Raw genomic sequence first — 114591 nt, forward strand, 5'->3', positions numbered from 1 at the left:
CGCAGGCCGTGTTCCTCGCTGCCGCCAAGGTCGGCGGCATCGTCGCCAACAACACGCTGCGGGCGGAATTCCTCTACGACAATCTGGCGATCTCGAGCAACGTGATCGAGGCGGCCCATGCCAATGGATGCGAGAAGCTGATGTTCTTCGGCTCGTCCTGCATCTATCCGCGCCTGGCGCCGCAGCCGCTGCGCGAGGATTCGATGTTGACCGGCCAGCTGGAGCCGACCAACGAGCCCTATGCCATCGCCAAGATCGCCGGCATCAAGATGGCCGAGGCCTATCGCAGCCAGTACGGCGCCGATTTCATCAGCGTGATGCCGACCAATCTCTACGGTCCCGGCGACAATTATCACCCCGAATACAGCCACGTCGTCGCCGCGCTGATCCGCCGCTTCCACGAGGCCAAGGTTTCGGGCGCAGGCAACGTCGCGGTGTGGGGCACCGGCACGCCGCGCCGCGAATTCCTCTATGTCGACGATCTCGCCGACGCCTGCATCCATCTGATGAAGACCTATTCCTCGTCCGAACTAGTCAATATCGGCACCGGCGAGGACATCACCATTGCCGAGTTCGCGCGCGTCGTCGCGGCCGCCGTCGGCTATCGCGGCGAGATCAAGTTCGACACGTCGCGCCCGGACGGCACGCCGCGCAAGCTGCTCGACGTCGGCCGGCTGGCCAGGCTCGGCTGGCGCGCCACCACCTCGCTCGAGGATGGCATCGCCCTCGCGTACCAGGCCTATCTGCGCGAGACGAAGTGACGCGGTGAACCTCCCGCCCTCCGACTGAGAATATCTGTCGGCTTGGCGACGCCGTGCGGCTAGGATGCGCGTGGCCAAGCGTGCCGCAAGAGCCGCCAGTGCGTCGGAGGAGACATCATGAGGGTTCTACGCCGCCAGTTCCTGCAACTTGCAGCCGCTACGGCTGCGCTTCCGCTCACATTTGGAAAAGCGATTGCCGAGGCCTATCCGGCGCGGCCGGTTCGCCTCGTGATCGGCTATACGCCCGGCGGTTCGGCGGACCTGACGGCGCGCCTGATGGGGCAGTGGCTGTCGGAAAAGCTCGGGCAATCCTTCATTGTCGAGAACCGGCCGGGCGGCGGGACCAACATCGCCACCGAGCAGGCGCTGCGCGCGGCACCCGACGGCTACACGCTGCTGCTGGTCGCGCCGGCCAATGCGATCAACGCGACGCTCTACCAGAAGCTCCCCTTCGACTTCATGCGCGAGATGGAGCCGATCGCGGGCATCATTCGCTTTCCCAACGTCGTGGTGGTGCACCCCTCGCTGCCGATCAAGTCGATTCCCGAATTGATCGCCTATGCAAAGGCCAATCCCGGCAAGCTCAACATGGCGTCGTCGGGCAACGGTTCGACGATCCACATGTCGGGCGAACTGTTCAAGATGCTGACCGGCATCAACATGCAGCACGTGCCTTACCGGGGCGGTGCGCCGGCGCTCACCGATATGCTGTCCGGGGTGATGCAGGTGATGTTCGATAATCTTCCGACCTGCGCCGAGCACGTCAAATCCGGCAAGCTGCGCGGACTTGCGGTCACCAGCACGACCCGTTCGGACGTGCTTCCGGACCTGCCGCCGGTCGCCGACTTCCTGCCGGGCTACGAGGCGAGCGCCTGGTACGGCCTTGCGGCGCCGAAGAACACGCCGCCTGAAATCGTCGACAGGCTCAACAAGGCCGTCAATGAAATCCTCGCCGATCCCAAGGCCAAGGCGCGGTTTACCGAGATAGGCGCGATCATGCTGCCGGGCTCGGCTGCCGACTTCGGCAAACTGGTGGCCGATGAGACCGAGAAGTGGGGCAAGGTGGTCAAGTTCGCCGGCGCCAAGGTGGACTAGCTTTGAGCCGTCGCGCGTGGCGGGTTTTTTGAAAGCGCGGCTGCCATCGCCGAGATCAGCGGCCGCATGAAGAAGGCGTCTTCGGCAGGATAGATGTCGGTGCGCAGGCCGTGGGACTTGAGTTCGTCCGATACCGCCGGTCCGACGGACGCGATCGGCGTACGCTCGAAGCCCTGGCGTAACGTCTCCTCGCAACCGCGCGCCCGTGCCACCTCGATGAGGCGGCGGACCTGGCCGAGGTTGGTCAGCGCGATCGCGTCGATGCGGCCCCGCGCCATCTCCTCGATCGCGGTGACGATGTTGGCGTCGGCAGCCTGCGCATCATAGACATAGGGCAGCACCGTATCGACCTCGGCGCCCTGTGCCTTGATCGCGCCGATCAGGGTGGCGTGATCCTTGTCCGGATAAAGCTGCAGGCCGAGCCGATGGCCGGTCAGGTCGAGCTTCGACAGCATCTCGGCGACGCCTTCCGACGTCGGCTTCTCGGTGGTTATCTGCGGTTCCAGGCCGATCTCGCGCAGCGCCCGGCCGGGCTTTGGGCCGCGGGCGAGTTTGCGCGCCTTGGCGAGGCTATCGACAAACTCCCGCTCGACACCGATCCGGCGCACGACCTTCATCAGCCGGCGCAGGCCTTCGCCGGTCATCAGCACGAGATCGTCGAGCGGCCGTTCGATGGCGCGGCGAATCCAGCCCTCGATCGGCGCCGCATCGGGCGCATCGTGGATGGTGAACATCGGGCATTGCAGCACGTCGGCCCCCTGCTCGGCGAGCAGGCGGGAAAACTGCGCCTCCTCGCGCGTCTCGAGGATCAGGATGCGGTAGCCGTTCAGCCGTTCAGCCATGATGGTCCCTAATAAACATTGTCGTCATTTGTTCGATTTGACCCCCGCGCCGGGATTGGCGCAAGGCCGCCTGCGGTGTAGACGAGGGCCGAAAATGACCGTTCCACCGATCTGCTCAAGCTTTGGTCAATTGGCATGCCCGACCATCAATTCGTTTTGACCCTGTCCTGTCCGGACCGTCCGGGGATCGTCTCGGCGGTCTCGACGTTTCTCGCCCATAACGGCCAGAACATCCTGGACGCCCAGCAGTTCGATGACGTCGAAACCGGCAAGTTCTTCATGCGCGTGGTGTTCACCGCTGCCGACCTTGCGGTCGAGCTCGCGGCGCTGCAGACCGGCTTTGCCGCGATCGCCGAACGGTTCGGCATGGAATGGCAGATGCGCGATCGCGCCAGCCGCCGCCGGGTGATGCTGTTGGTGTCGAAGTCCGATCACTGCCTGGTCGACATCCTCTACCGCTGGCGCACCGGCGAGCTCGAGATGATCCCGACCGCTGTTGTCTCCAACCATCCGCGCGAGACCTATGGCTCGCTCGATTTCGGCGATATCCCGTTCCATCATCTGCCGGTGACGAAAGAGACCAAGCGGCAGCAGGAAGACGCGGTGTGGAAGCTGGCCCAGGACACCAGGACCGATCTCGTCGTGCTGGCCCGCTACATGCAGATCCTGTCGGACGAGATGTCGGCGCGGCTGTCGGGCCGCTGCATCAACATCCATCATTCCTTCCTGCCGGGCTTCAAGGGCGCGAGGCCCTACCATCAGGCGCATGAGCGCGGCGTCAAGCTGATCGGTGCCACGGCGCATTACGTCACCAGCGATCTCGACGAGGGGCCGATCATCGACCAGGACGTCGAGCGCATCAGCCACCGCGATACGCCTGAGGATCTCGTGCGCAAGGGGCGCGACATCGAGCGCCGGGTGCTGGCGCGCGCGATCCGCTACCATCTCGCCGATCGCGTCATCCTCAACGGACGCAAGACCGTGGTGTTCGTCGACTGATCCGCGGCTTCGCTCGGTCCGCATAAGGCGATGCGGGTTCAGCGGCCGGCCGACCGTGCGCTCAGTGGGCCGCGTCCTGCGGTGCCGTTGCCGGCTTGGCTTCGTCGCCGCGCTGGGCCGCGGGCGTCAGCCGCTTGCGTTCCCGATCCTGCATGAACTTGTCGTATTCCGGGGTGCCCGGCCGCGGCGGCGCATCCGCGGGCAGGCCGCCGGCCCAGGCTGGAATGGTGTCGGCCATGCCGGCGGATAGCTTCTGGTTCATGGAGCTGCATCCCCCGAGCGCGCCGGCCGCGAGCGCGAGGGCAGTCAGGACAGCGATGGGGCGCGTCACGATTGGCATGGGAGGAAGGATACAGCCCTGTTCTTTATGGATGATGATCTCGGGCGCGACCGTTCGGCTGCAATTGTGCTTGTTTGTTGACATTGTTGCTGCGTTTGTACGATCGTACAAATGAATCGAGCCGATGGCGGCCTTGAATGCGCGAGACCGCTTCTCGCGGGAGGCATTGAGTCTTGTGGAGCGATGTTGGTATCATGATACTTGCTTCTGCAGCCAGACCCGATCGCGTCGCGCGCGGCACACGTCCATCGTCCGATTGACAGAGGGCACGGGGAGACGCCTTGTCGCGTTGCGGCTTGGCCGTGCATGCGTGAGTTAAAACAAGGCAAGAGCCGGGGACCAAGGCTCGATGCAGAAGAACGGAAGGGGGAGGGACGTCGATGTTCAATCGTCGCAAAATGTTGCTGTGGGGCGCCGCTTCGGCCGTGCTTCCCGGGTTGTGTGCCAGTGTGCCGGCGTGGGCGGACGACGCCGTCAAGATCGGGCTGATCCTGCCGATGACCGGCGGTCAGGCGTCGACCGGCAAGCAGATCGATAACGCCATCAAGCTCTACCTGCAGCAGAAGGGCGACACCGTCGCCGGCAAGAAGATCGAGATCATCCTGAAGGACGACGCCGCGGTGCCGGACAACACCAAGCGGCTTGCGCAGGAGCTGATCGTCAACGACAAGGTCAATTTCATCGCCGGCTTCGGCGTGACGCCCGCGGCGCTCGCCGCGGCGCCGCTGGCGACGCAGGCCAAGATTCCGGAAGTCGTGATGGCCGCAGGCACTTCGATCATCACCGAGCGCTCGCCCTATATCGTGCGCACCAGCTTCACGCTGGCGCAGTCCTCCACCATCATCGGCGACTGGGCGGTGAAGAACGGCATCAAGAAGGTTGCGACGTTGACCTCGGACTATGCGCCCGGCAACGATGCGCTGACCTTCTTCAAGCAGCACTTCACCGCCGGCGGCGGCGAGATCGTCGAAGAGGTCAAGGTCCCGCTCGCCAATCCGGACTTCGCGCCGTTCCTGCAGCGCATGAAGGATTCCAAGCCCGACGCGATGTTCGTATTCGTGCCGGCCGGGCAGGGCGGCAACTTCATGAAGCAATATGCCGAGCGCGGGCTCGACAAGAGTGGCATCAGGGTGATCGGACCCGGCGACGTCATGGACGACGATCTGCTCAACAATATGGGCGATGCCGCGCTCGGCGCGGTGACGGCGCATCTCTATTCGGCCGCGCATCCGTCTGCAATGAACAAGGAGTTCGTCGTCGCCTACAAGAAGGCGTTCGGCAACCGCCCGGGCTTCATGGCGGTCAGCGGCTATGACGGCATCCATCTGATCTATGAGGCGCTGAAGAAGACCAATGGTGCGACCGACGGCGACAAACTGATCGAGGCGATGAAGGGCATGAAGTGGGAGAGCCCGCGCGGCCCGATCTCGATCGATCCGGAAACCCGTGACATCGTGCAGAACATCTATATCCGCAAGGTCGAGAAGGTCGACGGCGAGCTCTACAATGTCGAGTTCGCGACCTTCGAGGCCGTCAAGGATTCCGGCAAGACCAAGAAATAGCATCGTCATCGGCGGCGTGCGCCCCGGCCCTCACCACGTCATGCCCGGCCAAAAGCGCGAAGCGCGTCTTCGCGCAGGTGTGCCGGGCATCCACGTCTTTCTTCCCGGCGAGCAGAAGACGTGGATGGCCGGGACAGGCCCGGCCATGACGATGACCTTGACGTTCGAGCTGTTGTTCTTGTTGCGTCCTCACGGCTAAGCTGACTCCATGGCCTCTATGCTCACCAACCTGTTCGACGGCGTCGCCTACGGCATGCTGCTGTTCGTGCTCGCCTGCGGGCTTGCGGTGACGCTCGGGCTGATGAATTTCGTCAATCTCGCGCATGGCGCCTTCGCGATGGCCGGCGGCTATATCTGCGCCGTGCTGGTGAATAATTCCGGCTGGCCGTTCTTCGCAGGCCTGCCGCTCGCCTTTGTCGGCAGCGCCGTGATCGGCATCGCGCTGGAGCGCACGCTGTACCGCCATCTCTATAGCCGCAGCCATCTCGACCAGGTGCTGTTCTCGATCGGTCTGGTGTTCATGTCGGTCGCGGCGGTCGACTACATCATGGGATCTTCGCGGGTCTTCATCAAGCTGCCGGCGGCGCTGGAAGGCCAGATCGACCTGTTCGGCGTCGGCATCGGCCGCTACCGGCTGATGATCGTGGTGATCTGCGGCCTGCTCACGCTGGCGCTGCAACTGATCCTCGCCAAGACCCGGTTCGGCAGCCGGCTGCGCGCCGCGGTCGACGATCCGCGCGCCGCGATCGGGCTCGGCATCAACGTGCCGCAGGTGTTCGCCTTCACCTTTGCGTTCGGCTGCGGCCTCGCCGGCCTCGGCGGCGCGCTGAGCGCGGAGATCCTCGGGCTCGATCCGTATTTCCCGCTCAAATTCATGATCTACTTCCTGATCGTCGTCACCGTCGGCGGCTCCTCCTCGATCACCGGACCGTTCCTGGCGTCGCTTTTGCTCGGCATCGCCGATGTCGCCGGCAAGTATTACGTGCCCAAGCTCGGTCCGTTCGTGATCTACACGGTCATGATCGTGATCCTGCTCTGGCGTCCGAACGGCCTGTTCGGCCGTACCGCGCCACGGTGAGGCTGATATGACGGCGCTATCCGACGTTTCCACTCACGCGATGGCCAGCGCCCGCTGGCGGGTCAGCGAGGTCGCGTTCTGGGCGCTGGCGCTCGCCTGCGCCTTCCTGTTCCCGTCGCGCTATTTGATCATGACCGACATCGTGCGGCTCGGTTTGTTCGCGCTGTCGCTCGACCTGATCCTCGGCTACGCCGGCATCGTTTCGCTCGGCCACGCGGCCTTTTTCGGCGTCGGCGCCTATTCGGCCGGCTTGCTGGCGCTGCACGGCATCGTCAACGAGCCCGTCATCGCGCTGGTCGCCGCCGGTCTGGTCGCGGCGCTGCTCGGTTTCCTGACCAGCTTTCTCGTCATCCGCGGCGTCGACCTGACACGGCTGATGGTGACGCTCGGCATCGCCCTGCTGCTTGAAGCGCTCGCCGAACGCTTCTCGAACATCACCGGCGGCACCGACGGGCTGCAGGGGATCGAGATGCAGCCGATCCTCGGTCTGTTCACCTTCGACATGTTCGGCAAGACCGGGTTCTTCTACTCGCTGATCGTGCTGTTCATCCTATTCCTGCTCGCCCGACGCATTGTGCATTCGCCGTTCGGCCTGTCGCTGCGCGCGATCAAGAACAATCCGCTGCGCGCGGCCGCCATCGGCGTGCCGGTCAACCGTCGCCTGATCGCGGTCTATACGCTCGCGGGCTTCTATGCAGGGATCGCAGGCGCGCTGTTCACCCAGACCACGGCGCTCGCCTCGCTCGACGTGTTTTCCTTCGAGCGCTCCGCCGATCTGATGCTCGTGCTCGTGATCGGCGGCACCGGCTATCTCTACGGCGGCCTCATCGGGGCCGTCGTGTTCAAGATGCTGCAGGAGCTGTTTCAGAGCATCACCCCGCAATACTGGCTGTTCTGGATCGGCCTCGTGCTGGTCGTGATCGTGCTGGTCGGCCGCGCGCGCATCCATCGCTGGGTGCTGTTCGTGCCCAACCTGATCATCCGCCAGTTCGCCTGCCGCAAGGCCGCCGTTGCCGTGCCGGAGAGCGACGCGTCATGACGATCGCGCTGGAAACCCGCCGCCTCGAAAAATCCTTCGGCGCCCTTCGCGTCACCCGCGATCTCTCGCTGAAGGTGATGCAAGGGGCCCGCCATGCGCTGATCGGGCCGAACGGCGCGGGCAAGACCACCGTGATCAATCAGCTGACCGGCGTGCTGACGCCGAACAGCGGGCGAATCCTGCTCGAAGGTAGCGACATCACCGGCCTGTCCGTCCACAAGCGGGTGCTGCGCGGGCTGTCGCGCACGTTCCAGATCAACCAGCTCTATCCCGACCTGACCCCGCTCGAAACCATCGGGCTCGCAGTCTCCGAACGGATGGGCCACGGCGGCGACTGGTGGCGGCGGATGGGGACGCGGAGCGACGTCAACACCGAGATCGCCGAGATCCTGTCGCGCTTCCATCTGCTCGACGTGATGACGGAGCTCACCTCGACCTTGCCCTATGGCAAGCAGCGCCTGCTCGAGATCGCGGTCGCGATCGCCGCCAAGCCGCGGGTGCTGCTGCTCGACGAGCCCGCCGCGGGCGTGCCCGAGAGCGAGCGCCACGACATCCTGGCGGCGGTCGCAGCATTGCCGCGCGACGTCACGGTGCTGCTGATCGAGCACGACATGGACCTCGTATTCTCCTTCGCCGACCGCATCTCGGTGCTGGTCAATGGCGGCCTGCTCGCCGAGGGCGCGCCCGACGAGGTCGCGCGCGATCCGCAGGTGAGGGCGGTCTATCTCGGCGAGGCCGCCGATGCCTGACCTTCTTTCCATCCAGGGCCTGCGTGCCGGATATGGGGAGGCGGTGGTGCTGCCCGATATATCGCTGGCGCTTGCGGAGGGCCAGGTGCTAGCGCTGCTCGGCCGCAACGGCACCGGCAAGACCACGCTGATCAATTCGATCGTCGGCATCGTCAGGCGCCTCGGCGGCAGCGTCGCGCTCGCAGGCCGCGACATCACGGCGATGCGGCCCGACCAGCGCGCCCGCGCCGGGATCGGCTGGGTGCCGCAGGAGCGCAACATTTTCCGCTCGCTGACGGTGGAAGAGAACATGACCGCGGTGGCGCAGTCCGGGCCGTGGACGGTCGAGCGGGTCTATGAGATGTTTCCGCGGCTGCAGGAGCGGCGGCGCAATTTCGGCAACCAGCTGTCCGGTGGCGAGCAGCAGATGCTGGCGATCGGCCGCGCGCTGACGCTAAATCCGAAAGTGCTGCTGCTCGACGAGCCGACCGAAGGCCTCGCGCCGATCATCGTTGAGGAATTGTTAAAGGCGATCGGAACCATCACGCGCTCAGGCGGCATCTGCTCAATCATCGTCGAGCAGAACGCGCAAAAGATTCTGGGGCTGGCCGACCGCGTTGTGATATTGGAACGCGGCACGATCGTGCACGACGCCGCAAGCAGCGCGCTGAAAGCCGATCCCTCCGTCCTCGAGCGCCACCTCGGCGTCTCTGGGGCCAAGGCACATTAGACGGCACATTAGAAACGTCCGGGAGTTGACCATGCAGCGAACCAAGCCTCCGTTCCGCGCCGACGAGGTCGGCAGTCTGTTGCGGCCGCCGAAGATCAAGGAGGCTCGCGCCAGATTGGAAAAGGGCGAGATTTCCGCCGACGAACTGCGCAAGGTGGAGGACATGGAGATCGAGAAGGTCGTGCACAAGCAGGCCTCGGTCGGCCTGAAGCTTGCGACCGACGGCGAGTTCCGCCGCTCCTGGTGGCATTTCGATTTCCTCAGCCATCTGACCGGCTGCGAGCTGTTCCATCCCGACATGGGCATCCAGTTCGCCGGCGTGCAGACCCGGCACGATGCCATCAGGGTGATTGGCAAGCTGGATTTCTCCGATCATCACCCGATGCTCGATCACTTCAGGTTCCTGAAGAAATACGCCGACCAGGCGCATGTCACGCCGAAGATGACGATCCCCTCGCCGGCGGTGCTGCATTTCCGCGGCGGCCGCAAGCTGATTTCGAAGGAGGTCTATCCGGACCTCGAGGAATTCTATCAGGATCTCGGCAAGACCTACCGCAAGGCGGTCAAGGCGTTCTACGACGCCGGTTGCCGCTATTTGCAATTCGACGACACGGTGTGGGCCTATCTGTGCTCGCAGGAGGAATTGCAGAAGTCGCGCGACCGCGGCGACAATCCGGATGGCCTGCAGGAGATCTACGCCCGGGTCATCAACTATGCGATCGCCGACCGTCCGTCCGACATGGTGATCACGACCCATGTCTGCCGCGGCAATTTCCGTTCGACCTGGATCTCCTCCGGCGGCTACGAGCCGGTCGCCGAGACCCTGCTCGCCGGCACCAATTACGACGGCTATTTCCTCGAATATGATTCCGACCGCGCCGGCGGCTTCGAGCCGCTGCGCTTCCTGCCCAAGGGCAACAAGGTCGTGGTGGTCGGCGTCATCACCTCGAAGTTCGGCGAGCTCGAGAAGAAGGACGACATCAAGCGGCGGCTGGAGGAGGCATCCAAATTTGCCCCGATCGAGCAGCTCGCGGTGTCGCCGCAATGCGGCTTTGCCTCGACCGAGGAAGGCAACATTCTCTCCGAGGAAGAGCAGTGGGCCAAGCTGCGGCTCGCGGTCGAGGTCGCGAACGAGGTGTGGGGGAAGTGACGCGCTGATGTCATTCCGGGGCGATGCGAGGCATCGAACCCGGAATCTCGAGATCCCCCGGGGCGCAATTGCGCCCCTGAGGTTCGCGCTGCGCGCGCCCCGGAATGACGGTGCTCAAGCGCACCGTCATTGCTCCGCCAGATAGACCTCGCCGAGCAGCGACGAGTTCGACCACGGCACCTGCTTGCCCTTGGTCGCGGCGACGACCTCGGCGCGGACCCGTGTCAGCATCTGCTGCACCTCGAGGCCGGGCGTGCCGACATGGCGCGACAGCGCCGCCGAGAACGGGCTGTTGGCGCCTTCGCCGTCGAGCGCGACCTGGCCCGGCGCGGTCGCAAACGCGATCAGCGTGCCGGCGCCGAGCGTCGAGCCCGATCCGAGCGAGGCGGGCGCGGCAAGGCCGGAGCCCGCTTCGATGCCGCGGCTTGGACCTGTGGAGGCTAGCTGCGGCGCCATCGGATTGTTGCGGCAGGCATCGAGGATCAGGATGTTGGTGCGGATCTGGTCGTCGAGCCCGGCCATGATGGTGTCCATGTCGACCATCGCGTCGGTGGCGCGGCTGCCCGCCTTGAACTCGATATCGACCGGCACGAGATAGTTGCGGCCGTCGACCTGCACGCCGTGACCGGCATAGTAGACCACGGCGATCTGCGACCGCGCCGCCTCGCGCAGGAAATCGTGGATTGTCTTCTGCATCGTGTCGCGATCGAGATCGAGGCCTTCGGAGACCGTGAAGCCGATGTCGCGCAGGCTCCTGGCGATGGCGCGCGCATCGTTGGGCGGATTGGGCAGCGCCTTGACATGCGCATAGGCGCCGTTGCCGATCACCAGCGCGACGCGCCGGCCGGTTGCTGCGGCCTGCACGCGTGCTGCGGGCGCAGCCGGTGCTGCGGCGGGAGCCGGCGGTGCAGGGGCAGGGCTGCTCTCGGCGGCCGGCGCCGCCGCGGTCTTGCGCGGTGCCGCGTCGGCCTCCTTGAGCAGCGCGAGCCGCACTTTCGCGGTGGCCTGGTTGGCCTTGCTGCCGGCATCGGACGCCACGCCTTCGAGCACCGAGGCGTAATCTTCCTTGGCATGCGCAGCATCGCCCTTCGCTTCGTAGCTGAGGCCGCGCTGGGTATAGGCCGAGATCAGCACGCTGCCGGGCGGCGTCATGATGTTGACGGGCGCCTTGGCCTTGGCGAGCCGGATTGCCTCCGACGTGTCCGCAATCGCGCGCTCGATCTCGCCCTTGGCGCGCCAGATCACGGCGCGGCTGATCAGCGCCTGCGGCAGCGACGGGTCGATCCTGACCGCCTCGTTGATGTCGGCGAGCGCGCCGTCGAGATCGCCGAGCGCCCGCTTCGAGGCGCCGCGGTTCTGATAGGAGAAGGCTGACTTCGGACCGGCCTTGATCGCGGCGTCATAGTCGGCGATCGCCTTGGCGTAGTCGCCCTTGCTGCGATAGGCGTTGCCGCGGTTGTGGAAGATGATGCCGCTCGGCGGCCCCATGGGCAGCGCATCGTTGAAGTCGGCGATCGCGATGTCGTACTCGCCTTTGTCGAAATAGGCCGAGCCCGGAGGTTGTAGACAGCGGTGCTCGGCTTGAGGCGCAGGGCCTCGGTGGCGTCGGATATCACCTGGGCGTAGTTGCCCTTCTTGTTCCAGCCGACCGCGCGCCAGAAATAGATGGTCGCGAGCTTCTCGCCGGAAAACACCTTCAGCGCGATGATCTTGGTGCAGGCGTCGATCATCTGGTCGGCCGGCGTGGTGTCGGTCGTGCAGAGTGGGCCGAGCTGGGAGCGCGCCTGGGCGAAACAGGGCGCCGACCAGAGCAAAGCGGCCAGGAGGGCGGGGATCAGGAGCAGGCGGCGCATTGGTCATCCGGGGGTAAAGCCGTCATGGCGATCGCCGACGGCAGGGCGGGTCCATGACTGTTTGGTGATCGCGCAGCAGAGGGGGTTCAACTGGTGGGAAAATGGTGATAAGATGCTACTAGTCATCAATTCTGCCCACTCCCGTCCCACTCGCTGCTGCCCACCCCAGGCGCCATGAAGAACGACGAAATCCTCAGCCAGATCACGGATTTTTGCCGCCGCTCCGACATGGCGGAGACGACGTTCGGCCGCCGTGCCGTCAACGACGGCAAGCTGGTGCACCGGCTGCGCGAGGGCAAGCGCATCACCATCGACACGCTCGACCGCATCAACGGCTTTATCGCGACCTCGACCCCGGGCGGCGTGGCGCCGCCGCGCGGCCTCGTGGTGCCGCCGGAAAAGCGCGATCCGCGGGGCAATTTCCGGTTCTTCGAGAACCGCCAGCGCTATTTGCTGTTCGTCCACACCTGCAGCGAGAAGCGGGTGATCGCCGACCGGGTTGCGCTGGAACTGGCGGCCATCCACCCGCGGCCGCCGGCGCTGCGGGTGTTCGACGCCGGGATGGGCGACGGCACGGTGCTGGCGCGGGTCCTGCGCGCCATGCATGGCCGCTTCCCACATATGCCGTTCTATGTCGCCGGCAAGGAGTTGAGCCTGGAGGACGTCCGCCTGACCCTCGATAAGGTCCCCGACCGCCTGTTCGAGCATCCGGCCAGCGTCTTCGTGTTCACCAACATGTATTATGCCGAGGCGCCGTGGCTGACGCCGAAGAACTCCGCGGCGGCCGCCAGCATGATTTGGCACGAGGTGCCGCTGCGCGGGGCGTCATCGGGTGAGTTCGAGGCCCAGATCGCCGAACTCGGTCCGTTCCTGGAGCAGAACTGGCGGGCCAATCTCAGCCCCGGCAATGCGATGCCGATCTATGAGCGGCCGGTGGCGCTGGTCCTGTACCGCGACGATCACCGGTTCCTGCTCGATTCCATCATTCCGCGGGCCGGCCGCACCGAAGCCAATTTCGATCTTGTGATCGCCTCGCAACCCTACCGCGCCAAATCCTCGGTGAACTTCCGCGCCAAGCGGATCATCGCGCCGCTGGCCCGCGCGCTGCGCGGCGGCGGACGGCTGATAGGAATCCACTCCCACGGCGGCGATCCCGGGCTTGAAATGATTCAAGCCGTCTGGCCCGGAGAAAATCCTTTCGCCGTCAGCCGTCATGAGATACTGCGCGCGGTGAAATACGAGTTGGGCTCCGCCGGGCGCGAGCTGAACTTCAACGCCTACGCCGATAACCGTTCGATCTTCCGATATGATATGGAAGCGCTGCCCAATGAGGTAACCGGCTCGATCGGAACCTCGACGGCCTTTGCTGCGTGGAATGCGGCGGTGTATGTCGCGCAGATCGAAGATGAGCGGTTGACCGAAACGACCGAAAACGGACGAGCTCTCGAGGCCACGCGCGAAGTTCTCCGCAAACACAACGGGCTGTGGTTCTACGACGAATCCTACGTCATCTCGCGGCGACGAGACTGACATGCCGGGGACATATTCACCAACCAACGTCGGACTTCGACTTAACAAGGGGTTTGCTTGATGCGCGCGTCTTATCTGTTCACCAGCGAGTCGGTCTCGGAAGGCCATCCGGACAAGGTCTGTGATCGGATCTCGGATGAGATCGTCGATCTGTTCTATCGCGAGGGACCGAAAGCGGGCATCGACCCGTGGCAGATCCGCGCGGCGTGCGAGACGCTCGCGACCACCAACAAGGTGGTGATCGCCGGCGAAACGCGCGGCCCGAGCTCGGTCACCAACGACCAGATCGAGAGCGTGGTTCGCTCTGCAATCAAGGACATCGGCTACGAGCAGGACGGCTTCCACTGGAAGAACTGCGACATCGAGATCCTGCTGCATCCGCAGTCGGCCGACATCGCGCAGGGCGTCGACGCGCTGCAGCCGGGCGAAGTCAAGGAAGAGGGGGCCGGCGACCAGGGCATCATGTTCGGTTACGCCACCAACGAGACGCCGGACCTGATGCCGGCGCCGATCTTCTACGCCCACAAGATCCTGCGGCTGATCTCCGAAGCGCGCCACTCCGGCCGCGAGAAGGTGCTGGGTCCGGACTCCAAGAGCCAGGTCACGGTGCAGTACGAGAACGGCAAGCCGGTCGGCGTCCGTGAGATCGTGGTCTCGCACCAGCATCTGATCGAGGACCTCTCGTCCAAGCAGATTCGCGACATCGTCGAGCCCTATGTCCGCGAGGCGCTGCCGAAGGAGTGGATCAGCGACAAGACGATCTGGCACATCAATCCGACCGGCAAGTTCTTCATCGGCGGTCCCGACGGCGACTCCGGCCTGACCGGCCGCAAGATCATCGTCGACACCTATGGCGGCGCGGCTCCGCACGGCGGCGGCGCGTTCTCCGGCAAGGATCCGACCAAGGTCGACCGCTCGGCGGCCTATGCCGCGCGCTATGTCGCCAAGAACATCGTCGCGGCCGGTCTTGCCGACCGCTGCACGCTGCAGCTCGCCTATGCGATCGGCGTGGCGCGTCCGCTGTCGATCTACATCGACACCCACGGCACCGGTAAGGTGTCGGAGGATCAGCTCGAGAAGGCGGCGGCCAAGGCGATGGATCTGACGCCGCGCGGCATCCGCAGCCATCTCGACCTCAACCGCCCGATCTACGCGCGCACCTCGGCCTACGGTCATTTCGGCCGCACGCCCGACAATGAGGGCGGCTTCTCCTGGGAGAAGACCGATCTCGTCGAGCAGCTGAAGCGCGCGCTCTGATACTTGCGTCATTCCGGGGCGCTCGCGAGAGCGAGCGAACCCGGAATCCCTAATCATCACCTCGAGATTCCGGGTTCGCCTCTTCGAGGCGCCCCGGAATGACCCGTTCAACAACAGGACGCTCAAATGAACGCCCCCACGAAGCCCGGCTTCACCGACTACATTGTCAAGGATATTGCGCTCGCCGATTTCGGCCGCAAGGAGATCTCGCTGGCCGAGACCGAGATGCCCGGCCTGATGGCCACCCGCGAGGAGTTCGGCCCCAAGCAGCCGCTGAAGGGCGCGCGCATCGCGGGCTCGCTGCACATGACGATCCAGACCGCGGTATTGATCGAGACGCTAGCCGCGCTCGGCGCCGACATCCGCTGGGTCTCCTGCAACATCTACTCGACCCAGGATCACGCCGCGGCCGCGATCGCCGCCGCCGGCATTCCGGTGTTCGCCGTCAAGGGCGAGACGCTGACCGAGTATTGGGACTACACCGCAAAGCTGTTCGACTGGCACGGCGGCGGCACGCCGAACATGATCCTCGATGACGGCGGCGACGCCACCATGCTGGTGCATGCCGGCTACCGCGCCGAACAGGGCGACACCGCTTTCCTCGACAAGCCGGGCTCCGAGGAAGAGGAGATCTTCTACGCGCTGGTCAAGCGCCTCCTGAAGGAGAAGCCGAAGGGCTGGTTCGCCGAGATCGCCAAGAACATCAAGGGCGTCTCGGAAGAGACCACCACGGGCGTGCATCGCCTCTACGAGATGGCCAACAAGGGCACGCTGCTGTTCCCGGCGATCAACGTCAACGACAGCGTCACCAAGTCGAAGTTCGACAACCTCTATGGCTGCCGCGAGTCGCTGGTCGACGGCATCCGCCGCGGCACCGACGTGATGCTGTCGGGCAAGGTCGCGATGGTCGCCGGCTTCGGCGACGTCGGCAAGGGCTCGGCCGCCTCGCTGCGCCAGGCCGGCTGCCGCGTCATGGTCTCCGAGGTCGATCCGATCTGCGCGCTGCAGGCGGCGATGGAAGGCTATGAGGTCGTGACCATGGAAGACGCGGCGCCGCGCGCCGACATCTTCGTCACCGCCACCGGCAACAAGGACATCATCACCATCGAGCACATGCGCGCGATGAAGGATCGCGCCATCGTCTGCAACATCGGTCACTTCGACAACGAGATTCAGATTGCGAGCCTTCGCAATCTGAAGTGGACCAACATCAAGCCGCAGGTCGACGAGATCGAATTTCCCGACAAGCACCGCATCATCATGCTGTCGGAAGGTCGGCTGGTGAACCTCGGCAATGCGATGGGCCACCCGTCCTTCGTGATGTCGGCCTCCTTCACCAACCAGACGCTGGCGCAGATCGAGCTGTTCGCCAACAACAAGGACGGCAAGTACGCCAAGAAGGTCTACGTGCTGCCCAAGACCCTCGACGAGAAAGTCGCCCGCCTGCACCTCGCCAAGATCGGCGTCAAGCTGACCGAGCTGCGCAAGGATCAGGCCGACTATATCGGCGTGAAGCAGGAAGGTCCGTACAAATCGGATCACTACCGCTACTGATCCGCGCCCGCAGCAATCGATCACGTGAAGAGCCCCGGCCTCGCCCGGGGCTTTTTGCTAGGCAGGCTCGTGCATCAAGCTGGGATGCCGCACGCAATTTGACTGGTCGCCCCCGTGCACCGGTCGAGGACCGGTCACACCAAAATGGGCCGTGCAATAAGGTCCTTTTCGGATTCGGGAAATCAGAGATAGCCTGCCAAGGCTCGGGTTGCTAGGGTCGGCTCTCTCGGGTTACAGAGCTACTTGCCCTGCGGCTCTTACCCCGCAATCGGCTAATCAGTAGGGGACGCAAATGCGCTGCCCCTCCAAAGTGAGGGATCATCATGGGTTTGGCGCTCAACGTTGCAGTCCTATTGCGCGGGTGGCTTTTGGCACACCATGCCAACGGGCCGGTCGCAACGCTTGGTGTGATGGACTGCGGCTTCTCAGAGAAAGCCTTTACTAAAGCCATAGAGAAGGTTTCGCTATGGGCATCCGCCGATCACCCTATGAGCGCGGCTCGTTATTTTCAAATGTGCGGAGGGCTAAATGATCTGTCAAGCATCGACATCAGCAAATACGAGGGCGCCGATTTCGAGTTTGATCTAAACAATGAAAGTCTTCCAAATGAATTGATCGGCCGCTTTGGCGTGGTGCTTAACGGCGGGACGCTGGAGCACGTCTTTCACGTTCCGAACGCGCTCACCAACATCTCGCGCATGCTGCGTCCCGGCGGCCTTGCCGTCCATATCTTGCCGATGAGCAATTGCGTTGATCATGGCTTCTATCAATTCAGCCCTACGCTCATGCTTGACTATTATGCGGCGGCGAAATTCGACCTGCTCAACTCGATTTCGCTTCACTTCTCTCCGCAGTCGCCGCGCTGGCTCGTTAAACCAGCCCTGCTCGGCTCGTACGGCGAAGGCCTTATCGGCACCTTCGACCAAAGAATCGCCTTCCACATGCTCGTCGCCCGCAAGCGTCCCGATTCCCTCGATTGGGCAATCCCAATCCAAAGCCTGTACGGCCGGAAATTTGCAGGTCAACGCCGTCTATGCGACGCGATCGAGTGGTTCAGTCCCTTCGAGATTGAGAACGGTCGCCGGATCGAGTCCCGTAAACCGACCGAGTTTCGTATCGAGTCGTTTGCGAGCAACGGCGGCTTAATGTGGGGTGCGACACTGCCGGATTATCTTCCGCGGGGTGACGACAGTACGAGCCCCATAAGTTCTAGCCTCGCATTGTTCGAGGATGATAAGCTCCTTGGACCACCCCACTCAGCTCATGACACGATCCAGAAAATTGGGCGAGGCGCATATTCGCATTGGGGTGGAGCGCTCTTTTTGTCGTCTAGCGACGGATCCGATCCAAATACGAATGGACGTCAATACCTCTGCAAGCTGTGAGCGAGTCGGCTATATTGGTCACGCGGACGAGTTTACTGGAAGAACCGTCTCGAGCTGGCTGCGCACGTATCGATATTGCTTCCCGATCCGTTCGCAGTCCTAATCTGAATAGCTTGAACAGAGCATGAGTGAACGGCACCACAGCTCGCTCATGTACCTGGTGATGGTCGCTGATTTCATCAATCGTGTCATTTCGTCACCGGTCGGTGTCGTGTTTCGCTGTTGGATGCAGCCGCGCAGTATCCCGGGAGGTCGAGGAGGCTGGAGTGCCGCGCGCCGATTCGGAGAGTGTTGCCGACAAGTCTTAAATCTGGATCGATGTTAGCTTGCTGCGCCGATCGGACGTACTTTCTTTCGCAAAGGCGCTGCGCGCTTTGAAGACACCAGCCACTACGTGCGCTCGGGCGTCAACCGCATCTCACCGTAACATCCGTGACGATGCGCAGCCCCCCTCGATCCGGTGAGACGGACACATCATACACTGAGTTGTGCTCCGGATAAGCACCGGGGGACTTGCCATGTGGGGCAACTCAGCGGCACTTGCGCGCGAGGAGGGAGCCGGACGAGCGTGCTTACCTCACGGTCTTTCGGTCGCCGGCGCTGTGCCGTGCCCCAGTTGCCGTGATATCTCGCCCGCACAATCGCGCAGCGCAGTTGCGATTGCGCTGTCCCAGCCGGCGTCGAAGGTGCCTTCCGGCCCCATCGCGGTGATGACCAGCGCGACGTGGCCGGCGTGATCGAACACCGGCGCGGCGAAGGCGTTGACGCCGGGCAGGGGATCGCCGGTCGCCCGCGCCAGCCCGCGGCTGCGGACCTCGGCGAGGATCTCGGCCGTCTTCGCGTCCGCCGGCGGACGCTTCGGATTGTAGCCGACGCCGAGGCGATCGAGGCCGCTCTCGAGCGCGGTCCTGATCGCGTTCGGCGGCATGAAGGCGGCGAAGGCGCGGCCGGTCGCGGTCTCGAGCAGCGCCACCACCGATCCGACGCGCATCGCGATATGCACCGGATGGCTCGGCTCCTCGAGCCGCACCACGGTCGCGCCGTGGGTGCCCCAGACCGACAGCGACACCGCGTGATTGATGCTGTCGGCGAGCGCTGCGATCCGCGGCGTTGCGATCCGTACCGCCGACTGCCGGCGCAGGCTGATCAGGCCGAGTTCGAGCGCCAGCGCCCCGATTTCGTAACGGCCGGTGGTCTCGTCCTGCTCGATCAGGCCGATGCGGGAAAAGCTGACGAGATAGGGATGCGCCTTCGCTGGCGGCATGCCGGCTTCGCGGGCGAGATCGCGCAGCATCATCGGTTCGCCGCTGCGGGCCAGCGCGCGGAGCAATTCTCCGCCGACCTCGATCGACTGTATGCCGCGGCTCTCTCTCGTCATGTGGCCCTGCCAGCTCCCACAATGTGCTTATACGGCGAGAAACCCTCCGTCGACCGGCATGGTCACGCCGTTCACATAAGATGCCAGCTCCGATGCGAGGAACACCACCGGGCCGACCAGCTCCTCCGGCCGCCCGACGCGGCCGAGCGGTGTGCGGCCCAGAAATCCGGCGAGCCGGCCCGGGTCGTTGCGGGTCGCTTCGGTCATCGCCGTTTCGACCACGCCGGGCGCGATCGCATTGACACGAATGCCGTCGGCGGCAAGCTCGCGGGCGAGCGCCTGGGTGAGGAGCTTGACGCCGCCCTTGGACGGCGCATAGCCCAGCGTATCGGCAACGCCGAGGAAGGACGCGATCGAGCCGAGATTGATGATCGCGCCGCGCGTCTCGCGCAATGCCGGCAAGAAGGCGTGGGTGACGTTGAACGTGCCGGTCAGGTTGACGTCGAGCACCCGCCGCCAATTCTCGCGTGCACGGGGCGAATCGATGCCCTCACGGATGATGATGCCGGCATTGTTGACCAGGATCGCGATCGGCCCGACCTCGCGCGCCGCACGCTGCGCCAGCGCGGAGCACGCCTCCGCATCGGTGACATCGAGCTCGAACGGCCATGCCGCGCGGCTGTGCTGGCGAATGTCGGCCGCGGTTTGCTCGGCGCCGGCGCGATCGATGTCGGTCACAACAACGTCCGCGCCATGCGCCGCGAGGCCAAGCGCGATGGCGCGACCGTTGCCGTGCGCAGCGCCGGTCACCAGCGCGCGCTTGCCTGCGAGCAGGGTCGCCATTGCGCTCATGGCGCGCTTCCTTCCGCCGCCACGCCGGCGATGCGCTTACCCGCGATGTAGCCGAAGGTCAGCGCGGGCCCGAGCGTGATGCCGGCGCCGGGATAGTTGCCGCCCATGATGCTCGCCATGTCGTTGCCGGCGGCATAGAGGCCGGCGATCGGCTGGCCGTCGGCGTCGAGCGCACGGGCATTGGCATCGGTCCTTATGCCGGCATAGGTGCCGAGATCGCCGATCACCATCTTGATGGCGTAGAACGGCCCGTGCCGGATCGGCGCGATGCAGGGATTGGGCCCGTGCAGCGCATCGCCCTGGTAGCGGTTATAAGCGCGCGAGCCCTTGCCGAAGGCGGGATCGCGGCCCTCGGCCGCGGTGGTGTTGAACTCCGCGACGGTCGCCTCGAGCGCCTTGGCGTCGATGCCGGCCTGCGCGGCGAGCTCCGCCAGCGTCGCGCCGCGCTTGAGATAGCCGGTCTTCAGATGATGGCCGAGCGGCATCGGGCGCGGCGGCACGCAGCCGAGGCCGTATTTGCGCAACGTCTCGTGATCGCAGATGAGATGCGCCGCGATCTCCTCGCCGGGCTTCGCCGCCTTGATCATCGCCTGCACGAAGTCGTGGTAGGAATTGCCTTCATTGGCAAAGCGCCTGCCGTCGGCCATCACCGCGATCACGCCCGGCTTGGCGCGATCGATGAAATGCGGCATCACGCCCTTCGAGCCGTCCTTGCGCGTCGTGACCGAGACCGGCACCCAGGCCGCGGCGTTCGGCAGCGAGTCGTCGACGCGGCCGCCGGCGGATTCCGCAAGGCGCAAGCCGTCGCCGGTGTTGCCGGTCGGGCCTGGCGAATAATGTTCTTTTCCAGTGGGGGCGTGCGGAAACATCTTCTGCCGTCGCGCGACGTCATGCGGGAACCCGCCGCAGGCGAGCACCACGCCACGCTTGGCGTTGACGCGGATCGTGCGCCCTTCACGCACGACGACCGCGCCGCGCACCGCGCCGTTCTCGACGATCAATTCGCGCACCGGCGAGTTGAGCCAAAGCGGGACCTTGAGGTCGAAGGCGGATTTCGCCAGCCGTCCGGCGAGCGCGTTGCCGTTGGTCAGCGTCATGCCGCGGCCGTTGCGCATCACGTCGACGGCGTGCTTCGACAGCCGTTTGGCGACATAGGCCGCCGAGGTCAGCGATCTCGTCGCGCGCATGAAATGCACGATCTCCTTGCCGGAGCCGAGCATCATGCCGAACACGGTGAGCTCGGGCAGGGGACTGCCGAGATTCTTGAGGGCGTCGCCGAGCTCGTGGGCGTCGAACGGCCGCGTCACCATCGAGCGGCCGCCCTGCGCGCCGCCCGGCGCTTCAGCATGATAGTCTGGGAAGGTCAGCGGCATGTCGAAGCGCACCGCGGTGCTGGTGGTGAAGAAGTCGACCGCCTTCGGCCCTTCGGTCAGGAACGCATCGACGCGCGCGGCGTCAAAGCTGTTGCCGGCCTCGTGGCGCAGATAGGTTTTGGCCTGATCGGGGCTCTCCTCGATGCCCCAGGCCTTGGCCAGCGAGGTGCCGGGGATCCACAGCCAGCCGCCGGAGCGCGCGGTGGTGCCGCCGAACCGCGGCTCCTTCTCGACCACCAGGACCTTGAGGCCGTGATGGCCGGCGGTGACCGCCGCCGACAGCCCGGCGCAGCCGGAACCGACGACCAGCGCGTCGCAATCATAAGCTTCTTCGTTGGCCACGCGATCGATCCTATTTCTTGAGCAGCGGGCACTTCGACTCGGAGACCGGACGATAGGCGTCCTCGCCCTTCACCGTCTTGACGATGTCGAGATAATCCCACGGCTCCTTGGATTCCGAAGGCTTCTTCACCTTCGCCAGATACATGTCGCGGATCACGCGGCCGTCCTCGCGCAGCTTGCCGCCATGCACGAAGGTGTCCTCGATCGGCAGCTCGCGCATCTTGGCCATCACCGCTTTCGGATCGTCGGTGCCGGCGGCCTGGATCGCCTTGAGATAATGCAGCACCGAGCCGTAGACCCCGGTCTGGATCATGGTCGGCATCACATTGGCGCGGGCGTAGAACTTCTTCGACCAGGCGCGCGTCTTCTCGTCCATGTTCCAGTACGACGCCGTCGTCATGTAGGTGCCCTGCGCGGCGTTGAGGCCGACCGCATGCACGTCGGTATCGAACATCAGAAGGCCGACCAGCTTCTGGCCGCCCTGCACGAGGCCGAACTCGCCGGACTGCTTGATCGAATTGTCGGTGTCCTGGCCGGCATTGGCGAACGCCACCACGTCGGCCTTCGAGCTCTGCGCCTGCAGCGCAAAGGAGGAGAAGTCGGCGGTGTTGGTCGGATGCTTGACGCTGCCGAGCACCTTGCCGCCTATCTCGTTGATGAAGCGCGTCGCGTCCCGCTCGAGCTGCTGGCCGAAGGCGTAATCCGCGGTGACGAAGAACCAGGACTTGCCGCCTTCCTTGATCACGGCCGAGGCCGTCACCTTGGAGAGCGCGTAGGTGTCGTAGGCGAAATGCACCGTGTTGGGGCTGCACAGTTCGTCGGTCAGCGAGCTCGCGCCGGGACCGGAGAGAAGCGCGATCTTGTTGCGCTCGCGCACCATGTTGTGCACGGCGATCGCGATGCCGGAATTCGGGATGTCGACGACCGCGTCGACCTTGCCGTTGTCGAACCAGCCGCGCACGATCTGCACGCCGACATCGGTCTTCATCTGGTGGTCGGCGGAGATGATCTCGATCGGCTTGCCGAGCACGGTCGGGCCGAATTCCTCCACCGCCATCCTGGCCGCCTCCACCGAGCCCGGGCCCGAATTGTCACGGCCCCAGCTCGACAGGTCGGTCAGCACCCCGATGCGCACGACGTCATCGGAAACCTGGGCGTGAGCGGCCGTGGCCATCGCCGCGACGAAGGCTGCCGCCAAAAACTGTCTCATCATTCCTCCCTTTGGATGTCCGCGTTCTTCGGCGGGTCATCTCTGGATTAGGAATTGTCTAATCAGTTTGTCAATGGCGAATTAAGTGTGTGAATAGTGTCACAATGTTGGCACCCGCACGGCACGGCGCTTCACATTTGGTGAGCGAACGCTTACATGGCTCGTCCGGGACGGCACCGCGGCAAGGCTTCCGGCTCATTTGCCAGAACGCGCCGCAGTGCCAAGTCACTATGAAACAGGGGAATTTTCGCGGACGGCGACGCGTTTCGCCGCCCGGACTGGGCCACCCGTGAAGGGCAAGGCTCCTGCGGGGCGGGGCATGAAGGGCGTCGGCGGACAGCGATCATAGACGGATCATGTTGAGACAGCTCTTCGCGCCGCAGCTCGTCATTCTTTACGTGCTGGTGGCCTCTACGCTTTACGTTCATTTCCGCGGCAAGCAGCGGTTGCGCTTCGCCCGCCAGCTCGGCGATCACTCGACCTACCTCGCGCCCTACAATGTGCTGATGTATGCCGGCTCCGCGGTGCCCAACACGCCGGTGATTCCGGTCGAGCAGTTTCCCGAGCTCAAGAAGCTCTCCGACAATTGGGAGACGATCCGCGACGAGGCCACGCGCCTGTTCGACGAGGGCTTCATCCGCGCCGCGGCCAAGAACAACGACTGGGGCTTCTATTCTTTCTTCAAGAGCGGCTGGAAGCGCTTCTATCTGAAATGGTACGACGACTTCCTGCCCTCGGCGCGGGCGCTGTGCCCGAAGACGGTGGAGCTGCTCAACTCGATCCCGAACGTGCATGGCGCGATGTTCGCGATGCTGCCGCCGGGCGGCAAGCTTGGGGCGCATCGCGATCCCTTCGCCGGCTCGCTGCGCTATCACCTTGGCCTCGTGACGCCGAACTCGAACCAGTGCCGCATCCTCGTCGACGGCGTCGAATGCGTCTGGCGCGACGGCGAGGCCTTCATGTTCGACGAGACCTTCATCCACAGCGCCGAGAACAAGACCGACGTCAACCGCATCATCCTGTTCTGCGACGTCGAGCGCCCGATGAAGTTCGGCTTCATGACGGCAATGAACCGCTGGGTCAGTCACAACATAGTCAAGGCGTCGGCCACCCAGAACGTCGACGGCGAGCATGTCGGCGCGCTGAACAAGGTGTTCGGCAAGCTCTACGAGATCCATCTCGCCAGCCGCAAGGTCAAGGAGTGGAATCGGAACGTGTATTACACGCTCAAATATTCCGCGACCGTGCTGATCCTCGGCCTGATTGTAATGTCGGCGTTGCACTGATTGCAGCGTTGAAAGCAAAAGCCCCGGAGCATGCTCCGGGGCTTTTTGTCTGGGACGAGAGCTGTGAAGCGCAACAGCATCAGTCGCGCTCGAAAACCTTGGCGCCGGGGTAGATTCGCCTGGCGTAGGCGACGACCCACTCCCGGTCCTGGGTCTCCAAGAACGGAGTTCGGATCTTGCACGACCCGACGATAAGGTGCCACAGGCCGTTCAGCTTCTGAATGTTGACGATCATCTGAGTGTTCCTCGAAACCCGCGTTCCAGTCGACACCCGCTACCCGTGACAGTCTTGCGATCGACGGCTCGGCGCAGTGATCCTGATCACGTTGGAGCAGCCGCGAGTGTAAAAATCTCTCGCCATCGCTCAACTGTACGGGCGTAAGCGCGGGCCATCACAAGGAATCAGGCGGGCTATACCAAGGTATGTCGGTCCGCAGGCGCAGCCGCAGCGTCGGGGCCGTTCAACTTTGCGCGTCGCGGCGCCTTCGCGCTCCGATCCGTTACACGGGCGTGATAACGTTCCATCCGGCGTTTCGCATTGAGGGGACCTTGTCATGTCGGAGTCATCAGGAGCTTTTGCGACCACTGCGCTGAGCGGCTACGAGCTGCTGGCCGATCCGCAGCTGAACAAGGGCACGGCGTTCTCCGAGGCCGAGCGCGAGGCGTTCGACCTGCACGGCCTGCTGCCGCCCAATATCCTGACGCTGGACGAGCAGGTCTCGCGCCGCCTCGAGGCGCTGCGCGGCTTTGAGACCGACATCGAGCGCTATGCCTTCCTGCGCGAGCTGCAGGACACCAACGAGACGCTGTTCTACGCACTCCTGGTCGGCAACCTGGAAGAGCTGTTGCCGATCGTCTACACGCCGACCGTCGGCGAGGGCTGCCAAAAATTCAGTCGGTTGTTCCGCAAGCCGCGCGGGCTGTTCCTCAGCATCCCACATCAGCACCGGATCGACCGCATTTTCGCCCATCCGCGCTTCGATCATGTCGAGGCAATCGTCGTCACCGACGGCGAGCGCATCCTCGGCCTCGGCGACCAGGGCGCCGGCGGCATGGGCATCCCGATCGGCAAGCTCGCGCTCTATACCGGCTGCGGCGGCTGCATCCCGCGACGACCTTGCCGATCATGCTCGACGTCGGCACCGACAATCCCGATTGCCTGGCCGATCCGCTCTATATCGGCTGGCGCAACGAGCGCGTCCGCGGCCAGGCCTATGACGACTTCATCGAGGCGTTCGTCGCGGCGGTGGTGAAGCGCTGGCCGCGCGTCCTGCTGCAGTGGGAGGATTTCGCCAAGAACAACGCGACGCGCATGCTCGAGCGCTATCGCGACCGGCTCCTGACCTTCAACGACGACATTCAGGGCACCGCGGCGGTGGCGACCGGCGCCTTGCTCTCCGCGATCAACGTCACCGGCGTGCCGCTCACCGAGCAGCGCGTCGCTGTGCTCGGCGCGGGCTCGGCCGGCTGCGGCATCGCCAGCCTGATCCGCGCCGCGATGATCGATGCCGGCCTGCCGGAGAGCGAGGCGGCGAAGCGCTTCTTCATGGTCGACCGCGACGGGCTGCTGCTCGAGGGTATGAGCGGGCTCGCCCCGTTCCAGCTGCCGTTCGTGCAGGACAGGCAGGCGATCGCGGGCTGGCAGCTCAGCCACCCCGACAAGATCGCGCTGCTCGACGTCGTGCGCAACGCCCGGCCGACCGTGCTGATCGGCGTCTCCGGCCAGGCCGGCGCGTTCTCCGAGCCGATCGTCCGCGCCATGGCCGAGTGCAACAAGCGGCCGGTGATCTTCCCGCTGTCCAATCCGACCTCGCGCGAGGAAGCGACGCCGGTCGATATCGAGGCGTGGACCGAGGGGCGGGCGCTGATCGGCGTCGGCAGCCCGTTCCCGCCGATCATGCGCGACGGCGCGCGCTTCAAGGTCGACCAGACCAACAACTCCTACATCTTCCCGGGTGTCGGCGTCGGCGCGCTCGCGGTCGGTGCCAGCCGGGTCAGCGACGGCATGTTCATGGCCGCCGCCAAGGCGCTCGCCAGCGTCTCGCCGGCGCGCGACAACCCGAAGCACAATCTGCTGCCGCCGGTCAGCGCGCTGCGCGACGTCTCGCAGTCCGTGGCGCTTGCGGTCGCGCTGCAGGCGCACAAGGAGGGATTGGCGAGGGACGTTCCGATCGACCAGGTCGAGGCGCGGATTCACGCCAAGGTCTGGACGCCACGCTACGTGCCGTACCGCCGCAGCGATCGGGCTTAGAGCTCGGCGCGGCGCGATCCTTCGCGCCACGCGCGGGCCGCATCATCTTGCGACCATCATGATCGGGTCAGGGCGGGCTCGACCTCGCTCGCGCCTTCTTGACGGCGTCGCCCGGCGGCTGCCGGGTGCATCCGGCAGCCATGTGCAAAGCATGATCCGGTACTCGGTGCGGGAGACGGACGGCGCCTTCGGCGTACCGGACGGTTGCGATTGTCGCTCGCCGTGGCCGACTAAAGTTCAAGCCTCGACGGTCCCTTCCGGTGGAACTTTCCGGGGCGTGTTATCGTTCGTACTCAAACGAACCACAGTCAATATCCGTCCGGGGGCCTGCGAGGGAGACACCCCCATGGCAACATTTGGCCCAACGCTTCGTCCAACTCCCGGCCTCGACGCCAACCAGCTCACGCCATCCGAGCATCAGCTCCAGATGCGCCGTGCGGTGATCGCCTCCACGATCGGGACCGCGATCGAGTGGTATGACTTCTTTCTCTACAGCACCGTCACCGGCCTGGTGTTCGCGAAACTGTTCTTTCCGAATTCCGATCCCTGGGTCGGCACGCTGGAGGCCTTCGCCATCTACGCGGTCGGCTTCGTCGCGCGGCCGATCGGGGCTGCGATCTTCGGGCACTATGGCGACCGCATCGGCCGCAAGTCGACGCTGATCGCGACGCTGCTGTTGATGGGCCTGGCGACCGCGGCGGTCGCATTGGTGCCGACCTATTCCAGCATCGGCATCTGGGGCGCGGTGATCCTGACCGTGCTGCGCTTCATCCAGGGCGTCGGCGTCGGCGGCGAATGGGGCGGCTCGGTGCTGATGTCGATGGAATGGGCGCGCAACGATCGCTCCCGCGGCCTGATCGCGTCATGGCCGCAATTCGGCGTGCCATGCGGGCTGTTCCTCGCCAATCTCGCCGTGCTGGCCTTCAGCCAGATGTCGGGCGACCAGTTCCTGGCGTGGGGCTGGCGCGTTCCGTTCGCGCTCAGCATCGTCCTGGTCGGCGTCGGCCTCTACATCCGGCTCGGCATTCTGGAAACGCCTGTCTTCACCAGGCTGCTGGCCGAGCGTCAGCTCGACCGCACGCCGATGCTGACCGTGATCAAGGACCATCCCAAGGAGATCCTGCTGTCCGCCTTCGCGCGGATGTCCGAGCAGGCGCCGTTCTACATCTTCACCGCCTTCGTGTTTTCCTACGGCACCGGCACGCTGCACGTCTCGCGCGATTTCCTGCTCACCGCGGTGCTCGCGGCCTCGGTGCTGTCGTTCGTCTCGATCCCGGTGTTCGGGCACCTGTCGGACCAGATCGGCCGCAAGAACATGTACATGATCGGCGCGTTGGTGACCGGCATCTTCGGCTTCATCTACTTCGCGATGCTCAATACCGGATCGGCGTCGATCATCTTCCTCGCGATCATTCTCTCGCTCATTCCGCACGACATGCAGTACGGGCCGCAGGCCGCGCTGATCGCCGAAAGCTTTACCGGGCGCTTGCGCTACAGCGGCGCCTCGCTCGGCTATCAGCTCGCGTCCGTCATCGCCGGCGGTCCGGCGCCGCTGATCGCGGCGTGGCTGTACGGCACCTATCATTCGTGGATCGCGATCGCGGTCTACATCGCGCTCTGCGCCGTCATCACGCTGGTCGCGACCGCGCTAATGACCGACTTCACCGGCAAGGACATCAATGCGGCCGGCGCGCATGAACGTCGGGCTTGAGTCAGCAATGGAGCGGCAGATGATGAAATGGCGAAAAGAATCGGCTCTCGATCTCTATAACCTCGTTGCAGCGATCTTCCTGCTTGCTGCGCCGTGGCTGTTCGTGCAGGCCAATCCGACCGCGGCGATCGATCTCAGGATCAGCGGCGCGGCGGTCGCGATCATGTCGCTGGCGGCGATCGTCGCGTTTTCGATCTGGGAAGAATGGATCAACCTGGTCGTCGGGTGCTGGCTGATCGTCTCGCCCTGGCTGCTCGGCTTCGCGCATACCCGCGCGATGCATTTTGCCATCGCCGCCGGCGCGGTGGTGGCCTTCATGGCGCTGCTCGAACTGTGGCTCGAGTACGAGAAGACGCATCTCGGTCCGGCGGCGTCGCAGGCCGCCGAAAGGCAGTAGGATCCCGCTCCAACTGATGTGATCGGGCGCTCGCGGCGCGGTGATCGCGCGTGATGAAATAATTTCCGGGCGCGCGCGGTCCTGAACACAGGAGCCGAGCTAGGTCGGCTTCATCCACTGTACGGAGAAATCCCATGACCAAACTGACCCTCGCAGCGCTTGCGCTGGTTGCGGCAGCCGCCTGTTCGGCGCAGGCGTCCGCCGCCGGCAACAACGCTGCGGTGCGGCGCGCCAATGCTTCGATGACGACAACGACGGTCAGCAGCAAGACCACCGATTGTGTGCGCGCGCCGAAGGTCGGATCGTTCGCGACCGCCCCGTTCACCGAGCCGCCCTGCATGCCCGGCACGATGCGCTGACCGCGCACAGCAAAAAGCCCCGGACCTGAGGTCCGGGGCTTTGGGCCTTGCCTCGTCTGCTGAGGCGGTTATTCCGGCTTGCCGATCGTCACCGCGAGCTTGCCGACGCCGTCGACACCGCATTCGAGCTTGTCGCCCACCTGCAGCTGCGAGACGCCGGCGGGCGTGCCGGTCATGATGATGTCGCCGGCGGCGAGCTTCACCTGCTGCGAGAGCTGCCAGATGATTTCAGGCACGTTCCAGATCAGCTCGGTGAGGTCGCCCTTCTGCGCTTCCTTGCCGTTGACGGTCAGCCAGATCTTGCCCGCGGTCGGGTGGCCGATCTTTGCGGCCGGCTGGATCGCCGAGCAGGGCGCGGAATAGTCGAACGACTTGCCGATCTCCCAGGGCCGTTCCTTCTTGCGCGAGGCGATCTGCAGGTCGCGGCGGGTCAGGTCGATGCCGACGGCATAGCCGTAGACATGCTCGAGCGCCTTGTCGGCGGGAATGTTCAGCCCGCCGCTCTTCATCGCCACCACCAGCTCGACCTCGTGATGCAGGTCCTTGGTCAGCGGCGGATAGGGGATGATCGCGCCATCGGGCACCAGCATGTCGGCATGCTTGGCGAAGAAGAACGGCGGCGCGCGCTCGTCATTGCCCATCTCCCTGATATGCTCGAGATAGTTGCGGCCAACGCACCAGATGCGGCGGACCGGATAGGTGCCGGATTCGCCGACGACGGGAAGCGAGGGCTGCGGGGGAAGCGGAATGACGGTGGATGCGGCGTTCATGAACGGGTCCCGGAGGGTTGAAGGAGGGAGCGCGCGCGGTATTTACGCGCTTACGCCGCTCAGGGCTAGTGGCCGCGGCTGCATCCGGCGCAGAGGTGAGGCCAGCTTTCCGCCGAGCGCGGCCGCCTTTGGTCGACGAAGGCGGTGCTGCCCATGAGACGAAGTCCGGGGTGTCGCGCGGACCGGCGGCGTGGTCGGCATCGGTTTCTGGCAAGGCGCGGTCTGCTCGCTCGATCCGAACAACGTGGCGCGGGCGATCGCCCATTTCCGCGATCTGGTCGGGATCGACCATGTGGGTCTCGGCTCGGATTTCGACGGCTCGACCACCACGGGCTTCGATGCCGGCGAGATCGTCGCCGTGACCCAGGCGCTGATGTCGCGCGGGTTCTCGGAGGACGACATCCGCAAGGTCATGGGCGGCAACGTGCTGCGCGTGCTCCGCGCAGGCATTGCCCCGAGGGGATGAGAAGAAGATCTAGACGGTGGCGCTGATCGGCGCCAGCGCCAGCGGCGACGGGTCGTGGTGGTGCTGCAGGCGGAAGAACGAGGCGTAGCGGCCGCCGCGGCGCAGCAACTCCTCGTGCCGTCCGCGCTCGACGATCTCGCCGCCCTCGACCACCAGGATCGCATCGGCATGCATGATGGTGTGCAGGCGGTGCGCGATCACGATCGTGGTGCGGCCCTGGCAGAGATGCTCGATCGCTTCCTGCACCTGCTTCTCGGACTCCGAGTCGAGCGCGGCGGTGGCCTCGTCGAGCAGGATGATAGGCGCGTTCTTGATCAAGGCGCGGGCGACCGCGATGCGCTGGCGCTGCCCGCCGGACAGCTGGGTGCCGTGCTCGCCGACCGGCGTGTCATAGCTGAGCGGGAAGCTCATGATGAAGTCGTGCGCGCAGGCGGCCTTGGCGGCGTCGACGATCTCTTGCTCGCTGGCGCCCTGCTTGCCGAAGGCGATGTTGGCACGGATGGTATCGCGGAACAGATAGACGTCCTGTCCGACATAGGCGGTCTGCTGCCGCAGCGACTTGCGCGACACCTGGGAGATCGATTGTCCGTCGATCAGGATGTCGCCCTCGCGCGTCTCGTAGAAGCGCAGCAGCAAGGCCAGCACGGTCGATTTGCCGCCGCCGGAGGGGCCGACCAGCGCGGTCACCTTGCCGGACTCGGCCACGAAGCTCATGCGGTTCAGCACCGGCTCGCCCGGCCGATAGGCGAAGCTGACGTCGCGCAGCTCGATCCGCGCGTCGGAGAGTTTCAGCGCAGGCTTGTCGTCATCGGTCTGTTCGCTCGCCGGGCTGTCGACCACCTCGAGCAGCATCCGCGCGCCGACCAACTGGCTGTTGAGGTCGATGTTGAGCCGCGCCAGCCGCTTGGCCGGCTCGGTCGCCATCAGGAACGCGGTCAGGAACGTGAAGAACTGGCCCGGAGTGGAACCGAGCGCCACCACACTGTAGCCGCCATACATCAGGCAGCCGGCGACCGCGAAGCCGCCGAGCATCTCCATCAGCGGATTGGAACGGTTGGCGACGCGCGCCATCTTGTTGGCATTGCTCTCGACGGTTGCGATGTGCTCGTCGATCCGCTGCTGCATGGTGCCTTCCAGCGTGAACGCCTTCACGGTGCGGATGCCCTGCAGCGATTCCTGCATCGTCTCCATGATGTCGGCGGTGCCGGTGAACTGGTTGTAGGCGAGCCCCTTGATCCGCTTCACCAGCTTGCGCAGCATCAGCATCGCCGGCGGCACCGCCACGAGCCCGATGAACGACATCAGCGGGTCCTGCCAGACCATGACGGCGACCATACTGATCAGCATCAGGAAGTCGCGGCCGATCGCATTGACCAGCATGTTGAGCACGTCGGTGATTGACTTGGCGCCGGCCGTGAGCCGCGCCAGGAATTCCGACGAGTGCCGTTGCGAGAAGAAGCCGATGCTCTCGCTCATCAGCTTGGCGAATAGTTGCCGCTGGTTGCTGGCGAGGATGGCGTTGGAGATCTTGTTCAGGATCACCATGTGGCCGTAGGTCGCCACGCCCTTGATGAACAGCAGCACCACCGTGATCCCGGCGAACATGGCGATGCCGGGGATGTTCTTGTCGACATAGGCCTGGTTGATCACCTGGCCGAGCACGTAGGTGGCGCCGGCGGTCGAGCCGGCCGCAACGGCCATCAGGGCGAACGCCGTCAGATAGCGCCGCCAATAGTTAATCCCTTGTTCCATGACCAGGCGGCGAATCAGGATCGCCGCGCCATAGGGATCGTCGGTAATTTTCTTTGGAAACTGGGCCATCCGCGTTCCATTGACGGCGGGCAGCGCCGGCCGTCAGGGTTGCGGGACCTCCTTGCCCGCTTGGCGGGGCTTTTTCAAGCACAATAACTGCTTGATAACGGTTTGTTTTTTAGGCCGATTCCGCCTGTCGGGCGGAGCTGGCGCGCTCCCGGAACAGCTTCTCCTCCCAGGCCAGCGCATGGCTCGCGATGGTCTCGAGATCATCATAACGCGGGGTCCAGTCGAGCAGCGAGCGGATCCTGGTCGTGTCGGCCACCATGGTCATGATGTCGCCGGGCCGGCGCGCGGCGTAGGCCACCGCGAAATTGCGCATCGAGACCCGGCGTACCGCCTCGATCGTCTCGAGCACGGAATAGCCGCGGCCATAACCGCAATTCATCGTCACCGATTGCCCGCCGGCGCGCAGATAGGACAGCGCCGAGCGATGCGCCTCGACGAGGTCGCTGACATGGATGAAATCCCTGATGCAGCTGCCGTCCTGGGTCGGATAGTCGGTGCCGAACACGTCGATCTTGGCGCGCTGGCCGGTCGCGGCCTCGACCGCGATCTTGAGCAAATGGGTGGCGCCGATGGTGGCAAGGCCGACGCGGCCTTTCGGGTCGGCGCCGGCGACGTTGAAGTAGCGCAGCACGACGTAGCTCATGCCATGAGCGGACGCGACGTCGTGCAGCATGATCTCGGTCATGAGCTTCGACGAGCCGTAGGGCGACAGCGGACGGGTCGGTGCGATCTCCGGCACCGGCACCTGGTCTGGGTTGCCGTAGACGGCCGCGGTCGAGGAGAAGATGAAGCGGCTGACGCCGCCCTTCACCGCGGCGTTGAGCAGGCTGCGCGTCGTCATGGTGTTGTTGCGGTAGTAGCCGAGCGGATCGCGCATCGAGTCCGGCACCACGACGGAGCCGGCGAAATGGATGATGCTGTCGATGCCGTGCTGGGCGATCACGCCCTCGACGAGGTTCTCGTCGCCGGCATCGCCGATGAACAGCGGCACGCCTTCGGGCAGGAACGCGGAGAAGCCGGTGGAAAGGTTGTCGATCACGACGACGCTCTCGCCGGCATCGACCAGCGCATGAACCATGTGACTTCCGATATAGCCGGCGCCGCCGGTCACGAGCACGGTCATGGGTAGAGCTCTCCCGATATTCTTTAACCGACGATGCTAGCGGGAGTGCGGTGAAGAGGGGGTTTCGCCGCGGCCGAACTGGCCACTATGCTTAATGTTGCGTATAGGAACTGGCACGAAACGGAGACTTGCGTGCCGATCGAGAACACACCTGCCGGCGAGCTCGAGCTCATCGTGCCCAATCTGCACCGACGCTTTTCGGGTGTCACCGCGACTAACCGCATGGTCGCGCCGAAACTCGCAAAGATGTTTCGCGCAGGCTGGCTCGGCTCGCATCGGCCCGACGGCATCGACGCGATCGGATTTGCAGATCTCCTGCACCTGTGGCGGCGCGCATCGCCGCTGATCTGGCATGCGCGGCGCAACGACGAGATGATCGTCGGGCTCGTGCTGCGCGCGCTCGGCTGGCCGCTGAAACTGATCTTCACCTCGGCGGCGCAGCGCCATCACACCTGGCTGACGCGCTGGCTGATCCGCAACATGGATGCGATCATCGCCACCAGTCCGCTGTCGGCCTCCTATCTGAAGCGCGATGCGACAGTGGTGATGCACGGCGTCGACACCGATCGCTATGCGCCGCCCGCCGATCGCGCGGCAGCCTTCGCCGAGAGCGGACTGCCGGGACGCTATGCGATCGGCTGCTTCGGGCGGGTGCGCGCGCAGAAGGGCAGCGACGTCTTCGTCGAGGCGATGTGCAGGCTGCTGCCGCGCTATCCCGATTTCACCGCCGTCATCGTCGGCGCCGTGGTGCCGGAGCAACTCGCCTTTGCCAACGAGCTGAAGCGGAAGATCGAGGCCGCCGGCCTGCAATCGCGCATCATCATCACGGGCGAACTGCCGATCGAGGATGTCGTGCGCTGGTACCAGCGGCTGACGATCTACGCCTTTACCTCGCGCAATGAAGGTTTCGGCCTGACCCTGATCGAGGCGATGTCGGCGGGTGCGGCGCTGGTGGCGGCGCGTGCGGGCGCGGCCGAGTTCGTGGTCGAGGACGGCGTCACCGGCGTGCTGACGCCGCCCGGCGACACCGACGCGCTGGTGGCCGCGCTCGAGCCCTTGATGCGTGATCCGGCAGCGGCCGCGGCGATGGGGGGGCGCGCGCGGCAACGAGTTGTGGATAAGTTCAGCCTCGATGCGGAAGCGGGCGCGATCGCCAGGGTCTACAGCGCGCTGACCTGAGCCAGCACGCGCTGCGCAATCTCCACGACCTCTTCGGCTGCGATGTCGCGCATGCAGCGATGGTCGTTCATGGTGCAGACCGTGCGCTGGCACGGCTGGCACGACAACTTGCTCTTGGTTTGCAGCACCGTCGCGGCAAGGCCGTTGAGGGGCGCCCAGAGATAAGGATCGGTCGGACCGAAGATGCCCATGGTCGGCGTGCCGATTGCGGCGGCGATGTGCATCAGCCCGGAGTCGTTGGTCACGGCGACGCTGGCCGCGGCCATCGCAAGGATGCCGTTGCGCAGATCGGTGCCGGTGAGGTCGCGGACCCGCGCGCCGCCGACAGCCGAAATCTCCTGCGCCAGCGCCTTCTCGCCGGGGCCGCCCACCACCCAGACATCGAAGCCATGTTCGGCGAACAGCCGCGCGGCCTCCGGATAATAGGTCCAGCGTTTCGAGGCGCCGACCGAGCCGGGGCCGAGTGCGATGGCGGGACCGCGGCCGAGGCCGTTGGCCTGCCGCCAGCGTTCGATGTCGTGCGCGGGAACCCGGAGCTGCGGCACCGGCCATTCCGGCGGGCGGGCGGCGCCGTCAGGCAGCGCCAGGATCGCGTTCTTGTCGATGAAGCGCGGCTGCCGCTTTTCGCCCCATCGCATCGCGTTGATCAGGCCGAACCGCCCCTCGCCAAAGAAGCCGACCCGTTCCGGGATGCCCGCCAGCGCCGGCGCGAGGGCGGCCTTCCAGGTCCGCGGCAGCACCAGCGCGGTGGCGTAGTTCCGGCTGCGAAGCTCGGCCGCGAGGGCCTGCTGCTGGGCCAGCGCCAGCCGGCTGCGCGGCAGGTCGAACACGATCCCGGCACGAACATCGGGCATATAATCGACCAAAGGGGCGCAAAGCCGGGATGTCAGAAGGTCGATCGGCCGGTTCGGCCAGCGCTTGCGGAGCACCCGGACCACGGTGTGGCCGCGCACGAAATCGCCGATCCAAACATAGGGCACGACGAGGATAGGTCTGGTATCCTCGGTATCCTGTGTTTCGATATCAGATATTGAATCAAGATTCATTTCTAAATAGGCCAGGACCGGTCGGGCGTGGCCAAGTCGGTAACCGGTTCGCGATGAGAGGTAAAGCCGTCGTTGCCTGCGACGCGGGAGTGGGGCAAAGCTGACGGCTGCAAAGGAATCTGGCGGGATTTCATCATGTTTCTGGTAACCGGGGGCGCCGGTTTTATCGGATCGAACGTCGTGGCCGCGTTGAACGACGCCGGGCGCAGCGACGTGGCGGTCTGTGACGTGCTTGGGCAGGACGGCAAGTGGCGGAACCTCGCCAAGCGGCAGCTTGCCGATGTCGTTCCGCCAGCCGAGTTGGGCGACTGGCTGAAGGGGCGACGGCTCACCGCCGTGATCCATCTCGGCGCCATCTCCGAGACCACGGCAACCGACGGCGATCTGGTGATCGAGACCAATTTCCGCCTCTCGATGCGGCTGCTCGACTGGTGCACGGCAAATGCCACGCCGTTCATCTACGCCTCCTCCGCCGCCACCTATGGCGACGGCGAACGGGGGTTTGACGACGACGCGTCAGTCGAGGCGCTGAAGCGGCTGCGGCCGATGAACCTGTACGGCTGGAGCAAGAACCTGTTCGATCTTGCGGTCGCCGAGCGCGCGGCGAAGGGCGAGCGCCTGCCGCCGCAATGGGCCGGGTTGAAATTCTTCAACGTGTTCGGCCCCAACGAATACCACAAGGGCCCGATGATGAGCGTGCTCGCGCGCCGCTTCGACGACATCAAGGCGGGCCACGTCGTGCAGCTATTCAAGTCGCATCGCGAGGGCATCGCCGACGGCGATCAGCGCCGCGACTTCATCTATGTCGACGACGTCGTGCGGGTGATGATGTGGCTGATCGCGACGCCGCGGGTATCCGGGCTGTTCAATGTCGGTACCGGCAAGGCGCGCAGCTTCAAGGACCTGATCGTGTCGGCCTACGGCGCGCTCGGGCTGGAGCCGAACATCCAGTATGTCGACATGCCCGAGCAGATCCGCGGCAGCTACCAGTACTTCACCCAGAGCGTCGTCGATCGTCTCGGGCGCGCCGGGTACAATGGCGGTTTTACCCGCCTGGAAGACGCAGTCGGGGCCTATGTGACGGGCTTTCTCGATCGCGCGGATCGCTATCGCTAGTGCGGATGACGGTGACTGATGTTCGATTTTGAAGCGATCTCGCGTGCAATGTCCGGCCAGACCGTGCTCTGCGTCGGCGATCTCATGCTCGACGAGTTCGTCTATGGCGAGGTGTCGCGAATCTCGCCGGAGGCGCCGGCGCCGGTGATCGCGGTCAGGCGCAGCGAGACCAATATCGGCGGCGCCGGCAACGTCGCGCGCAACATCGCCGCGCTTGGCGGGCGCTGCATCTTCGTCGGCCTGATCGGCGAGGACGCCGCCGGCGCGGTGCTGGCCGAGGCGCTGGCGAAGGAGGCCGCTGTCGAGACCGTGCTGGTGAGCGACGCCGCGCGTCCGACCACGCGCAAGGTGCGCTTCGTCTCCGAGCAATTCTCCACCCACATGCTGCGCTCCGACTGGGAACTCGCCGCGCCGGCCGCGCCGGCCATCGAGCAGCAGCTGATCGACGCGATCCTGCCGCGACTTGCGCGGGCCGACATCGTGCTGCTGTCGGACTACGCCAAGGGCGTGCTCACCGCGCGCGTGATCCGCAATGTGATCGACGCCGCGCGCCAGGCGCAAAAGCGCGTCATCGTCGACCCCAAGAGCGCCAATCTTGCGATCTATCGCGGCGCGACCGTGCTGACGCCGAACCGCAAGGAATTCGCCGAGGCGACCCGCAGCCGCGCCGACAGCCAGGACAGCATCGCGCAGGCCGCGCCCGATGCGATGTATCTCGCGGATTGCGAGGCGATGCTGGTGACGCAGGGCGAGCGCGGCATGACGCTGGTGACGCGGGGCGGCGAATCGATCCATGTGCCGGCGCTGCCGGTCAAGGTGCGCGACGTCTCCGGCGCCGGCGATACCGTTGCCGCGGCGCTGGCGCTGGCGCTGGCGGGTGGGGCCGACTGGGAAGGCGCGCTGCGGATCGCGAGCGCGGCGGCGGCGGTTGCGGTCGGCAAGACCGGCACCGCGATCGTCAAGTCCGCCGAATTGCGCCGAAGGATCCTGCCGCACGCTTCGCTGGCGGCCGAGGAGAAGATCGTCCCGGCCGGCGGCGACATCGATGCACACCTTGCGGAGTGGCGCCGGCAGGATCTGCGCATCGGCTTCACCAATGGCTGCTTCGACATCCTGCATCCCGGCCACGTCAAGGTGCTGACCGCCGCGCGCGGCGCCTGTGACCGCCTGGTCGTCGGGTTGAACAGCGACGCCTCGGTGAAGCGGCTGAAGGGCGAGGGACGTCCGGTGCAGAACGAGCGCGCCCGCGCCGAGGTGCTGGCGGCGCTGGAAGCCGTCGACCTCGTCGCGATCTTCGAGGAGGACACGCCGATCAATCTGATCACGCAGGTGCGGCCGAGCGTGCTGGTCAAGGGCGGCGACTATACCCGCGAGCAGGTGGTCGGCCACGAGATCGTCGAAGCGGCCGGCGGCGAGGTGGTGCTGGTCGAGATCCTGGCCGGCCACAGCACGACGTCGCTGGTTGCGCGGGCCCGTGAGGGCAAGGCGTGAGCGCAAGCATGGCATCCCCGGCAGGCGCCGCGGCGTGTCCGGCCTGGCGCGATCCGGCGCGCTGGCAGACCGCGACCGATGTGGTCGCGGTCCTGATTGCGCTGTCGCTGCCGTGGTCGACCTCGCTGGTCGGCATCTTCGGCGTGGTGCTGCTGATCGCGATTGCGCCGACGGTCGATCTGAAGGCGTTCTGGGCGCTGCTGAAGCGGCCGATCTGCCTGGCGCCGGTCGCGTTGTTTTGCCTCGCGCTTGTCGGCACGCTCTGGTCGGACGCGGCCTGGGGCGCGCGATTCTACGCGGTCGGGCCGACCGCGAAGCTCCTCGTGCTCCCGGTCCTGCTCTATCATTTCCAGCGCTCGGACCGCGGGACCTGGGTGTTTGTCGCTTTCCTCGTCTCCTGCACGCTGCTGATGCTGATGTCCTGGCTGGTGCTTGCCTATCCGCACCTCGCACTGAGGGCGCCCGCGCCTGGCGAGCAGGGAGTCTTCGTCAAGAACTACATCGACCAGAGCCAGGAATTCACGTTGTGCGCGGTCGCGCTGGCCTATCCGGTCGTGATGCTGCTGCGGGCCAAGCGCATCCTGCCGGCCATGTTGCTGATCGCGATTGCGCTCAGCCTGTTCGCCAACATGGCGATGGTGGTGGTGTCGCGGACTGCATTGGTGACGGTTCCGATCATGTTCGCGGTGTTTGCGCTGCTCCATCTGCGCTGGCGCAGCATCGTCCTGATCCTTTGTGCGGCCGCCGCGTTATCCGTGGTGGCGTGGTACGGCTCTTCGCAATTGCGCTCGACGGCCGAGTCATTCGAGCGCGACTACAAGCTCTACATGGAGCGCAACGAGCCGACCTCGCTCGGCTTGCGGCTCGAATTCTGGCGCAAGTCGCTCGGCTTCTTCGCCGAGGCTCCGGTGATCGGCCATGGCACCGGCGCGACGCGGGGCCTGTTCGAGCGCGTCGCGAAGGGCGGTGTGACCCAGGCCTCCGGCGAAGTGATCGGAAACCCCCACAATCAAACGTTGAACGTCGCCGTGCAGTGGGGCATTGTGGGTGTGGCGATACTGTACGCGATGTGGCTCCTGCACCTTTTGCTGTTCCGCGGCGACGGTCTCGTCAACTGGATCGGGCTTCTCGTCGTGGTACAGAATATTTCTAGTTCGTTGTTTAATTCACACATCTTCGACTTTCATGAGGGCTGGATGTATGTGCTGGGCGTCGGAGTTGCGGGCGGCATGGCGTTGAAGGGGCAATTGGGGGCCGGTATGGAACCCGAACCGCCTGCTCGTCCATGATCGCTGGCAAGGGCGCTGCAGATACGCTATCAGCCTGCCAATGTCTCATCGCGAACTCCCAGTTGCCGGCAACCCGTCCGTTAGATGACGCGTCTTTCACAACTCACCCTGCGCAATTTCCTGATTTTGGTGCATGACGCTCTCGCGACGACGTTTGCGTTGCTGGCGAGCTTCTATCTGCGTTTCGAGGGCAGCCTCCTCACCGATCGATTGCCGCATCTGCTGCTGATTCTGCCCTGGTTCGTGCTGTTCAGCGTTTTCGTCAGCTATTTCTCCAATCTGACCACGGCGAAATGGCGCTTCACCTCGCTGCCGGACGCGGTGAATATCCTGCGGGTTGCAGCCGTGCTGACCCTGGCACTGGTCGTGCTGGACTACGTCTACTTCTTCACCGGCACGAATTCGCAAAGCCCGGTGTTCCTCGGCCGGGTCACGATCATCCTGTTCTTCTTCCTCGAGGTGTTCGCGCTGAGCGCGTTGCGCCTCGGCTACCGCTATTTCCGTTATTCGCGCACGCGCCTGCATGCCCGATCCGACAACGCCGCGCCGGCGCTGCTGGTCGGACGTACGGCCGATGCCGAAGTCGTGCTGCGCGGCATCGAGAATGGCGCGATCAAGCGGCTCTGGCCGGTCGGCGTGCTCTCGCCGTCGGACGCGGACCGCGGCCAGATGATCCGCAACATTCCCGTGGTCGGCGGCGTCGACGACATCGAGGCCGTGATTCGGGATTTCGAGACCCGCCAGCGGCCGATCAAGCGCGTGGTCATGACACCGTCGGCCTTCGAACCCGAAGCGCATCCGGAAAGCGTGCTGATGCGCGCCCGGCGGCTCGGCGTGATGGTCAGTCGCCTGCCGTCGCTGGAAGGCGGCGACGCGCCGCGACTGACCAACGTCGCCGTCGAGGACCTGCTGCTGCGCCCGAGCCAGAAGATCGACTACGCGCGGCTCGAGACGCTGGTGCGGGGCAAGTCCGTCATCGTGACCGGCGGCGGCGGCTCGATCGGCGCCGAAATCTGCGAACGGGTCGCGACCTTCGGCGCGGCGCGCCTCCTGGTCGTGGAGAACTCGGAGCCGGCGCTCTATGCGGTCACCGAGGCGCTGTCCGCGCGTGACTCCGGCCCCGAGATCGAAGGCCGGATCGCCGATATCCGGGATCGCGAGCGCATCACGCGGCTGATGAGCGAGTTCAAGCCCGACATCGTGTTCCATGCCGCGGCGCTCAAGCATGTACCGATCCTGGAGCGCGACTGGAGCGAAGGGGTCAAGACCAACATCTTCGGGTCGGTGAACGTGGCCGACGCCGCGCATGCCGCGGGCGCGAGCGCGATGGTGATGATCTCGACCGACAAGGCGATCGAGCCGGTGTCGATGCTGGGCCTGACCAAGCGGTTCGCCGAGATGTATTGTCAGGCGCTGGACCATGACCTGATGACCGAGGCAAAGGGCAAGCCGCACATGCGGCTGATCTCGGTGCGGTTCGGCAACGTGCTGGCGTCCAATGGATCGGTGGTGCCGAAATTCAAGGCGCAGATCGAGGCCGGCGGACCGATCACGGTGACCCATCCGGACATGGTTCGCTACTTCATGACGATCCGCGAGGCCTGCGATCTCGTGATCACCGCAGCGACGCACGCCGTGACGCCGGCGCGGCCCGACGTCTCGGTTTATGTGCTGAACATGGGGCAACCGGTGAAGATCGTCGATCTCGCCGAGCGGATGATCCGTTTGTCGGGCCTGCAACCCGGCGTCGACGTCGAGATCGTGTTCAGCGGCATCCGTCCCGGCGAGCGGCTGAACGAGATCCTGTTCGCAAGCCAGGAGCCGACGCTCGAAATCGGCGTCGCCGGCGTCATGGCCGCCAAGCCGAACCAGCCTCCGATGTCGAGGCTGCGCAAGTGGCTCGCGGCGCTGGAGGATGCGATCGAGAGAGATGACCGTGTGACCATCCGCGCCGTCCTTCAGGACGCCGTGCCCGAGTTCGGATCGAATGCCGCCTGACCGCGCCGTTCTGCGGACGCCGAGACAGGACCGTTTCGAAAGCCATTGATGCGTAGTTCTCGAAAAGTCGTGGTCGTCAGCCAGCACTATCCACCGGACCACAGCACGACCGCCGCGATCATGTCTGCGATCGCCGAACGGATCGCGCAGGAGTCGGAGGTGATGGTGGTCTCCGGGATGCCGGGCTCGGCGCGGGCGCCGGCGCCCGGGCGTCCCGCCGTCGTCGAGATCAGGAACTGGCTGCCTGGAAAGGCGGCGCTGATCAAGCGCGCGCTGGCCGAGGCGCTGTTCACCGGCCGGATCTTTTTTGCGCTGTTGTCGCGCCTGAAGCGGGGCGACGTGGCGCTGACGGTGACCGCTCCCTTCGCGCTGCCTTATGCGGTTGCCGCCGCGGCAAGGTTGAAGGGGGCCAAGTCGGCGCTGATCCTGCACGACCTATTTCCAGATGTGCTCGTGATGGCCGGGCTGCTGCGGCCGTCCTCGCTGGTCGCGCGGGCGATGCGCGCGATCAACGCGCTGATGTTCCGGTCCCTGAACGCTGTCATCGTGATCGGCCGCGACGCCGAGAAGCTACTGCTGCGCTATGGCGGAATGACACAGGACAAGATCAGGTTCATCCCGAACTGGGCCACGCTCGCGCCCGGCAACCGTCCCGTGAGCCCCGACAATCCGTTTCGCAAGGCCATCGCCGCCCGCTTCGTCGTCGGGCTGTCCGGCAATCTCGGCTTCACCCACGATCCGGATATCGTGTTTGAGGCCGCGCGACTGCTGCGTGACGAAGGCGAGATCCATTTCCTGCTCTCGGGATGGGGCATCGGCTTCGCGCGGCTCAAGGAGCTGCAGGCCACCGCGCGGCTTGCCAACGTCACGCTGGTCGACCGCGTCGCGGACAGCGAACTCGATGCGCTGCTCTCCAGCGCGGACGTCTGGCTCATTCCCTATCGCAAGGACGTCGCCGGCGTGTCGGTGCCGAGCCGGTTCTATAATCTGCTCGCGGCCGGCCGCCCCGTCATTCTCGTCTCCGAGCCCGAGGCCGAGGCCGCGCTCACCGTCAGCGAAAACCGGCTGGGCTGGGTCGTCACGCCGGGAAGGCCCGATCAACTCGCCGATGCCATTCGCCAGGCGTCGCGATCGCAGGACGCCGCGATGGCCGAGCGCGCAGTCGCGACCGCGCGGAACTTCAGTTCCGAGCGGGCGCTCGCGAGCTACGCTGCGCTGGTCCGGGAGCTGCTATCCAATCGCGATGTGGAGCGGACGGTATGAATAATGGTCACCGGACGGTTCTGGTGACGGGCGCCAGCGGCTTTGTCGGCCGCCATGTGGTGCCCGCGCTGGCGCGCAGCGGCTGGGTGGTGCGACGCGCGGTGCGAACTCCACCGCGCGATGCAAACGACGTGATGATCGGCTCGCTCAGTCCCGCCACCGATTGGCGCGCCGCGCTCGACGGGGTGGAGGCGGTTGTGCATCTTGCGGCCCGCGTTCATCAGCAGTCCGACGAACGCGCGATAGAGCTCTATCGCAACGTCAATATCGAGGGCACGCTGCATTTGGCGCGGTCCGCGGTCGCTGCGGGCATTCGTGATTTCATTTTCGTCAGCACGATCCTGGTGCATGGGCGCAGCAATTACGGGCGTCTTCCGTTTCGCGAGGACGATGTCCTGACGCCGCGCGGCCTCTACGGAAACTCGAAGGCGGCCGCCGAGGTCGGCTTGAAGGAAATTGTGCCGGGCAGCGGCATGAGGGTGACCGTTATCAGGCCGCCGCTAATCTACGGGGCCGGTGCGAAGGGAAATTTCGCCCTGCTCAAGCGCGCGGTGCTCAATGGCTTGCCGCTACCGCTCGCTTATGTGAAGAATCGCCGCGCGTTCCTGTCGGCGGAAAACCTCGCGTCGTTCATCTTGCACCGGTTGTCGCACCCGGGAGATGATTTCGACGTGTTCCTGGTGGCTGACCGCGAGCAGGTCTCGACGCGGGAATTCGTCGAGCGTCTGGCCCGGGCGGCGGACACCTCGCCGCGTCTGTTCTGGCTGCCGCCGCTGCTGTTGAAGATGGCGCTCGGGATCAGCGGCCGCAAGGAAGCCTATGACAGCCTGTTCGCCTCGCTCGAGCTTGATCTTTCCAAGATCGCGGGCACCGGATGGCAGCAGCCGATCAGCCTCGACGAGGGGCTGCGGCGCGCGCTGCGTCAAACGGACAGCTGAGGCGATCAGAGCGGTCGCGAGAATCGCCACAGCTGCCAGGCGACGGCGAGCGCGCCGGTCAGCAGCAGCGCGATGTCTGCGGTGAGCGAATTGAGGGCAACCGATGCGAATGCGAGCAGCGCCAGCACCGCGTTCAGCGCAAACACCTCGCCGACGACGCGCCACACCGTGAATCGATTGTCGGTCGCGCGCTGGTAGAAGTGCGAGCGATGCGCGGCCCAGAAAGGCTCGCGCCGCGCCATGCGGCGAAACAGCGTGACCGTCGCATCCGTCAAATAGTACAGCGGCAGCAACAGCGCGGCGGCGAACTGCCGGTGCAGGGCGAGCTCGAGCAGGCACCAGCCGAGCAGCAGGCCGATCGGCAGGCTGCCGACATCGCCGAGGAATATCCTTGCGACCGGCCGGTTGAACGGCGCGAAGCCGAGCAGCGCGCCGCACAGCGCTGCCGCGACCAGCGCGGGAGCTGCGGGGAGATAGCCGAAGCTGCCGAGCAGGGCGATCGCCACGGTGATCGGCACGGCCTCGGCCGCGGTCATCAGGTCGAGCCCGTCCATGAAGTTGACGAGGTTCACGAACCAGAGGCCGGCGATCAGCAGCAGGCCGCGTTCGAGCCAAACCGGGCCGGCCGGAACCAGCCTGAGACCATCAGGCGCGGAAAACACCACGGCCGCAACGGCGGCGGCCTGCAGCAGCAGCCGCGGGACGACGGGCAGCGAGCGGATGTCGTCGGCAAAACCCACCACCGCGATGAACAGGCAGGCCGCGAAGACGATGAAGGGAATAGTCAGGTTCTGCGATCCGGCCAGGACGATGACGATTCCGCCCGCCAGCAGCGTCGCCGCCGTGACCGCGATGCCGGCACCCTGCGGCGTTGGAATACGGTGCGACGAACGCGCATTCGGCTTCGCCAGCGCCACACGCAGCAGCAGCGGCCGCGTCGCCTGGATCAGGACAGCCGAGATCGACGCAGCCAGAACCGCCGCGATCAATGACAGGAGGATTTCGAAAGCGCTCATTCTGGTCCGGCTATTGCGATCCCGGGACTCGCGATTGCGATCCCGGGACTTCGATCGGTTCTGTGCCCTTGGCGGCCTTTTCCGGACTCAGGATCCAGACCAGGCCGCCAAACACGCCAACCACGAACGATACCGCGCCGAATAACAGCGAGATGTTGACGCCTTCATTGGCGATCAATCCGGCGTAGCCGAAGGCCAGCGCCATCGTGGCCTCGCGTACGCCCCAGCCCGCGATCGAGATCGGCATCATCGTGATCAGCATCACCGGCGGCAACAACTGGAATATCTGGCCGAAGGTGACGGGCGCGGTGATCGATTTCACCACGCACCAGGCGATCACGACGGTCACCACGTGAATGGCGATCGAGAGAATTGCAACCCTCAATCCGCGCTTGCGGCTGAACAACACCCGGTTCGCGATGACCGCGCAGGCGTGGATGTGATGCGTCGCCCACCATTGCTTCAGCCAGACCCAAGGCAACACGCCGATCAGCAGGAAGCCAAATCCGGCCGCGAGTGCGGCGAGGTCGAGAAGCAGCAACGCCATCCAGCCGTGGGAATCAGAAATCAGCCGATAGCTCCAGGGCAGGGTGGCGGCGATGACGACGGCGAGGGCGATCAGCCCGATCGCGCGGTCGACGAAAATCGAATAGGTGGCTGCGCGCCAGCCCGCACCGGCGCGCGCGACGAGCCAAAGCCGGACCGCGTCGCCGCCGATCGAGGACGGCAGTGTCTGGTTGAAGAAGGTGCCGATCACGTTGAAGCGCATGGCCTGGCCTGTCTCCAGCGGGGCTCCGCACTCCACGCTGATCTCCCGCCAGCGCAACACCCCGAGGAAGATCTGCAGGAACGTGACCGCGATCGCGAGGCCGAGCCAGCCCAGGCTCTCGACCTGGATACGGGCGGCAAGGTCGTACAGATTGACCTTACGCAGCGAGAAATAGAGCAGCGCGGCCGAGATCAGGATCTTGACGGTCGAAAGCAGGATTCGGCGCATTTCCGTTCGCGCTGCCAGGTTTCAGAATGTGTCAAAACAGCGCAAAACGCCTTCGCGCGCCCAAATTCGCCGCCTTGGTATGGTTTCCGCGCCGATCTGGCAATACCCGTACTGGTCCCTATTGCGGCAGGCGCGAAGGGGTGGCTAAAGAGGCCGGAACGGGGGACGGCCGGCCACTCACCGGGGATTTACGTTACCGGTAAAATCCGACCAGGCGCATGGGGGCGCGTGCTACTGCTTGGATAGTGCTTCCGAAGCAACAGGGCCACCGGCCGCCACGGCCCGGGCCGATTTGGTATGTCGTCCGCGGGCGGATACGACGGGACTTGCACGACAGGATTTGAGGCATCGATGGATCGACGAATTATTCCCCTGATCATGTGCGGCGGCGCGGGCACGCGGCTGTGGCCGGCGTCACGCGAGGTGCATCCGAAACAGTTCCTGTCGCTGTTCGGGGCCCGCTCGACCTTCCAGGAGACACTTCTGCGGGTCTCCGACGCCGGCCTGTTCGAGCGTCCGATCGTGATCACCAACGAGGCCTATCGCTTCATGGTGCTGGAGCAGCTGGCCGAGATCGGCCGCGAGGCCGACGTGCTGCTGGAGCCGATGCGCCGCGACTCGGGGCCGGCGATTGCGGCCGGTGCGGCGTTCGCGCAGAGCCGCGACAGCGAAGCGATCGTGCTGGCGCTGGCCGCCGACCATCTGGTGCGGGACACGGCGGCCTTCGTCGCCGCGTGCCGCGGCGGATTGGTCGCTGCGGACGCCGGCCGCATCGTGACGTTCGGCGTCAAGCCGGAGCGGCCTGCCACCGAATACGGCTACATCAATCCGGGCGAGGTGGTCGCCGGCGAGGTGCGCGCGGTGGCGAAATTCGTCGAGAAGCCGGATGCCGCGACCGCAGCGGGCTATATCGATGCAGGCTATCTCTGGAACAGCGGCAACTTCATGTTCCGCGCCGGCGTGCTGCTCGACGAGTACCGCAATGTCGATGTGGACAGCGTGGCCTCGGTGGAGCAGTCGGTTGCGTCGGCGGCGCGCGATCTCGGCTTCGTCAAGCTCGATGCGCAGGCCTTCGGCGCGGCGAAGGCGATCTCGATCGATTACGCGGTCATGGAGAAGACATCGCGTGCCGCGGTGGTGCCGGTGGCGTGCGGGTGGTCCGACATCGGCTCGTGGCGCCAGGTCTGGGAGCTGTCGGACAAGGACAGCCTCGGCAACTCTGCGCGCGGCAAGGCGGTGTTCGAAGACTCCCGCAATTGCAACGTCTCGACCGACCGGGCGCTGGTTGCGCTCGAAGGCGTCGACGATCTCGTCGTGGTCGCGACCCAGGACGCCGTGCTGGTGTCACGCCAGAAGGACGCCAATGGGCTGAAGCGGCTGGTAGCGAAATTGAAAGTCGCGGCGCCGGAGGTGACCGAGAATCACATCAAGGTGCATCGCCCCTGGGGCTCCTATCAGTCGGTCGACAATGGCGATCGCCACCAGGTCAAGCGCATCGTCGTCAAGCCGGGCGGACGGCTGTCCCTGCAGAAGCACCATCACCGCTCCGAGCACTGGATCGTGGTGCGCGGCACCGCACAGGTCACCGTCAACGAGCTGATCAAGACGGTGCACGAGAACGAATCGATCTACATCCCGATCGGCGCGGTGCACCGGCTGGAGAACCCGGGCAAGATCCAGCTCGAGCTGATCGAGGTGCAGACCGGCAGCTATCTCGGCGAGGACGACATCATCCGCATCGAGGATGACTATCGGCGCACCTGAGGCGAACGGGCCCCGCGCTCAAGATCGAGTCGCGGGCGATGTAACTCTTTGAATCAAAACGTGTCCGGATTTCGCCGTTGGCATTCGCCACATTTGTGACGCCGTGCTATAGCGGCTGCCAACGAAGCGGGTCGTGATTTGCGCCAAAGGCGCGGATCGGGCAGAGGGGCCTTGGTGCTGATTCCCTCGGAGCCGGGATGGCTCCCTGAGAAGCCGGGACAACCGCCAGAACGTTACTTGGGGTCTACGATATGAATGCAAAAATGTCCGCAGCCGGCGCGAAGGCCGATATCGGCCGCGCATTGCGCGTCGGCGTGATCGGCGCCGGCGTGATGGGCAGCAACCATGCCCGCGTGCTGGCCGGACTGCCGGGGGTGCTGTTGATCGGCATCGTCGATCCGCTGCCGGAACATCGCACGCGCGCCATCGACCTGGTCGGCTGCCGCGCCTTTGAAAGCCTCGATCAGCTGTTCGCCGAGGGCATCGATGCGGTGACGATCGCAGCTCCCACCCATCTGCATCACGAGATCGCGCTCGCCTGCGTCGCGCGCAACATTCACATCCTGGTCGAGAAGCCGGTCGCATCCACGGTCGAAGAGGGCCGCGAGATCGTGGCGGCCGCCGAGCAGGCCGGCGTCACGCTGATGGTCGGACATGTCGAGCGTTTCAATCCGGCGGTCGCCGCGATCAAGAAGGCGATCTCGGGCGAGGACATCCTGTCGATCGGCATCACCCGGGTCGGCCCGTTTCCGCCGCGAATGTCCAATGTCGGCGTCGTGATCGATCTTGCCGTGCACGACATCGACCTGATCCGCTGGTTCACCGAGTCCGACATCGTCGAGGTGCAGCCGCAGCTCTCGAGCGCGGTCGCCGAGCGCGAGGACATCGCGCTGCTGCAGTTTCGTACCGCGTCCGGCGTGCTCGCCCACATCAACACCAACTGGCTGACGCCGTTCAAGGCGCGCAACGTGACGGTCGCAACCCGCGGCAAGTATGTGATGGGCGATCTGCTCACGCGTCAGGTCACCGAATGTTTCGGCTTCAAGCCGGACGGCAGCTATTCGATGCGTCATCTGCCGGTCGGTCACGACGAGCCGCTGCGCGCCGAACTGATCGCCTTCCTCGATGCCGTACGCGGCGGCAAGCTGCCGGCGGTGTCCGGCGACGAGGGCGTGGCGAGCCTCGAGATCGCGATCCGCTGCCTGGAATCGCCCGCGCGGCCCGCCGCCTCGACGATGCGCAAGGGGCCGCGCCGGATCGCCGGCTAATTTGCAACTTGAAAACACGCGCGAAAGCTTCATGAACCAACACATGCGTCCAGAGCCCGTTCCCTTCATAGACATTGCCGCGCAGCGCCAGCGGCTCGGCAAATCGGTCGATGATGCAGTCGCCCGCGTGCTCAACCATTGCCAATTCGTCAATGGCCCGGAAGTGACCGCGCTGGAGAAGGCGCTGGCCGACTATAGCGGCGCAAAGCATGTGGTGAGCTGTTCCAGCGGCACTGACGCGCTCTTGATGGTCCTGATGGCGAAGAATGTCGGGCCGGGCGACGCCGTGCTGTGCCCGTCTTTCACGTTCTGCGCGACCGGCGAAGCGGTGGCGCTCACTGGCGCGACACCCCTCTTCGTCGATGTGGACGAGACGACATTCAATATCGATATCAATTCGCTCAAGCGCGGGATCGCCGCCGCGATGTCGCGTGGCCTAAAGCCGGTTGGTGTCATTCCAGTGGATTTGTTCGGCCAGAGCGCCGATCATGACGCGGTGGCTGCGGTTGCCGAAGCCGAGGGCCTGTTCGTGCTCGACGACGCCGCCCAGGGCTTTGGCGCGAGTTACAAGGGCCGCAAGCTCGGCACCTTCGGGCTTGCGACCGCGACCAGTTTCTTCCCGGCAAAGCCGCTCGGCTGTTTTGGCGATGGCGGCGCGATCTTTACCAATGATGACGAACTTGCGAACGCGCTACGCAGCATCCGTGTGCACGGGCAAGGCTCGGACAAATATGACAATGTCCGCCTCGGCCTCACCGGGCGGCTCGATACCATGCAGGCCGCGATCCTGCTCGAGAAGCTGAAGATTTTTGACGACGAGATCGTGGCACGCAACCAAGTGGCGGAGCGCTACGCGCGCGGACTCGGCAATATCGTGACCGTGCCTCGCCTTGCGCCAGGTTGCACCTCGGTGTGGGCGCAATACACAATCCGCCTGCCGAAAGGGGCCGACCGCGATGCCTTTGCCTCGACGCTGAAGACCCAAGGCATTCCGACGGCGATCTACTACACGAAGTCGATGCACCAGCAGACCGCTTACCGTGATTTCCCGGTCGCCGACGGCGGCCTAGCGATCAGCGAAAGCCTCTCCGACGACGTCATCAGCCTGCCGATGCACGCCTATCTCGACGAGGCGGCCCAAGACCGCGTCATCGCGGCTGTGCGCAGCGCGCTTTCGGCCTGATAGGAAACTTTTTCAGACCGCAATCATGCGCTAGAAGCAGCGCATGCTTGGGCGCATCTTCACCGTCGGCGGCTATACCCTGCTATCGCGGGTCACCGGGTTCGCGCGCGACATCATGCTCGCGGCGATCCTCGGTGCCGGGCCGGTTGCCGACGCCTTCTTCGTGGCGCTGCGGCTGCCCAATCATTTCCGCGCGATCTTCGCCGAAGGTGCCTTCAATGCCGCCTTCGTGCCGGCCTATGCCCATGTCCATGGCGAGCGCGGCGAAGCGTCGGCACGGCTGTTCGCCGACCGCATCTTCACGCTCCTGTTCGCCTCGCAGGTGATCCTGCTGGCGGTGGCGATGGCGTTCATGCCGCAGGCGATGAGCATCCTGGCGCCGGGCTTCACCGAGGACGCGGCGCAGCGCAAGCTCGCGATCGAGCTGACGCGGATCACCTTTCCCTATCTGCTGCTGATCACGCTGGTGACGCTCTATGGTGGCATGCTCAATGTGATGCATCGCTTCGCCAGCGCCGCCGCGGCGCCGATCTTCCTCAACCTCGCCATGATGATGACGCTGGCGCTCGCGGCTTTCTTTCCGAGCGCGGGCCACGCCGCGGCCTGGGGCGTGCTGATCTCGGGCTTCCTGCAATTCTTCCTGCTCGCCGGCGACCTGGCGCGTCACGGCGGCCTGCCGCGGTTCGCGCCCTTGCGGCTCGACGAGGACGTCCGCGGCTTCTTCCGCGCGCTCGGGCCGGCGACGCTAGGCTCGATGGGCACGCAGGTGGCGCTGTTCGCCGACACCATCATCGCGACCTTTCTGCCCGCAGGCGCGCTGTCGGCGCTGTATTATGCCGACCGCCTCAATCAATTGCCGATCGGCGTGATCGGGATCGCGATCGGCACCGTGCTGCTGCCGGAGATGTCGCGGCGCCTGAGCGCCGACGATCACGCCGGCGCCATGGCGGCGCAGCGCCGCGCCTTCGATTTCACGCTGCTGTTCTCGGTGCCGTTCGTGGCGGCGTTCCTGACGGTCGCCGATCCGATCATGCGCGCGATGTTCGCCCGCGGCGCCTTCTCCAAGGCCGATGCCGCTAGCGCCGGGGCCACGCTCGCGGCCTATGCGGTCGGGCTCATTCCGTTCGTGATGATCCGCAGCGCGGTCGCGACCTTCTACGCCCGCAAGGACACCGCAACGCCGGTGAAAGCGGCGCTGACCGGGGTCGCGGTCAACGTCGCGCTGAAGATCGCACTGGTCGGCTCGCTGGCGCAGGTCGGGCTCGCGCTCGCGACCGCGACCGGGGCCTGGGTCAATCTGCTGCTGGTGCTGATGTTTGCCGTGCGCCGCGGCTACCTCGCGCTCGATCGGGCGCTGATCCGCTCCTTCGGCACCTTCGCGCTATGCGGCGTGCTGCTCGCGGTCGCGCTGTGGCTGACCTCGCATTTCGCTTATGTGTGGTTCGCGCCGATGCAGATCTTTCGCGATGAGCTGATCCTGCTACTGCTGATTGCGGTCGGCGTCTTCGTCTACGCCCTGTCGATCCTCACGCTGTTCGGCCGCGGCTGGCTGTTCGCGCTGCGCCGCGTATAGTTTTACCTGTCAAATCAAATGCATAGGCGGCCGCTGTGTGATAGCGCCGCGCGCGGCGGAAAGCGGTTTGCGCTTCGCCGACAACCACGCCAATATGCGCAAAACACACCAAGGCAATTGGAGAGACGATGGCAGCTCCCATCAAATTCGGCGTCGGACAAAGTGTGCGGCGCAAGGAGGACGACGCTCTGATTCGCGGCAAGGGCCGCTACACCGACGACGTCGCACCGTCTCCCGCATTGCACGCGCTGATGCTGCGCTCGCCGCACGCGCACGCGACCTACACGATCGATGCCGGCAAGGCCCGCGGCATGCCCGGCGTGGCGCTGATCCTGACCGCCGCCGACGTCGCCGAACTCGGCGGGCTGCCGTGCCTGTTCAATCTCGAGACCGATCCGTTCACCGCACCGCCTTATCCGATCCTCGCCAAGGACGAGGTGCGCCATGTCGGCGACGCGGTGGCCTTTGTGGTCGCCGACACCGTCGATCATGCCCGTGACGCGATCGAGGCGATCGACGTCAAATGGACGCCGCTGCCGGCGGCGGTCGGCCTCGTCAATGCGGTGAAGAAGGATGCGCCGCAGGTCTGGCCGGACAAGCCCGGCAATGTGCTGTTCGACGTCTCGATCGGCGACAAGAAGGCCGCCGAGGACGCGTTCGCGAAGGCGCATGCGGTGGCCGAGATCACCATCGTCAATCCGCGCGTCATCACCAATTTCATGGAGACGCGCGCTGCGGTCGCCGAATACGACGCCAAGAAGGATCATCTGACGCTGACGATCGGCAGCCAGGGCAGCCACCGCCTGCGCGAGATCCTCTGCGACATGATCCTGAAGATGCCGAAGGAGAACATGCGGGTAATCTGCCCGGATGTCGGCGGCGGCTTTGGCACCAAGCTGTTTCCCTATCGCGAATATGCGCTGATCTCGGTCGCCGCGCGCAAGCTCAAGAAGAGCATCAAATGGACGGCCGAGCGCTCCGACCATTTCATGGGCGACGCGCAGGGCCGCGACAATCTCACCACCGCGAAGATGGCGCTCGCCGAGGACGGCAAATTCCTCGGCATGGATGTCGACCTGATGGGCGACATGGGCGCCTATCTCTCGACCTTCGCGCCTTACATCCCGCATGGCGGCGCCGGCATGCTGCCGGGCCTCTACGACATCCAGGCCTTCCACTGCCGGGTCCGCACCGTGTTCACCAACACGGTGCCGGTCGATGCCTATCGCGGCGCCGGCCGCCCGGAGGCCGCCTATGTCATCGAGCGCCTGGTCGATGCCGCCGCGCGCAAGCTCGGCATGACGCCGGACTCCATCAGGCGGAAGAATTTCATTCCGCCGAAGTCGCTGCCCTACACGACCGCGACCGGCAAGGTCTACGACTCCGGCGACTTCGTCGCGCACATGAAGCGCGCGATGGAGATTGCCAACTGGAAGGAATTTCCGAAGCGCGCCAAGGCCGCCAGAAAGGACGGCCTGGTGCGGGGCATCGGCATGGCGAGCTATGTCGAGGTCTGCGGCACCATGGGCGAGGAGACCGCCAATGTGGCGCTCGATGCCAATGGCGATATCTCGGTCCTGATCGGCACGCAGTCGAGCGGGCAGGGCCACCAGACCGCCTATGCGCAGATCGTCGCCGAGCAGTTCGGCGTGCCGCCCGAGCGCGTCCATGTGCTGCAGGGCGATACCGACAAGATCGCGACCGGCCTCGGCACCGGCGGCTCGGCATCGATTCCGTCCGGCGGCGTCAGCGTGCAGCGCGCGACGCATGATCTCGGCAACAAGCTGAAGGAGCTTGCGGCGCAGGCGCTGGAAGCCGGCGCCGGCGACCTCGAAATCGCCGACGGCCGTATCCGCATCGCCGGCACCGACCGCTCGATCAGCTTTGCCGATCTCGCCAAACGCCCCGGCGGCGATACGTCGAAGATGAATGCGAGCGCGACCTTCGCCAGCGCCGACGGCACCTATCCGAACGGCACGCATCTCGCCGAGGTCGAGATCGATCCCGCCACCGGCATCATCAAGATCGTCAGCTACGTCATCGTCGACGATTTCGGCGTCACGCTCAATCCGCTGATGCTGGCGGGCCAGGTTCATGGCGGCGCGATGCAGGGCATCGGTCAGGCGCTGATGGAGCAGGCGGTGTACAGCCCGACCGACGGTCAGCTCGTCACCGGCACGTTCATGGACTATGCGCTGCCGCGCGCCTCCGACGGGCCGTCCTTCGTGTTCGAGACCCATAACGTGCCCTGCACGACCAATCCGATGGGCGTGAAGGGCGCGGGCGAGGCCGGCGCGATCGGCTCGTGCCCGGCGGTCGTCAACGCGATCGTCGAGGGGCTGCATCGCGAGTACAAGATCGACCACATCGACATGCCGGCGACGCCGGAACGGGTCTGGATCGCGATCCGCGAGGCGCAGCGCCGCCATAATCTCTGATAAATTGTCGCAGGCGGAATGAAGATTCCGCCTGCGGTGTTTTGCAAACCAGCCCGGCCGCAGATCGCGGACCGGGACAGAGCGGAATTGAGAGGTTTTGCCGATGAAGCGGATTGTCGTCGTCGCAGCGATGCTTGCGTTGAGTGCAGGGGCGGTGGTGGCCGACCAAAATCAGGTCAAGAAGACCCAGGCCATGATGAAGGACAATGGCAAGAATGCGGGCGCGCTGGCGGCGATGCTCAAGGGCGAGAAGCCCTACGACCAGGCGACCGTCAATGCCGCGCTGGCCCAGTTCGAGGACACCGCCAAGCAGCTGCCAACGCTGTTCCCGGAGAGCATGAAAGGCGTCAAGCTGGACGGCGATTACGCCCCCTCGCCGAAAATCTGGGAAGACAAGGCCGGTTTCGCGCAACAGGCTGCGAGCTTCGCCAAGGCGGTCGCCGATGCCAAGGGCAAGATCAAGGATGTCGATACGCTGAAGGCCGAACTGGGCCTGATCGGCAAGCAGTGCGGCGGCTGTCACGAGACCTATCGCCTCAAGAAGGGCTGATCGCCACTCGGCTCATCATCGTTCGATCAATGAGAAGGGCGGACGCTTTGAGGCGTCCGCCCTTTTTTGTGTCGGTCGTTTCTTGTTGGAGCGAGCTCGCGACGATTGCTTCGTGAGGATTGCTTGGTGATGGATTACTTCGTCACTTGTTATTTGGTCACTTGGCCGCGGATCTCACCGCCCGGATTGGCCGCGGTGTGAACGTTGACATAGTACTTGCCGGCGAGCAGATCGGCGGCCTGCGCGTCGGTCAATGTTGCGCTGCCTTCGACCGGGCTCGACGTCGCGTTCGGGATCGCGACTGCGACACCCGCATTCTTGCCCGCCTCGGCGGGGCCGTGGAAATGCGCGGCGGTGGCTGGACCCGACAGGCCGGAATAGGTCAGCTTCCAGCTCAGCTTCTTGGAGGCGGCGTCGTAGTCGATGTCGGCGGTGCCGGTGGCGGCGCTGGTATTCGGCGGCACTTCGCTCTTGCTGTCCAGCTTCGCCGTGAACTTCTCGGCAAAGGCCGGACCGGCGAGGGCGATGGCGGCGCCGAGCGTCAGCGTGGCAAGCAAGGTCTTGTTCGACATGGTTCTCTCCCCTTTGACGTCACAGGATGGTTGCAATCCTCAAACAGCAGTTTTTCGGATTTATTCCCCAAATGATCGTGGGTGCGGCAAATTTGATGCGAGCTTGTCCGGCTGGTTGCCATCATACTGGTCCAAGAACTGACGCGACCAATGACGGATTGGTGAATGCTGCGACGAATTTTCCTCCTGGCGATTCTGGCCGGCGTAATCGGCTTTGGCGTGTTCTGGTGGCTGACGATCCCCGCGACCGTCGCCGCCGACGCGCTGCCTGCCTATCAGCCTGACCTGGCCAATGGCCTCACAACGTTCAATGCCGGGGGATGTTCCTCCTGCCATGCCGTGCCGAAGCAGGACGACCGCACACGGCTCGGCGGTGGGCTCGCGATCCCCTCGCCATTCGGCACCTTCTATGCGCCGAACATCTCGCCCGACCCGAACGACGGCATCGGCCGCTGGAGCGAGGCCGATTTCGTCACGGCGGTCATGAAGGGCACCTCGCCATCGGGTGCGCACTATTTCCCGGCGTTTCCGTACCCGTCCTATCAGCACGCCAAGGTCAGCGATGTGCGCGACCTGTTCGCCTATCTGAAGACCTTGCCGCCGGTCGCCGGCAAGGTGCGCGACCACGATTTGCCGTTTCTCTTCAACATCAGGCGCAATGTCGGCGTCTGGAAGTTGCTGTTCATGAACGGCAAGCCGTTCATCGCGGATGCAAGCCGCTCCGCGCATTGGTATCGCGGCGCCTATCTCGTCAACAGCTTCGGCCACTGCGCCGAGTGCCACAGCCCGCGCAATGTCCTCGGCGGCATCGTCACCGCGCAGCGCTTCGCCGGTGGTCCGAATCCGGACGGCGAAGGCTGGGTGCCCAACATCACGCCGAGGGGGATCTCGGACTGGAGTGTGAAGGATATCGCCTATTTCCTCGAGAGCGGCCAGACGCCGGACGGAGACTCCGCCGGTGGGTCGATGGTGCGCGTGATCCGCAACACCTCGCAACTGTCGTCGTCCGACCGCGACGCGATCGCCGAGTACATCAAGTCGCTGCCGCCGGTCGAGGGACCGCCGAAGCCGGTGAAGAAAGAGAAGGAGAAGGAGTCGTAAAGCAGGATGAGCTTTGGTTGAACCGGCTCGCCGCGGTTTCGGTTCACCTCTCCCAAAGGCGAGGTGAACTTTCGACGCCGTTCAAGCTCGACTCAATCTCATCATGCTCTCGTGGACGCGTCCTACTTCGCGCCGAACGCCTTGAAGGTGATGATGGTGAGGGTGTCCTGGATGCCCGGGATCACCTGAACCTTCTCGTTGATGAAATGGCCGATGTCGGTGTCGTGGTCGACGTAGAACTTGACCAGAAGGTCGTAATTGCCCGCGGTGGAATAGATCTCGGACGCAATCTCGGCCTCCGCCAGCGCGTTGGCGACGGTGTAGGACTGGCCGAGCTTGCATTTGATCTGGACGAAGAAAGGAACCATCAAAGTCGTCTCCGGGGATTTCCGCGACTATAGGCCCAAAACGGGCGGCCAAGGCAAGGGGCGAGGCAAGGGGGCAAGGCGAGGCCAACTCGCGGTAAAGTCAGGCGAACTTGCCGTCGATCCGCGGCCGGGCTAGGACAGGCCATGGTCTTGTTCGCGATGGTCGCATTCGTATCAACCGCCGGTGCTGCAAGATGACGCCGGTCGCGCTCACCATTGCCGGCTCGGATTCCTCGGGCGGGGCGGGCATCCAGGCCGACCTCAAGAGCTTTGCCGCGCTCGGGGTGTATGGCGCCTCCGCGATCACGGCGCTGACTGCGCAGAACACCACGGGGGTCAGCGGCATCCATCCGGTGCCTGCGTCATTCGTCACCGCCCAGATCGATGCGGTGTTCTCCGACCTCGCGGTCGGCGCGGTCAAGATCGGCATGGTGGCACAGGCCGAGACGATCGCGGCGATCGCCGACGGGCTGATGCGCTGGGCGCCGCGCCATGTCGTGCTCGATCCGGTGATGGTCGCGACCTCGGGCGATCGGCTGCTTGCCGTCGAGGCGGTCGATGCGCTGAAGACCCTGCTGTTTCCGCTGGCCTCGCTGATCACGCCGAACCTGCCGGAAGCGGCGGCGCTGCTCAACGAACCGGTTGCCGAGAGCGAGGCCGACGTCGAGCGACAAGGCAAGCGATTGCTGGCGATGGGCTGTCGCGCGGTGCTGGTCAAGGGCGGCCACGGCCACGGCGCCGACAGCATCGACTATCTGATCGACGCCGAGCGCAGCATCGCGCTGGCTGCGCCGCGCATTGCGACCGCCAATACGCATGGCACCGGCTGCTCGCTGTCCTCGGCAATCGCAGCAGGGCTCGCGAAGGGCGAGAGCATGGAGACCTCCGTGCGCAACGCCAAGGCCTGGATCACCGAAGCAATCGCCGCTGCCGATCGTTTTGCCGTCGGCCACGGCCACGGGCCGGTGCATCACTTTCACAAATATTACTGAAGCCCGGAGCTGCGTAGCCCGGATGGAGCCAACGGGTCGCGCGAACGCGCGCCCGATGACAGGCTCCGCGAAATCCGGGAACAGATCATCCGCGGACGCAGAACCCGGATTGCGCTTCGCTCCATCCGGGCTACGCACCGCGCGGGTCGTTCCATCGCGTTACGCAGCCAACACAACGCCTCTTCCACACAGCCGCGACCGCCGATGTCGCCAGATTGTCGCACGCTGCTGTTATCCGCAGGGCAGGGGCGTACTGCTGATTCTCGTTAACTGTTTGTGGGGCTTTGGGTCACGGGGATCGTCATCGCCTTGTCACAGGAATCTGTTAGGTGCACAGGCATGGGAAGTGACTCCTTGAGTGAAGAAAGTCCAGAGCGGCACTTTCGCACTTTGTTTATCTCCGATGTCCATCTCGGAGCCCGCGGTTCGCAAGCCGACCGCCTGCTGGACTTCCTCCGCTCTCACGATGCCGACACGATCTACCTCGTTGGTGATATCGTCGACGGCTGGGCGCTGAAGTCGAACTGGTACTGGCCGCAGACCCATAACGATTTCGTGCAGAAGATGCTGCGCAAGGCGCGCAAGGGCGCCAAGGTGATCTACGTCCCGGGCAACCACGACGAGTTCCTGCGCAAATATTACGGCACGCATTTCGGCGGCATCGACGTGGTGGAGAACACCGTTCACACCGGTGCCGACGGCAAGCGCTACCTCGTGATCCACGGCGACATCTTCGACCTCGTGGTGCAGAACGCGCGCTGGCTCGCCCATCTCGGCGACAAGGCCTACGACTTCGCGATCCAGATGAATCGCTTCGTCAACTTCTTCCGCAAGATGTTCGGCGTGCCGTACTGGTCGCTGTCGCAATGGGCCAAGCTGAAGGTCAAGAAGGCGGTGAACTATATCGGCGCGTTCGAGGCGACGCTTGCCGGCGAGGCGCGGCGCCACGGCTGCGACGGCGTGATCTGCGGCCACATCCACTACGCGACGATTCATGACGAGCACGGCATCCGCTACATGAATTGCGGCGACTGGGTGGAGAGCTGCACCGCGCTCGCCGAGCACGAGGACGGCCATTTCGAGATCATCAGCTGGACCGACCCGGTGCGCCGGATCGCGCCAGCTCCGCGAGTGACGGCACGCGCTGCATGACGCATATCCTGGTCGCGACCGATGCGTGGCATCCCCAGGTCAACGGGGTTGTCCGCACGCTGACCATGATGGCACAGGCGGCGAAATCGCTCGGCGTCGAGGTGAGCTTCCTGACGCCGGACGAGTTCCGCACCTTCGCGATGCCGAGCTATCGCGATCTCCGGCTGGCGCTGCCGTACCGGGCCAAGGTCGCAAGTCTGATCGAGGCGGCGAGGCCCGACAGCATCCATATCGCGACCGAGGGCCCGATCGGGCTTGCGGTGCGCCGCTATTGCCGCAAGCGCGGCCTGCCGTTCACGACGAGCTTCCATACCCGCTTCCCCGAATACGTCTCGGCGCGGACGCCGGTCCCGGAAGCCTGGGTGTGGCGCGCGCTGCGCTGGTTCCACAGGCCGAGCCGGGCGGTGATGGCGGCGACCCCGGCGCTGGCAGCCGAGTTGCGCCAGCGCGGCTTCCGCAACGTGGTGCTGTGGTCGCGCGGCGTCGATACCGCGCTGTTCCATCCGCGCGACGTCGATCTCTGCCTGCCGCAGCCGGTCTATCTCAGCGTCGGCCGGGTGGCGGTGGAGAAGAATCTGGAGGCCTTCCTCGAGCTCGATTTGCCGGGAACCAAGGTCGTGGTCGGCGACGGCCCGGCGCGGGCGGCGCTGGAGCGGAAATATCCGGACGCCGTGTTCCTCGGCGCCCGCCATGGGGAAGAATTGGCTGAGATCTACGCCGCGGCCGATGTGTTCGTTTTCCCGAGCCGGACCGATACGTTCGGTCTGGTGCTGCTTGAAGCGTTGGCGAGCGGCCTGCCGGTTGCCGCTTTTCCGGTCACCGGTCCCCGCGACGTGATCGGCGCGGCGCCGGTCGGTGTGCTCGACGAGGATCTGCGCCATGCCTGCCTCGAGGCGCTCAGCATCCCGCGGCAGGCCTGCGTCGATTTTGCCGCGCTCCACACCTGGCAGGCGTCGGCCCGGGTGTTCATCGACCGTTGCATGAACGTCCGTCCCGCGCCGCCGGATGGCGAGGGGGAGGCGTTCGAATTCGGTGCCGAAGAGCACCATTTCGCCGTCCTGCCGGCACCTCAGCCGAACTCACGCTAGTCAGGTCACGCTAAAGCGTCTTGCCCGCCAGCCCGTCGCCGCGATACAAATCGCGAATGACGGACACCGTTCTCAATCCACCCGTCGCTGCCGCGGACATCGATGCTGCCGCAAGGGTGGTTGCGCCGTTCGCGGTGCGCACGCCGCTCCTGACCTTCCCCGTTCTCAACGAACGCGTCGGCAGCCAGGTTTTCCTCAAGCCCGAAATGCTGCAGCGGACCGGATCGTTCAAGTTTCGCGGCGCCTTCAACAAGCTCGCCTCGATCCCGCAGGACAAGCGGAGCGGCGGCGTCGTCGCGTTCTCCTCGGGCAACCACGCCCAGGGCGTCGCCGCGGCGGCCAAGATCCTCAACATGCAGGCGACCATCGTGATGCCTGCGGACTCGCCGATCACCAAGCGCGAGCGCACCAAATCCTATGGCGCCGAAGTCGTGCTCTACGACCGCGATCGCGACGACCGCGAGGCGATCGCCAACGGCATTGCCGGCAAGCGCGGCGCGACCTTGGTGCGCCCCTACGACGATCCCTTCGTGATCGCGGGCCAGGGCACCGCCGGCCGCGAGATCGCCGAAGACATGGCTGCGCTCGGGCTGACGCCCGACATCGTGGTCGCGCCGGCTTCGGGCGGCGGATTGATCGCCGGCGTCGCAACCGCGGTGAAGGCGAAATATCCGCAGGCCCAGGTGATCGTCGCCGAGCCCGCGGGCTATGACGATCACGCTCTGTCGCTCAAGGTCGGGCATCGCGAGGCGCATCCAGTCGCGGCGCGGACCATCTGCGATGCGCTGATGGCGATGATGCCGGGCGAACTGACCTTCGCCATCAACAGCAAGCTGCTCGCAAATGGCGTCAACGCCACCGATGACGAAGTCGGCGCCGCCGTTGCCTTCGCCTATCGCGAGCTGAAGCTCGTGGTCGAGCCCGGCGGCGCGGTCGGGCTCGCCGCGCTGCTTGCCGGGCGGATCGATGCCAAGGGCAAGAACGTCGTTATCGTGCTGTCGGGCGGCAATGTCGACGCCGACCTGTTCGCGAAACTCGTTGCCTGACGCCGGGTTAGGCACAGATGCTGCCGCGGTACATGAGCTGGCTCACGTTGCGTGTGCAGGCCCACGGGACATAAATGCTTCGCGCGCCAGTCGTCTTGCGCGGGTCAAGCCCGGCAATGACCGGATATGAAAAGTCGAGGTTACGAGAAGAACGCGATCTTCTCGGCCTGGCTCATGCGGCGGATCGGCGCGAGTGGATCGTTGGCCGCGACGCTTGGCCTTTTCAGAAGACCGCTGGCGATGATCGTCGAGCCGAGTGAGATCTCCGCTGCGGGAGCAGCAGCCTCAACGGTGGGCGGGAGAGGCGGCGGCATCACCAGAGTTTCGGCAATCGGCGCTGCGGCCAGCGGTGACGGCTCGATCTTGACTTCGGCCCTGACCTCGACCGTCGGCGCGGGCGCCGGCTCGGGCTGAATGGCCGGCGCAACCATTTCCGGCTCGACCGCCATCGCCTCGGCGACGCCCATCGCTTCCGCGATGCGCATCTCCTCGGCGGCGCGCATTTCCTCTGCGATCGCCTCTTCGTCGATCGGATCGGGCGCACCCATCTCCATCGCGATCAGGTCGAGCACCGCCTCGTCATGGGCGTCGGCCGCCGCTTCGTCGCTGACGCGGGCGAGCTCTGCGGCCTCGGCTTCGGTCAGTGCGGCTTCAGCCTTGATCCAGGCTTCGCTCGGCTGTGGCATGACGGCCGTAGCGGCCTCGGTGCCGGGAATCGCGGCTTCGACGTTCGGCGTCGCAGCGGCTTCCTGAGGCGGCGCTGGCGGCGTGGCGGCCATATCGGGGGCTGCACTTTCAGCCACCGGTGGCGGCGCGGCGGCCGCTGCCGGCGGCTCCGCAACCGGCGCCTCGGCCACATCAGGCTCGGCCGCAGGCGTCGCCGCCTTGTCCGGATCGAACTCGCTCAGGCGGCGGGCCAGCGCAGCGAAGCCGGCATCCAGCACGGCCTTGGCATCGTCCATCGAGACCTCGGCGGCGCCGGCCTCGATCGCGCTGACCTGCGAATCGATGATGTCGCAGATCCGGCCGTCATTGCCGATCTCGCGCAACCGCCAGGAGATCTCCCTGATCACCCGCACGCCCTTGCGCACCGGCGCGAGGCTCTGCTCGAAGCTGATGCCGTCGAGCGCGGCCATGGCCGAGGCCTGGGCGGCTTCGATTGCGCCGCGCAGGGCGGCCAGCGCCTGCGCCAGCTGCTCGTCCCTGATCGCCGCTGCGGCGGCTTGCCGCTGCGCGCTGAGGCTTTCCTCGATCCGCACCACCGCATCGAGCACCATGCGGGTATCGGCATTGCGGTTGCGCTTGGCGTATTCGCCGAGGAACCAGCGGCCCCGCGAAGTCTCCATGAAGGCCGCGCTGATCGCGGCATAGTCCTCCTCGCTCGGCAGGGCCGCGCGGGCGGATATCGGCGACAGGGCGAATGCTTCTTCGGCCATCACAATCTCTCCGCGCAAATCACTGCGCGTTACGCTAACGATCACCACGATATCGCGCGAATCGCAATTGAATTGATGTCTTCCGAATCACAAATCCCCATTGCAGCAAAGGTTGCATCGCGGCGATTCGCGAACCGACTCGCGGCATTCTACGCCACGCTGTTCGGCATGACCGGGGTTCACCTGCCGTTTTTCACGGTGTGGCTGAAGGCGATCGGCATCGACGCCACCTGGATCGGCATCATTACCGCGGTGCCGCCGGTGACGCGCTTCACCGTGCTGCCGCTGGTCACCGCGGCGGCGGAACGGCGCCAGATGCTGCGCGGGGCGATCATCGCCACCGGATTCGCCACGGCGTTCGGCTTTGCCGTGATCGGCACCCAGCGCCAGCCGTTCGTGCTGCTGGCGATCTATGCGCTGACCTGCTGCGTCTGGACGCCGATGGTGCCGCTCACCGACGCCTATGCGCTGCGCGGCGTCAGGCAATTCGGCCTCAGCTACGGACCGCTGCGGCTCTGGGGCTCGGCCGCCTTCGCGGTCTGCGCGCTGCTGAGCGGCTTCCTGCTCCGCTATGTCGCGGAGGTCGACCTGATCTGGATCATCACGGCCGTGACGGTGCTCGGCGCGCTGGTCGGGTTGACGCTGCGGCCGCTGGGCCGCCGAGTGGCAGCCGTCACACCTGCGGCCGGCGCGCCAAAACTGCTGCGCAATCCCACCTTCCTCGCCATCATCGTATCCTCGGCGCTGATCCAGGGCAGCCACGGCGCCTATTACATCTTCGCATCGATTGCCTGGCAGCAGGCCGGCTTCAGCGGCCTGACGATCGCGTGTCTCTGGGTGCTCGGCGTGATCGCCGAGATCGTGCTGTTTGCGGCCTCGCCGCGCTTCACGCTGCCGTCGGCGGTGCTGGTGATGATCGCAGCCTCCAGTGCCGCGGCGCGCTGGGCGATCACCGCGCAGGACCCGCCGCTTGCGGTGCTTGCCGTGGTCCAGCTCGGACATGGGCTGAGCTTCGGCCTGACGCAGGTCGGCATCATGGGCCTGATGGTGCATCACGTGCCGGTTCACGTGATGGCGCGCGCGCAAGGCTATCTCACCGCCTGCGGCGGCATTGTCGCGAGCACCACCGCGATCGTCAGCGGCATGGTCTATGCGCGCTTCGGGCTCGGCGTCTACGACATGATGGCCGCAATGGCGGCCACGGGCGGGCTCGTGATGTGGCTGGCGCGCAAGCGCTTCATAGCGTTTTCAAGCGAAGTGGGGACCGGTTCGCGCTAGGAAAACGCGTCAACAAGAGAGCCGGTTAGCCCCAGAGCGCGGCGTCGGGCGGATGGACCAGGCTGCCCTCGTAGCGCAGGCCGTGGTCGCGGTCCCTGGCCAGCAGCAGCGGGCCGTCGAGGTCGACGAAGCGGGCCTGCTGCGCGATCAGCATCGCCGGTGCCATCGCGAGCGAGGTCGCGACCATGCAGCCGATCATGATCTCGAAGCCGAGCGCACGGGCGGCATCCGCCATCGCCAGCGCTTCGGTCAGGCCGCCGGTCTTGTCGAGCTTGATGTTGACGGCGTCATAGCGGCCGCGCAGGCCGGCAAGCGAGCCACGGTCGTGCACGCTCTCGTCGGCGCAGACCGCAACCGGGCGCGGGATCCGCGCCAGCGCCTCGTCCTTGCCCGCCGGCAGCGGCTGCTCGATCAGGGTGACGCCGGCATCGGCGCAGGCCGCGAGGTTGGCGGCGAGGTTATCCTCGGTCCAGGCTTCGTTGGCATCGACGATCAGCTCGGATCGAGGCGCCGCCTTGCGCACGGCGGCGATCCGTGCGCCGTCGCCATCGCCGCCGAGCTTGATCTTGAGCAACTGACGATGCGCAGCCTTCGCGGTGGCCTCCGCCATCGCCTCGGGCGTCCCGAGCGAGATCGTATAGGCGGTGGTGCGCGGCTCCGGCGCGGGCCGGCCGAGCAGGTTCCAGATCCGTTTGCCGGCGCGTTTGGCCTCAAGGTCCGCCAGCGCGCAATCCAGCGCATTGCGGGCGGCGCCGGCGGGCATCCGCTCCTGCAAGGGGATGCGGTCCATGCCGCCGGCGAGCGGCGCCTGCATCGCCTGGATCGCCAGCAGCGTCGCCTCGGGCGTTTCGCCATAGCGCGGGTAGGGCACGCATTCGCCGCGGCCAATGAGGCCGCCCTGGCTTACCTCGGCGACCACCACGATGGCCTCGGTCTTGGCGCCGCGGCTGATCGTGAAGGTCCCCGCGATCGGCCAGCGCTCGATCCGACCGGTCAGGGAAATCGCTCCGGATGGGGTGGAAGTCATTTTAAAGTCTACTATTTCCTGAACCGTGGCTTGCGACGCGCAGCCAACTATGGCTGGTTAGCGGCAGATTCGACAAGCCGATCCGGCAACGCCGGAGATCAGCGTTAGCGGCAGCCAGCCGGCTTGAGGGGTAGGCAAAAGGTGAGCGGCGACCCGACACTGGAGCGGATAGCCCAAGGCGAAGGACTGGCGTTGTGTGCGGCGGGCAACTGGACCGCCCGCTTTGCCCCTGCGCTCGAGCGGATCGTCTCCGACGCGGAGAAGCTGCGCGGGAGCCGGCCGCACATTTTCATCGACGTGTCGCAGGTCGCGAGCCTCGACACCTTCGGCGCCTGGCTGATCGAGCGGCTGCGCCGCAGCCTCAGCGACGCCAGCGCGGAAGCCGAGATCGCCGGCCTGTCGGCCAATTATTCCAGCCTGGTCGACGAGGTCCGCCGCGTCGGTCCCGCGCCCAGGGTGGTCAGCGACCCGCTGTCGATATCAGGCATGCTCGAGCAGATCGGGCGCACCGTGGCCGGGATCGGCGGCACGATCATCGGCCTCGTCGACATGCTCGGCGCGGTGCTGGCGGCCTCCGGCAAGGTGCTGATCCATCCGCGCAGCTTCCGCCTGACCTCGACGGTGCATCACCTCGAGCAGGTGTGCTGGCGCGCGGTGCCGATCGTGGTGCTGATCACCTTCCTGATCGGCTGCATCATCTCGCAGCAGGGCATCTTCCATTTCCGCAGGTTCGGCGCCGACATCTTCGTCGTCGACATGCTGGGCGTCCTGGTGCTGCGCGAGATCGGCGTGCTCTTGGTCGCGATCATGGTCGCGGGCCGTTCCGGCTCCGCCTATACCGCCGAGCTCGGCTCGATGAAGATGCGCGAGGAGATCGACGCGCTGCGCACCATGGGCTTCGATCCGATCGAGGTCCTGATCCTGCCGCGCATGCTGGCGCTGGTGCTGGCGCTGCCGATCCTGGCCTTTCTCGGCGCGATGGCCGCGCTCTATGGCGGCGGCCTGGTGGCCTGGCTCTATGGCGGCGTCGATCCGGAGGCTTTCCTGCTCCGCCTTCGTGATGCCATATCGATCGACCATTTCATCGTCGGCATGGTCAAGGCGCCGGTCATGGCGGCGGTGATCGGTATCGTCGCCTGCGTCGAAGGCCTGGCGGTACAGGGTTCGGCGGAGTCGCTCGGACAGCACACCACCGCATCGGTGGTGAAAGGAATCTTCTTCGTGATCGTGATGGACGGCGTGTTCGCGATCTTCTTCGCCTCGATCGGGATGTGATCATGGCGGAAGAGGACAACGACGCCATCATCCGGGTCCGCGACATCACGGTTCAATTCGGCAACACGCGGGTGCTCGACGGCCTCAACCTCGACGTCAGGCGCGGCGAGATCCTCGGCTTCGTCGGGCCCTCGGGCGCCGGCAAGTCGGTGCTGACGCGCACCATCATCGGGCTCGTGCCGAAGGTCGCCGGCCGCATCGAAGTGTTCGGCGTCGATCTCGACGCCGCGAGCACCTCGCAGCGCCGTGCCGTCGAGCGCCGCTGGGGCATCCTGTTCCAGCAGGGCGCGCTGTTCTCCTCGCTCACGGTGCGCCAGAACATCCAGTTTCCGGCGCGCGAGTATCTGCGCGTCTCGCAGCGGCTGCTCGACGAGATCATGGTGGCGAAACTCGTGATGGTCGGGCTGAAGCCGGAAGTCGCCGATCGTTATCCGTCGGAATTGTCGGGCGGCATGATCAAGCGCGTCGCGCTGGCGCGGGCACTCGCGCTCGATCCAGAACTCGTGTTTCTCGACGAGCCGACCTCGGGTCTCGATCCGATCGGCGCCGGCGAGTTTGACGAGCTGGTGCGCACCCTGCAGCGCACTTTGGGGCTGACCGTTTTCATGGTAACGCACGATCTCGACAGTCTTTACACCGCGTGCGACCGTATCGCCGTTTTAGGGAACGGTAAGATCATTGCTGCAGGATCGATCGCCGACATGAAGGCATCGCAGCATCCATGGCTGCAGCAATATTTCAACGGCAAGCGCGCCCGTGCCGTTGTGGCCTAGCCCATGATCCCGAAACCTGGAGCCGATTTTCGGACGAGATCATGCGCCAACAGGGAATTCGACGGGTTCGAGCGCAGCCGGCTGCGCGAGGGCCCAAGAGTGATTAACGCGAGTAATTGATGGAAACGCGGGCGAACTACGTCTTGATCGGGGCTTTCACGCTGGCGGTGATCGCCGCCGCGTTCGGCTTCGTGCTGTGGTTCCAGAGCCTCCACACCACCAAGCAGCGCAGCCCCTTGCGGGTGATCTTCGAAGGGCCGGCGTCAGGCCTGCGCAACGGCGGCAATGTCAATTTTAACGGTATTCGGATAGGGGAAGTGGTCTCCGTGAAGCTCGACAACCCGCGACGCGTGGTCGCGCTGGCGATGATCGAGAACAACGCACCGCTCCGCAAGGACACCCTGGTCGGTCTCGAGTTCCAGGGGCTCACCGGCGTCGCCGCGATTTCGCTTAAGGGCGGCGAGGAGGCCGCCCCGCCGGTGCCGCTGGACGAGGACGGCATCCCGGTTCTGACCGCCGACCCGAATGCGCTGCAGGACGTCACCGAGGCGATCCGCGCCACCCTGCAAAACGTCAACCGCATCGTCGCCGACAATCAGCAGTCGGTGAAGAATTCGCTGAAGAATCTCGAGGTCTTCACCCAGGCGCTGGCGCGCAATTCCGAGAAGATCGACAACGTCATGCTCAAGGTCGACGGCGTGATGGGCAAGGCCGACAGCCTGATGCTGGGCCTCAATGCGATCGCGGGCGGCAACAATGGCAGCGAGCTGAACCTGATGGTGAAGTCGATCCGCGAGCTCGCCGAGGATCTCGACAAGCGCTCCAATCTCCTGATCAACGACGGTCGCAGGACGCTGTCCGACATCAGCCGCGCGGTGAACAATTTCGACCGCAACCCGAGCCGGGTGATCTTCGGTGGCAGCAACAACGCCGCACCCGAGCCCGCGCCGGCTCCGACCGCACCCGGGCCGCGGCGGCGGCAGTGACGTGACAGGTGACTGGTGCGTGGCGAATAGCCAATAGCCTTCCTTCTCTGCCAGACCCGTCATTGCGAGCCAACGGGTCGCGCGAACGCGCGCGATGACAGGCTCCGCGAAGCAATCCATCGTTCCGCAAGCTCGGTGCGATGGATTGCTTCGTCGCTTGCGCTCCTCGCAATGATGCCGGCTAGTACTGGCACGCCGGTGCCACAGCGAGACTCTGCGGCGGCGCCCCAAAATAAAACGGAGGCCCTTCGGCCTCCGTTTCCATTTGCTATTCGCTCCTCGCTTACTTCGCCGGCTTACCCCAGCCGTCCCGCAGCGTGCGCGAGCAGGGTGTAGACCAGCCCGGTTTCCGAGGTCAGGTGGCTGCTCAGCTCCTGCTGACCGCGGCCGTCGCGGGCGACTTCGTCGAGCAGGCGCTCGAACTCCGCGATGTAGCGGTCGACCGTCTGCTTGAAGCCGCGGTCGGAGCGGTACTTGCGGGCCACCTCATCGAAGGCCTTCTGGCCGGCCGGCGTGTAGAGGCGCTTGGAGAACGCCTTGTTCTCGCCGCGCTGGTAGCGATCCCACATCTCGGCCGCAAGCGTGCGGTCCATCAGCCGGCCGATGTCGAGCGACAGCGACTCCAGCGGATTGACGGGCTGCTGCTGTGGACGCGGGCGCTGCTGGGCGTCGCGGCTCTGCGGGGCAGGTGGCGGTGCGTCGCTGCGGTTGAGCAGGTCGGACAGCCAGCCGTCGCCGTTGTTGTTGGAGCCTGCCGGGCTGACCGACGGGGCCTCGGTGCGGCGCGAGCTCGTCATGCCGAGATCCGGCGGCGGCAGCGTCGAGGCGCTGTTGCCGTTGTCCCGCATCCGCACATCGCCGCGGCCGCCGGCGGCAGCCACCACCGGCTCTTCGTGGCGAACGCTGGCGCGGTTGGTCGAGACCACGTCGAGTCCCCGGCCGTGATGAGCGACGATGCGGTTCAGCTCGGCCAGCGCCTCGATCTGGTCGACGATTACCTTGCGCATCTGCGCGGTGTTCTCGGCGGCCTCCTGCGGCATTTCGAGCACGCCGCGGCGCAGCTCGTTGCGGGTGGCCTCGAGCTCGCTCTGCATCTCGCTCGCCATCTGCTTCATCGCCGTGACCATCGCGGAGAACTTCTCCGTCGATTCCTTGAACATCGCATCGGTCTCGGCGTTGCTCTGCTGGTAGAGGTCGTTCATGGCGTCGACGGTCTGCTGACGCTCGTTCTCGGCCGCCAGGCGCACCGCCTCGAACTGCTTGCTGATCGCAGCCGAACCGGCGCCTGCGGTCTCCGCCACCACGCGGGCGATGTCGCGAGCGCGTTCCTCGGCCGCTCCGAGCGATTCATCGAGCAGCCCGGTGAAGCGCGACAGCCGCTGGTCGAGATCGGTGGTGCGAAGGTCGATGGTCGTGACCAGCGCTTCCAGTGCCGACTTTCGCTCGCTCACGGAGGCCGTCGTCGAGCGGTTGGCTTGCTCGACCAAGGCAGCCGCATCGATCAGCGCCTTGCCGTGGGTCTCGAACTGGCTCGACAGCGCGCCGAGATCTTCCAGCGCCTTGCCGGTCTTGCTGTTGAACACCGTGAGCTGGTCTTCCAGCGTCTGGGTTGCCACGCCGTTGCGCGAGGTGACGTCGTTCATGGCGGACACGAAGTCGGCCACGCGGGTCACCAGCGCGCGCTCCAGCGAGTTGAGGTTGTCGTGGGCGCCGGTCAACACTTCCTGCAAGAGGATGTTGCCTTCGCGCAGCCGCTCGAACAGCGCGACCGTATCGGTACGCAGGATCTTGCTGGTCTCCTGCATCTCCGTGACGGCCGAGATCGAGACCTGGCGCGACTGGTCGATCGCCGCGCGCGAGGCCTGCTCGAGCTCCTTGAGCGACTTCGCCACCGCGCCGGTCGCCTGATCGCCGGCCGAGGTGATGTTGCGCGCGACATCGCTGCCATGGGCCGACATCGACTGCGAGAAGGCGAGGCCGCGGGCTTCGATCGCCTTCAGCGCATCCGCGGTGGCGCGATCCATGTCGCTCGACAGCTGCGTGGTCTTGGCGGTCAGCGCCTCGACCAGCGAGCCGCGGCGGCCGTCGACCATCTGCGACAGACGCTCGGTCTGCTGCTGCACATAGGTGACGATTTCGTCGGTCTTGCCGGTCATCGCCGAGCCGAACGCGCTGGAGGCCGACAGCACCGAACGTTCGATGTCGGCGGAGGTCGTCTTGACCTTGGTCGAGACCTCGTTGGACATGGTGATCAGCGCGGCCTGCGCGTTCTGCGCCGAAGTCTGGATGTTGTCGGTGGTCTTGGCCGTGACCGCACTCAGCGCGCGCTCGATATCGGTCGAGAGCGTGCGGATCTGGGCGGCGGCATCGGCGGAGGTCGCCGCAAACGAGCTCTGGGCCTCGCGGGCGCTGCCTAAGATGGTCTGCGCAGTCTCCGCGCTGGCCGTGGTCAGCGAGCGCTCGATCTCGGCGGAGATCTCGCGGATCTGGCTTGCGGCCTCGCTGGAGGTCGCCACGAACGAGCTCTGGGCCTCGCGGGCGCTGCCGAGGATCGCCTGCGCGGTGTTGGTGCCGACCGAGGTCAGGGTGCGCTCGACATCGACGGCGAGCGACTTGACGTGGTTGGCTGCTTCCGTCGACGCGGTGACGAGGGTGTTCTGCGCCTCGCGGGCGCCGGCCGTCAGCATCTCGACGGTGCCGGAGCCGGCCATCGACAGCGCACGCTGGATGTCGGCGGCAAGTGCCGACACCTTGGTCGCAGCCTCGCTCGACGCGTTGACCAGGGTGCTCTGGGCCTCACGCGCGCCTGACGTGATCGATTCCGCGGTGGCGGAGCCGGCCATCGACAGCGAACGTTCCATATCGGCCGCGAGGGTGCGGACCAGATCGGCGGCCTCGGTGGATGCGCCGGCCAGCGTGCTCTGGGCCGCGCGGGCGGAAGCGACGACGGCTTCCGCGGTGGCGGAGCCCGCCATCGACAGCGAGCGCTCGATGTCAGCCGACAGCGTGCGGACCAGATTGGCCGCGTCGGTCGACGCGCCGGCCAGCGTGCTCTGGGCCTCGCGAGCGGAGGCGACGACGGCTTCCGCGGTGGCGGAGCCCGCCATCGACAGCGAGCGCTCGATGTCGGCCGACAGCGTTCGCACCAGATTGTTGGCGTCGGTCGACGCGCCGGCCAGCGTGCTCTGGGCTTCGCGGGCGGAGGCGACGATGGATTCCGCGGTGGTGGTGCCGGCGGTCGAGAGCGAGTGCTGCACCTCGGCCGCGAGCGTGCGGACCAGGTTGGCCGCTTCGGTGGATGCACCGGTAAGCGTGCTCTGGGCCTCGCGAGCGGAGGCGACGACGGCTTCCGCGGTCGCGGTGCCGGCCATCGAGAGCGAACGCTCGACGTCGCTGGCGAGCGACTTGACCTGGCCGGTGACGTCGGTCGACGTCGAGATCAGCGTGGTCTGGGCCTCGCGGGCACCGGTCATGATCGCCTCGGCGGCGGCAGAGCCGGCCATCGACAGCGACTGCTCGACATCGGTGGCCAGCGACTTGACCTGGCTTGCGGCTTCGACCGAGGCGCTGACCAGCGTGGTCTGCGCGTCGCGGGCGCCGGACAGCACGGAGGCTGCGGTGGCGCTGCCGGCCGCCTGCAGCGTGCGCTCGACATCCTCGGACAGCGCCTTGATCTGCGAGGCGACGTCGCCGGAGGCCGAGACCAGCGACACCTGGGCGTCGCGGGCACTGGTGAGGATCGAGTTGGCGGCGCTGGTGCCGACGGCGGTCAGCACGCTCTCGACCTCGGCCGAGCTCAGCTTGAGCTGGTTGCCGACGTCCGCGGACACGGTGAGCAGCGCCTGCTGCGCGGTGCGCGCGCCGGTCTGGATGGTTTCGCTGGTGTTGACCACGAGGTTGGTCAGCGAGCGCTCGGCGTCCTCGACATGGGACTTGATGCTCGACGACAACAGCTCGGCGCGGGACATCAGGTCCTCGCTCGCCTGGCGGCCGCTGCTCTCGATGCGGCCGGCGACGGCCTCGACGCGCGAGCCCAGCAGGTCCTCGAACTGCGCGACGCGGGTGTCGATGTCGCCGGCGATGACGCCGACGCGGCTCTCGATGCCCTGCTGGATGTCGGCGAACCGCGCCGAGATGGTGTCGGTCAGATTCGCGCTGTGACCATTGATGGTGTCGGCGAGGCGGGTGCTGTGGCCGTTGAGGGTGTCGACCAGGCGGACGCTGTGGCCGTCGATGGTCTCGGTGACGCCGTTGATGCGATGGTCGACCGCGGCGATCGCCTGCACGGTGCCTTCGGTCAGGGTGGTGGTGAGCAGGCCAAGCCGCGAGTCGATCGACTGGATCGCCTGAGAGGCGCCGTCGGTCAGCTGGGTCGCGAGCGTGCCGAGATGGCCATCGATGGTGTCGGTGACCGACTTGGCGCGGCTCTCGAAGGTGACCTCGAGGGACTTCATGCGGCCGTCGATCGCATCATCGAGCGATTGCAGACGGCCGTCGAACGAGCCGATCTTGCTGGCGAGCGAACTATCGAACGAGGACAGCTTGTTGGTCAGCGAAGTGTCGAGATTGGTGACGCGGCTGCCGAGCGTGGTCTCGAACTGCAGCAGGCGCTGGTCGAGTGAGGCGGTGATTTCGCCGCTGTTGGTGGTGACACGATGGTCGAAGGTGTCGACATAGGTCTTCAGGCTGTCGGCGATGTCCTGGGTCCGCTGGCCCATGCGCTCGACGATGTCGCCGCCGAAGGTCTTCACCGTGCGGTCGAATTCCGAGATGTGGCGGGTGATCAGCGCGCCGAGCGTGCCGGAGTCGCGGGCGAATTTCTCGGCGAGCTCGCTGCCATGGTTCCTCACCAGGTCGTCGAACGCGCTCATCTGCAGCGACAGCGAGTCGTGCGCGGTCTCGGTCTGGCCCACCACCTTGGCGACCAGCGAATTGACGGTGACGTCGAGCGCCTCGCTTGCCTTGTCGCCGGACGTCATGATCTGGCCGGCGAGGCGGTTGCCGGCATCGTCGATCTTGCTGACGAGGTCGTTGCTGCGCAGCTCGAGCTCGAGCAGCAGCGAGTCCGCGGAGTTCTTCAGGGAGTCGTGGACCTCTTCGGTGCGGTCGGAGATGCCGTCGACGATGACAGACGAACGCTGCTCGAACTCGCCGGTGATGCGGTCGATGCGCTCGTTGAGCAACTCGTGGACGCGATCGGCCAGATCGACGAACTCGTCATGGACATGGCCGGTCTTGAAGTTGAGGCTGGTGGTCAGCCGCTCGGAGGCGTCCATCACCGCGCGCGTGGTCTCGGCGCTGGCTTCCTCGAGACGGTCGAGCAGGTCGCCGCCGCGCTCGCCGAGCGCGAGGATCATGTTGTCGCCGGCATGGCTCAGCGCGGTGGTGATGTGCTGGCCGCGCTCTTCCAGCGCGCCGGTGATGCTCTTGGCGACCTCGTCGACGCGCGAGGCGATCGCGTCGGAGATCAGCGCGATGTCGTGGCGCAGGTCGATCTGCACGCCGGAGATCGCGCTGCGCACCTGCTCGGCCTGGCCGACCAGGTTGTCGCGCTGGTGGGCGATGTCCTGCAGCAGCGCGCGGATGCGCACCTCGTTGTCGGAATAGGCGCGTTCCAGCGCCGCGACCTCGTTGGCGACGAGGGTCTCGAGTTCGCCGGCGCGCGCGATCGCGCGCTCGACGCCGTCGCCCATCGCCGCGACTTCGCGGCGGATCGCCTGGCCGACCGTCACCATGGAATCGGCGGCGGCGTTTTCCGGCTCGGAGAATCGCATCGCGACCTGCGCCATCGATTGCGCGATCATCTGCATGCGCTGACCGTGCGCGGCGAGGCTGGCGAGATAGTAGAACAGCAGGATCGGCACGGCGAACAGCGCGGCAAGGCCGGCGAGCACCAGGACGCCGGTGCCCTGGGCCATCGAGGCCTGCAGGGCCGGCCAGAACGCGATGGTGAGGATGACGCCGCCCAGCAGCCAGGCGCCGGAGCAGACAAAGAACAGCGTGAAGGCGTTGCGCGCGCGTCCTCCCTGCAGCGTCTGCAGCATCTGGCCGATGGTTTCGCGATCATCATTGGCGGCGCGGCGCGGCGCGCGCGGTTCTTCGATCGGCTCGAACGCCGAACGATCGGAATTACTCGGACGGGACTCGAACGATGTGGCTGAAAAATCGGCAGCGGGCGGCAGGTTCGGCGGCGCGGCGCCTTCGTTGAGGGGGCTGCGATTCTCCGCGCCCTGTTCGCTGATGTTGAGGGCTTCCTGGATGGCAGAAAGCGCGACTTCGGTGGGATCTTTGACCTTCTTGGGAGTGTTCGCCATGTTCAGTCTGAGCCCTCTCACTATTTTACGCGTCGGCGAGCCTGCGATCGTCCCCACGCAAGCTCGAAGCCGGTGCCCACAAGCGGAGCGCAAGCCGGCCCCCCTGGGCGGCTTGTCCGCTACATCCGCAAACATCCTATTGGGAGAGCGATGCGAATGAAATGCTTGCGATTAATACTTTCTTAATCATCGTTAACAGCTTTGCGCCATAAGGCCTTATGGGCACTCGAAATTCCCGCTCTAGAGCGCCGATTGTGTCCGGAAATTGTCCATAATCGGGCGGTTTTGCCGATCATCCCAACAACAATCCGTTAACCAGTTTCGTGATTGGCTGGGCCAACGATCCGCCGGCGAGGGCCCGGCGGAGACGACAGGGACAGGCCATGCCGCTTCACCTCGAACGGGTCGAATGGACGCAATCGCCGCCGCTGGCGCCCGGCGCCGGGCCGATCGACGTCGATCATCTTCAGCGCATGACGCTGGGCGATCCGGGCCTCGAGCGGGAAGTGCTGGCCATGTTCTCGACCCAGTCGGCCCGGATCCTCGGTGAACTGGCCGCCTTGCCGCCGGAGGCGGCGACCCATGCCCACACCCTGAAAGGATCGGCGCGGGCGATCGGCGCCTTCGGCGTCGCCGAGGCTGCTGCCCAGCTGGAGACCGCGCTGACCGGCGGTTCCGATGCGGCCCAGCCGCTTGCCGCGCTCGGCGCCGCGATCGCCGAGGCGCGCACGGCGATCGAGCTGATCCTGGGCCGCTCCTAGGCGTCCGGCGTCTCGGCGGCCCGCTGCGAAGGCTTGGGCGGCTTCCCAACCGGCTGGCAGGTTTTCGGTCTCCGCGCTAGCGCTGTGCGGACCGACCCGTTATACGACTGCCCGGGACCTTTCCATCCATCGTCCGGCGCATTCCGGCAGCACGAGCAATCATGGCCAAAATCCACTTTATCGACCATTCCGGCGAGAAACGCACAGTTGACATCGAGAACGGCGCGACGGTGATGGAAGGCGCAATCCGCAACGCCATTCCCGGCATTGAAGCCGAATGCGGCGGCGCCTGCGCCTGTGCGACCTGCCATGTCTATGTCGATGAAGCCTGGCGCGAGAAGGTCGGCGCGCCGTCGCCGATGGAAGAGGACATGCTGGATTTCGGCTTCGACGTGCGTCCGAATTCGCGGCTGTCCTGCCAGATCAAGGTGACCGACGATCTCGACGGATTGGTCGTGTCGACGCCGGAGCGACAGGCCTAGGATCTCTTATTCGCCGTCCGGATTCACTCCGCGACGGACCCAGCGGCGGAAGTTCTGCTTGACCTCCGCCGGCAGCGGCGCCGGCCTCCGCGTGGCCTCATCGATCATCACCGTGACCGCCTTCGCCGATGCCACGCATCTGCCTTCCGAAAACACCACCTGGTCGAAGGTGGTCGATGTGCGTCCAAACTTGACGAGACCGAGCCCGAGCTCGATCTGACCCGGCCAGTGCAGCTCGGCGCGGAAATGGATGTCGAGGCGCACCATGATCCAGCCGAGCCCCGCCGGCATCAGCCCCATGCTGCGGTCCTTCACCAGCGTGACGCGGCCGGTTTCAAAATAGCTCGCATAGACGGCGTTGTTGACGTGCCCGTTGGGGTCGAGATCGGCAAAGCGCACATTGTCGGACAGGCGGTAGGGAAAGTCTTCCAGGCGCGGCGCATCGTCAGCACGGACAGGGGCATTCACGAGGGGGATCTCCGTCGGTTTCCCGCCCATACAGCCGAGTTGCGCAGGCTCGGCAAGGGGTTGCCGCGCCAGCCGCTGTCCCTATTATGCATGTCGCGATCCGGCCCACTTGGCTGGACAGGCGAAAAAGCCGTCCAGTCGATTTCAACTGAAAAGAAGCGGACATGAGCGAAGCGATCAAGACCGATGTGCTGATTATTGGCGCGGGCCCCTGCGGACTGTTCGCCGTGTTCGAACTGGGCCTGCTCGACATGAAGGTGCATCTGGTCGACATCCTCGACAAGATCGGCGGGCAATGCGCCGAGCTCTATCCGGAGAAGCCGATCTACGACATTCCCGGAATTCCCTTCGTCACCGGTCAGGGCCTCACCGAACAGCTGCTGGAGCAGATCAAGCCGTTCGGCCCGACCTTCCATCTCAACGAGATGGTCGAGAGCATCGAGAAGATCGGCGATCCCCTGTTCCGGGTGAAGACCGACGCCGGCAAGGAGTTCGAGTGCAAGGTCGTCGTGATCTCGGCCGGTGGCGGCTCGTTCCAGCCGAAGCGCCCGCCGGTGCCGGGCATCGAGGCCTATGAAGGCACGTCGGTGTTTTATGCCGTGCGCAAGATGGAGCAATTCCGAGACAAGAACATCCTGATCGTCGGCGGCGGCGATTCCGCGCTCGACTGGACGCTCAATCTGCATCCGATCGCCAAGCGCATCACGCTGCTGCACCGGCGCGACGATTTCCGCGCGGCGCCGCACAGCGTCGAGCAGATGCGTGCGCTCGTTGCCGACGGCAGGATGGATCTGAAGATCGGCCAGGTCACGGGGCTCGAAGGCGCCAACGGCCAGCTCTCGGGCGCGGCGCTCAAGGGCAACGACAATGCGGTCTCGACGATCGCCTGCGATACGATGCTGCCGTTCTTCGGACTCACCATGAAGCTCGGCCCGGTCGCGAACTGGGGCGTGGCGCTGGAGAACAATCTGGTGCCGGTCGACACCGCGGCGTTCGAGACCAACGTGTCCGGCATCTTCGCGATCGGCGACATCAACACCTATCCGGGCAAGCTCAAGCTCATTCTCTCCGGCTTCCACGAGGGTGCGCTGATGGCGCAGAAGGCGCACCGCTACGTGTATCCGGACAAGCGGCTGGTGTTCCAGTACACAACCTCGTCATCGAGTCTGCAGAAGAAGCTCGGGGTGAACTGATTTCACTCGAGCGGAGACCAGTGCCAGGGGCATGGGCCATTTCCTGCGCGGCGCGAGTACTGGAACACTCCGTGAAATGGCCGTAGTCTGCTTGTAGTCGAGTTGGTCGATTGATCAGGTGATGATGATGCGGAACACGCTATCCAGACTTCGGCTGATCCTCGCGATCGCCACGGCCTTTGCGCTAGCTGCTCCGCTTGCGGCCTCGGCGGCCGACCCGTCGGCTGCCGGCCTTTGGCAAAAGGTCGAAGACGGCAAGCCCGAGGGCTGGTTCCTGGTGATCGAGCGCAATGGTCTGTTCGAAGGCATGATCGCAAAGATGTTTTCATCGCCCGGCGATCCGCCCAATCCGGTCTGCTCGAAATGCACCGACGATCGCAAGGACATGCCGTGGCTCGGCATTCCCCTCATTCGCGACATGAAGCGCAACGGGCTCGCCTATGAAGGCGGCAACGTGCTCGATCCGCGCAACGGCAAGGTCTACAAGGCCAAGATGACGTTGAGCGCCGATGGTCAGACGCTGACCATGCGCGGCTTTCTCGGCATCTCTCTGTTCGGCAAGGATGAGGTCTGGACCCGGCTGCCTGACACCGCGGTGGCCCAGCTCGATCCCGCGATCGTCGCCAAATACCTGCCGGCGCAAGCCGCGGTGGCGAAGCCGGCCGCGCCGGTGCCCGCGACGAAGCGGCACTAACACTTCTCTCTCGCTAACGCTCCGATCTGCGCGCGCTCACGCTCCGCTCCTGCGTGGCAGCGTGAGCGTTCAGCGCTGTCCCGTCGGTGCAATCGGCATCGGCAGTGGCGCGACCGGCTCGGTAATCACTTCGGGCACAGCGGTGTTCAACTGCAGCACGGTGGCGGCCGCGGGGACCGCCGCATCGGCCATCGCGGCATGGCCTTCGGCACTCGGATGCACCGCGCCGCCATACACCGCCGACAGGATGCCCCATGTCGCGTCGTGGATGTCGCTTGGCTGCATCGAGGACGGCAGGCCCTGCGGGTAGGTCATCGCCGTGAAGTAGCTGTCATTGGCGTCGCGGATCCAGCGCGCGCGCGGCAGATAGGCGCGGTATTCGCCGGCGCTGCGGCCGCATTTCAGCGGCTGGTTGGCGGCGGCGACGATGTCCGAGACGAAGCTCTCGCCGTTGGCAGCGAAGCAGTCGCGGTCGAATTCCGGATCGGTCGAGGCGCGTGCGCAGAAGCCATGGCTCGCAAACGCGTCCTGATGCGCATCGACGAAGGTCATGCGGTCGGCCTGCGGATTGCGGCAGATAATGCCGGACTGGCACTGCGCGATCGCCTTGAGCTGCGGCAGGAACTCGTTCTGCACGAAGCTCGAGACCGACGCGAGGCGGTTGGGATCCGCGTTGAACGAGGGATGGATCTCGAAGCCGGCGCGGCCGCCGGGGCAGGGCGCGCCGCCATTGGCCAGCGCCGGATTGGCGTAGGCCGTGTAGATCACGTGCGAGAGATCGCCGCCGACCAGCGGCTTCAGCGCATCGCGCAGCTTGGCAAAATCGGCCGGCAGGTCGCGCGCCAGCGCCGAACGGGCATCCTCGACGCTGGCCATCGAGCCGCCGCGGCTGAACAGCGTGCGCTCGGTCGGCGTGTCGACGATCACGTTGGCGACGAGGCCGGAGAAGTAGATGTCGTTGGCGCCGATCGAGAGCAGCACGAGGTCGAGGGTGCGGTCGGGCTGACGGCGCTTGGCGGCGGCGAGTGCCGTGCGCAGCTCGGCGATCTGGCCGTTGACGGTGCCCGAGCAGGTGTTGGCTGTCTTCGTCGGCAGGCATTCCCGCGCCTGCTGCGAGCCGAGCAGGCCGTCGGCGATGCTGGCGCCGGTGCAGGCCAGCGGCAGATAGGTCACCGCGATGTGCGGATATTGCACGGCGAGCGCGAGCGCGGTGCGGGTCTGGTAGCTGTACAGCGATCGGTGACAGGCCGAGTTGAGCCACAGCGCGCTCTGGCGCTGCCAGTTGGTCAGGGTGTCCGGTGCTTCGCAGGCGCGGCCGCCTTTGTAGCCGGCGCGGCTCGGCCGGTAATATTGCGCCCCGCCGAGATAGGAGCGGAAGCAGAACCCCTCGTCGGAGAGCGCAATCGCGCGGTCGGGATTGCCCTCGCCGGATGCGATGCTGTCGCCGAGGCCCGCGATCAGCAAGTCGCGCACCTCGATCTGCGTCGTCACGCGCTGGTTGGCGTCCGAGCCGCTTGCGACGTCGACGGTCGCGACCGTGGTGCGGCCGTAGCGGACGCGCAGGTTGATCGGCTCGGCGCAATCGAATGTCGAGGATTGCGGCCCGTCGCCGTCGTCGAACGACCAGGCGCAGGTCGCGCCGACCGGAACCGGCCCGGTGAGCCGTACGACGATCGGATGATCGATCGGCGTCAGATAGCTTTCCTTGACGTTGTCGCGCGTGCAGGGTTCGCTGACGCGGCCCTGCAGGTCGATGCAGAGCCGGTTCACTGTGTTGCGCGCCCAGCCGCGGCCGTCGCTTTGCAGTTCCAGCGTCTGTTCCGAGGCCAGCACGCTGCGGCCAAGCCCGCTCTCGACATGCAGGCGGAAGTCGCGTTCCTCGCGGAACAGGCGGAAGCGGTTGCGGACCTCCCAGGAGATCTGCAACTGGTTGTCCTGCGCGTCCGCGGCCGATGCGAAGACCGCGGCCAGCGCGCTGCCGAGCAGCACGCTGCAGACCGTCACCCGAAACGAAAATCGAACCAAAAAGCCAATCATGGCGCGGTTTGACGCGAGCGGTACGGCGAAAATAAGAGAAGCGGTCGCGAGGATCGAAAATCCGGGGTCGAGGGCCCGCACAGGGGCCGATAACGTTGTCCGTTACCGTTTCAGCTGCCTGACCCGCTGCTGCCGGCTTTCGATCGGTTGCCGCACGGTCGCCGAAGCCGTGCAGGCTTGGCTTAGCCGTTTCCGCTCTTGCCAAGGCTGCACCACGTTGAGCCAGAGCTCGCGCATGCCCATGATCGAGATCGAAATCCCGAACGGGATCAGGAAGTAGAGGATGCGGAACACGACCAGCGTCGCCAGCAATTGTTCCTTGCTGAACTCCGGCAGCGCCACCAGCATCGCGGCGTCGAACACGCCGATCGAGCCGGGGGCGTGGCTGGCGAAGCCGAGCAGCGTCGCCAGGATGAACACGACCGCCAGCGAGACGAAGTCGATATGCGGCTCGGTCGGCATCAGCAGGTACATTGCGAGCGCGCAGAAACCGAGATCGACCACTCCGATCAGGATCTGCAACAGCGTCAGCTTGGCCGAGGGCAGCACCACCTTCCAGCCGTTCTGGCCGAGCTCGCGGCGCTTCTCGCCGGTCAGGAGCCAGACGAAATAGGCACCGATGCCGGCAAGGCAGCCGAGCGCGATCAGCCGGTTCATCGCCGGCGGCAGCAGGTCCATCGCCGACGCCGCCGCCGGGTGCCAGGCCATGCCGAAGCCGAGCACGAACAAATTGCCGAGCCAGAAGGTCAGGCCCGACAGAAAGCAGATCTTGGCGACGTCGATCGCGGAGAGGCCATAATCGGAATAGATCCGGAAGCGGATCGCGCCGCCGGTGAAAACCGTGGCGCCGATATTGTGGCCGATCGTGTAGCTCGTGAAGCTCGACAGCGCTGCGATGCGGTAGGGGACATGGATCTTGCCGATCGTGCGCAGCGCGAAGAAGTCGTAGAAGGTCAGCGTGCAGAACGCCCCGACCACGCAGAGCGCCGCCAGCGCGATCCGGTGCGGCGCGATGTTGGTGAGCGCGGTGAGAATGATGCCGGTATCGACGCCCTTCAGGGTGTGAACAAGCGACGTGATCGCGAACGCGATGATCAACACACTCGCGGCGATCCCGAGCCGTTTCCAGCCGATCTTTTCCTTGAAACCACGCCCGAGCGTGGTCAGCAGCCGAAGCATTCATCCTCCCGGCGGGGCGGCAAATTTCAGTGGGACCCGATCACGGACGGCGACGGGTGACGGGCAAACGCACCGTACGCGATGACCCATAAGGCAAAACCGATGCGTTGTGCAGCCCTTGACAAGCCAACCTTCGGCCCTCGTCCAGCGTCATTGTCATATTGGCTACATATGTTCTCGCTCTGCGGAATGTGAGTCGCAGGACCGCGATGGGGCCACTGCATGTTCCGCCGTTTCAGGCGGTTTCGCCGGCTTTTTTGCCGATTTTGCGGCCGTCCCGGCGTCGATGCGGGTTAGTTGGCGCGCGGCGAATGGACGATATGCATCAGCATGGGGACGGCTGAGCCGGCTGTGACGTTTACCAAAGTGTGAGGTCGACGCGCGCATGCGCATGATCCGCCCTGCGCTCGGGCCGGCGAGCCGCGCGAGGGCGGTCCGTAGGTCTATTGAGGCAAAACGCCGCGCAAGCGGGCCGCCGTCGGACAGACCGGCCAGGCACGCGATTTCACACTTCGATCCGTGGCGAAGTGTTGCGGCGAAACGAAGGCCTATGTCTCGCATTGGTTGCCGAGAGCAAGGACAAGACCATGCAACAGACCTCCCTGAACGTCCGGCACATGCCGGACCGCCGCGCAACGTCGCATCAGCAAACGAGCGGGCTCGCGGCGACGTTGACGCTCGCCGCGATGAGTCTCGGCTATGGCGTCGTGCAGCTCGATGTCACCATCGTCAACACGGCGCTCAACGCGATCGGCGCCTCGCTCGGCGGTGGCGTTGCCGAACTGCAATGGCTGGTTAGCGCCTACACGATCGCCTTTGCGGCCTTCATCCTGACCGCGGGCGCGCTCGGCGACCGGATCGGCGCCAAGCGCATCTTCATGGCCGGGTTTGCGATCTTCACCGCGGCATCGGTTGGCTGCGCGATCGCGCCTGATGCGACGACGCTGATCGCCGCCCGCTGCGTGCAGGGGCTGGCCGCGGCCATCCTGGTGCCGAACTCGCTGGCGCTGCTCCGCCATGCCTATGAAGACGAGAAGGCGCGGGGACGGGCGGTCGGTGTCTGGGCCGCGGGCGCGAGCCTTGCGCTCACCGCCGGCCCGTTCGTCGGCGGCGGACTGATCGCGCTGGTCGGCTGGCGCGCGATCTTTCTGGTCAACCTGCCGATCGGCCTCGCCGGCTTGTGGCTCGCCTGGCGCTTTGCCAGCGAAACCACGCGTCATCAGCAACACCGGCTCGATCTGCCGGGTCAGGTCGCGGCGATCGCCGCGCTCGGCACGCTGGCCGGCGCGCTGATCGAAGGCGGCGCGCTCGGCTGGGGCAGCCCGTTCGTGATCGCGGGCTTCGTTCTCGCCGCCGTCTTCTCCGTGCTGTTCGTCTGGCGTGAGGCGCGCGCGCCGCAGCCGATGCTGCCGCTGTCGCTGTTTCGCCACCGGATGTTTGCCCTGACCTCGCTGGTCGGCCTCCTGGTCAATGTCGCGTTCTACGGCCTGATCTTCGTGCTCAGCCTCTACTTCCAGCAGGTCAACGGGCTGTCGGCGTTCGCCACTGGCCTCGCGTTCGTGCCGATGCTCGGCGCCGTGCTGCCCGCCAACCTGATCGCGCCGCATGTCGCGGAGCGGATCGGCGCGCCGGCGACAATCGCGCTCGGTGCCGCGCTCTCGGCCGCCGGATGTCTTGCGCTGCTGTTCATCGGCCCCGGCACGAGCTATCTCGCGATCTGCCTGCAATTGCTGGCCGTGTGCGGCGGCCTCGGCCTGCTGGTGCCGCCCCTGACATCGGCGCTGCTCGGCAGCGCCGAGCCGCAGCATGCCGGCATCGCGGCCGGGGTGTTGAACGCGACCCGGCAGACCGGCAGCGTGCTCGGCGTCGCACTGTTCGGCTCGATGGTCAGCCGGTCCGCGGCCTTCATCGCCGGCCTGCATGCGGCGCTCGTCATCTCCGCCGGCGTGTTGCTGGCGGCGGCTGCGCTGATCTGGATCGGCGCATGGTCAGAGGCTCGGCGTTGAGACGAGCTGCGGCGAGGCTTCTCAGCTTTGCCCTGATGCGATCGCCTGCATTCAAGGCTTTTTCACCATGCGTGGAACCCTGCTGCGGTGCGGTTACCGTTCCTACACGAATGCGTCTGTTCTTATAGGTCCATAAAGGGGGCCTATATGTATCGCGTTCTGACCTGTCTCACTTTGGAACATGACTGGCGGCTGGTCGTCCTTGGCGGGGTGATCTGCCTGCTCGCCAGCGCCGTCGCGATCAGCCTGTTTCACCGTGCCCGCGCCGCACAGGGGCGGGCCCGCGAGATCTGGATCGGCCTCGATGCGGCGGTCGGCGGTTGCGGTATCTGGGCCACCCATTTCGTCGCCATGCTGGCGTACGATCCCGGCATCGAAGCCGGGTACAACATTCCCATCACGCTGCTGTCGCTGGTGCTCGCGGTTGCGATCCTGGCGGTCGGATTGGCCGTCGCCACGCTCGACGGACGCTGGCAGACGGTTGCGGCCGGTGGCGCGATCGTCGGCGCCGGTGTCGCGGCGATGCATTATACCGGCATGCTCGGGCTGGAACTGCCCGCGCGCATCGTCTGGTCGCCGGGCATCGTCGCCTCGTCGATCGCGTTCGGAAGCTTGTTCGGCGCGCTCGCGCTCGTCGTTGCCACCCTTGGCGAACGTTTCGGCACCACGGCCGCCGCGACCGGTCTTCTGACCGTCGCGATCGTCTCGCATCATTTCACCGCGATGGGCGCGGTGACGCTCGTTCCGGATCCGACGATCGTTTCCGGCGGACTTACGGTCTCGCCGCGCGTGCTCTCGTTCATGACCGCCGTTGCGGCCTTCGCGATCCTCGGCCTCTCGCTGATCGCCTCGATCCTCGACCGTCGCGCCAAGACCGAGCTTCACAAGCAGAAGGTGGTGCTCGATACCGCGCTCGAGAACATGTCGCAGGGGCTGTGCATGTTCGATGCCGACGGCCGCATCATGCTGTTCAACGAGCGCTACAGCGAGATGATGGGGCGCAGTCGCATACCGCTGCAGGGACGCCTGCTGATCGACGTCCTGCAGGACCTCCATTCCATCGGCGAGTGGGACGGCGATCCCGAGGAGTGCTGCAATGCTCTCGTCGCAGAGGCAAAGGCCGGCCACAGCGCGACGCGGATCGTCAGCCGCAACGAGCGCGCGATCCGTGTCGTCGACCAGCCGATGAAGGGCGGCGGCTGGGTTGCGACCTTCGAGGACATCACCGAATGGCAGCAGGCCCAGGAACAGATTTCGCACATGGCGCGGCATGACGCGCTGACCAATTTGCCGAACCGGACGCTGTTCCGCGAGCAGCTCGAGAAGGCCTCGCGACTGGCCAAGCGCTCCGACCAGCTGGCCGTGCTCTGTCTCGATCTCGATCATTTCAAGGAAATCAACGACACGCTCGGACATCCGATCGGCGACGCGCTGCTCCGCGAAGTCGCGCGCCGGCTGGGCGAATGCGTCACCGAGCACGACACCGTGGCGCGGCTTGGCGGCGACGAATTCGCCATCGTGCAGTTCTGCAGCAATTGCGAGCCGTCCGTCGTGTCGTCGCTGGCAAGTCTCGTGGTCGAGCGGATCGCCGCGCCCTACGAGATCGGCGGCCATCAGCTCGTGATCGGCGTCAGCATCGGCATCTCGCTCGCGCCCGAGGATGGCAAGGATCCCGACGAATTGCTGCAAAAGGCCGATCTTGCGCTGTACCGCGCCAAGGCCGACGGCCGCGGCACCTATCGCTTCTTCGAGACCGGGATGGATGCGCGTGCGCAGGCGCGGCGCCTGCTGGAGCGCGACCTGCGGCTCGCGCTCGAGCATGACGAGTTCGAGGTCTACTATCAGCCGATCCGTGATGTCGCGGGCGATCGGATCGTCGCCTTCGAGGCGCTGGCGCGCTGGAACCATTCGTTGCGTGGCCTGATCGCGCCGAACAATTTCATTCCTGTCGCCGAGGAAACCGGGCTGATCGTTCCGCTTGGCGAGATCGTGTTGCGCAAGGCCTGCGCGGATGCCGCGGGCTGGCCCGAGGCCGTCGCGGTTGCCGTCAATCTCTCGCCGGTGCAGTTCAAGAACCCGAACCTGGTGTCGTCGGTGAAGGCGGCGCTGCAAGCATCGGGCCTGTCGGCGGACCGGCTTGAGCTCGAGATCACCGAATCGGTGCTGCTGCAGAACAGCGAGGCGACGCTCGCGGTGCTGCATGAGCTGCGCGGCTTCGGCGTCCGCATCTCGCTGGACGATTTCGGCACCGGCTATTCCTCGCTGAGCTATCTGCGCAGCTTCCCGTTCGACAAGATCAAGATCGACCGGTCCTTCGTCACCGATCTTGCGACACGCGAGGACTCGATGGCGATCGTGCGCGCGGTCACCGGCCTCGGCAAGAGCCTCGGCATCGTCACGACAGCCGAAGGGGTCGAGACCGATACCCAGTTCGACCTGCTGCGTCGGGAGGGCTGCACGCAGGCGCAGGGCTATCTGTTCAGCCCGCCGCGGCCGGCAGCCGACGTCGCCAAGATGTTGCGCAGGGTGCCGGAACGGTCGGTCGCCTGAGTTGGAAGGCTAGCTCAGCTCTTGCGCAGGGCAAAATAGGCGCCGCAGAACGCCATCACTGCGCCGAGGCACAGGGCGGCGAGGCCGGCGAGCACGGCGGATATGGTCGAGACCGTGCTCGGCGCCGACGCGGCCTGGCCGGCGCCGGCCAGCATCAGCACGCCGACGACGATCAGGAAGTTACGCATCCGCTGCGGGATCTGGCCGGCCACCGCGCTGTGCATCAGATTGGCGGTGAAGTAGCCGCCCGAAAATCCGACGGTCGCGATCAGCCACCACGCAATCGCGGCGCCCGCCGGCATGAACTCGTGGCTGTCGGAGCGCCACAGGCCGCCGAGATCGAGCCCGTAGCGCGCGCCGAGCATGTGCACGGCAAGCGCCAGCAGCACGCCGGATATCATCGCGCCGCCGAGGATGAGGTAGCGCGGAAAATAGGTCGTCTCGGGCATGGCTCGCTTGTAGGATAGCCATGACGTTCCGCGCAAGCGCGTGGATGGATTTGGACGGGTGGAACGGCGGCTTGCCAACAACGTTGCAGGATCGATCGGAGGCAGGCGAGGGCTCGCCGCTGCGCTATGCCTACAAGGCCTCATTGATCGGCTCGGCGCACCAGTTCGAGCTGACCGAGGACGGGCTGTCGTGGCGGATCGCCGGCAGGTCCGGCGTGTGGGACTATGCCGACATCTCCGCGGTGAAATTGTCCTATCGCCCGGTCTCGATGCAGCAGCAGCGGTTTCGCGCCGACATCGACAACGCCAAGGGCGGGCGGATCGCGATCCTCTCGACCACCTGGCAGACCGCGACGCTGGTGGCGCCGCAGGGACATCTCTACCGCGACTTCATCGTCGAGCTGCATCGCCGGATGCAGGCGGCGGGCAGCAACGCCAGGCTGGTCGCAGGCCTCGGACCGAAGACGTACACCGCCGCGCTGGCGCTGCTAGCCTGCCTTGCGGTGGCAATGATCGGATTGCTGCTGACGGCGCTGCTGACCTCGAACTGGATGGGCGCGCTGTTCCTGGTCGGCTTTGCCGCGCTGTTCACCTGGCAGGTCGGCGGTTTCGTCACGCGCAACCGGCCGCGGCGCTACAGCTTCGATCAATTGCCCGATGCGCTGCTGCCGAAGGCGGTTCGCAATCAGTGAGGCAGCGGTTCGCGCGGCCGGACTGTAAGCGGGTTGTAAGCAACGCGGTGTAAACTCGGCGACGGATTTGCTTTTGGCTGGAGGGTCAGATGACAATCCGGACCCCATTTATGGCTCTATGCCTCGTGCTCTTGAGCATCTCGCCGGCCGTTGCCAAGGGCGGCGGCTTCGGCAACAAGCACGATCCGCTTGATCCCAATCACATCGACAATCTGCCGCCCGATGTGCGGCAATACGTTGCCGGAATCTGCAAGGGAACGCCGGTCGCGCAGCACGACTTCGCGACCTACTCGCCGCAAGAAAAGCGCTGGCGGATAAACCTCGAATATCTGCAGTGCGGCGTGATCGGGGAGTATCGCAGAGGCAATCAGTGCCTGGATGTGGACTTCGTACCCGAGGGCGCGCATTTTCGTCTCGTGAGCAAGACGTATGCGGCCTGTGGCTTTTGATGCTCCGGCGCTCACTGGAAATGGACCGCTGCGAGTGCCACGATCGCGAGCGCCACTCGTATCCAATTCTGGACTGCTGCGCCGCTTCGGAGTGAACTTGCGTCACTCCGTCGAGTCAAAATCCTCTTCGGTCGCGCTCAGCATTGCCGCCAGTGTCCGCAGGCCGAGGTCGAGCTGCTCCATCGGCGGTGCGGCCAGTGCGAGCCGCACCGCATTGGGCGCGTGCCCCGGCGTGGCGGCAAAGGTCGTCGACGGCGTCAGCGCGATGTCGCGGCGCGCCGCGGCGGCGACCAGGGTCTGCGAGCGCCAATGCGGCGGCAAGGTCAGCCAGAGATGATACGACTTCGGATTGGTCTGGATTTCGAGATCGGCCAGATGCTTGGCCGCCAGAAGCTGGCGGCGGCCGGCATCGATCCGCTTCAGCCGTGACAATTCGGCGGCGGTGCCGTCGGCCATCAGCCGCTGCCCCGCGGCGAAGGCATAGCCCGATGCGGTCCAGCCGCCTGAGCGCACCGCGGCCATGATGCTCTCGCGCAGCCGCGGCGGCGACACGATGAAGCCGAGCGCAAGGCCCGGCGCGACCTTCTTCGACAGGCTGTCGAGCATGATGCAGCTGTCGGGCGCCAGCGCGGCGAGCGGCGCCTCATCGTCGAGGAAACCGTAAACGCCGTCCTCGATGACGACGAGGCCGAGCTTCTCCACCACCCGCAACAGCTCGGCGCGGCGCTCGGGTGGCATGGTGATGCTGAGCGGGTTCTGGATCGTGGGCTGAACGTAGATCGCGGACAGATGCGCCTCGCGATGCGCCTTCTGCACCGCATCCGGTCGCACGCCGTGTTCGTCCATCGCGAGCGGCACCAGCGAGATGCCGAGCCGCGCGGCGATGCCCTTGACGAACGGGTAGGTCAGCGCCTCGACGCCGCAGCGTCCGCCGGGCGGCACCACGGCGGCGAGCGCGGCGGCGATGCATTGCCGGCCATTGGCGGTGAACACGATCTGGTCGGGATTTGGCGTCCAGTTCTTGCGCGCAAGAAATTCCGAGGAAATGGTGCGTGCCGCCCGCGTGCCAAAACTGGTCCCCGGCCGCAGCGCGCCCTCGAGCACCTCGGGCCGCTCCAGTCCTTCGAGGCTCTTGGCGATCATCGTCGCCTGGTGCGGCAGCAGCGGATAGTTGAACTCGAGGTCGATGCGGGCGCCGCGTGGCTCGGTCGGGGCCGTGATGCCGCGGCGTGCCTCGCCGGACACGAAAGTGCCGCGGCCGACTTCGCCGACCACCAGCCCGCGCCGCAACAGCTCGGTGTAGACCCGGCTCGCCGTCGAGACGGCGATGTTGCGATCATAGGCGAAATGACGCTGCGGCGGCAGGCGGTCGCCCGCCTTCAGCGCGCCGCTGGCGATCTCGGCGGCCACCGCATCCGCCAGCTTCAGATATTCGAACCTCGACATTATTGCACCGAGAGCAATGTTTTACTTGCTCCGAGCAATGTACCGGATCATTTAAGAGGGAACAAGCCCATGATTGCACCGAGGAGCGCGCAAGCAATCCGAGGTCCCGACGGCACAGGCGCTGAAACAGCATTTGCGTCAACGGCGTAGCCTTGTCTATGGGCAGCGAAAGGAGATTACAATGTCAGCGATATCGTCAGCCGCCGCAGGGCCCGCGCGGTCCAACATGTTGGGCGGATTGCTCCGATTGCTCCGAGGTTGGGGCGATGCACTCGCGACCTATTGGGTGCGCCGCGAGGCGATCAAGACGCTGCGCCAGCTCGATGACCGGGCGTTGCGCGATATCGGACTCTCGCGCTGCCAGATCGAGACCGCCGTCACCGGCGACTTCGACCTGGAGCTGGTGCGGATCCGTTAAGATGCCGGTGCTGCGCTAATGCATGATCCGGAAAAGTGCGAAGCGGTTTTCCCTCGCGACAAACGCGGGAAGCGTTTGCGCGGAGATCATGCTCAAACAAAGAGGTAAAGCGCGATGACGATTCAACCCAATCACGTCGCGCTTTAGGGCCGGGCGCCAACCGCCGGTTGCAGAATTCACCAAAACTACACCAAAGAAGCGGAAGAGCCCCGTCTCGTCACCGCCGTCGCTCCAAGGTTGTGACGCTCTATGCTAGCCTGTTAGCTGCGTACGCTAGCGTTGAGTTGGGGACCGATGGCCGCTCGCAAATTGTCGCAAGGGCAGGCCCCGACCCGGGAAGCGCGTCGCCGCTGGCATGAGGAGCGATCGCTGCGCTGTGCGATCCGGTTGGCCCGCATGGGCTACTGGGAGTCGCAGAGTGCCGCCGCGACCGATCTCTGGATATCGCCCGAGCTCGCCGCATTCTACGAATTCGACACCGCCGACGGCTACATCCCCATCGCCACGGTGCGCGAGCGCTATTTGCCCGAGAGCCGGAAGCTTCTGGAGGCGCATTACGCGGCCTGCTGGGCGGAGGGGCGGCCCTATGCGGTGCGGACGAGACTCCGCAGCTCCGATGGCAGCCTGCTCGACTGCGTGGTGCACGGCGAGCCGGAATTCGACGCGGACGGCCAGGTCCGACGCGTGTCCGGCATCGTCCGCGACGTCACGGAGGAGACCTCCGCGCTGCGGCGCCTGGCGGAGAGCGAGCAACGGCTGGCCGATTTTGTCTCGACCGCCTCGGACTGGTGCTGGGAGAGCGACGCCGAGCATCGGCTGCTGCCCTATCCCAAATCGCTTGCCGGCAATGCGGCGTTCCAGACGGTGGCCGCCGGCAGGAAGGCGCGCTGGGAACTGACTTATGCGCCCGAGGACGGGGAGGCGATGGCGCGGCACCGGGCCGATATGGAGGCCCATCGCCCTTTTCGCGACTTCACCTATACGCTGATCGGCAAGGACGGCTCGCGCGTCAGTATCTGCACCAGCGGCAAGCCGATCTTCGCCGATGACGGCAGCTTTCTCGGCTATCGCGGCACCTCCAGCGACATCACCCAGCTCAGGGCGGCCAAGGCGCTGCTCGACCAGCGCACGCGGGCGCTGGAGGAGGCCCACCGCCTCGGCAAGATCGGCACCTGGAGCTTCCGGCTGGACAGCGGCCGCACGATCTGGGCGCCCGAGCTCTACCAGCTTCTCGGCTTGCCCGACACGTTCGAGCCGACCGATGAGAACATGGGACCCTATTTCCTGGACGGCGACGCCGACCGCTTCCGTGATGTGCAGAAACGGGTGCTGCGCACCCGCCGGACCGAGGCCACCGACCTGCGCATCCTGCACGCGGACGGCATGCCCCGCGATCTGGCTGTGATCTGCAAGGCGGAGGTTGCCCACGACAAGGTCATCGGCATCATCGGTACCGTGCAGGACGTCACCGAGCGCAAGGAAGCCGAGCGCCAGCTCGAGCAGCTCGCCTACAGCGATCCTCTGACCGGCCTTGCCAATCGCGCGCTGTTCACGCGCCAGCTCGCCGCCCTGACCGAAGGCTGCTCCCAGGGAGGCCGGACTGGTGCGCTGCTGCTCATCGACCTCGATCGCTTCAAGGAGGTCAATGATTCCCTCGGCCATGCCGCCGGTGACGAATTGCTGATCAAGGTGGCGGCTGCGTTGCGGCAGGACTTGGGGCCGCGCGCCTTCATCGCCCGGCTCGGCGGCGACGAATTCGCCGTGCTGGCGGATGGATGCGACACGTCCGACGCCGCGCTGACCGGGCTTGCCGATCGGCTCGTCGGCAAACTGTCCGGCCCCGTCGATCTCGCCGAGGGCGAGGCCTCGGTCGGCGCCACCATCGGCATCGCCCGCCTGCCGGAGCACGGCGCGACGGCGGAGACCGCCGTGCGCAACGCGGACCTCGCGCTCTACATGGCCAAGGAGGCCGGGCGCGGCCGGGCGCAACTGTTCGAGCCGGTCTATGCGCAGGCGGTCGATGAAAGGCTCGATCTCGGCCGCCACCTGCGCCACGCGGTGGAGGCCGGCGCCCTCGAGGCCCATTACCAGCCGCAGGTGGACCTGAAGACCGGCCGCGTCACCGGCTTCGAGGCGCTGCTGCGCTGGGCCCATCCCGAGCGCGGACCGATCTCGCCGGCGGAGTTCATTCCGATCGCCGAAAGCTCCGGCCTCATCGTCGACCTCGGCCTGTGGGTGCTGCGCGAGGCCTGCCGGCAGGGCCGCGCCTGGCTGGATGCCGGGCTGCCGCCGCGCTCCATCTCGGTCAATGTCTCGCCGGCGCAGATCTGGAGCGTGGATTTCGAGACCGCGGTCTCGGCCATCCTGGCAGAGACCGGCTTTCCGGCGAAGCTGCTCTGTCTGGAGCTCACCGAAAGCCTGTTCGTGGATCATACCGAGCAGCGGATCAGCCGCACGCTGACGGCCCTGTCGGGTCTCGGCGCCCGGCTGGCGCTGGACGATTTTGGCTCCGGCTATTCCTCGCTCGGCTATCTGACGCGCCTTCCTTTCGACTGCCTGAAAGTGGACCGGGCCTTCGTGGATGGCATTTCCACCGCGCCGGAGAAGCGCAAGCTGCTCGGCGGCATCATCGCCCTGTCGCACGGGCTCGGCATGACGGTCGTGGCGGAGGGCGCCGAATTGTCCGCCGAACTGGACGTGCTCGGCGGGCTCGATTGCGATGTGGTGCAGGGCTTCGTGTTTTCTCCGCCCATCGCCGCCGACAAGGCGCCGCTGGTCGCCGCCAGTATCGAGCGCGAGGTGCGTCGGATGCAGCCGCAACGGAATCGCCTCTAGGCGAACACCGCTCTTGGCCCGTTCCATTCCCGGAAGCGGATTTCGGTAAACCGATCTGCGATATCGAAAGGCCGGAGGAGACGGTGTTGGGCGGCATCGACGCCGCCCAACACGATCATGAATCTCATTTTGCCATTGCCGTCCTGGCGGCCTCGATTTTCGCCTTCACGGAATCGAGGTTGAAGCTCGCGCCCTTCTGCATCGGCGGAAACTCGACCGCCGTCATGGCCAGCTTCTCGACCTCCTGTTGAACGAACACGAAGCGCCAGAACTCATATTTGAACCAGTCGAAGTATTGTTGCGCGCCGTATTTGGTCCCGCTGTCAGGCCAGCCCGTTCGCTCGAACGGATCCAGGCGAAGGTTGGTCAGGTAGGGCACGTCAACCTTGCTTTTTTCGCCCAGCCAGCCCCCCGGTTGGTCGATAAAACGATACTTGTAGTCGTCGATGCGCACAGCCCCCAGTTCGCTCTCGCCGAAGTACCAGATTTCGTGTCGGTTCGACGGCCCCTTGCCGGTAATCATGTCCATCTGATTATAACCGTCCAGATGGCACTTGTAGGTACGGTCCCCGATGTGCTTCCCCTTCTTCAGTTCTTCGACAATGTTCGGGTTGCCGGCAGCGGCCAGCAAGGTCGGGAACCAGTCCAGCCCGGAGATGATGCCGTTCTCGACCTTGCCGGCCGGCACTTTGCCCGGCCAGCGGATCATCGCGGGCGCGCGAAAGCCGCCTTCCATGACCGTACCTTTGCTTTGAGCGAACGGTGTCTGTCCGCCATCCGGCCAAGTGAAGACCTCGGTGCCGTTATCAGTGGTGAAGATGACAATGGTGTTGTCATCCACGCCCATGTCCTTAAGCTTTTGCATGACGACGCCGACATCGTCGTCAAGCTGTGCCATGCCGGCTTCATGAATCGACCAACCGTTCTTGGAATTGCGCATTGCCTGATACTTTGGCGACAAATGCGTGACGATGTGCATGCGAGTCGGATTGAGCCACAAGAAGAACGGCTTGTTGTCGGCCTTGGCCTTTTCAATGAAACTCAACGCAAAGTCTCGAATTTCATCGTCCACAGTTTCCATCCGCTTGGGATAGAGCGTTCCGGCGTCTTCAATCCTCTGCTTGCCGACCTTGCCCCAGCGGGGATCCACGGTGGCGTCGTCCACATTGGTCGCCCACGAATGGATCATGTTGCGCGGGCCGACCTTGTTCAACAGGTCCTGCGGATAAGCAGGGTGGGCCGGATCTTCCATCGCGTCGAGATGATACAAATAGCCGAAGAACTCGTCGAAGCCGTGCACTGTCGGCAGAAACTCGTTCTTGTCGCCAAGGTGGTTCTTGCCGAATTGGCCGGTGGCATAGCCCATGCCTTTGAGCGCGGTGGCAATGGTCACGGCCTCCGCCGGCAAGCCTGTGGGGGCGCCGGCCTGACCGACCGTTGTCATGCCGGTGCGGATCGGTAGCTCGCCGGTGATGAAGTTGGCGCGGCCTGCGGTGCAACTTGCCTCGGCGTAATAATCGGTAAACAGCATGCCTTCTGCGGCGATCTTGTCGAGGTTCGGCGTCCGGCCGGCCATCATGCCGCGATGGTAAGCACCGATATTCCAGATGCCGATATCGTCCCCCATGATGACGACGATATTGGGCCGCTGTCCGGCCGGTGCGGGCGCCGGAGCCGGCGTTGGTTGCTGCGCTTGCGCGAAGCTTGTCGCCCCGACGGCAGAGAGTGCTGAAGCGGCGACGAGCGAACTACCGCTCAACAAGAGATCGCGGCGTTTCAATCCTGCACTGATCGGCCCTGTACTCATCTCAGGCTTTTCTGGAATCGTGTCGTTACTCATGACGTGATCCTCTTCCTGGTGATGCACCTGAAGCCGACATGGCTTGCTGAGGTGTCGTCGATCGGCTCGGCATGACGCGTGGCCGGACGATAGCGGCGGCATTGGCTAGGGGCGCAAAGATGCGAGCCGCCTTAAGCACCTTGCGTGGAATCCTGAGGTTCGGCTGACGAGGGTCGTAACTCGCGCCCTCGGACCGGCCGCGAGGATCTTGCGGGATGCAGCAGGCTTTCGGGGCGTCTGCGTCGTGCTTTTGGTGAATACCAATCGGTCGTCTATTCCCGGACGCTGCCGCTTCACGAGGGCCGTAGCCATTGACCGGGAATGCGGTGGCGGGCGAGGTGCGTTCGAAGCCATCAGCCACCAGATTGGGTACGTCTGCCGCAACGCCAACGTCGTGCATAGGCTGCTCGCAATGACAGAGTTTCAAAGTTACGAGCGCCGCCCGAGCAAGAATCTATCTGCAGCTTTCTAGCTCGCCGATGCTTCGGGGGACGCTTTGGACAGTCAAAAGACGATCGAGTGTCTGGAGTGCGAGACCGACAATGCAACGTCTACCAACTAGACAAGATGACATGCTTCCAGCACCGCATCTTTCTCATGTTGATCTAGATCAATCGAGCCAGGTCGCCTCTTCCTTGTCGAGAGCCTCTGACGACTATGCAGAAAGTGCCAAGGCTGTGGCGTCGTGAACACAGCCTTTCAATAAATGGCCGACTGAACGCAAGTATGCTGATTTCACATGGACCAACGGCGGCGTCAGCTTATTCTTTCCGAGTTTCTACCCCGCCCGAGCAATGGCGGGATCGCGAGAGTCGGGGGCGGCGATGCGGTACCTTGGACCGGGCTTGGGACGCAGATTTTTTTCGCAGTGGCATTTGAGTATCGGGGCGCTCGCCGCTCTGCTGGTGCTATCCACCCAAGCGGCACGCGCCGATGAAAATGGCATCAGCTTTTGGCTGCCCGGATTTTTTGGCAGCCTCGCGGCTGTTCCTCAGCAGGCGCCGGGCTGGTCGGTGACCACGGTTTATTATCACACCTCTGTTTCCGCCGGCGGCGACGTGGCGCGGTCGCGCGAAATCACGCTTGGCCGCTTTCCCGCGAATCTGACAGCCACCGTGAACGCGAACGTCAATGCGAATGTGAATCTTGGACTTGTCGCCGGGACTTACACCTTTGCAACGCCGGTGCTGGGCGGTCAGGCCTCTGCCAGCCTGTTGGCGACCTACGGCTCCAACTCCACGTCGCTGGCGGGATCGCTCGTTGGGACATTGACGGGACCGGGCGGCGGCACGTTCCCCTTCTCCCGGTTTGACAGCATCGACAGCTCGCTCATTGCATTCGGCGACCTGATCCCGCAGTTCGCGCTGCGCTGGAATGCCGGTGTCAACAATTACATGACGTACATTACCGCCGACCTTCCGGTCGGCGCCTATCAGTCGGGCCGCCTGGCGAATTTGGGGATTGGGCACTGGGCGGTCGACGCGGGCGGCGGCTACACCTATTTCGATCCAAAGACCGGGCATGAATTTTCGACGGTGCTGGGATTCACCTACAACTTCGTCAACCCCTCCACCCAATATCAAAGCGGCGTCGACATGCACCTCGACTGGGGCGCATCGCAATTCCTGACCAAGCAGTGGCAGGTCGGCCTCGTCGGTTACCTCTATCAGCAGCTCGGCTGCGACAGCGGCTCCGGCGATCGCGTCGGCTGCTTCCGGTCGCGCGTGGCCGGTGTCGGCCCGCAGATCGGCTACATTTTTCCGGTCGGGGACATGCAGGGATATCTGAACCTAAAGGGCTACGGCGAATTCGCCAATGAAAATCGGCCAGCAGGCTGGAACGTCTGGCTGACGTTCAATCTTCAGCCCGCGGCGCCAACGCCGCCGACATCCACAAGGCCGAGATTCACGAAATAGCAGCGCCGGTGACGCTGCCACCGGCGCCGTGCTGAAGGCTCAAGCTGGCGCGGCGGTCGCGACGCAATCAGCCAATGGATACTCCGCGAGCGTGCGGACATGTCCGGGTTGGGGCCAAAACAGGGACATCAACAGGACGATGCCAAAGCCACGGCAGCTTGTCGGCGGCCATAGCCTGATGTGCCTTTCGCTTGCCTTGATCGCGGCGCTTCAAACCCGATTCACTGTCCCGGCTATAACGCCGATAAACGATCCGGTGAAGAAAGAGGCACTAAGCATTATTAGACTGCCCGTCACGGAGAGAACAAGCTTGTCTTGAACAAAATGAAGTACGATCCACCCCAGCAGGATGCAGATTAGCCCGCAGCCTGCCGGCCACATCGCACGCCGCCGAACTGCGAGCCGCTGGGCCGAGCCAAGCAGCTCAGAGTTCCGTGATAGATTTCAGGATCGGCGAAACGATACCTCGAAACTCAAGGCTAGCACGATCAGACAGGCCGTGAGGAAGTAACCAGACATTACCCTTGGTGCCAACCGTTACCATCTTGAAGGACACGGGCGAGACAATAGCGTGGCTTGATTGCCTCAACCTTAAGGAGATAGCGAACAAACAGCTGTATCGGACCACTATTCCAAACTCGTCAGCGAAGTCCGCTCAAGCACTGCCGGCGTGTGGTAACGCGCTACGACAAACGCGCTGCCAACTACCTCGGGTTCGTCCAACTCGCGTCAATCCGGCCGTGGCTACGCGCTAATGAGTCCACGTCCTGGTTGGATTAAAGCAGGCTGAGATTAGGCTGCGCCCGCAAATCGGGCGCGTTTCCCTTTCCCGCCTGCGACGTGTAGGGCGAGGGGACGTGGGTGCAATTTCGGAATATTAGAAGAATACTCCTGAGTTGCCCGACGTGTCAAGTCGCCTGCTCGAACGCCGTCCGCCGCCGGCTGCTTTGCATGGGGTTGTTTTCGATATTTTGGCAGCGCCGCCTGCGGCGGCGGCATAACTCACCCAGCTTTAGTGCCGCACCACCAGCACCGAGCATTTGGCGTAGCGCACCACGTGCCCGGCATTCGAGCCGAGGAAGTAGGTGCGCATCGCCGGCCGGTGCGAGGTCATCACGATGAGGTCGGCCTTCATGGCCGCGGCCTCCTCGAGGATCTCATGATAGATGCCGCCCTGGCGGACCACGCCCGAGATGCGGGAGGGCGCGATGCCGGATTCGCGCGCGACGATCGCAAGCGCTTCTTCCGACGTTTCGCGCTGCTGGCTGTCGAAATCCGCCGGCACGTATTCGGCGAGCATCACCGGCGTCATCGGCAGCACGTTGAGCAGACGCACCGCCCCGTTCCATGTCTGCGACAGCGTCGCGGCGGTTGCGATCGCCGGCTTCGCCAGATCGGTATCGGCGAGGTCGATCGGAACGAGAATGGACTTGTACATCTGCGCCTCCTGTCCGCGATTGGTCTGGAGCCGTTTGGTCCCTGTGCCCGGGACGCGCGCCTTCTTTTTCTTGAAGTCGTTCTGGTATCGACGCGAACCGGTCCCCCTGTCGCGCAGACGTCAATATAGCATGGCGGCGCGGCGCTGTCCGCTTGCGTCAGCTGCGCGAGGCCTGCTTCAATAGTTTAGGGCTGACGAACAGGACGAGCTTGCCGCGCCGGAACGAGACGTCGTTCCAGTCGTCGGTCGCGAAGTCGAAGACGGCGAGCCCCGAGGTCGGCAGATTGTCGCCGAGCGCGCGCTTCGCGGCCTCGTCGCCGCTGCCGGTCAGGGTCAGCGCGAGCTCGTGCATGCCGGGATTATGGCCGATCAGCATCAGCCGCTTCGGATCGGTGACCGAAGCCATCCGGATCGCGGTCAGCAATTGCGCCGGATCGGCGCCGTAGAGGTCCGGTACGAATTCGACTTTCGGCGCATGCCCGGCGTCCTTCAGCGCCTCGCGCACGATCTCCCAGGTCTGCCTGGTGCGGACCGCCGGCGAGACCAGCGCCAGATTGGGCAGGGGCGGATGACGGGCGATCCAGCCGCCGATCTCCGCTGCGTCGCGGTGGCCGCGCTCGTCGAGACGGCGGTCCTGGTCGTGCCCCGAAGGCGCGTCGTGTTCGGTTTTGGCGTGACGCAGGAGCAGCAAACGGCGCATGGACTTCCATTCTCGATTCGGTCAGGTCGAATTAATTCTACAGGCTCATGCCCTGGACAAGGTGACAAGCGCCGCGGCGGTTCGTAAGAAACGCCATGAGCGAGAGTTCCACAAGTGCGGCAGACGGCCCCGATCAGGCGGCCTCGCCGTTCCGCGACCGTCTGGCCTTCGACCTCGATGTCGACATTTGCGTGGTCGGGGCAGGGCTGGCCGGCCTGACCGTGGCGCGTGAGGCGGCGCGGCTCGGTGCGAGCGTCGCGGTGCTCGAAGGCCGCCAGATCGGCTGGAACGCCTCCGGTCACCATCTCGGCACCGTGATGCCGGGATTCGGCCTGCCGATGTCAGATGTGATCGAGCGTGTCGGCCGCGACGATGCCCGCGAATTATGGGCGCTGTCGAAGGAGGGCGCCGACTATGTCCGCGCCACCGCTACCGAAGATTTGATCCCGGGCATCAAGCCGAGCGACGGCGCGCTGGAAGTCTCCAATGTCGATGTCGGCGAGGCGTTGATCAGCCGCCTGCAGACGCTGGGCGAGGATTTCGCGACCGAGGTCGAGGGCTGGCAGGCCGATCGCGTGCGCAGCGTGCTCAGGACCGGCCGCTATTTCCACGGCATCTATTATCCGAAGGCGTTCCAGATCGATGGCCGCAAATATGTGCACGGCCTCGCCGCGCTGGCGACGCGGGCAGGCGTGCGGATCTTCGAGGAGACGCCGGTCGTCAGCATCGATTTCTCGGGCATCCGCAAACGCATCGTGACGCCGACGGCGCGGCTGCGGGCCAACCACATTGTCCTCGCCGGCAATATCCATCTCGGTGCGCCGTTGAAGCGGCTGTCCGATACGCTGCTGCCGGTGTGGCGCTACGCGGCATTGACCGAGCCGCTCGGGGAGCGGCTGGCGGGGTCCATCGCCTTTCCCGGCTCGGTCGTCGACAGCGACGGCATCGACCATTTCCGTGTCGTCGATGGCGATCGGCTGTTGTGGGCGAGCCCCGAAACCACCTGGGACGCACGGCCGGAGCGCCTCGGCGCGGCGGTGCAGCGCCGCATCGCCACGGTGTTTCCGCAACTCGGCAAGGTTCCGATTTCGGAGATGTTCGGCGGCGCGGTCGGCGTCACCGTGCACGGCATGCCGCAGATCGGCCAGTTGCGCCGGGGCCTGTGGGTGGCGAGCGGCTTCGGCCGGCAGGGACTCAACACCTCGGCGCTCGCCGGGCAGCTGATCGCGCGCAGCATCCTGTGGGGCGACGATCGCTGGCGGCTGTTTTCGCCGTTCGAGCTGGTCTGGGCCGGCGGCACCACCGGCCGCGTCGCCGGTCATTTCGTCAGCCTGTGGGCGAGGGGGGCCTCGTCCGTGGCGGGTGTTCTGGCGCGCTACCGCGAGGGTGCACGTGCGAAGGAGCGCCTGCGCGAGGCGCGGCTCGCCGAGGCCAATCTCAGGGCGGGAACCCGGGGACCGGCGCCCCGCCGTCCACCCCCGTCGGCCGTCCGGCCGGCGCGTCCGCCCGCGCCCAGGCAGGTCGAGGACGGCGAGGCGCCGTATCCGGATGCCTCGCAAGAAAGTGAGCGGATCTCCGACGGGCGGATGTAACGTCCGCCGGCGGGGTTCGTATCTCTTGACGAACCTCGGGCGCGCCCCCTGAGCCGTCCGCACCGGAGATGATTGATGATCGATCGCCGCATCCTGCTTGCTTCCGTCGCCGGCCTGTTCGGCTTCGCCGCCTTCCGCTGGCTGCGCGCCTCGCCGGCGCAGGCCGCCGAGAAATTCGAGATCGAGAAGACCGACGCCGAATGGCGCGCGCAGCTGACGCCGCAGCAATACGAGATCCTGCGCAACCAGGGCACCGAGCGGCCGGGATCGAGCCCGCTGCTCAAGGAGCACCGCAAGGGCACCTTCGCCTGCGCCGGGTGCGACCTGCCGCTGTTCTCGTCCGAGACCAAGTATGAGAGCGGCACCGGCTGGCCGAGCTTCTACAAGCCGCTGGACAATGCGGTCGGCACGACGTCGGACCGCACTTTCGGCATGGTGCGCACCGAGGTGCATTGCCGCCGCTGCGGCGGCCATCTCGGCCACGTCTTCGACGACGGCCCGAAACCGACCGGACTGCGCTACTGCATGGACGGTTTCGCGCTGGTGTTTCACCCGGCGGCGCCATCGGCGACCTGACATTCCTTCCCGGCAATTGTTGCCGCTCCCGGCAAATGTGCCCCGGTCGAACGACCGGGGCATTTTTTTCAAGCGGATGATTTTGTTACGTTTTGTTTCGTGGCACGACCTTTGCGACATGCTCCGCCGATGCGGCCACTCCTGTGATTGCCAGCCGCCGGGAATCGAATTGGAGAACATGTCATGGGTATCTTCGGCGCTCTCACGACGGCTGTCGGTGGCTTGCGCGCGGGGTCGTACGCGCTCGAGAACATCTCCGGCAACATCGCCAACTCGCAGACCACGGCCTTCAAGCGCATCGATACCTCATTCCTCGATCTCGTCCCGCAGACCGCGCTGACCGCGCAGCTCGCCGGCGGCGTCACCGCGCAGTCCCGTTCGACCAACTCGGTGCAGGGCGACGTCCAGTCGGCATCGGTCGCGACCTTCATGGCGATCAACGGCAACGGTTTCTTCGCGGTGCAGAAGCCCGGGAGCTTCACCGACGGCGCCCCGGTGTTCGATGGCGTCGACCGCTACACTCGCCGCGGCGATTTCCAGCTCAACAAGGACGGCTATCTCGTCAACGGCGCCGGCTACTATCTCGAGGGCGTGCCGATCGACCCGACCACCGGCAACCCGGCAGGCTCATCGCCGCAGGTGCTGCAATTCAAGAACGACTTCCTGCCGGCGCAGCAGACCACCAAGATCGACTATCGCGCCAACCTCGCGTCCTATCCCTTGACCACCGCGCACGACACTTCGGTCCCCGGTTCCGAACTGATCCGGCCGGGCGCGTTCAGCAGTGGAAACAACCCGTTGGTGCTGGGCACGCCGGCTGCGCCGTATACCGATTCCGCCATCACCGGCACCGCGCAAAACAACAAGGCGACGCCGTCGGTGGCCATCACCGCCGCGACCCTGCTTTCGGGCGCAGCCGGCACCGATTCGATCAATACCAACTTCAGCGCCGGCTCTGCCGGCCCGCCCGTCGTGCCCGCCGACACGATCACGGTCAACGGGACCGTCATCACCTTCGTGGCGTCGGGGGCGACCGGCAACCAGCTCAACGTCACCGACAGCATCGGAACGCTGCTCGCGAAGATCGACGCGATTACCGGTACCACGACGTCATCGACGATCAGCGGCGGCAAGATCACCCTGCACTCCGGCAAATTGGCCGATCTCAACGTGACGAGCTCGAACGCGACCGCCTTCGCAGCGCTCGGCTTCACCGGGTCGGCGGTTGCGGTTCGCGGCGGCGGCGGCACGGTCGGCACCGGCCAGGTTATCGGCAACGACAACTCGACCTTCCTGAACGAATCCGTCTCGGGCGGCGCCGTCACGGCCTACGACGTGTCGGGCGCGCCGGTGAACCTGCAATTCCGTTGGGCCAAGACCGACAGCTCCTCGCTGGGCAGCGGACATACCGACACCTGGAACCTGTTCTATCAGGTCAATCCCAATGCGACCGGCACGCAGGTCTCCTGGCAGAACGTCAATGTCAACTTCACCTTCGCCTCGAACGGCCAGATGTCGCCGGCGATCTCCTCGGTGGCGCTCACCAATGCCGTCGTCAACGGCGTGTCGCTCGGCAGCCCCGTGATCAATTTCGGCTCCGGCGGCGTGACCCAGTTCGCCGACGCCAACGGCAACGTTCAGGTCAACCAGATCCAGCAGGACGGTTTCCCCGCCGGCCAGCTGCAGTCGGTCAGCGTCTCGACCAACGGTCGCATCGTCGGCAACTACACCAACGGCCGCAACATCGACCTCGCCGAAATCTCGGTGGCGACCTTCAACGGCACCAACTTCCTCAAGCGCATCGACGGCGGTGCGTTCGAGGCGACCGACGAGTCCGGCGCGGCGCTGTTCGGCAAGGCCGGCACCATCGTCGGCTCCTCGCTCGAGAGCTCGAACACCGATATTGCCGACGAATTCACCAAGCTGATCGTGACCCAGCAGGCCTATTCGGCGAACACCAAGGTGATCACGACGACCAATTCGATGGTGCAGGACCTCCTGAACGTGGTGCGCTGATCGCGTCGTTGCTGCACGTGTGAAGAAGTAAAGGCGAGTACACATCATGGGTTTGAGCCAAGCCCTTTCCACCGCGATGTCGGGCCTGCGCGCCACGCAGGCCTCGCTCTCGCTCGTGTCGTCGAACGTCGCCAACGCGGAGACGCCCGGCTACGTCAGGAAGACGCTGAACCAGACTACCGGCACCACCGGCCAGTTCGGATCGAGCGTCCTTATCGCCGGCGTCAACCGCCAGCTCGACGAATTCCTGCAGACCCAGCTTCGCACCGAGACGTCGGGCGCGGCCTATGCCGACGTCCGCTCGGATTTCCTGGCCAATCTGCAGGGCGTGTACGGCAATCCCGACTCCACCGGCACGATCGAGGACGCCTACAACAAGTTCCTGACCGCGCTGCAGGGGCTGTCGACCAGCCCGGAATCGCAGTCGGCCCGCATCGGCGTGATCAATGCCGCGCAATCGATGGCGCAGCAGCTCAACGCGACCTCGCAGGGAATCCAGACGCTGCGCGCCAACGCCGAGGCCGGCATCAGCGACTCCATCAACAGCGCCAACAATGCGTTGCAGCAGATTGCGCGCCTCAATGTCCAGCTGGCGGCCAACGGCGGCACGACCGATGCCTCGACGGCGGCATTGCTCGATCAGCGCGACCGCTATGTCACGCAGCTCTCGCAACTGATGGACATCCGCACCGTCACCAACAGCCAGAACCAGGTAAGCGTGTTCACCAATTCCGGCGTGCAGCTGGTCGGCACCGAGGCCGCGACGCTCAGCTTCAACGCCCAGGGCACGATGACGCCCAACACGTTGTACAATACCGACCCGACCAAGAGCACGGTCGGCACCATCACCATCACGTTCCCGCATGGCGGCACCTATGACATGGTGTCGACCAACTCGATTCGCTCCGGCAAGATCGCCGCCTATCTCGAGTTGCGCGACAACACGCTGGCGCAGGCCCAGACACAGATCGATCAGTTCGCCGCCGCGATGTCGAGCGCACTGTCGGACAAGACCACCACCGGCACCGCGGCGACGGCGGGGGCGCAGTCCGGCTTCGACCTCGATCTCTCGGGGCTGCAGAACGGCAACACCATCCACGTCTCCTACAAGGACAACACCACCGGCCTCACGCATAATCTGTCGATCATCCGCGTCGACGATCCGAGCGTGCTGCCGCTGAGCAATACCGCGACCGTCGATCCGAACGACGAGGTGCTGGGCATCGATTTCTCCGGCGGCATGAGCTCGGTGCTGTCGCAGCTCAACGGCGCACTCGGCGGAACCGGCCTGCAATTCTCCAATCCGTCCGGGTCGACACTGCGCGTGCTCGACGACGGCGCCGCCAACAAGGCCGATGTGACCGCGGCGTCGGTCACGTCGACGGTTTCGTCGCTGACCTCGGGCGATCCGCACCTTCCGCTGTTCACCGACAATGGCGGGCTCTACACCGGCGCGATCACCGCGAACGGCTCGCAGACCACCGGCCTTGCCGCGCGCATCAGCGTCAACACCGGCCTGATCGGCGATCCCTCGCGCATGGTGGTTTACTCGACCAATCCGCAGACGCCGGCCGGCGACACCACGCGCGCCAACCTCGTTCTGAACCAGCTGTCGAACGCCTCGTACAGCTATTCGCCGCAGACCGGCCTTGGCACGTCAGGCGCGCCGTTCACCGGCACGCTGCTGAACTTTGCCAAGCAGTTCATCAGCCAGCAGGGCGAGTCCGCGACCGCCGCCAAGCAACTCGCTGACGGCCAGGACGTCGTGCTGAACACGCTGCAGACCAAGATGGACTCGACCTCCGGCGTCAACATGGACGAGGAGATGGCGCATCTGCTTTCGCTGCAGAACGCCTATTCCGCCAATGCGCGCGTGATGTCGTCGATCAAGCAGATGTACGACGCGCTGCTGCAGCTCACGTGAGGGTAACATGTCGATCGACGGCGTAAGCGGCAGAACTTCCTATATCGGCACCACGATCCTCAACCTGCGGAATCAGCTCAATGACCTGACCACGCAGCTTGCGACCGGCAAGGTATCGACGACCTATGCGGGGCAGGGGCTCGATCGCGGTTTCGCGCTCAGCCTGCGCGCGCAGATCAGCGGCATCAACGCGTTCTCCGATACCGCCACCAACCTCAACACGCGCCTGAGCGTCGCGAACCTCACCTTGCAGGGCCTGTCCGACGTCGGGACCCAGGTGAAAAACGCCGCGACGACGGCGACGCTGACGCTCAACGACAGCGGCCAGACCTCGGGCCAGATCACGGCGCAGGCGGCCTTCGCCAACGCGGTCGCGATGCTGAACAGCCAGTCGGGCGACCGCTATCTGTTTTCCGGCCGCGCGATGGATACGCCGGCCACGGTGTCCGCCGATACCATGCTCAAGGGCACGGCCACCCAGGCCGGCCTGACGCAACTCATCAATGAGCGCAAGCAGGCCGATCAGGGCGCCGGCATGATGGGGCGCGTGAGCGTCTCGTCGCCGCCGGCGACCACGACGGTCACGAGTATCGCCGAGGACGGCTCGCCGTTCGGCCTGAAGCTTTTGTCAGTGCAGTCGTCGTTGACGGGCGGCGCCACGGTGACGCAGCCGGCCGGCACGCCGAAATCAGCTTCGGTCGATCTCGGCGCCGTCAATCCGAAGGACGGCGACAAGATCAAGTTCAACTTCACGCTGCCCGACGGCACCACCGAAGCGATCGAACTCACGGCGACCACGACGAACCCGCCGCCCACCGGCTCGTTCCTGATCGGCGCCGACACCGCGGCGACGACGGCCAACCTGCAGTCGACGCTGATCTCATCGATCAAGACGTTGAGCGACACGTCGCTGGTCGCGGCGTCCGCGGTCGCGGCGTCGAACAATTTCTTCAATCCGGTCGCGACCGTCTCGGGCGCCGCGGTCAACAACCACAACACGCCGCCGGCTCCGATCAGCGGCGCCACGGCGCTGTCGGGGGCGACGGGCACCGACTCGCTGTCGACGAGCTTTGCCGCCGGCGACACCATCACGGTGAACGGCACGCCGATCACCTTCGTGGCCTCGGGCGCCACCGGCAATCAGGTCAACGTCACCGACAGCGCGCAGACGCTGATGGCCAAGATCGACCAGATCAGCGGCACCAAGAACCCGTCGACTATCAGCAACGGCGCGATCACCCTGCACGGCGCCGACGGCGAGAGCCTGTCGATCTCGAGCACCAACACGGCCGCACTTGGCGCGCTCGGCATCGCCAACAACACCACCGCAGCGCCGGCGCCGCTCAGGGTAGGGGGACCGCCGTTCGACACCGCGACCAACCTGGTCGCGGGCACGCCCGGCAACACCGTCTACTGGTACACCGGTGAGAATGGCCCGGGGTCGGCGCGCGGCACCGCGGTCGCCCAGGTCGATCAGTCGATCACCGTGCAGTATGGCGCGCGCGCCAACGAACAGGCCTTCCGCTATTTGCTGCAGAACGTCGCGGTGTACGCAGCCGTCACCACCAATGCCAGCAACCCGAATGCGAGCGCGCAGGTGACGGCGCTCGCGCAGCGCGTGAGCGCCAACCTCGCCCCGCAGAACGGTCAGCAGCAGATCCAGGACGTGCAGGCCGAGTTCGCCGGTGCCCAGACCGCGACCAAGGCGGCCACCGATCGGCAGACCCAGCTCAAGGGGATGGCGGAAACGATGCTCGACTCGGTCGAGGGCGTCAATCAGGACGAGGTCGCGACCAAGATCCTGGCGCTGCAAACCAGCTTGCAGGCGTCGTACCAGACCACGTCGATGCTGTATCAAACGACGCTGCTGAAATACCTGCCGATCAGCTGATCGCGCGCCCCTGAACTCCAGCCAGCCAAAGGCCTCCGCGCGGAGGCCTTTTTCGTTGAGGCGAGTGGGGCTAGAGCGTTTTCAAGCGAAGTGGACGCCGGTTCGCGTGAAGAAAGCGCGTCAAAACAAGAAGCTCTACGCGCTCTTGCGTGCGTCGTCGCGATCGGCGTTCTGCTGGTCGCGCGCGGTTTCCAGCAGCTTCTCCTCGTGTGCGATCAGCTTCTTGGACTCCTTCAGCGCGTGATAGAGGTCGCCGTTGAGGATGAAGTTGTTGACGTTTTCGATGAACGGCCACGCGCTCGGCATCGCGGTGATGATGTCGCGCACCAGGCTGAAATAGGTCGGGTGGTGCGCCATCGGGTCCGGCGACAGATACATCAGCTGCACGGCCAGATAGATCAGCTTCGCCGGCGTGTCCGCGGTCTCGGGCGTCAGGATATCCTTCTCGCGCAGGATCGGGATGCGGTCGCCGTCGATCAGCAGGCGGGCGCGCTGGTCGGTGTTGGTGATCACGCAATTGCCGACGATGATGCGTTCGTTCGGTTTGAGTTCGACCTTCAGGGCCATGACCGTTCTCCTTTGCCTGCAGTCGCGCGACGTCTTCGCTGGCGGAGCGAAGTGGTTCGGCACTGCTTAGCAGCCGCCGTTGCGGGCAGGGGCCGATGCGACAGCGATCCTTTCCCATGATGGTTAATGCTTGGTGAACGAGGGGCGGGCGCTGGCGTGGTTATCTGGCCGGAATTGTCAATCGTCTCAGTAGTTTTCGGGGCGAACCTCGCCCAATGGCGACAGTTTTATTCTTCGGCCTTTGTCTCAAATACCGTGCCGGAGATTTCTTTTTCCTTCGCGGCCAGACCGCAGGATCGGCCATCCGCCCGATCAGAAAGGATTGGAGCGGCTTTTTCCTCAGTTTCACACCAGAAAGGTATGAAAATGTCCGATATCATTCTCTCCTCCTCCGTTCGCCAGAACCTCCTCTCCCTCCAGTCCACCGCCGATCTGCTCTCCACGACGCAGAACCGTCTTGCCACCGGCAAGAAGGTCAACACGGCGCTCGACAACCCGACCAACTTCTTCACCGCGCAGTCGCTCGACAACCGTGCCAGCGACATCAACAACCTGCTCGACGGCATCGGCAACGGCGTGCAGGTGCTGCAGGCCGCCAACACCGGCATCACCTCGCTGCAGAAGCTGGTCGATACGGCGAAGTCGATCGCCAATCAGGTGCTGCAGAGCCCGACCGGCTACACCACCAGGTCGCAGGTCACCTCGACTGCGGCGCTCGGCGGCACGTCTGCCAACCTCGTCGACGGCACCACGATCAAGAGCGGCGACGTGCTGGCGATCGCGGCATCGGCCGGTCAGCCCGCCTTCAGCTTCACCTTCGGAGCCAGCACGTCGCTGGCGCAGCTGAACACGTCGCTGGCGGCCAGCAACCTGACGGCGAGCCTCGACAGCTCCAACAAGCTCGTCATCACCACGACCAATGACGCGGCGTCCTCGACGATCGGTGCGGTGACCTTCACCAACACCGGCGGCGGCACCGCGACGTTCAGCGCGGCCGGCACGGCCCCGGTTGCCGACCAGGCCTCGCAGTCGGCGCGCGCCGCTCTGGTGACGCAGTACAACAACACCATCGCGCAGATCACGACCACGGCGCAGGACGCCTCGTTCAACGGCATCAACCTGTTGAACGGCGACAGCCTGAAGCTGACCTTCAACGAGACCGGCAAGTCGACGCTCAGCATCACCGGCGTCACCTTCAATGCCAGCGGCCTCGGTCTGAAGGCGCTGACCGCCGGCACCGACTTCCTCGACAACAACTCGGCGAACAGCGTCATCTCGTCGCTGAGCACGGCGAGCTCCGCGTTGCGCAGCGAAGCCTCGACGCTCGGTTCGAACCTGTCGATCGTGCAGATCCGTCAGGACTTCTCGAAGAACCTGATCAACGTGCTGCAGACCGGTTCGTCCAACCTGACGCTGGCCGACACCAACGAGGAAGCGGCCAACAGCCAGGCGCTGTCGACCCGCCAGTCGATAGCGGTCTCCGCGCTGGCGCTCGCCAACCAGAGCCAACAGAGCGTGCTGCAGCTGCTCCGCTAAGCGCGCCGGCAATTGCTTCGAGAACGGCGGGGGAAACCCCGCCGTTTTCTTTTGTCTCCGGGATATTACGGTGTCTGTCCATGCCGTCAGAACGACGCATTTCGTAACGCCTGCTAACCATATTTAAAGGCGCCGGATGCATAAATATCGGGCGCTAGAATTGCGTCTTCGCGGCTCGAGAAATCCGCATCCCATCGAGGTCATTGAATGTCGAATGCAGCCCAGGCCTACGCTCGTACCTCCACGACGACGGCGTCCCCACGTGAAATCGAAGCGCAGGCGCTGTTGAAGGCCGCGCGGCAGCTGCAGGAAGTTCAGACGAACTGGAACGGTCCCGACAAGGCGCTCGATCACGCGTTGCTGTTCAACCGCCGGCTGTGGTCGATCTTCCTCAGCGCCGCGCAGGGCGACGACAATCCGCAGCCGCTCGAGATTCGCCAGAACATCGCCAATATCGGCGTGTTCGTGATGAAGCAGACCGTCGACATCCAGATGAATCCGGATCCGGCGAAATTGAAGTCGCTGATCGATATCAACTGCAATATCGCCGCCGGCCTCTCGGGTCGCGGCTGATCGATCGATTCCTGACGGAGCCCTCGGCATGGCCGACGTGTTGAGCATCCTGTCGGCCAACTACAAGGCCGCCGGCCTGACGGTCCCGTCGAAGACGCCCTATGTGGCTGTCGATCCGAACCTCTATGAGGGCAGCTGGAGCGGCAAGTACGCCAACAACAAGTCGTTCAACATCTCGGTGTCGAACCTCGATGGCTTCCGCGCCAAGGTCCACTACCAGAGCGACGGCACCAGCAAGTATCAGGACGTGCTGATCAAGGACGGCGGGTTCCGGATCGGCGATACCAAGTTCGCGCTGGTGCAGCAGGGGACGGCGTTGATTGCCAATGTCGTCACCGATCCGGCCACCGGAGCGACCTATCTCGACAAGGCCTACGCCACGCAAAAGACCTGAGCGGTCGTTGCTCCGCGCTAGGCGCGGCGATCGGTGGCGCGCACCCGCGTCGGCGCGTCCTTGCCGAGATCGAGCGCGTGGAAATAGGCGCGGCGGCGCAATACGGCTTCTTCCGGAAACTGCCTCACCACCAAATTCGTGCGATTATCGACCACCTGATAGACCACGGCGCGCGCGTCGCGGTCGATGATGACCTGGTCGCTGACCGACGGAGCCTGATTTGAAATCGATGCGTTGACGGCGTTGGGATCGATGGTGACGCGCACGCTCGGCTCCGGAGCGGTGACGCTCTGGCTCGCCGGCAGTTCAGTCTTGACCGCCTTCTGCGCCGTATCGCTCGTGGGAGAGACCATCGGCGCCGCGACCGGTGCCCCCACCGGCTTGATGTTGAAATCTGTACTCATGGCAGCCTCGTAGTGCACAGGCACTAGTTTGCTTGAGTCAAATCCCAACCCCTCACGGTCCGCAACTCTACGGGGAACCTCTCAATAGGCTGTTAGAAAACACGCTGAATGCCGCGCTGCCGGGGCGGCGTCGAATTGAGCTAAATTGTAGGCGTAGGCGTCAGAGTGTGCGGCTGATCGCGATCGGCGTCATGTTGCGCGGGCCCGGCGTGGCGCGCTGTCCGCTTGCGGTATAGGTGTTCGGAATGTTGCGGCGCTGCACCTCGGCATTGACGCCGCGCACGATGCCTTCGGAGACGGCGTGCGCCGTCGCAAGCACGGTCAAATTGACCTGCAGCATGGCGCGGAACGTCTCGTGATGACGGCGCAGTGTCGCGAGCAGCTCGGGATCGGTCTGCGACAGCATCTTCTGCATCGATTTCAGATGCTCCACCGCGAGCATGTAGCGCCGCGACAGCTCGGACTTCTGCGGCTCGAGCCGCATGCCCTCGCGGGTCTTGCCGGCGCGGACGAACTCGGTCTCCTGCTCGATCACGGCAAGCAGGCCGCTCATCACCTCGGTCAGCTCGTTGGCGAGACGCGCGACGTCCGGCGGCGTCGACGTCGCGGACCGCGCGGCGGGGGCGGATGCTACTGGCCGCGGCTGCTGTGGACGCTGGTTCATCGCGCTGCTCCTTGAAACCCTAGCCCTTGTTCGCCTGCTGCAGGATCAGCGAGCGGAACACTTCGTTGGAAATGCCGACGCCGCCGGCCTTGGCGAAATTCTTCGAGTATTCGTCGGTCAGCATCGACCGCCATGCGCCGGTGCCGACGGTGTCGCCGTACGGGCCATCGCCCTTCAGGCCGGTCGTCATCTGCGAGAACATCGAATTCAGGAACATCGATTCGAAATCGGTCGCGGTCGACTTCGCCTTGGCGGCCTGCTGCGGTGTCACCTTCTTCAGCGCGTCCTGCAGCACGGGATCGGGGCGGCCGTTGAACATCGGCATCAACGCCTTGTTCGGCATGCTGCCGGTGGTGCTGTTGATCAGGCTCGCCATCACATCACCTCGATGTCGGCTTCGATCGCGCCGGCGGCCTTGATCGCCTGCAGGATACTGATGAGGTCGCGCGGTCCGATGCCGAGGCCATTGAGGCCGTCGACCAGCTGCTGCAGCGAGACGCCGTCCTTGACCACGGCGAACTTCTTGCCGTCCTCGCTGACGCCGACGCTGGTGCGCGGTGTCACGACTGTCCGGCCGCGCGACAGCGGATTGGGCTGGCTGACCTGCGGACTCTCGGAGATCGAGACGGTGAGATTGCCCTGCGCGACGGCGACGGTGGCGACGCGAACGTCGCGGCCCATCACGATGATGCCGGAGCGCTCGTCGATCACGATCTTGGCCACCAGATCGGGATCGACCTGCAGCTGCTCGATCTCGGTCAGGAAGGCGACGACGTTGCCCTTGAATTCCGTCGGGATCGCAAGCTGCACCGTGGAGGGATCGATCGGCTCGGCGGTCTTGACGCCGAGATAGTCGTTGACCGCGGCGGCGATCCGCTTGGCGGTGGTGAAGTCGGCGTTGCGCAGCGCGAGGCGCACATTGGGCAGGCGGTTGAGCGCGAATTCGATTTCGCGCTCGATGATGGCGCCGTTGGCGATCCGGCCGACGGTCGGCACGCCGCGCACGACGCTGGCGGCGGCACCTTCGGCCGCGAAGCCGGCGACCGCCACCGATCCCTGCGCCACCGCATAGACATTGCCGTCGGCGCCGAGCAGGGGGGTGACGAGCAGGGTGCCGCCCTGCAGGTTCTTGGCATCGCCGAGCGCCGAGACGGTGACGTCCATGCGCGTGCCCTGGGTGCCGAACGCCGGCAGATTGCCGGTCACCATCACGGCGGCGACGTTGCCGGTGCGGATGGTGGCGCCGCGGATGTTGACGCCCATGCGCTCGAGCATCGCTTGCAGCGATTGCTTGGTGAAGGGGATGTTGTTGAGCGTATCGCCGGTGCCGTTGAGGCCGACCACGAGGCCGTAGCCGATCAGCTGGTTCTGGCGCACGCCCTCGATATTGGCGAGATCCTTGATCCGCGACGTCGCGGCCGCCGGCATGACGGAGGCCGCCAGCGCCAGCAGCGCGGCGCAGGCCACTCCGAACAGATTTGCGATGCGGATGCCGGGCATCCCGATGCTCCCCTCGAACTGAACTCGCGGATTGCGCGACACTCCCATGACGGCGATCCGCCATTAACCATGCGAGCTGCGTGCCACTCTGCTTCGCTTGGGCAATGTGTTGATATATTTATCGAAATTGTCGGGTCGTCATTTTGCTCCGGTTCGCCAGGGAGCGCGAAACTGCCGCGCGGCGGCAGAAATTGCCGGGTAGTTTACGCGCCGTTAACCATAAAACACGATGCTCGGCCCATTCAGGCCTGCGGGATCATCACGACGATGCGCATCTACGGACCGAACGGCACCACGCTTGGCACGTCCACCAGCGCCACGCGGCGCACCTCGTCGAGCGGCTTCTCGCTGCCGGATGCGACGACCGCGCAGGAGGAGGTCCGCTCCACCGCGGCGCCGAAGGCCGCCGCCAGCCTCGATGCGCTGCTCGCGCTGCAGGGCGTCGAGGACCCGACCGAGCGCCGCAAGCGCTCGGTGGCCCGCGGCAAGGGCGCGCTCGACGTGCTCGATGCGCTCAAGCTCGGTCTGCTGTCCGGCAATTTCGATTCCTCCACGGTGAACCGGCTGCGTGACGCCGCGGCGAGCCTGAAGGAATCTTCCGGCGACCCCGGCCTCGATGCCGTGCTCGGCGAGATCGAACTGCGCGTCGAGGTCGAGCTCGCCAAGGCCGGGCAATACTAGGCTCCTCCCGATCAACTCACCTGTCCCACGCCGCCAGTGCCTGCAGGTGCCTCAGGCCGCCAGCGCCTTGCGCTGCGTGTCGTAGCGGCGCTGCGCGGCCAGCACGTCCTTCAGATTCCGTTCGGCCCAGTCGCGCAGCGGATCGACGGCTTCGGCGAGCGTCGATCCGAGCGGCGTGATTGAATACTCCACCGTCACCGGCACCGTTGCGATCGCCCGCCGACGCAGCAGCCCGTCGCGCTCCAGGCTTTTCAGCACCTGCGACAGCATCTTCTGCGAGATGCCTTCGATGGCGCGTCGAAGCTGGTTGAAGCGCATCGGCTCGCTGCGCAGCAGCAGCAGGATCAGCACCGCCCATTTGTCGCCGACCCGGTCGAGGATCTGGCGCGTCGGGCAATTGGCGGCATAGGCGTCCGGCTTGAGGCTCGTGGCTTTCATCGCGGTTACTCCGGCGTGATCAGGTGAGGCAAGAGTGCCTTCTTCACACCTACATCCTTTTCGCTATCTAGTCACCATTGGAAACCATCAAGCGGAGACTTGAGATGAAGATCGCCATCGCCGGCGCGTCCGGCCAGGCCGGCTCGCGCATCGCCGCGGAACTCGGCCGCCGCGGCCACGCCGTCACCGCCATCGCCCGCAACCCGGAGAAGATCGCCAGCCTGCCCAATGTCACGGCCCGCAAGGGTGACGCGAACGACCAGGCCGCCCTGGCCGCGCTGTGGGCCGGCCACGATGCCGCGGTCAGTTCGATCCATTTCCTGGCCAGCGACCCCGCCAAGCTGATCGGGGCGGCCAAGGCATCCGGGGTCGGCCGCTATCTCGTGGTCGGCGGCGCCGGCAGCCTCGAGGTGGCGCCGGGCGTCCGCCTGGTGACCACCCCCAACTTTCCGCCCCAATACAAGGCCGAGGCCTCCAAGGGGGCTGAATTCCTCGACCTGCTGCGCCAGGAGAAGGACCTGAACTGGACCTTCTTGTCGCCCTCGGCCCTGTTCGTGGCGGGCGAGCGGACCGGCAAGTTCCGCCTCGGAACCGACCAGCTCCTGACCGCAGCCGACGGCAAAAGCTCGATCTCGTTCGAGGATTTCGCAGTTGCACTCGCCGACGAAATCGAGCGTCCGGCCCATATTCGCCGGCGTTTCACGGTCGGTTATTGAGGGGGCAGGGCCGTCCCCGGGCAGGCCGGATAAGTTTGCCTGTGCAAGGCCTTGGGGGCGGCCCTCCTTTCGCGGTGGCAGATATTGTCTGTCACATGACGTGGCTATATAAGGCGCCGCGCGGAGGAGTTGTGTTCCCTCCGCCTGACAGGGACATGGCTGCCTTTGGAAAAGCTGAAGAACTACCGGCCGACTGAAAAAGAGCCTTTCATGAATGAGCGGCAGCGCGATTATTTCCGCGCCAAGCTGCTGGCCTGGAAGGATGAAATCCTCCGCGAATCGAAGGTCACGTTGCAGACGTTGCAGGAAGAGAACGTCAATCATCCCGACCTCGCGGACCGAGCGTCCTCGGAAACCGACCGCGCGATCGAACTTCGTGCCCGCGACCGTCAGCGCAAGCTGATCTCCAAGATCGACGCGGCGCTCCAGCGCATCGAAGACAACACCTACGGCTATTGCGAAGAGACCGGTGAACCGATCTCGCTGAAGCGGCTCGAAGCTCGCCCGATCGCAACGCTGTCGGTGGAGGCGCAGGAACGCCACGAGAAGCGAGAGAAGGTCTATCGCGACGAATAGTGGCGACGGATCGCCACGGATTGCTACCGGCGCGTACCGGTTGTACGTTCGCGCCGCCATGATGACACGCACTCTCAACATCGCTTCGGTGTTTTTCCTGGGCTGATCCCGCTTCCTCCCGGAAGCGCTGAGCGGCCCCACGAGCTTTCGCTCCTGGGATTCCAGGTGAAACCGAATGAGCCGGTCAGGTTCCGCGCATCGCGGAGCATCGATGGCTGGCGACAGTTTGAGAGACAATCATGACCCATCGAAACGATGCGCGTGCGCTTGACGGCGCGCAGATCGAGCAATTCATCCAACAGGGCTTTGTCCGGATCGACAGCGCCTTTCCCCGGGAACTCGCCGACCGGGGACGCGCCGTCATGTGGCGCGACCTGCCATGCAGCGAGCACGATCCTTTGACTTGGACCCAACCGGTGATCCGGCTGCCCGGCTATGGCGGTGCACCGTTTCGCGAAGCGATCAACACGCCGCTGCTGCACCGGGCGTTCGACCAGATCGCCGGTCCCGGCCACTGGCGCCCGCGCGCCGACATCGGAACCTTTCCGGTGCGCTTCCCGCATCCGGACGATCCCGGCGATGCCGGCTGGCACGTCGACGTCAGCTTCCCCGGCGAGGATTGCGACCCGAACGAGCGCAGCGACTTCTCCGCCTGGCGGGCCAATGTCGTCTCGCGCGGCCGGGCGCTGTTGCTGCTGTTCCTGTTCTCCGACGTCGGAAAGGACGATGCGCCAACCCGGATCAGGGTCGGCTCGCATTGGCCGATGGCCCGCTACCTCGCGCCGGCGGGCGAGGCCGGGCGCGCACGCATGGTGCTCGACGATGTCGGCGCCGACTGCGAGGTCGCGCTCGCAACCGGCGAGGCCGGCACGGTCTATCTGTGTCATCCGTTGCTGGTGCATGCCGCGCAGAAGCATCAGGGCACGACGCCGCGCTTCATGGCCCAGCCGTCGCTCGCTGCCGGCGAACCATACCGGCTGGAACGCGCGGATGGCGCGTATTCGCCGGTCGAGATCGCGATCCGGCGCGCGCTTGGCATGAAGTGAAGTCCGATGATGCGTGGTCAAGCCTTGCCACGCATTCGCTGCACCTCTCCCGCTTGCGGGGGAGGTCGCATTGCATCGACAGATGCAATGCAGGTGGGGGCTCTTTCCGCGATGTGATACGTGGAGATACCCCACCCTAGCCTCGAGAGCGAGCTTCGCTCGCCTCGGACCCCGCAAGCGGGAGAGGGAATGTAATTCCTATGTCGAAACGGTTTATGGCGAGACGACGTTCAGGTCAGTCCGGC

General features: G+C 65.3%; 96 protein-coding genes and 5 pseudogenes (1 of these 101 only partly in view). 65 read left to right on the plus strand and 36 right to left on the minus strand.

Features of this window, described 5'->3' with window-relative positions; translation table 11 throughout:
- Positions 1-761, plus strand: a 761-nt coding sequence (locus tag I6F38_RS09345) for a GDP-L-fucose synthase (RefSeq protein WP_225160125.1), incomplete at its 5' end; no start/stop codon positions are given.
- A 117-nt stretch (positions 762-878) separates the two neighbouring features.
- The gene (locus I6F38_RS09350) at positions 879-1856 is read left to right on the plus strand and encodes a tripartite tricarboxylate transporter substrate binding protein (protein WP_172647639.1); all 978 of its coding nucleotides are present in this window, start codon (positions 879-881) and stop codon (positions 1854-1856) included.
- Here the strand turns inward: I6F38_RS09350 and I6F38_RS09355 are convergent.
- Positions 1853-2698, minus strand: a complete 846-nt coding sequence (locus tag I6F38_RS09355; RefSeq protein ID WP_172647640.1) for a uroporphyrinogen-III synthase — start codon at positions 2696-2698, stop codon at positions 1853-1855. The two genes, I6F38_RS09350 and I6F38_RS09355, sit on opposite strands and share 4 nt — an antisense overlap.
- A gap of 135 nt (positions 2699-2833) precedes the next feature.
- Between I6F38_RS09355 and purU the strand changes: the two genes are divergently transcribed.
- A complete protein-coding gene (gene purU, locus I6F38_RS09360; RefSeq protein ID WP_172647641.1) occupies positions 2834-3697 on the plus strand; it encodes a formyltetrahydrofolate deformylase in 864 nt (287 codons plus the stop codon).
- Between the two features lie 61 nt (positions 3698-3758).
- On the opposite strand, the gene I6F38_RS09365 is transcribed toward purU, so the two are convergent.
- The gene (locus tag I6F38_RS09365; protein ID WP_172649142.1) at positions 3759-4037 is read right to left on the minus strand and encodes a hypothetical protein; all 279 of its coding nucleotides are present in this window, start codon (positions 4035-4037) and stop codon (positions 3759-3761) included.
- A 380-nt stretch (positions 4038-4417) separates the two neighbouring features.
- Between I6F38_RS09365 and I6F38_RS09370 the strand changes: the two genes are divergently transcribed.
- From I6F38_RS09370 to I6F38_RS09395, 6 genes are all read left to right on the plus strand, one after another.
- Positions 4418-5599, plus strand: a complete 1182-nt coding sequence (locus I6F38_RS09370) for an ABC transporter substrate-binding protein (protein ID WP_172647642.1) — start codon at positions 4418-4420, stop codon at positions 5597-5599.
- 208 nt (positions 5600-5807) lie between these two features.
- A complete protein-coding gene (locus I6F38_RS09375; protein ID WP_172647643.1) occupies positions 5808-6677 on the plus strand; it encodes a branched-chain amino acid ABC transporter permease in 870 nt (289 codons plus the stop codon).
- 7 nt (positions 6678-6684) lie between these two features.
- On the plus strand, positions 6685-7716 hold the full coding sequence (locus I6F38_RS09380) for a branched-chain amino acid ABC transporter permease (protein ID WP_172647644.1): 1032 nt from the start codon (positions 6685-6687) through the stop codon (positions 7714-7716).
- The gene (locus I6F38_RS09385; protein ID WP_172647645.1) at positions 7713-8465 is read left to right on the plus strand and encodes an ABC transporter ATP-binding protein; all 753 of its coding nucleotides are present in this window, start codon (positions 7713-7715) and stop codon (positions 8463-8465) included. Before I6F38_RS09380 ends, I6F38_RS09385 begins: the two co-directional genes overlap by 4 nt.
- Positions 8458-9174 (plus strand): ABC transporter ATP-binding protein, encoded by a 717-nt coding sequence (locus I6F38_RS09390; RefSeq protein ID WP_172647646.1) that lies wholly within the window; start codon positions 8458-8460, stop codon positions 9172-9174. Before I6F38_RS09385 ends, I6F38_RS09390 begins: the two co-directional genes overlap by 8 nt.
- Positions 9175-9205: 31 nt before the next feature.
- Positions 9206-10324, plus strand: a complete 1119-nt coding sequence (locus I6F38_RS09395; RefSeq protein WP_016840262.1) for a cobalamin-independent methionine synthase II family protein — start codon at positions 9206-9208, stop codon at positions 10322-10324.
- Positions 10325-10450: 126 nt separating this feature from the next.
- Here the strand turns inward: I6F38_RS09395 and I6F38_RS09400 are convergent.
- A pseudogene (locus I6F38_RS09400) lies at positions 10451-12177 on the minus strand (caspase family protein).
- A 174-nt stretch (positions 12178-12351) separates the two neighbouring features.
- On the opposite strand from I6F38_RS09400, the gene I6F38_RS09405 reads away from it, so the two are divergent.
- The 4 genes from I6F38_RS09405 to I6F38_RS09420 all read left to right on the plus strand — a co-directional run bounded on the left by I6F38_RS09405 (position 12352) and on the right by I6F38_RS09420 (position 17903).
- Positions 12352-13707, plus strand: coding sequence for a hypothetical protein (locus I6F38_RS09405; RefSeq protein WP_038380758.1), 1356 nt, complete (start codon positions 12352-12354; stop codon positions 13705-13707).
- 60 nt (positions 13708-13767) lie between these two features.
- Positions 13768-14964 carry a methionine adenosyltransferase gene (gene metK / locus I6F38_RS09410; RefSeq protein WP_038380757.1) on the plus strand — a complete coding sequence of 399 codons (1197 nt, stop codon included), beginning with the start codon at positions 13768-13770 and terminating at the stop codon, positions 14962-14964.
- Between the two features lie 126 nt (positions 14965-15090).
- A complete protein-coding gene (gene ahcY, locus I6F38_RS09415) occupies positions 15091-16518 on the plus strand; it encodes an adenosylhomocysteinase (protein ID WP_172647648.1) in 1428 nt (475 codons plus the stop codon).
- A 323-nt stretch (positions 16519-16841) separates the two neighbouring features.
- Positions 16842-17903, plus strand: a complete 1062-nt coding sequence (locus I6F38_RS09420) for a methyltransferase domain-containing protein (protein ID WP_172647649.1) — start codon at positions 16842-16844, stop codon at positions 17901-17903.
- 577 nt (positions 17904-18480) lie between these two features.
- Here the strand turns inward: I6F38_RS09420 and I6F38_RS09425 are convergent.
- Genes I6F38_RS09425 through I6F38_RS09440 form a run of 4 tightly spaced genes read right to left on the minus strand, consistent with a single transcriptional unit; the run spans position 18481 to position 23001 of the window.
- Positions 18481-19281, minus strand: coding sequence for an IclR family transcriptional regulator (locus tag I6F38_RS09425; protein ID WP_172647650.1), 801 nt, complete (start codon positions 19279-19281; stop codon positions 18481-18483).
- A gap of 27 nt (positions 19282-19308) precedes the next feature.
- Entirely contained in the window at positions 19309-20073 is a 765-nt protein-coding gene (locus I6F38_RS09430; RefSeq protein WP_172647651.1) for a glucose 1-dehydrogenase, read from the minus strand.
- Positions 20070-21788 carry an FAD-dependent oxidoreductase gene (locus I6F38_RS09435; protein ID WP_225160126.1) on the minus strand — a complete coding sequence of 573 codons (1719 nt, stop codon included), beginning with the start codon at positions 21786-21788 and terminating at the stop codon, positions 20070-20072. Before I6F38_RS09435 ends, I6F38_RS09430 begins: the two co-directional genes overlap by 4 nt.
- 10 nt (positions 21789-21798) lie before the next feature.
- Positions 21799-23001 carry an ABC transporter substrate-binding protein gene (locus I6F38_RS09440; RefSeq protein WP_225160127.1) on the minus strand — a complete coding sequence of 401 codons (1203 nt, stop codon included), beginning with the start codon at positions 22999-23001 and terminating at the stop codon, positions 21799-21801.
- A gap of 353 nt (positions 23002-23354) precedes the next feature.
- Here I6F38_RS09440 and I6F38_RS09445 point away from each other — a divergent pair, with 353 nt between their 5' ends.
- Entirely contained in the window at positions 23355-24284 is a 930-nt protein-coding gene (locus tag I6F38_RS09445; RefSeq protein ID WP_225160128.1) for an aspartyl/asparaginyl beta-hydroxylase domain-containing protein, read from the plus strand.
- 79 nt (positions 24285-24363) lie between these two features.
- Here I6F38_RS09445 and I6F38_RS09450 read toward each other — a convergent pair whose 3' ends face one another.
- Positions 24364-24519 carry a hypothetical protein gene (locus I6F38_RS09450; RefSeq protein ID WP_016843659.1) on the minus strand — a complete coding sequence of 52 codons (156 nt, stop codon included), beginning with the start codon at positions 24517-24519 and terminating at the stop codon, positions 24364-24366.
- A gap of 319 nt (positions 24520-24838) precedes the next feature.
- On the opposite strand from I6F38_RS09450, the pseudogene I6F38_RS09455 reads away from it, so the two are divergent.
- The 4 genes and pseudogenes from I6F38_RS09455 to I6F38_RS09470 all read left to right on the plus strand — a co-directional run bounded on the left by I6F38_RS09455 (position 24839) and on the right by I6F38_RS09470 (position 29002).
- Positions 24839-26535: pseudogene (locus I6F38_RS09455) on the plus strand (NAD-dependent malic enzyme).
- Positions 26536-26881: 346 nt separating this feature from the next.
- Positions 26882-28246 (plus strand): MFS transporter, encoded by a 1365-nt coding sequence (locus I6F38_RS09460; RefSeq protein ID WP_225160129.1) that lies wholly within the window; start codon positions 26882-26884, stop codon positions 28244-28246.
- Positions 28247-28265: 19 nt separating this feature from the next.
- The gene (locus tag I6F38_RS09465) at positions 28266-28643 is read left to right on the plus strand and encodes an SPW repeat protein (RefSeq protein WP_225160130.1); all 378 of its coding nucleotides are present in this window, start codon (positions 28266-28268) and stop codon (positions 28641-28643) included.
- Positions 28644-28777: 134 nt separating this feature from the next.
- Positions 28778-29002 (plus strand): hypothetical protein, encoded by a 225-nt coding sequence (locus I6F38_RS09470; protein ID WP_057016719.1) that lies wholly within the window; start codon positions 28778-28780, stop codon positions 29000-29002.
- Positions 29003-29070: 68 nt separating this feature from the next.
- Here the strand turns inward: I6F38_RS09470 and I6F38_RS09475 are convergent, their stop codons facing one another.
- Entirely contained in the window at positions 29071-29772 is a 702-nt protein-coding gene (locus I6F38_RS09475) for a fumarylacetoacetate hydrolase family protein (protein ID WP_225160131.1), read from the minus strand.
- Between the two features lie 172 nt (positions 29773-29944).
- On the opposite strand from I6F38_RS09475, the pseudogene I6F38_RS09480 reads away from it, so the two are divergent.
- Positions 29945-30238: pseudogene (locus I6F38_RS09480) on the plus strand (membrane dipeptidase); the annotation flags it as partial.
- 9 nt (positions 30239-30247) lie between these two features.
- On the opposite strand, the gene I6F38_RS09485 reads toward I6F38_RS09480, so the two are convergent.
- Both I6F38_RS09485 and galE read right to left on the minus strand, forming a co-directional pair.
- Positions 30248-32059, minus strand: coding sequence for an ABC transporter ATP-binding protein (locus I6F38_RS09485; protein WP_225160133.1), 1812 nt, complete (start codon positions 32057-32059; stop codon positions 30248-30250).
- A 109-nt stretch (positions 32060-32168) separates the two neighbouring features.
- Positions 32169-33182: a UDP-glucose 4-epimerase GalE gene (gene galE, locus I6F38_RS09490; RefSeq protein WP_172647657.1), complete on the minus strand. Its 1014-nt coding sequence runs from the start codon at positions 33180-33182 to the stop codon at positions 32169-32171.
- Between the two features lie 138 nt (positions 33183-33320).
- Here galE and I6F38_RS09495 point away from each other — a divergent pair, with 138 nt between their 5' ends.
- Positions 33321-34361, plus strand: coding sequence for a glycosyltransferase family 4 protein (locus I6F38_RS09495; RefSeq protein ID WP_225160185.1), 1041 nt, complete (start codon positions 33321-33323; stop codon positions 34359-34361).
- Here I6F38_RS09495 and waaF read toward each other — a convergent pair.
- Positions 34343-35407, minus strand: a complete 1065-nt coding sequence (waaF, locus tag I6F38_RS09500; RefSeq protein WP_194483239.1) for a lipopolysaccharide heptosyltransferase II — start codon at positions 35405-35407, stop codon at positions 34343-34345. The genes I6F38_RS09495 and waaF overlap by 19 nt on opposite strands.
- Before the next feature lie 135 nt (positions 35408-35542).
- Here waaF and rfaD point away from each other — a divergent pair, with 135 nt between their 5' ends.
- The 6 genes from rfaD (at position 35543) to I6F38_RS09530 (ending at position 43502) form a co-directional block, all read left to right on the plus strand.
- On the plus strand, positions 35543-36523 hold the full coding sequence (rfaD, locus tag I6F38_RS09505; RefSeq protein ID WP_038380740.1) for an ADP-glyceromanno-heptose 6-epimerase: 981 nt from the start codon (positions 35543-35545) through the stop codon (positions 36521-36523).
- Positions 36524-36541: 18 nt separating this feature from the next.
- Positions 36542-38014, plus strand: a complete 1473-nt coding sequence (gene rfaE1 / locus I6F38_RS09510) for a D-glycero-beta-D-manno-heptose-7-phosphate kinase (RefSeq protein ID WP_172647659.1) — start codon at positions 36542-36544, stop codon at positions 38012-38014.
- Positions 38015-38022: 8 nt separating this feature from the next.
- Entirely contained in the window at positions 38023-39303 is a 1281-nt protein-coding gene (locus tag I6F38_RS09515; RefSeq protein ID WP_016840368.1) for an O-antigen ligase family protein, read from the plus strand.
- Positions 39304-39387: 84 nt separating this feature from the next.
- The gene (locus tag I6F38_RS09520; RefSeq protein ID WP_016840369.1) at positions 39388-41301 is read left to right on the plus strand and encodes a nucleoside-diphosphate sugar epimerase/dehydratase; all 1914 of its coding nucleotides are present in this window, start codon (positions 39388-39390) and stop codon (positions 41299-41301) included.
- Positions 41302-41349: 48 nt separating this feature from the next.
- Positions 41350-42564, plus strand: a complete 1215-nt coding sequence (locus tag I6F38_RS09525; RefSeq protein WP_038373023.1) for a glycosyltransferase family 4 protein — start codon at positions 41350-41352, stop codon at positions 42562-42564.
- A complete protein-coding gene (locus I6F38_RS09530) occupies positions 42561-43502 on the plus strand; it encodes an NAD-dependent epimerase/dehydratase family protein (RefSeq protein WP_016840371.1) in 942 nt (313 codons plus the stop codon). Before I6F38_RS09525 ends, I6F38_RS09530 begins: the two co-directional genes overlap by 4 nt.
- Positions 43503-43507: 5 nt before the next feature.
- On the opposite strand, the gene I6F38_RS09535 is transcribed toward I6F38_RS09530, so the two are convergent.
- Together I6F38_RS09535 and I6F38_RS09540 are read right to left on the minus strand one after the other, a co-directional pair.
- Positions 43508-44518, minus strand: coding sequence for a hypothetical protein (locus tag I6F38_RS09535; RefSeq protein ID WP_016840372.1), 1011 nt, complete (start codon positions 44516-44518; stop codon positions 43508-43510).
- A 10-nt stretch (positions 44519-44528) separates the two neighbouring features.
- Positions 44529-45515, minus strand: coding sequence for a lysylphosphatidylglycerol synthase transmembrane domain-containing protein (locus I6F38_RS09540; RefSeq protein WP_016840373.1), 987 nt, complete (start codon positions 45513-45515; stop codon positions 44529-44531).
- A gap of 351 nt (positions 45516-45866) precedes the next feature.
- Between I6F38_RS09540 and I6F38_RS09545 the strand changes: the two genes are divergently transcribed.
- From I6F38_RS09545 to I6F38_RS09570, 6 genes are all read left to right on the plus strand, one after another.
- The gene (locus I6F38_RS09545) at positions 45867-47279 is read left to right on the plus strand and encodes a mannose-1-phosphate guanylyltransferase/mannose-6-phosphate isomerase (protein ID WP_172647660.1); all 1413 of its coding nucleotides are present in this window, start codon (positions 45867-45869) and stop codon (positions 47277-47279) included.
- A 251-nt stretch (positions 47280-47530) separates the two neighbouring features.
- Positions 47531-48547 (plus strand): Gfo/Idh/MocA family oxidoreductase, encoded by a 1017-nt coding sequence (locus I6F38_RS09550; RefSeq protein WP_075968998.1) that lies wholly within the window; start codon positions 47531-47533, stop codon positions 48545-48547.
- Between the two features lie 31 nt (positions 48548-48578).
- Positions 48579-49730 (plus strand): DegT/DnrJ/EryC1/StrS family aminotransferase, encoded by a 1152-nt coding sequence (locus I6F38_RS09555; RefSeq protein WP_016845980.1) that lies wholly within the window; start codon positions 48579-48581, stop codon positions 49728-49730.
- A 43-nt stretch (positions 49731-49773) separates the two neighbouring features.
- On the plus strand, positions 49774-51303 hold the full coding sequence (gene murJ, locus I6F38_RS09560) for a murein biosynthesis integral membrane protein MurJ (RefSeq protein WP_016845981.1): 1530 nt from the start codon (positions 49774-49776) through the stop codon (positions 51301-51303).
- 128 nt (positions 51304-51431) lie between these two features.
- The gene (locus I6F38_RS09565) at positions 51432-53741 is read left to right on the plus strand and encodes a xanthine dehydrogenase family protein molybdopterin-binding subunit (protein WP_016845982.1); all 2310 of its coding nucleotides are present in this window, start codon (positions 51432-51434) and stop codon (positions 53739-53741) included.
- 103 nt (positions 53742-53844) lie between these two features.
- A complete protein-coding gene (locus tag I6F38_RS09570; RefSeq protein WP_016845983.1) occupies positions 53845-54291 on the plus strand; it encodes a cytochrome c in 447 nt (148 codons plus the stop codon).
- A gap of 149 nt (positions 54292-54440) precedes the next feature.
- Here the strand turns inward: I6F38_RS09570 and I6F38_RS09575 are convergent, their stop codons facing one another.
- Positions 54441-54863 (minus strand): CHRD domain-containing protein, encoded by a 423-nt coding sequence (locus I6F38_RS09575; RefSeq protein WP_016845984.1) that lies wholly within the window; start codon positions 54861-54863, stop codon positions 54441-54443.
- Between the two features lie 165 nt (positions 54864-55028).
- On the opposite strand from I6F38_RS09575, the gene I6F38_RS09580 reads away from it, so the two are divergent.
- Positions 55029-55964: a cytochrome c gene (locus I6F38_RS09580; protein ID WP_016845985.1), complete on the plus strand. Its 936-nt coding sequence runs from the start codon at positions 55029-55031 to the stop codon at positions 55962-55964.
- 122 nt (positions 55965-56086) lie between these two features.
- Here I6F38_RS09580 and I6F38_RS09585 read toward each other — a convergent pair whose 3' ends face one another.
- Positions 56087-56332, minus strand: coding sequence for an Lrp/AsnC ligand binding domain-containing protein (locus I6F38_RS09585; RefSeq protein WP_016845986.1), 246 nt, complete (start codon positions 56330-56332; stop codon positions 56087-56089).
- A 194-nt stretch (positions 56333-56526) separates the two neighbouring features.
- On the opposite strand from I6F38_RS09585, the gene thiD reads away from it, so the two are divergent.
- From thiD to I6F38_RS09605, 4 genes are all read left to right on the plus strand, one after another.
- The gene (thiD, locus tag I6F38_RS09590) at positions 56527-57324 is read left to right on the plus strand and encodes a bifunctional hydroxymethylpyrimidine kinase/phosphomethylpyrimidine kinase (protein ID WP_075968999.1); all 798 of its coding nucleotides are present in this window, start codon (positions 56527-56529) and stop codon (positions 57322-57324) included.
- 339 nt (positions 57325-57663) lie between these two features.
- On the plus strand, positions 57664-58476 hold the full coding sequence (locus I6F38_RS09595) for a UDP-2,3-diacylglucosamine diphosphatase (protein ID WP_050994092.1): 813 nt from the start codon (positions 57664-57666) through the stop codon (positions 58474-58476).
- Positions 58473-59564, plus strand: coding sequence for a glycosyltransferase family 1 protein (locus I6F38_RS09600; RefSeq protein ID WP_016841248.1), 1092 nt, complete (start codon positions 58473-58475; stop codon positions 59562-59564). Before I6F38_RS09595 ends, I6F38_RS09600 begins: the two co-directional genes overlap by 4 nt.
- Positions 59565-59620: 56 nt before the next feature.
- Positions 59621-60610: a threonine/serine dehydratase gene (locus tag I6F38_RS09605; RefSeq protein ID WP_016841247.1), complete on the plus strand. Its 990-nt coding sequence runs from the start codon at positions 59621-59623 to the stop codon at positions 60608-60610.
- Between the two features lie 140 nt (positions 60611-60750).
- On the opposite strand, the gene I6F38_RS09610 is transcribed toward I6F38_RS09605, so the two are convergent.
- Entirely contained in the window at positions 60751-62046 is a 1296-nt protein-coding gene (locus I6F38_RS09610; RefSeq protein ID WP_172647662.1) for a hypothetical protein, read from the minus strand.
- 75 nt (positions 62047-62121) lie between these two features.
- Between I6F38_RS09610 and I6F38_RS09615 the strand changes: the two genes are divergently transcribed.
- Positions 62122-63324 carry an MFS transporter gene (locus I6F38_RS09615; protein WP_016841245.1) on the plus strand — a complete coding sequence of 401 codons (1203 nt, stop codon included), beginning with the start codon at positions 62122-62124 and terminating at the stop codon, positions 63322-63324.
- 25 nt (positions 63325-63349) lie between these two features.
- On the opposite strand, the gene dgcA is transcribed toward I6F38_RS09615, so the two are convergent.
- Positions 63350-64351, minus strand: coding sequence for an N-acetyl-D-Glu racemase DgcA (dgcA, locus tag I6F38_RS09620; RefSeq protein WP_016841244.1), 1002 nt, complete (start codon positions 64349-64351; stop codon positions 63350-63352).
- Between the two features lie 141 nt (positions 64352-64492).
- On the opposite strand from dgcA, the gene I6F38_RS09625 reads away from it, so the two are divergent.
- The 3 genes from I6F38_RS09625 (at position 64493) to I6F38_RS09635 (ending at position 67385) form a co-directional block, all read left to right on the plus strand.
- Positions 64493-65626, plus strand: a complete 1134-nt coding sequence (locus tag I6F38_RS09625; RefSeq protein ID WP_038380720.1) for an ABC transporter permease — start codon at positions 64493-64495, stop codon at positions 65624-65626.
- Positions 65627-65628: 2 nt separating this feature from the next.
- Entirely contained in the window at positions 65629-66399 is a 771-nt protein-coding gene (locus I6F38_RS09630) for an ABC transporter ATP-binding protein (RefSeq protein WP_028338275.1), read from the plus strand.
- A gap of 119 nt (positions 66400-66518) precedes the next feature.
- Complete coding sequence (locus I6F38_RS09635; RefSeq protein ID WP_225160134.1) at positions 66519-67385, plus strand: MlaD family protein; 867 nt, start codon at positions 66519-66521, stop codon at positions 67383-67385.
- Positions 67386-67681: 296 nt separating this feature from the next.
- Here I6F38_RS09635 and I6F38_RS09640 read toward each other — a convergent pair whose 3' ends face one another.
- On the minus strand, positions 67682-73699 hold the full coding sequence (locus tag I6F38_RS09640; protein ID WP_225160135.1) for a negative regulator of septation ring formation: 6018 nt from the start codon (positions 73697-73699) through the stop codon (positions 67682-67684).
- 383 nt (positions 73700-74082) lie between these two features.
- On the opposite strand from I6F38_RS09640, the gene I6F38_RS09645 reads away from it, so the two are divergent.
- Positions 74083-74460 (plus strand): Hpt domain-containing protein, encoded by a 378-nt coding sequence (locus I6F38_RS09645; RefSeq protein WP_028338273.1) that lies wholly within the window; start codon positions 74083-74085, stop codon positions 74458-74460.
- Positions 74461-74621: 161 nt separating this feature from the next.
- The gene (locus tag I6F38_RS09650; RefSeq protein ID WP_016841525.1) at positions 74622-74942 is read left to right on the plus strand and encodes a 2Fe-2S iron-sulfur cluster-binding protein; all 321 of its coding nucleotides are present in this window, start codon (positions 74622-74624) and stop codon (positions 74940-74942) included.
- 6 nt (positions 74943-74948) lie between these two features.
- Here I6F38_RS09650 and I6F38_RS09655 read toward each other — a convergent pair whose 3' ends face one another.
- Positions 74949-75410: a thioesterase family protein gene (locus I6F38_RS09655; protein ID WP_092085034.1), complete on the minus strand. Its 462-nt coding sequence runs from the start codon at positions 75408-75410 to the stop codon at positions 74949-74951.
- 164 nt (positions 75411-75574) lie between these two features.
- Here I6F38_RS09655 and I6F38_RS09660 point away from each other — a divergent pair, with 164 nt between their 5' ends.
- Together I6F38_RS09660 and I6F38_RS09665 are read left to right on the plus strand one after the other, a co-directional pair.
- A complete protein-coding gene (locus I6F38_RS09660; RefSeq protein ID WP_168855018.1) occupies positions 75575-76603 on the plus strand; it encodes an NAD(P)/FAD-dependent oxidoreductase in 1029 nt (342 codons plus the stop codon).
- 127 nt (positions 76604-76730) lie between these two features.
- A complete protein-coding gene (locus I6F38_RS09665; protein ID WP_026193022.1) occupies positions 76731-77297 on the plus strand; it encodes a DUF2147 domain-containing protein in 567 nt (188 codons plus the stop codon).
- Positions 77298-77366: 69 nt separating this feature from the next.
- Here the strand turns inward: I6F38_RS09665 and I6F38_RS09670 are convergent, their stop codons facing one another.
- Both I6F38_RS09670 and I6F38_RS09675 read right to left on the minus strand, forming a co-directional pair.
- The gene (locus I6F38_RS09670; protein WP_225160186.1) at positions 77367-79283 is read right to left on the minus strand and encodes a hypothetical protein; all 1917 of its coding nucleotides are present in this window, start codon (positions 79281-79283) and stop codon (positions 77367-77369) included.
- 153 nt (positions 79284-79436) lie between these two features.
- Entirely contained in the window at positions 79437-80513 is a 1077-nt protein-coding gene (locus tag I6F38_RS09675; protein WP_028337716.1) for a YbhN family protein, read from the minus strand.
- Between the two features lie 617 nt (positions 80514-81130).
- On the opposite strand from I6F38_RS09675, the gene I6F38_RS09680 reads away from it, so the two are divergent.
- On the plus strand, positions 81131-82519 hold the full coding sequence (locus I6F38_RS09680; RefSeq protein WP_225160187.1) for an MFS transporter: 1389 nt from the start codon (positions 81131-81133) through the stop codon (positions 82517-82519).
- Positions 82520-82666: 147 nt separating this feature from the next.
- Positions 82667-85069 (plus strand): EAL domain-containing protein, encoded by a 2403-nt coding sequence (locus I6F38_RS09685; protein ID WP_225160136.1) that lies wholly within the window; start codon positions 82667-82669, stop codon positions 85067-85069.
- A gap of 14 nt (positions 85070-85083) precedes the next feature.
- Here the strand turns inward: I6F38_RS09685 and I6F38_RS09690 are convergent, their stop codons facing one another.
- The gene (locus tag I6F38_RS09690; RefSeq protein WP_016840859.1) at positions 85084-85518 is read right to left on the minus strand and encodes a hypothetical protein; all 435 of its coding nucleotides are present in this window, start codon (positions 85516-85518) and stop codon (positions 85084-85086) included.
- 71 nt (positions 85519-85589) lie between these two features.
- Here I6F38_RS09690 and I6F38_RS09695 point away from each other — a divergent pair, with 71 nt between their 5' ends.
- Positions 85590-86210: a hypothetical protein gene (locus I6F38_RS09695; RefSeq protein ID WP_225160137.1), complete on the plus strand. Its 621-nt coding sequence runs from the start codon at positions 85590-85592 to the stop codon at positions 86208-86210.
- 89 nt (positions 86211-86299) lie between these two features.
- Positions 86300-86659 carry a hypothetical protein gene (locus I6F38_RS09700; protein ID WP_225160138.1) on the plus strand — a complete coding sequence of 120 codons (360 nt, stop codon included), beginning with the start codon at positions 86300-86302 and terminating at the stop codon, positions 86657-86659.
- Positions 86660-86761: 102 nt separating this feature from the next.
- Here I6F38_RS09700 and I6F38_RS09705 read toward each other — a convergent pair whose 3' ends face one another.
- On the minus strand, positions 86762-88105 hold the full coding sequence (locus I6F38_RS09705) for a PLP-dependent aminotransferase family protein (protein WP_225160139.1): 1344 nt from the start codon (positions 88103-88105) through the stop codon (positions 86762-86764).
- A 181-nt stretch (positions 88106-88286) separates the two neighbouring features.
- Between I6F38_RS09705 and I6F38_RS09710 the strand changes: the two genes are divergently transcribed.
- Together I6F38_RS09710 and I6F38_RS09715 are read left to right on the plus strand one after the other, a co-directional pair.
- A complete protein-coding gene (locus I6F38_RS09710; RefSeq protein ID WP_225160140.1) occupies positions 88287-88523 on the plus strand; it encodes a DUF1127 domain-containing protein in 237 nt (78 codons plus the stop codon).
- 294 nt (positions 88524-88817) lie between these two features.
- Complete coding sequence (locus tag I6F38_RS09715) at positions 88818-91358, plus strand: bifunctional diguanylate cyclase/phosphodiesterase (RefSeq protein ID WP_225160141.1); 2541 nt, start codon at positions 88818-88820, stop codon at positions 91356-91358.
- Between the two features lie 124 nt (positions 91359-91482).
- Here I6F38_RS09715 and I6F38_RS09720 read toward each other — a convergent pair whose 3' ends face one another.
- Positions 91483-93165: an arylsulfatase gene (locus tag I6F38_RS09720; RefSeq protein WP_225160188.1), complete on the minus strand. Its 1683-nt coding sequence runs from the start codon at positions 93163-93165 to the stop codon at positions 91483-91485.
- A gap of 29 nt (positions 93166-93194) precedes the next feature.
- Positions 93195-93565: pseudogene (locus I6F38_RS09725) on the minus strand (SUMF1/EgtB/PvdO family nonheme iron enzyme); the annotation flags it as partial.
- Between the two features lie 508 nt (positions 93566-94073).
- On the opposite strand from I6F38_RS09725, the gene I6F38_RS09730 reads away from it, so the two are divergent.
- Entirely contained in the window at positions 94074-95114 is a 1041-nt protein-coding gene (locus I6F38_RS09730) for a transporter (RefSeq protein WP_225160189.1), read from the plus strand.
- Between the two features lie 648 nt (positions 95115-95762).
- Positions 95763-95894 (plus strand): annotated as a pseudogene (locus I6F38_RS09735) (IS5/IS1182 family transposase); the annotation flags it as partial.
- Positions 95895-96126: 232 nt separating this feature from the next.
- Here I6F38_RS09735 and I6F38_RS09740 read toward each other — a convergent pair.
- Positions 96127-96552, minus strand: a complete 426-nt coding sequence (locus tag I6F38_RS09740; protein WP_225160142.1) for a universal stress protein — start codon at positions 96550-96552, stop codon at positions 96127-96129.
- A gap of 157 nt (positions 96553-96709) precedes the next feature.
- Positions 96710-97252 (minus strand): histidine phosphatase family protein, encoded by a 543-nt coding sequence (locus I6F38_RS09745; protein ID WP_225160143.1) that lies wholly within the window; start codon positions 97250-97252, stop codon positions 96710-96712.
- A 95-nt stretch (positions 97253-97347) separates the two neighbouring features.
- On the opposite strand from I6F38_RS09745, the gene I6F38_RS09750 reads away from it, so the two are divergent.
- From I6F38_RS09750 to I6F38_RS09770, 5 genes are all read left to right on the plus strand, one after another.
- Complete coding sequence (locus I6F38_RS09750; protein WP_225160144.1) at positions 97348-98844, plus strand: FAD-binding oxidoreductase; 1497 nt, start codon at positions 97348-97350, stop codon at positions 98842-98844.
- A gap of 75 nt (positions 98845-98919) precedes the next feature.
- Positions 98920-99420 carry a peptide-methionine (R)-S-oxide reductase MsrB gene (msrB, locus tag I6F38_RS09755; RefSeq protein ID WP_057016674.1) on the plus strand — a complete coding sequence of 167 codons (501 nt, stop codon included), beginning with the start codon at positions 98920-98922 and terminating at the stop codon, positions 99418-99420.
- A 183-nt stretch (positions 99421-99603) separates the two neighbouring features.
- The gene (locus I6F38_RS09760; RefSeq protein WP_225160145.1) at positions 99604-101436 is read left to right on the plus strand and encodes a flagellar hook-basal body complex protein; all 1833 of its coding nucleotides are present in this window, start codon (positions 99604-99606) and stop codon (positions 101434-101436) included.
- Positions 101437-101482: 46 nt separating this feature from the next.
- The gene (gene flgK, locus I6F38_RS09765; protein ID WP_225160146.1) at positions 101483-103360 is read left to right on the plus strand and encodes a flagellar hook-associated protein FlgK; all 1878 of its coding nucleotides are present in this window, start codon (positions 101483-101485) and stop codon (positions 103358-103360) included.
- 7 nt (positions 103361-103367) lie between these two features.
- Entirely contained in the window at positions 103368-105251 is a 1884-nt protein-coding gene (locus I6F38_RS09770) for a flagellar protein (protein ID WP_225160147.1), read from the plus strand.
- 135 nt (positions 105252-105386) lie between these two features.
- On the opposite strand, the gene flbT is transcribed toward I6F38_RS09770, so the two are convergent.
- Together flbT and I6F38_RS09780 are read right to left on the minus strand one after the other, a co-directional pair.
- Positions 105387-105818: a flagellar biosynthesis repressor FlbT gene (gene flbT / locus I6F38_RS09775; RefSeq protein WP_225160148.1), complete on the minus strand. Its 432-nt coding sequence runs from the start codon at positions 105816-105818 to the stop codon at positions 105387-105389.
- Between the two features lie 227 nt (positions 105819-106045).
- Positions 106046-106198 (minus strand): hypothetical protein, encoded by a 153-nt coding sequence (locus tag I6F38_RS09780; protein WP_159109478.1) that lies wholly within the window; start codon positions 106196-106198, stop codon positions 106046-106048.
- Here I6F38_RS09780 and I6F38_RS09785 point away from each other — a divergent pair.
- The 3 genes from I6F38_RS09785 to I6F38_RS09795 all read left to right on the plus strand — a co-directional run bounded on the left by I6F38_RS09785 (position 106185) and on the right by I6F38_RS09795 (position 108321).
- Entirely contained in the window at positions 106185-107354 is a 1170-nt protein-coding gene (locus I6F38_RS09785) for a flagellin (RefSeq protein WP_225160149.1), read from the plus strand. The two genes, I6F38_RS09780 and I6F38_RS09785, sit on opposite strands and share 14 nt — an antisense overlap.
- 207 nt (positions 107355-107561) lie before the next feature.
- Positions 107562-107927, plus strand: a complete 366-nt coding sequence (gene flaF / locus I6F38_RS09790; RefSeq protein ID WP_016846762.1) for a flagellar biosynthesis regulator FlaF — start codon at positions 107562-107564, stop codon at positions 107925-107927.
- A 28-nt stretch (positions 107928-107955) separates the two neighbouring features.
- Positions 107956-108321: a hypothetical protein gene (locus I6F38_RS09795; protein WP_225160150.1), complete on the plus strand. Its 366-nt coding sequence runs from the start codon at positions 107956-107958 to the stop codon at positions 108319-108321.
- A gap of 17 nt (positions 108322-108338) precedes the next feature.
- Here I6F38_RS09795 and I6F38_RS09800 read toward each other — a convergent pair whose 3' ends face one another.
- From I6F38_RS09800 to I6F38_RS09815, 4 genes are all read right to left on the minus strand, one after another.
- The gene (locus I6F38_RS09800; protein ID WP_225160151.1) at positions 108339-108725 is read right to left on the minus strand and encodes a hypothetical protein; all 387 of its coding nucleotides are present in this window, start codon (positions 108723-108725) and stop codon (positions 108339-108341) included.
- A gap of 160 nt (positions 108726-108885) precedes the next feature.
- Positions 108886-109389: a hypothetical protein gene (locus tag I6F38_RS09805; RefSeq protein WP_225160152.1), complete on the minus strand. Its 504-nt coding sequence runs from the start codon at positions 109387-109389 to the stop codon at positions 108886-108888.
- Positions 109390-109408: 19 nt separating this feature from the next.
- Positions 109409-109732 carry a flagellar assembly peptidoglycan hydrolase FlgJ gene (gene flgJ, locus I6F38_RS09810; RefSeq protein ID WP_225160190.1) on the minus strand — a complete coding sequence of 108 codons (324 nt, stop codon included), beginning with the start codon at positions 109730-109732 and terminating at the stop codon, positions 109409-109411.
- 32 nt (positions 109733-109764) lie between these two features.
- Complete coding sequence (locus I6F38_RS09815) at positions 109765-110889, minus strand: flagellar basal body P-ring protein FlgI (RefSeq protein WP_038385504.1); 1125 nt, start codon at positions 110887-110889, stop codon at positions 109765-109767.
- A 267-nt stretch (positions 110890-111156) separates the two neighbouring features.
- Between I6F38_RS09815 and I6F38_RS09820 the strand changes: the two genes are divergently transcribed.
- Complete coding sequence (locus I6F38_RS09820; RefSeq protein WP_057016669.1) at positions 111157-111570, plus strand: flagellar assembly protein FliX; 414 nt, start codon at positions 111157-111159, stop codon at positions 111568-111570.
- 51 nt (positions 111571-111621) lie between these two features.
- On the opposite strand, the gene I6F38_RS09825 is transcribed toward I6F38_RS09820, so the two are convergent.
- Positions 111622-112008: a helix-turn-helix domain-containing protein gene (locus I6F38_RS09825; RefSeq protein WP_225160153.1), complete on the minus strand. Its 387-nt coding sequence runs from the start codon at positions 112006-112008 to the stop codon at positions 111622-111624.
- A 104-nt stretch (positions 112009-112112) separates the two neighbouring features.
- On the opposite strand from I6F38_RS09825, the gene I6F38_RS09830 reads away from it, so the two are divergent.
- From I6F38_RS09830 to I6F38_RS09840, 3 genes are all read left to right on the plus strand, one after another.
- Positions 112113-112724: an NAD(P)-dependent oxidoreductase gene (locus I6F38_RS09830; RefSeq protein WP_225160154.1), complete on the plus strand. Its 612-nt coding sequence runs from the start codon at positions 112113-112115 to the stop codon at positions 112722-112724.
- 210 nt (positions 112725-112934) lie between these two features.
- Positions 112935-113300, plus strand: coding sequence for an RNA polymerase-binding protein DksA (dksA, locus tag I6F38_RS09835; RefSeq protein WP_170991616.1), 366 nt, complete (start codon positions 112935-112937; stop codon positions 113298-113300).
- 239 nt (positions 113301-113539) lie between these two features.
- The gene (locus I6F38_RS09840; RefSeq protein WP_225160155.1) at positions 113540-114346 is read left to right on the plus strand and encodes a phytanoyl-CoA dioxygenase; all 807 of its coding nucleotides are present in this window, start codon (positions 113540-113542) and stop codon (positions 114344-114346) included.
- Between the two features lie 230 nt (positions 114347-114576).
- Here the strand turns inward: I6F38_RS09840 and I6F38_RS09845 are convergent, their stop codons facing one another.
- Positions 114577-114591, minus strand: the final stretch of a protein-coding gene (locus I6F38_RS09845; protein WP_225160156.1) for a helix-turn-helix domain-containing protein. Its footprint extends 414 nt past the window's final position; only the last 15 of its 429 coding nucleotides appear in the window; the start codon falls outside the window, past its right edge — the gene reads right to left on this strand; the stop codon is at positions 114577-114579.

This window comes from Bradyrhizobium sp. BRP56, assembly GCF_020194035.1.
GTDB classification, from domain to species: domain Bacteria; phylum Pseudomonadota; class Alphaproteobacteria; order Rhizobiales; family Xanthobacteraceae; genus Bradyrhizobium; species Bradyrhizobium australafricanum.

Coding starts and splice junctions, on each gene's coding strand:
- I6F38_RS09350 (WP_172647639.1), top strand. CDS start 879: ATGAGGGTTCTACGCCGCCAGTTCCTGCAACTTGCAGCCGCTACGGCT.
- I6F38_RS09355 (WP_172647640.1), bottom strand. CDS start 2,698: ATGGCTGAACGGCTGAACGGCTACCGCATCCTGATCCTCGAGACGCGC.
- purU (WP_172647641.1), top strand. CDS start 2,834: ATGCCCGACCATCAATTCGTTTTGACCCTGTCCTGTCCGGACCGTCCG.
- I6F38_RS09365 (WP_172649142.1), bottom strand. CDS start 4,037: ATGCCAATCGTGACGCGCCCCATCGCTGTCCTGACTGCCCTCGCGCTC.
- I6F38_RS09370 (WP_172647642.1), top strand. CDS start 4,418: ATGTTCAATCGTCGCAAAATGTTGCTGTGGGGCGCCGCTTCGGCCGTG.
- I6F38_RS09375 (WP_172647643.1), top strand. CDS start 5,808: ATGGCCTCTATGCTCACCAACCTGTTCGACGGCGTCGCCTACGGCATG.
- I6F38_RS09380 (WP_172647644.1), top strand. CDS start 6,685: ATGACGGCGCTATCCGACGTTTCCACTCACGCGATGGCCAGCGCCCGC.
- I6F38_RS09385 (WP_172647645.1), top strand. CDS start 7,713: ATGACGATCGCGCTGGAAACCCGCCGCCTCGAAAAATCCTTCGGCGCC.
- I6F38_RS09390 (WP_172647646.1), top strand. CDS start 8,458: ATGCCTGACCTTCTTTCCATCCAGGGCCTGCGTGCCGGATATGGGGAG.
- I6F38_RS09395 (WP_016840262.1), top strand. CDS start 9,206: ATGCAGCGAACCAAGCCTCCGTTCCGCGCCGACGAGGTCGGCAGTCTG.
- I6F38_RS09405 (WP_038380758.1), top strand. CDS start 12,352: ATGAAGAACGACGAAATCCTCAGCCAGATCACGGATTTTTGCCGCCGC.
- metK (WP_038380757.1), top strand. CDS start 13,768: ATGCGCGCGTCTTATCTGTTCACCAGCGAGTCGGTCTCGGAAGGCCAT.
- ahcY (WP_172647648.1), top strand. CDS start 15,091: ATGAACGCCCCCACGAAGCCCGGCTTCACCGACTACATTGTCAAGGAT.
- I6F38_RS09420 (WP_172647649.1), top strand. CDS start 16,842: ATGGGTTTGGCGCTCAACGTTGCAGTCCTATTGCGCGGGTGGCTTTTG.
- I6F38_RS09425 (WP_172647650.1), bottom strand. CDS start 19,281: ATGACGAGAGAGAGCCGCGGCATACAGTCGATCGAGGTCGGCGGAGAA.
- I6F38_RS09430 (WP_172647651.1), bottom strand. CDS start 20,073: ATGAGCGCAATGGCGACCCTGCTCGCAGGCAAGCGCGCGCTGGTGACC.
- I6F38_RS09440 (WP_225160127.1), bottom strand. CDS start 23,001: ATGATGAGACAGTTTTTGGCGGCAGCCTTCGTCGCGGCGATGGCCACG.
- I6F38_RS09445 (WP_225160128.1), top strand. CDS start 23,355: ATGTTGAGACAGCTCTTCGCGCCGCAGCTCGTCATTCTTTACGTGCTG.
- I6F38_RS09450 (WP_016843659.1), bottom strand. CDS start 24,519: ATGATCGTCAACATTCAGAAGCTGAACGGCCTGTGGCACCTTATCGTC.
- I6F38_RS09460 (WP_225160129.1), top strand. CDS start 26,882: ATGGCAACATTTGGCCCAACGCTTCGTCCAACTCCCGGCCTCGACGCC.
- I6F38_RS09465 (WP_225160130.1), top strand. CDS start 28,266: ATGATGAAATGGCGAAAAGAATCGGCTCTCGATCTCTATAACCTCGTT.
- I6F38_RS09470 (WP_057016719.1), top strand. CDS start 28,778: ATGACCAAACTGACCCTCGCAGCGCTTGCGCTGGTTGCGGCAGCCGCC.
- I6F38_RS09475 (WP_225160131.1), bottom strand. CDS start 29,772: ATGAACGCCGCATCCACCGTCATTCCGCTTCCCCCGCAGCCCTCGCTT.
- I6F38_RS09485 (WP_225160133.1), bottom strand. CDS start 32,059: ATGGCCCAGTTTCCAAAGAAAATTACCGACGATCCCTATGGCGCGGCG.
- galE (WP_172647657.1), bottom strand. CDS start 33,182: ATGACCGTGCTCGTGACCGGCGGCGCCGGCTATATCGGAAGTCACATG.
- waaF (WP_194483239.1), bottom strand. CDS start 35,407: ATGAATCTTGATTCAATATCTGATATCGAAACACAGGATACCGAGGAT.
- rfaD (WP_038380740.1), top strand. CDS start 35,543: ATGTTTCTGGTAACCGGGGGCGCCGGTTTTATCGGATCGAACGTCGTG.
- rfaE1 (WP_172647659.1), top strand. CDS start 36,542: ATGTTCGATTTTGAAGCGATCTCGCGTGCAATGTCCGGCCAGACCGTG.
- I6F38_RS09515 (WP_016840368.1), top strand. CDS start 38,023: ATGGCATCCCCGGCAGGCGCCGCGGCGTGTCCGGCCTGGCGCGATCCG.
- I6F38_RS09520 (WP_016840369.1), top strand. CDS start 39,388: ATGACGCGTCTTTCACAACTCACCCTGCGCAATTTCCTGATTTTGGTG.
- I6F38_RS09525 (WP_038373023.1), top strand. CDS start 41,350: ATGCGTAGTTCTCGAAAAGTCGTGGTCGTCAGCCAGCACTATCCACCG.
- I6F38_RS09530 (WP_016840371.1), top strand. CDS start 42,561: ATGAATAATGGTCACCGGACGGTTCTGGTGACGGGCGCCAGCGGCTTT.
- I6F38_RS09535 (WP_016840372.1), bottom strand. CDS start 44,518: ATGAGCGCTTTCGAAATCCTCCTGTCATTGATCGCGGCGGTTCTGGCT.
- I6F38_RS09540 (WP_016840373.1), bottom strand. CDS start 45,515: ATGCGCCGAATCCTGCTTTCGACCGTCAAGATCCTGATCTCGGCCGCG.
- I6F38_RS09545 (WP_172647660.1), top strand. CDS start 45,867: ATGGATCGACGAATTATTCCCCTGATCATGTGCGGCGGCGCGGGCACG.
- I6F38_RS09550 (WP_075968998.1), top strand. CDS start 47,531: ATGAATGCAAAAATGTCCGCAGCCGGCGCGAAGGCCGATATCGGCCGC.
- I6F38_RS09555 (WP_016845980.1), top strand. CDS start 48,579: ATGAACCAACACATGCGTCCAGAGCCCGTTCCCTTCATAGACATTGCC.
- murJ (WP_016845981.1), top strand. CDS start 49,774: ATGCTTGGGCGCATCTTCACCGTCGGCGGCTATACCCTGCTATCGCGG.
- I6F38_RS09565 (WP_016845982.1), top strand. CDS start 51,432: ATGGCAGCTCCCATCAAATTCGGCGTCGGACAAAGTGTGCGGCGCAAG.
- I6F38_RS09570 (WP_016845983.1), top strand. CDS start 53,845: ATGAAGCGGATTGTCGTCGTCGCAGCGATGCTTGCGTTGAGTGCAGGG.
- I6F38_RS09575 (WP_016845984.1), bottom strand. CDS start 54,863: ATGTCGAACAAGACCTTGCTTGCCACGCTGACGCTCGGCGCCGCCATC.
- I6F38_RS09580 (WP_016845985.1), top strand. CDS start 55,029: ATGCTGCGACGAATTTTCCTCCTGGCGATTCTGGCCGGCGTAATCGGC.
- I6F38_RS09585 (WP_016845986.1), bottom strand. CDS start 56,332: ATGGTTCCTTTCTTCGTCCAGATCAAATGCAAGCTCGGCCAGTCCTAC.
- thiD (WP_075968999.1), top strand. CDS start 56,527: ATGACGCCGGTCGCGCTCACCATTGCCGGCTCGGATTCCTCGGGCGGG.
- I6F38_RS09595 (WP_050994092.1), top strand. CDS start 57,664: ATGGGAAGTGACTCCTTGAGTGAAGAAAGTCCAGAGCGGCACTTTCGC.
- I6F38_RS09600 (WP_016841248.1), top strand. CDS start 58,473: ATGACGCATATCCTGGTCGCGACCGATGCGTGGCATCCCCAGGTCAAC.
- I6F38_RS09605 (WP_016841247.1), top strand. CDS start 59,621: ATGACGGACACCGTTCTCAATCCACCCGTCGCTGCCGCGGACATCGAT.
- I6F38_RS09610 (WP_172647662.1), bottom strand. CDS start 62,046: ATGGCCGAAGAAGCATTCGCCCTGTCGCCGATATCCGCCCGCGCGGCC.
- I6F38_RS09615 (WP_016841245.1), top strand. CDS start 62,122: ATGTCTTCCGAATCACAAATCCCCATTGCAGCAAAGGTTGCATCGCGG.
- dgcA (WP_016841244.1), bottom strand. CDS start 64,351: ATGACTTCCACCCCATCCGGAGCGATTTCCCTGACCGGTCGGATCGAG.
- I6F38_RS09630 (WP_028338275.1), top strand. CDS start 65,629: ATGGCGGAAGAGGACAACGACGCCATCATCCGGGTCCGCGACATCACG.
- I6F38_RS09635 (WP_225160134.1), top strand. CDS start 66,519: ATGGAAACGCGGGCGAACTACGTCTTGATCGGGGCTTTCACGCTGGCG.
- I6F38_RS09640 (WP_225160135.1), bottom strand. CDS start 73,699: ATGGCGAACACTCCCAAGAAGGTCAAAGATCCCACCGAAGTCGCGCTT.
- I6F38_RS09645 (WP_028338273.1), top strand. CDS start 74,083: ATGCCGCTTCACCTCGAACGGGTCGAATGGACGCAATCGCCGCCGCTG.
- I6F38_RS09650 (WP_016841525.1), top strand. CDS start 74,622: ATGGCCAAAATCCACTTTATCGACCATTCCGGCGAGAAACGCACAGTT.
- I6F38_RS09660 (WP_168855018.1), top strand. CDS start 75,575: ATGAGCGAAGCGATCAAGACCGATGTGCTGATTATTGGCGCGGGCCCC.
- I6F38_RS09665 (WP_026193022.1), top strand. CDS start 76,731: ATGCGGAACACGCTATCCAGACTTCGGCTGATCCTCGCGATCGCCACG.
- I6F38_RS09675 (WP_028337716.1), bottom strand. CDS start 80,513: ATGCTTCGGCTGCTGACCACGCTCGGGCGTGGTTTCAAGGAAAAGATC.
- I6F38_RS09680 (WP_225160187.1), top strand. CDS start 81,131: ATGCCGGACCGCCGCGCAACGTCGCATCAGCAAACGAGCGGGCTCGCG.
- I6F38_RS09685 (WP_225160136.1), top strand. CDS start 82,667: ATGTATCGCGTTCTGACCTGTCTCACTTTGGAACATGACTGGCGGCTG.
- I6F38_RS09690 (WP_016840859.1), bottom strand. CDS start 85,518: ATGCCCGAGACGACCTATTTTCCGCGCTACCTCATCCTCGGCGGCGCG.
- I6F38_RS09700 (WP_225160138.1), top strand. CDS start 86,300: ATGACAATCCGGACCCCATTTATGGCTCTATGCCTCGTGCTCTTGAGC.
- I6F38_RS09705 (WP_225160139.1), bottom strand. CDS start 88,105: ATGTCGAGGTTCGAATATCTGAAGCTGGCGGATGCGGTGGCCGCCGAG.
- I6F38_RS09710 (WP_225160140.1), top strand. CDS start 88,287: ATGTCAGCGATATCGTCAGCCGCCGCAGGGCCCGCGCGGTCCAACATG.
- I6F38_RS09715 (WP_225160141.1), top strand. CDS start 88,818: ATGGCCGCTCGCAAATTGTCGCAAGGGCAGGCCCCGACCCGGGAAGCG.
- I6F38_RS09720 (WP_225160188.1), bottom strand. CDS start 93,165: ATGAGTACAGGGCCGATCAGTGCAGGATTGAAACGCCGCGATCTCTTG.
- I6F38_RS09740 (WP_225160142.1), bottom strand. CDS start 96,552: ATGTACAAGTCCATTCTCGTTCCGATCGACCTCGCCGATACCGATCTG.
- I6F38_RS09745 (WP_225160143.1), bottom strand. CDS start 97,252: ATGCGCCGTTTGCTGCTCCTGCGTCACGCCAAAACCGAACACGACGCG.
- I6F38_RS09750 (WP_225160144.1), top strand. CDS start 97,348: ATGAGCGAGAGTTCCACAAGTGCGGCAGACGGCCCCGATCAGGCGGCC.
- msrB (WP_057016674.1), top strand. CDS start 98,920: ATGATCGATCGCCGCATCCTGCTTGCTTCCGTCGCCGGCCTGTTCGGC.
- I6F38_RS09760 (WP_225160145.1), top strand. CDS start 99,604: ATGGGTATCTTCGGCGCTCTCACGACGGCTGTCGGTGGCTTGCGCGCG.
- flgK (WP_225160146.1), top strand. CDS start 101,483: ATGGGTTTGAGCCAAGCCCTTTCCACCGCGATGTCGGGCCTGCGCGCC.
- I6F38_RS09770 (WP_225160147.1), top strand. CDS start 103,368: ATGTCGATCGACGGCGTAAGCGGCAGAACTTCCTATATCGGCACCACG.
- flbT (WP_225160148.1), bottom strand. CDS start 105,818: ATGGCCCTGAAGGTCGAACTCAAACCGAACGAACGCATCATCGTCGGC.
- I6F38_RS09785 (WP_225160149.1), top strand. CDS start 106,185: ATGTCCGATATCATTCTCTCCTCCTCCGTTCGCCAGAACCTCCTCTCC.
- I6F38_RS09780 (WP_159109478.1), bottom strand. CDS start 106,198: ATGATATCGGACATTTTCATACCTTTCTGGTGTGAAACTGAGGAAAAA.
- flaF (WP_016846762.1), top strand. CDS start 107,562: ATGTCGAATGCAGCCCAGGCCTACGCTCGTACCTCCACGACGACGGCG.
- I6F38_RS09795 (WP_225160150.1), top strand. CDS start 107,956: ATGGCCGACGTGTTGAGCATCCTGTCGGCCAACTACAAGGCCGCCGGC.
- I6F38_RS09800 (WP_225160151.1), bottom strand. CDS start 108,725: ATGAGTACAGATTTCAACATCAAGCCGGTGGGGGCACCGGTCGCGGCG.
- I6F38_RS09805 (WP_225160152.1), bottom strand. CDS start 109,389: ATGAACCAGCGTCCACAGCAGCCGCGGCCAGTAGCATCCGCCCCCGCC.
- flgJ (WP_225160190.1), bottom strand. CDS start 109,732: ATGCCGAACAAGGCGTTGATGCCGATGTTCAACGGCCGCCCCGATCCC.
- I6F38_RS09815 (WP_038385504.1), bottom strand. CDS start 110,889: ATGCCCGGCATCCGCATCGCAAATCTGTTCGGAGTGGCCTGCGCCGCG.
- I6F38_RS09820 (WP_057016669.1), top strand. CDS start 111,157: ATGCGCATCTACGGACCGAACGGCACCACGCTTGGCACGTCCACCAGC.
- I6F38_RS09825 (WP_225160153.1), bottom strand. CDS start 112,008: ATGAAAGCCACGAGCCTCAAGCCGGACGCCTATGCCGCCAATTGCCCG.
- I6F38_RS09830 (WP_225160154.1), top strand. CDS start 112,113: ATGAAGATCGCCATCGCCGGCGCGTCCGGCCAGGCCGGCTCGCGCATC.
- dksA (WP_170991616.1), top strand. CDS start 112,935: ATGAATGAGCGGCAGCGCGATTATTTCCGCGCCAAGCTGCTGGCCTGG.
- I6F38_RS09840 (WP_225160155.1), top strand. CDS start 113,540: ATGACCCATCGAAACGATGCGCGTGCGCTTGACGGCGCGCAGATCGAG.